Annotated in this window: 89 protein-coding genes, 2 tRNA genes and 1 pseudogene (1 of these 92 running past the window's edge); 38 read left to right on the forward strand and 54 right to left on the reverse strand. The window is 42.8% G+C overall.

Annotated elements, in window-relative coordinates; translation table 11 throughout:
• Positions 1 to 136: 136 nt before the first annotated feature.
• The 3 genes from FO442_RS16500 to FO442_RS16510 all read right to left on the reverse strand — a co-directional run bounded on the left by FO442_RS16500 (position 137) and on the right by FO442_RS16510 (position 1544).
• Positions 137 to 436: a hypothetical protein gene (locus FO442_RS16500; protein ID WP_144334323.1), complete on the reverse strand. Its 300-nt coding sequence runs from the start codon at positions 434 to 436 to the stop codon at positions 137 to 139.
• Positions 437 to 642: 206 nt separating this feature from the next.
• A tRNA-Met gene (locus tag FO442_RS16505) sits at positions 643 to 715 on the reverse strand.
• 166 nt (positions 716 to 881) lie between these two features.
• Positions 882 to 1544: a glycoside hydrolase domain-containing protein gene (locus FO442_RS16510; RefSeq protein WP_144334324.1), complete on the reverse strand. Its 663-nt coding sequence runs from the start codon at positions 1542 to 1544 to the stop codon at positions 882 to 884.
• Between the two features lie 190 nt (positions 1545 to 1734).
• Here FO442_RS16510 and yiaA point away from each other — a divergent pair, with 190 nt between their 5' ends.
• The 3 genes from yiaA (at position 1735) to der (ending at position 4569) form a co-directional block, all read left to right on the forward strand.
• Positions 1735 to 2136, forward strand: coding sequence for an inner membrane protein YiaA (gene yiaA, locus FO442_RS16515; RefSeq protein WP_144334325.1), 402 nt, complete (start codon positions 1735 to 1737; stop codon positions 2134 to 2136).
• Between the two features lie 193 nt (positions 2137 to 2329).
• Entirely contained in the window at positions 2330 to 3205 is an 876-nt protein-coding gene (gene era / locus FO442_RS16520) for a GTPase Era (protein ID WP_144334326.1), read from the forward strand.
• Positions 3206 to 3258: 53 nt separating this feature from the next.
• Positions 3259 to 4569: a ribosome biogenesis GTPase Der gene (gene der / locus FO442_RS16525; RefSeq protein ID WP_144334327.1), complete on the forward strand. Its 1311-nt coding sequence runs from the start codon at positions 3259 to 3261 to the stop codon at positions 4567 to 4569.
• Positions 4570 to 4658: 89 nt separating this feature from the next.
• Here the strand turns inward: der and FO442_RS16530 are convergent, their stop codons facing one another.
• From FO442_RS16530 to FO442_RS16580, 11 genes are all read right to left on the reverse strand, one after another.
• Positions 4659 to 5300: an MBL fold metallo-hydrolase gene (locus FO442_RS16530; protein WP_144334328.1), complete on the reverse strand. Its 642-nt coding sequence runs from the start codon at positions 5298 to 5300 to the stop codon at positions 4659 to 4661.
• Positions 5300 to 8962 (reverse strand): PKD domain-containing protein, encoded by a 3663-nt coding sequence (locus FO442_RS16535; RefSeq protein ID WP_144334329.1) that lies wholly within the window; start codon positions 8960 to 8962, stop codon positions 5300 to 5302. Before FO442_RS16535 ends, FO442_RS16530 begins: the two co-directional genes overlap by 1 nt.
• 12 nt (positions 8963 to 8974) lie before the next feature.
• Positions 8975 to 9385: a hypothetical protein gene (locus FO442_RS16540; RefSeq protein ID WP_144334330.1), complete on the reverse strand. Its 411-nt coding sequence runs from the start codon at positions 9383 to 9385 to the stop codon at positions 8975 to 8977.
• 134 nt (positions 9386 to 9519) lie between these two features.
• Complete coding sequence (locus FO442_RS16545; RefSeq protein WP_144334331.1) at positions 9520 to 10179, reverse strand: phosphatase PAP2 family protein; 660 nt, start codon at positions 10177 to 10179, stop codon at positions 9520 to 9522.
• Complete coding sequence (gene rpoN / locus FO442_RS16550; RefSeq protein WP_144334332.1) at positions 10179 to 11630, reverse strand: RNA polymerase factor sigma-54; 1452 nt, start codon at positions 11628 to 11630, stop codon at positions 10179 to 10181. The genes FO442_RS16545 and rpoN overlap by 1 nt, the downstream gene beginning before the upstream one ends.
• Before the next feature lie 90 nt (positions 11631 to 11720).
• Positions 11721 to 13172 (reverse strand): asparagine--tRNA ligase, encoded by a 1452-nt coding sequence (asnS, locus tag FO442_RS16555; protein WP_144334333.1) that lies wholly within the window; start codon positions 13170 to 13172, stop codon positions 11721 to 11723.
• Positions 13173 to 13296: 124 nt separating this feature from the next.
• Positions 13297 to 13719 carry an AEC family transporter gene (locus FO442_RS16560; RefSeq protein ID WP_144334334.1) on the reverse strand — a complete coding sequence of 141 codons (423 nt, stop codon included), beginning with the start codon at positions 13717 to 13719 and terminating at the stop codon, positions 13297 to 13299.
• 65 nt (positions 13720 to 13784) lie between these two features.
• Complete coding sequence (gene dxs / locus FO442_RS16565) at positions 13785 to 15761, reverse strand: 1-deoxy-D-xylulose-5-phosphate synthase (RefSeq protein ID WP_425460009.1); 1977 nt, start codon at positions 15759 to 15761, stop codon at positions 13785 to 13787.
• A gap of 95 nt (positions 15762 to 15856) precedes the next feature.
• The gene (locus tag FO442_RS16570; protein WP_144334335.1) at positions 15857 to 19189 is read right to left on the reverse strand and encodes a T9SS type A sorting domain-containing protein; all 3333 of its coding nucleotides are present in this window, start codon (positions 19187 to 19189) and stop codon (positions 15857 to 15859) included.
• 41 nt (positions 19190 to 19230) lie between these two features.
• Entirely contained in the window at positions 19231 to 20265 is a 1035-nt protein-coding gene (locus FO442_RS16575; RefSeq protein WP_144334336.1) for a hypothetical protein, read from the reverse strand.
• Between the two features lie 3 nt (positions 20266 to 20268).
• Positions 20269 to 21438, reverse strand: a complete 1170-nt coding sequence (locus FO442_RS16580; RefSeq protein ID WP_144334337.1) for an iron-containing alcohol dehydrogenase — start codon at positions 21436 to 21438, stop codon at positions 20269 to 20271.
• A 305-nt stretch (positions 21439 to 21743) separates the two neighbouring features.
• Between FO442_RS16580 and FO442_RS16585 the strand changes: the two genes are divergently transcribed.
• The 7 genes from FO442_RS16585 to FO442_RS16615 all read left to right on the forward strand — a co-directional run bounded on the left by FO442_RS16585 (position 21744) and on the right by FO442_RS16615 (position 31125).
• Positions 21744 to 22967, forward strand: coding sequence for a hypothetical protein (locus tag FO442_RS16585; RefSeq protein ID WP_144334338.1), 1224 nt, complete (start codon positions 21744 to 21746; stop codon positions 22965 to 22967).
• Between the two features lie 9 nt (positions 22968 to 22976).
• Positions 22977 to 24272 carry an amidohydrolase family protein gene (locus FO442_RS16590; protein ID WP_144334339.1) on the forward strand — a complete coding sequence of 432 codons (1296 nt, stop codon included), beginning with the start codon at positions 22977 to 22979 and terminating at the stop codon, positions 24270 to 24272.
• Between the two features lie 233 nt (positions 24273 to 24505).
• Complete coding sequence (locus FO442_RS16595; protein ID WP_144334340.1) at positions 24506 to 25111, forward strand: TetR/AcrR family transcriptional regulator; 606 nt, start codon at positions 24506 to 24508, stop codon at positions 25109 to 25111.
• Positions 25112 to 25122: 11 nt separating this feature from the next.
• On the forward strand, positions 25123 to 26382 hold the full coding sequence (locus FO442_RS16600; RefSeq protein WP_144334341.1) for a TolC family protein: 1260 nt from the start codon (positions 25123 to 25125) through the stop codon (positions 26380 to 26382).
• Positions 26383 to 26438: 56 nt separating this feature from the next.
• Entirely contained in the window at positions 26439 to 27485 is a 1047-nt protein-coding gene (locus FO442_RS16605) for an HlyD family secretion protein (RefSeq protein WP_186280207.1), read from the forward strand.
• On the forward strand, positions 27485 to 29068 hold the full coding sequence (locus tag FO442_RS16610; protein ID WP_144334343.1) for a DHA2 family efflux MFS transporter permease subunit: 1584 nt from the start codon (positions 27485 to 27487) through the stop codon (positions 29066 to 29068). Before FO442_RS16605 ends, FO442_RS16610 begins: the two co-directional genes overlap by 1 nt.
• Before the next feature lie 299 nt (positions 29069 to 29367).
• Complete coding sequence (locus tag FO442_RS16615; RefSeq protein WP_144334344.1) at positions 29368 to 31125, forward strand: ABC transporter ATP-binding protein; 1758 nt, start codon at positions 29368 to 29370, stop codon at positions 31123 to 31125.
• Between the two features lie 189 nt (positions 31126 to 31314).
• On the opposite strand, the gene FO442_RS16620 is transcribed toward FO442_RS16615, so the two are convergent.
• The 3 genes from FO442_RS16620 to FO442_RS16630 form a co-directional block, all read right to left on the reverse strand.
• Positions 31315 to 32403 carry a fatty acid desaturase family protein gene (locus tag FO442_RS16620; protein WP_186280209.1) on the reverse strand — a complete coding sequence of 363 codons (1089 nt, stop codon included), beginning with the start codon at positions 32401 to 32403 and terminating at the stop codon, positions 31315 to 31317.
• 119 nt (positions 32404 to 32522) lie between these two features.
• Positions 32523 to 34580, reverse strand: coding sequence for a TonB-dependent receptor (locus FO442_RS16625; protein ID WP_144334346.1), 2058 nt, complete (start codon positions 34578 to 34580; stop codon positions 32523 to 32525).
• Positions 34581 to 34589: 9 nt separating this feature from the next.
• Positions 34590 to 35870, reverse strand: coding sequence for a PQQ-dependent sugar dehydrogenase (locus tag FO442_RS16630; protein WP_144334347.1), 1281 nt, complete (start codon positions 35868 to 35870; stop codon positions 34590 to 34592).
• A 193-nt stretch (positions 35871 to 36063) separates the two neighbouring features.
• Here FO442_RS16630 and FO442_RS16635 point away from each other — a divergent pair, with 193 nt between their 5' ends.
• Together FO442_RS16635 and FO442_RS16640 are read left to right on the forward strand one after the other, a co-directional pair.
• Positions 36064 to 36990, forward strand: coding sequence for a DnaJ C-terminal domain-containing protein (locus FO442_RS16635; protein WP_144334348.1), 927 nt, complete (start codon positions 36064 to 36066; stop codon positions 36988 to 36990).
• A 1-nt stretch (position 36991) separates the two neighbouring features.
• Entirely contained in the window at positions 36992 to 37270 is a 279-nt protein-coding gene (locus FO442_RS16640; RefSeq protein ID WP_144334349.1) for a chaperone modulator CbpM, read from the forward strand.
• Between the two features lie 41 nt (positions 37271 to 37311).
• Here the strand turns inward: FO442_RS16640 and FO442_RS16645 are convergent.
• Positions 37312 to 37401, reverse strand: a tRNA-Ser gene (locus FO442_RS16645).
• Positions 37402 to 37585: 184 nt separating this feature from the next.
• Here FO442_RS16645 and FO442_RS16650 point away from each other — a divergent pair.
• Together FO442_RS16650 and FO442_RS16655 are read left to right on the forward strand one after the other, a co-directional pair.
• Positions 37586 to 37948: a hypothetical protein gene (locus FO442_RS16650; protein WP_144334350.1), complete on the forward strand. Its 363-nt coding sequence runs from the start codon at positions 37586 to 37588 to the stop codon at positions 37946 to 37948.
• Positions 37945 to 39270 (forward strand): hypothetical protein, encoded by a 1326-nt coding sequence (locus FO442_RS16655; RefSeq protein ID WP_144334351.1) that lies wholly within the window; start codon positions 37945 to 37947, stop codon positions 39268 to 39270. The genes FO442_RS16650 and FO442_RS16655 overlap by 4 nt, the downstream gene beginning before the upstream one ends.
• A 10-nt stretch (positions 39271 to 39280) precedes the next feature.
• Here FO442_RS16655 and FO442_RS16660 read toward each other — a convergent pair whose 3' ends face one another.
• The 4 genes from FO442_RS16660 to FO442_RS16675 form a co-directional block, all read right to left on the reverse strand.
• The gene (locus FO442_RS16660; protein ID WP_144334352.1) at positions 39281 to 40312 is read right to left on the reverse strand and encodes an asparaginase; all 1032 of its coding nucleotides are present in this window, start codon (positions 40310 to 40312) and stop codon (positions 39281 to 39283) included.
• A 67-nt stretch (positions 40313 to 40379) separates the two neighbouring features.
• Positions 40380 to 41543, reverse strand: coding sequence for a transglutaminase-like domain-containing protein (locus FO442_RS16665; RefSeq protein WP_144334353.1), 1164 nt, complete (start codon positions 41541 to 41543; stop codon positions 40380 to 40382).
• Between the two features lie 66 nt (positions 41544 to 41609).
• The gene (locus tag FO442_RS16670) at positions 41610 to 42377 is read right to left on the reverse strand and encodes a TatD family hydrolase (RefSeq protein ID WP_144334354.1); all 768 of its coding nucleotides are present in this window, start codon (positions 42375 to 42377) and stop codon (positions 41610 to 41612) included.
• An 87-nt stretch (positions 42378 to 42464) separates the two neighbouring features.
• Positions 42465 to 42881 carry a BrxA/BrxB family bacilliredoxin gene (locus tag FO442_RS16675; protein ID WP_144334355.1) on the reverse strand — a complete coding sequence of 139 codons (417 nt, stop codon included), beginning with the start codon at positions 42879 to 42881 and terminating at the stop codon, positions 42465 to 42467.
• 185 nt (positions 42882 to 43066) lie between these two features.
• Here FO442_RS16675 and FO442_RS16680 point away from each other — a divergent pair, with 185 nt between their 5' ends.
• From FO442_RS16680 to FO442_RS16690, 3 genes are all read left to right on the forward strand, one after another.
• Positions 43067 to 43246: a hypothetical protein gene (locus FO442_RS16680; protein WP_144334356.1), complete on the forward strand. Its 180-nt coding sequence runs from the start codon at positions 43067 to 43069 to the stop codon at positions 43244 to 43246.
• A gap of 272 nt (positions 43247 to 43518) precedes the next feature.
• The gene (locus FO442_RS16685) at positions 43519 to 44184 is read left to right on the forward strand and encodes a 2-C-methyl-D-erythritol 4-phosphate cytidylyltransferase (RefSeq protein WP_144334357.1); all 666 of its coding nucleotides are present in this window, start codon (positions 43519 to 43521) and stop codon (positions 44182 to 44184) included.
• Between the two features lie 235 nt (positions 44185 to 44419).
• Positions 44420 to 48142, forward strand: coding sequence for a choice-of-anchor I family protein (locus FO442_RS16690; protein WP_144334358.1), 3723 nt, complete (start codon positions 44420 to 44422; stop codon positions 48140 to 48142).
• A 190-nt stretch (positions 48143 to 48332) separates the two neighbouring features.
• Here the strand turns inward: FO442_RS16690 and FO442_RS16695 are convergent, their stop codons facing one another.
• The 3 genes from FO442_RS16695 to pth all read right to left on the reverse strand — a co-directional run bounded on the left by FO442_RS16695 (position 48333) and on the right by pth (position 51105).
• The gene (locus FO442_RS16695) at positions 48333 to 49235 is read right to left on the reverse strand and encodes a cation diffusion facilitator family transporter (RefSeq protein WP_144334359.1); all 903 of its coding nucleotides are present in this window, start codon (positions 49233 to 49235) and stop codon (positions 48333 to 48335) included.
• 95 nt (positions 49236 to 49330) lie between these two features.
• Entirely contained in the window at positions 49331 to 50413 is a 1083-nt protein-coding gene (locus tag FO442_RS16700; RefSeq protein WP_144334360.1) for a fatty acid desaturase family protein, read from the reverse strand.
• 128 nt (positions 50414 to 50541) lie between these two features.
• Entirely contained in the window at positions 50542 to 51105 is a 564-nt protein-coding gene (gene pth / locus FO442_RS16705; protein ID WP_144334361.1) for an aminoacyl-tRNA hydrolase, read from the reverse strand.
• An 87-nt stretch (positions 51106 to 51192) separates the two neighbouring features.
• Here pth and kdsB point away from each other — a divergent pair, with 87 nt between their 5' ends.
• Entirely contained in the window at positions 51193 to 51927 is a 735-nt protein-coding gene (gene kdsB, locus FO442_RS16710) for a 3-deoxy-manno-octulosonate cytidylyltransferase (RefSeq protein WP_144334362.1), read from the forward strand.
• A gap of 39 nt (positions 51928 to 51966) precedes the next feature.
• Here kdsB and FO442_RS16715 read toward each other — a convergent pair whose 3' ends face one another.
• The 8 genes from FO442_RS16715 to FO442_RS16750 form a co-directional block, all read right to left on the reverse strand.
• Positions 51967 to 52674: a signal peptidase II gene (locus FO442_RS16715; protein WP_144334363.1), complete on the reverse strand. Its 708-nt coding sequence runs from the start codon at positions 52672 to 52674 to the stop codon at positions 51967 to 51969.
• Position 52675: 1 nt separating this feature from the next.
• A complete protein-coding gene (locus FO442_RS16720) occupies positions 52676 to 53056 on the reverse strand; it encodes a TraR/DksA family transcriptional regulator (protein WP_144334364.1) in 381 nt (126 codons plus the stop codon).
• A 255-nt stretch (positions 53057 to 53311) separates the two neighbouring features.
• Positions 53312 to 54097, reverse strand: coding sequence for a 16S rRNA (adenine(1518)-N(6)/adenine(1519)-N(6))-dimethyltransferase RsmA (rsmA, locus tag FO442_RS16725; RefSeq protein ID WP_144334365.1), 786 nt, complete (start codon positions 54095 to 54097; stop codon positions 53312 to 53314).
• Positions 54087 to 54413 carry a DUF4286 family protein gene (locus FO442_RS16730; protein WP_144334366.1) on the reverse strand — a complete coding sequence of 109 codons (327 nt, stop codon included), beginning with the start codon at positions 54411 to 54413 and terminating at the stop codon, positions 54087 to 54089. Before FO442_RS16730 ends, rsmA begins: the two co-directional genes overlap by 11 nt.
• A gap of 84 nt (positions 54414 to 54497) precedes the next feature.
• Positions 54498 to 57458: a MopE-related protein gene (locus FO442_RS16735; protein ID WP_144334367.1), complete on the reverse strand. Its 2961-nt coding sequence runs from the start codon at positions 57456 to 57458 to the stop codon at positions 54498 to 54500.
• 161 nt (positions 57459 to 57619) lie between these two features.
• The gene (locus FO442_RS16740; protein ID WP_144334368.1) at positions 57620 to 58207 is read right to left on the reverse strand and encodes a riboflavin synthase; all 588 of its coding nucleotides are present in this window, start codon (positions 58205 to 58207) and stop codon (positions 57620 to 57622) included.
• 6 nt (positions 58208 to 58213) lie between these two features.
• The gene (locus FO442_RS16745; protein WP_144334369.1) at positions 58214 to 59656 is read right to left on the reverse strand and encodes an O-antigen ligase family protein; all 1443 of its coding nucleotides are present in this window, start codon (positions 59654 to 59656) and stop codon (positions 58214 to 58216) included.
• A gap of 2 nt (positions 59657 to 59658) precedes the next feature.
• On the reverse strand, positions 59659 to 60678 hold the full coding sequence (locus FO442_RS16750) for a Wzz/FepE/Etk N-terminal domain-containing protein (RefSeq protein ID WP_186280211.1): 1020 nt from the start codon (positions 60676 to 60678) through the stop codon (positions 59659 to 59661).
• 88 nt (positions 60679 to 60766) lie between these two features.
• Here FO442_RS16750 and FO442_RS16755 point away from each other — a divergent pair, with 88 nt between their 5' ends.
• The 3 genes from FO442_RS16755 to lepA all read left to right on the forward strand — a co-directional run bounded on the left by FO442_RS16755 (position 60767) and on the right by lepA (position 65041).
• A complete protein-coding gene (locus FO442_RS16755) occupies positions 60767 to 61639 on the forward strand; it encodes a bestrophin family protein (protein WP_144334371.1) in 873 nt (290 codons plus the stop codon).
• Between the two features lie 205 nt (positions 61640 to 61844).
• Complete coding sequence (locus FO442_RS16760; RefSeq protein ID WP_186280213.1) at positions 61845 to 63158, forward strand: T9SS type B sorting domain-containing protein; 1314 nt, start codon at positions 61845 to 61847, stop codon at positions 63156 to 63158.
• A gap of 86 nt (positions 63159 to 63244) precedes the next feature.
• The gene (lepA, locus tag FO442_RS16765; protein WP_144334373.1) at positions 63245 to 65041 is read left to right on the forward strand and encodes a translation elongation factor 4; all 1797 of its coding nucleotides are present in this window, start codon (positions 63245 to 63247) and stop codon (positions 65039 to 65041) included.
• A 324-nt stretch (positions 65042 to 65365) separates the two neighbouring features.
• On the opposite strand, the gene FO442_RS16775 is transcribed toward lepA, so the two are convergent.
• The 4 genes from FO442_RS16775 to FO442_RS16790 all read right to left on the reverse strand — a co-directional run bounded on the left by FO442_RS16775 (position 65366) and on the right by FO442_RS16790 (position 69544).
• Positions 65366 to 65722 carry a hypothetical protein gene (locus FO442_RS16775; RefSeq protein WP_144334375.1) on the reverse strand — a complete coding sequence of 119 codons (357 nt, stop codon included), beginning with the start codon at positions 65720 to 65722 and terminating at the stop codon, positions 65366 to 65368.
• Between the two features lie 4 nt (positions 65723 to 65726).
• Positions 65727 to 66014, reverse strand: coding sequence for a hypothetical protein (locus FO442_RS16780; RefSeq protein WP_144334376.1), 288 nt, complete (start codon positions 66012 to 66014; stop codon positions 65727 to 65729).
• A 455-nt stretch (positions 66015 to 66469) separates the two neighbouring features.
• Positions 66470 to 67219 carry a LytR/AlgR family response regulator transcription factor gene (locus FO442_RS16785; protein ID WP_144334377.1) on the reverse strand — a complete coding sequence of 250 codons (750 nt, stop codon included), beginning with the start codon at positions 67217 to 67219 and terminating at the stop codon, positions 66470 to 66472.
• A 126-nt stretch (positions 67220 to 67345) separates the two neighbouring features.
• Positions 67346 to 69544 carry a tetratricopeptide repeat protein gene (locus tag FO442_RS16790; protein ID WP_144334378.1) on the reverse strand — a complete coding sequence of 733 codons (2199 nt, stop codon included), beginning with the start codon at positions 69542 to 69544 and terminating at the stop codon, positions 67346 to 67348.
• A gap of 597 nt (positions 69545 to 70141) precedes the next feature.
• Here FO442_RS16790 and FO442_RS16795 point away from each other — a divergent pair.
• The 3 genes and pseudogenes from FO442_RS16795 (at position 70142) to FO442_RS16805 (ending at position 75376) form a co-directional block, all read left to right on the forward strand.
• Complete coding sequence (locus tag FO442_RS16795; protein WP_144334379.1) at positions 70142 to 73093, forward strand: leucine--tRNA ligase; 2952 nt, start codon at positions 70142 to 70144, stop codon at positions 73091 to 73093.
• Positions 73094 to 73309: 216 nt separating this feature from the next.
• Positions 73310 to 73640 (forward strand): annotated as a pseudogene (locus tag FO442_RS16800) (GxxExxY protein).
• 260 nt (positions 73641 to 73900) lie between these two features.
• Entirely contained in the window at positions 73901 to 75376 is a 1476-nt protein-coding gene (locus FO442_RS16805; protein ID WP_144334380.1) for a tail fiber domain-containing protein, read from the forward strand.
• 62 nt (positions 75377 to 75438) lie between these two features.
• Here FO442_RS16805 and FO442_RS16810 read toward each other — a convergent pair whose 3' ends face one another.
• Both FO442_RS16810 and FO442_RS16815 read right to left on the reverse strand, forming a co-directional pair.
• Complete coding sequence (locus FO442_RS16810; RefSeq protein WP_144334381.1) at positions 75439 to 78414, reverse strand: energy transducer TonB; 2976 nt, start codon at positions 78412 to 78414, stop codon at positions 75439 to 75441.
• Positions 78415 to 78417: 3 nt separating this feature from the next.
• On the reverse strand, positions 78418 to 78960 hold the full coding sequence (locus FO442_RS16815) for an RNA polymerase sigma factor (RefSeq protein WP_144334382.1): 543 nt from the start codon (positions 78958 to 78960) through the stop codon (positions 78418 to 78420).
• A 283-nt stretch (positions 78961 to 79243) separates the two neighbouring features.
• Here FO442_RS16815 and FO442_RS16820 point away from each other — a divergent pair, with 283 nt between their 5' ends.
• Positions 79244 to 80491, forward strand: coding sequence for a hypothetical protein (locus tag FO442_RS16820; RefSeq protein WP_144334383.1), 1248 nt, complete (start codon positions 79244 to 79246; stop codon positions 80489 to 80491).
• Here the strand turns inward: FO442_RS16820 and FO442_RS16825 are convergent, their stop codons facing one another.
• Complete coding sequence (locus tag FO442_RS16825) at positions 80492 to 81130, reverse strand: DUF1345 domain-containing protein (RefSeq protein ID WP_144334384.1); 639 nt, start codon at positions 81128 to 81130, stop codon at positions 80492 to 80494. It lies immediately after the preceding gene.
• A gap of 146 nt (positions 81131 to 81276) precedes the next feature.
• On the opposite strand from FO442_RS16825, the gene FO442_RS16830 reads away from it, so the two are divergent.
• Together FO442_RS16830 and FO442_RS16835 are read left to right on the forward strand one after the other, a co-directional pair.
• Positions 81277 to 84429, forward strand: coding sequence for a S8 family serine peptidase (locus tag FO442_RS16830; protein WP_144334385.1), 3153 nt, complete (start codon positions 81277 to 81279; stop codon positions 84427 to 84429).
• Between the two features lie 331 nt (positions 84430 to 84760).
• Positions 84761 to 85432 carry an OmpA family protein gene (locus tag FO442_RS16835; RefSeq protein ID WP_144334386.1) on the forward strand — a complete coding sequence of 224 codons (672 nt, stop codon included), beginning with the start codon at positions 84761 to 84763 and terminating at the stop codon, positions 85430 to 85432.
• 15 nt (positions 85433 to 85447) lie between these two features.
• Here the strand turns inward: FO442_RS16835 and FO442_RS16840 are convergent, their stop codons facing one another.
• Positions 85448 to 86821 carry a di-heme oxidoreductase family protein gene (locus FO442_RS16840; protein WP_144334387.1) on the reverse strand — a complete coding sequence of 458 codons (1374 nt, stop codon included), beginning with the start codon at positions 86819 to 86821 and terminating at the stop codon, positions 85448 to 85450.
• A 2-nt stretch (positions 86822 to 86823) separates the two neighbouring features.
• Complete coding sequence (locus FO442_RS16845) at positions 86824 to 88005, reverse strand: imelysin family protein (protein ID WP_186280215.1); 1182 nt, start codon at positions 88003 to 88005, stop codon at positions 86824 to 86826.
• A 188-nt stretch (positions 88006 to 88193) separates the two neighbouring features.
• On the opposite strand from FO442_RS16845, the gene FO442_RS16850 reads away from it, so the two are divergent.
• From FO442_RS16850 to FO442_RS16870, 5 genes are all read left to right on the forward strand, one after another.
• A complete protein-coding gene (locus tag FO442_RS16850) occupies positions 88194 to 88982 on the forward strand; it encodes a DUF3108 domain-containing protein (protein WP_144334389.1) in 789 nt (262 codons plus the stop codon).
• Positions 88983 to 89115: 133 nt separating this feature from the next.
• Complete coding sequence (locus FO442_RS16855) at positions 89116 to 90066, forward strand: tryptophan 2,3-dioxygenase family protein (RefSeq protein WP_144334390.1); 951 nt, start codon at positions 89116 to 89118, stop codon at positions 90064 to 90066.
• Between the two features lie 94 nt (positions 90067 to 90160).
• Positions 90161 to 91003 (forward strand): hypothetical protein, encoded by an 843-nt coding sequence (locus tag FO442_RS16860; protein WP_144334391.1) that lies wholly within the window; start codon positions 90161 to 90163, stop codon positions 91001 to 91003.
• Positions 91000 to 91656, forward strand: coding sequence for a hexitol phosphatase HxpB (hxpB, locus tag FO442_RS16865; protein WP_144334392.1), 657 nt, complete (start codon positions 91000 to 91002; stop codon positions 91654 to 91656). Before FO442_RS16860 ends, hxpB begins: the two co-directional genes overlap by 4 nt.
• A gap of 11 nt (positions 91657 to 91667) precedes the next feature.
• Positions 91668 to 92246, forward strand: a complete 579-nt coding sequence (locus FO442_RS16870; RefSeq protein ID WP_144334438.1) for a DUF3109 family protein — start codon at positions 91668 to 91670, stop codon at positions 92244 to 92246.
• A gap of 123 nt (positions 92247 to 92369) precedes the next feature.
• Here the strand turns inward: FO442_RS16870 and FO442_RS16875 are convergent, their stop codons facing one another.
• The 3 genes from FO442_RS16875 to FO442_RS16885 all read right to left on the reverse strand — a co-directional run bounded on the left by FO442_RS16875 (position 92370) and on the right by FO442_RS16885 (position 98203).
• Positions 92370 to 93074, reverse strand: coding sequence for a hypothetical protein (locus FO442_RS16875; protein ID WP_144334393.1), 705 nt, complete (start codon positions 93072 to 93074; stop codon positions 92370 to 92372).
• 227 nt (positions 93075 to 93301) lie between these two features.
• Positions 93302 to 96157 carry a PD-(D/E)XK nuclease family protein gene (locus tag FO442_RS16880; protein WP_186280217.1) on the reverse strand — a complete coding sequence of 952 codons (2856 nt, stop codon included), beginning with the start codon at positions 96155 to 96157 and terminating at the stop codon, positions 93302 to 93304.
• 24 nt (positions 96158 to 96181) lie between these two features.
• Positions 96182 to 98203, reverse strand: coding sequence for an ArnT family glycosyltransferase (locus tag FO442_RS16885; protein WP_144334395.1), 2022 nt, complete (start codon positions 98201 to 98203; stop codon positions 96182 to 96184).
• 223 nt (positions 98204 to 98426) lie between these two features.
• Here FO442_RS16885 and FO442_RS16890 point away from each other — a divergent pair, with 223 nt between their 5' ends.
• From FO442_RS16890 to FO442_RS16900, 3 genes are all read left to right on the forward strand, one after another.
• Positions 98427 to 100022 (forward strand): hypothetical protein, encoded by a 1596-nt coding sequence (locus tag FO442_RS16890; protein ID WP_144334396.1) that lies wholly within the window; start codon positions 98427 to 98429, stop codon positions 100020 to 100022.
• A gap of 25 nt (positions 100023 to 100047) precedes the next feature.
• Positions 100048 to 103440 (forward strand): DEAD/DEAH box helicase, encoded by a 3393-nt coding sequence (locus FO442_RS16895; protein WP_144334397.1) that lies wholly within the window; start codon positions 100048 to 100050, stop codon positions 103438 to 103440.
• A gap of 219 nt (positions 103441 to 103659) precedes the next feature.
• Entirely contained in the window at positions 103660 to 103893 is a 234-nt protein-coding gene (locus FO442_RS16900) for a hypothetical protein (protein ID WP_144334398.1), read from the forward strand.
• On the opposite strand, the gene nadD is transcribed toward FO442_RS16900, so the two are convergent.
• The 7 genes from nadD to FO442_RS16935 form a co-directional block, all read right to left on the reverse strand.
• Complete coding sequence (nadD, locus tag FO442_RS16905) at positions 103890 to 104504, reverse strand: nicotinate (nicotinamide) nucleotide adenylyltransferase (RefSeq protein WP_144334399.1); 615 nt, start codon at positions 104502 to 104504, stop codon at positions 103890 to 103892. The genes FO442_RS16900 and nadD overlap by 4 nt on opposite strands.
• A gap of 3 nt (positions 104505 to 104507) precedes the next feature.
• The gene (gene gmk / locus FO442_RS16910) at positions 104508 to 105086 is read right to left on the reverse strand and encodes a guanylate kinase (protein ID WP_144334400.1); all 579 of its coding nucleotides are present in this window, start codon (positions 105084 to 105086) and stop codon (positions 104508 to 104510) included.
• A gap of 1 nt (position 105087) precedes the next feature.
• A complete protein-coding gene (locus tag FO442_RS16915) occupies positions 105088 to 105954 on the reverse strand; it encodes a YicC/YloC family endoribonuclease (RefSeq protein ID WP_144334401.1) in 867 nt (288 codons plus the stop codon).
• Positions 105955 to 106227: 273 nt separating this feature from the next.
• Positions 106228 to 107259, reverse strand: coding sequence for a recombinase RecA (recA, locus tag FO442_RS16920; RefSeq protein ID WP_144334402.1), 1032 nt, complete (start codon positions 107257 to 107259; stop codon positions 106228 to 106230).
• A gap of 80 nt (positions 107260 to 107339) precedes the next feature.
• Entirely contained in the window at positions 107340 to 107798 is a 459-nt protein-coding gene (bcp, locus tag FO442_RS16925; protein WP_144334403.1) for a thioredoxin-dependent thiol peroxidase, read from the reverse strand.
• A 149-nt stretch (positions 107799 to 107947) separates the two neighbouring features.
• Positions 107948 to 109522, reverse strand: coding sequence for a hypothetical protein (locus FO442_RS16930; RefSeq protein WP_144334404.1), 1575 nt, complete (start codon positions 109520 to 109522; stop codon positions 107948 to 107950).
• Positions 109523 to 109782: 260 nt separating this feature from the next.
• Positions 109783 to 110667: a TIGR01777 family oxidoreductase gene (locus tag FO442_RS16935; RefSeq protein ID WP_144334405.1), complete on the reverse strand. Its 885-nt coding sequence runs from the start codon at positions 110665 to 110667 to the stop codon at positions 109783 to 109785.
• Positions 110668 to 110771: 104 nt separating this feature from the next.
• Here FO442_RS16935 and FO442_RS16940 point away from each other — a divergent pair, with 104 nt between their 5' ends.
• The gene (locus FO442_RS16940; protein ID WP_144334406.1) at positions 110772 to 111563 is read left to right on the forward strand and encodes a hypothetical protein; all 792 of its coding nucleotides are present in this window, start codon (positions 110772 to 110774) and stop codon (positions 111561 to 111563) included.
• Between the two features lie 79 nt (positions 111564 to 111642).
• On the opposite strand, the gene FO442_RS16945 is transcribed toward FO442_RS16940, so the two are convergent.
• Entirely contained in the window at positions 111643 to 112629 is a 987-nt protein-coding gene (locus FO442_RS16945; protein WP_186280219.1) for a bifunctional phosphoglucose/phosphomannose isomerase, read from the reverse strand.
• A gap of 124 nt (positions 112630 to 112753) precedes the next feature.
• On the opposite strand from FO442_RS16945, the gene FO442_RS16950 reads away from it, so the two are divergent.
• Positions 112754 to 113266 carry an acyl-CoA thioesterase gene (locus FO442_RS16950; RefSeq protein WP_144334408.1) on the forward strand — a complete coding sequence of 171 codons (513 nt, stop codon included), beginning with the start codon at positions 112754 to 112756 and terminating at the stop codon, positions 113264 to 113266.
• A gap of 189 nt (positions 113267 to 113455) precedes the next feature.
• Here the strand turns inward: FO442_RS16950 and FO442_RS16955 are convergent, their stop codons facing one another.
• Entirely contained in the window at positions 113456 to 114433 is a 978-nt protein-coding gene (locus FO442_RS16955; protein ID WP_144334409.1) for a glycosyltransferase family 9 protein, read from the reverse strand.
• Between the two features lie 158 nt (positions 114434 to 114591).
• Here FO442_RS16955 and FO442_RS16960 point away from each other — a divergent pair, with 158 nt between their 5' ends.
• Positions 114592 to 115343 carry the 5' portion of a hypothetical protein gene (locus tag FO442_RS16960; RefSeq protein ID WP_144334410.1) on the forward strand. The gene runs 292 nt beyond the window's last position, so the window shows 752 of its 1044 coding nt (coding positions 1-752); it begins with the start codon at positions 114592 to 114594; its stop codon lies beyond the right edge, outside the window.

Raw genomic sequence — 115343 nt, forward strand, 5'->3', positions numbered from 1 at the left:
CTTTAAAATACTTACAATCTGAGCCTCTGTAAATCTCGATTTTTTCATAATTCTGACAATTTAAATCTATATTTTTAAACTGTCTGATTTTTAGGGAAGTTTACATTTTTAGGGAAGTTTACATTTTTAGGGAAGTTTACAAAACGGGGAAGGTTACATTATCCTTGTACTGACTTAACAAATCAAACAATTTATATTGTGTGTTTATTATATAAACTTCACCATTAATCTTCTCGCAAACGATTTGATTTAAATTACCTGGAAAATCTATGAGCTTATGATGGCGAATGAAACTTTCTAACGAATAACGGGCGTCCTTCAGACAAAATAGCTTTTTCAATAATAAGACACCTGATGGAGTTGACCCACTAATAACAGCTTCACTGAATTCTAATTCAATTCCTAATTTTTCTTTTACTTTTTCTTTAAAAATCAATATGTTAAAGTTTAAATTATTAATATTTTAAAGTTCGGTATTTAGATTCTATTTAGAAAATATATTAGGTTTTTGATAATGTGAATCACTTCACTCACTCTCTATTCTCACACTGAGAAAAAAAGCGTTTGAGGAATGGGTGTGAGAGTGAGACCAGAGGGAAAGAAAAAAGCGTAACCACTTTCGTAATTACGCTTTTTTCTTTGTAGCGGGGACACGACTCGAACGTGCGACCTTCGGGTTATGAGCCCGACGAGCTACCAACTGCTCCACCCCGCAATATATCTTTTAGAATATTTCTTGCTATTTCACTAATTCAACAGACGTTCCTGTTAAATGTGGTGCAAAGATACACACTTTTTAGCGTTCTGCAAGTATTTTACGAAAGAAAACTGCTAAAATTCCCAAAAAAGCCTCGAAAAGCTCCTTTTTCAGTCAGTAACTTTCAAATCTTCAGCCACAGAACTGTTCCTCCCAATTGATCCGTCATGGTGGTGTCTTTGTCAATGGAAACACCGCATACCGGATCTTTCGCAAATGACTGGGCCATTTGATAACCCCGGCTTGGAATTGGCGGAACCTGGCTGAGCGACTTCCAGTAATGTTGGTATTTCAGGGAGCTGTACAATTGATCTCCATTGAGGATACAGGCAGCGCCTACGTAGATTCCGGGAATATAGCCCGCCGCAAAGACTGCGTCATACCACGCATTGGAATAAGCAATAACCGTTTGGGCAGAAGTTCCCGATGCAATTCCTTCCAGATCCATCCACAAGTTCATCCCGGTCGGTAATCCGATAGATGCCGCATTATAAGCCGCGTTCGTTCCGTATTCTGTTCCTAATAAGGCAGAGGGTGTCCAACCTTGCATGGAAACATGCTGTACGGCACCCAGCGCTAATCCCGATTCAAGAATCGTTTTGGCTTCCGTGTAACTCAGATCACCGGGTTGTTGCCCGTGTCCGCGCGACAGGTATCTGAAACAGAATGCATAGCCATTGGTTACAAAACAGGAAGCAGATGTGGCATTGAGTACGGTATTTGTATCAAATCCACTCAAACCCGGGGCGGCACTTTGCACGGAGCCCGGAAGAGTTGGTGTAGTCATGAATACTGGTTATTAAGTTACAATTAGCAGAAACAATCCATTTTCCTGCTACGGTAAATATACACTTTCCTTCCTAATACAAACACAGCAGTACGGAAAATCGCAACACACTCTGTTGAAGTATTGCTAAACCGTTTTACTAAATTGTTAGCGAAGTACATCTTTGTCTAAACTTTTAAAACTTAAAACGATGACTCAGAAACCTTCATTTGCATTTATTGCTGCCAGCTGGGTAGCCTTCGGAACGGGATTGATCGGATACTTCAGCGGCGTATTCGGGAACAAGGAACTTCAATTAACAGACAAAGGATATTACTTTACGGTGATTATGTTTGCCCTATTTGCGGTAATCAGTGTGCAAAAAAGTGTACGCGACCGCCTGGAAGGAATTCCGGTAACAGACATCTACTACGGGATCAGCTGGTTTTGTACCGTTCTTTCCATCGCTTTACTAATCATCGGTTTGTGGAACGCACAGATGTGGGGAAGCGAGAAAGGATTCTTTGCCTTTTCGTTTGTACTCGCCCTTTTCGGAGCAATTGCCATCCAGAAAAATACCCGCGATGCCATTTCCAAAGAGAAACCATTCTAAATCAATCATAAAATGAAATGAAACCTGTTTGTTGGGGCCGGCTGAATGAAGTCGGAGCCTGATAGACAGGTTTTTATGTTTTGAATAAACTCCTGATCGTCAATCGGAAATTTCAAATTATTAACGCAGGAATTCGCGCGTTTCGGCCATTTTTTAGAATAAGAAGCGTACCTTTGCACCAAATTTCTAAGATATGTCTCACAAATCAGCTTTCGTAAATATTGTCGGCAGCCCCAATGTTGGTAAATCGACGCTTATGAACGGATTGGTTGGTGAAAAGCTTTCCATCGTTACTTCCAAAGCACAAACTACGCGTCATCGTATTCACGGATTGGTGAACGGCGATGATTACCAGATCGTGTTTTCAGATACTCCCGGAGTAGTCAATGCTTCGTATAAGCTACATGAAGCGATGATGAGTTATGTGGAAAGTTCATTCAAAGATGCGGATATTTTGCTCTTCATTACGGACATGAGCGAAAATGAAATGAATCACAAAGAGACCCTGGAGCGCATTGTAAAATTGCGTATACCGGTTTTACTGATCCTGAATAAAATTGATTTGGGAGATCAAGCAAAACTGGAAGAGCGCGTGCAATACTGGAAAGAAAAAGTACCGAACGCGGAAATTATTCCAACTTCTGCCTTGCACAAATTCAATATTGACGTGATTTGGAACCGCATCCTGGAATTGGCGCCGGAAGGACCGGCTTACTTTGAAAAGGATGAATTATCCGATCGCCCGGTACGCTTTTTCGTTTCGGAGATGATCCGTGAAAAGATCTTTTTGCATTGCGACAAAGAAGTCCCGTACGCATGCCAGGTGGAAATTGAATCATATAAAGAAGCAGAGAACATCACGCATATTCGTGCCCTGATTATCGTAGAGCGTGATTCACAAAAAGGAATTATTATCGGGAAAAAAGGCGATATGCTGAAACGCATCGGCCGTGATGCCCGCCTGGATATGGAAGCTTTCTTAGGTCAAAAGGTATTCCTGGAGACTTTCGTAAAAGTGGATAAAGACTGGAGAGCCAGTGAACAAAAATTGAAAAAGTACGGGTATTAAGTCCCGGGATTATCTATAACGCAGTGCTGTGAAGTACGTCTAAAAAACAAAAAATGGGAAATATAATTGCCATCGTAGGACGCCCGAATGTAGGAAAGTCCACCCTGTTTAACCGCTTAACCGAAAGTTCTCACGCCATCGTCAAAGAAGTCAGTGGTGTGACCCGCGATCGGATTTATGGTCGTGGTGAATGGAACGGGATTCCCTTTTCGGTAATCGATACCGGAGGTTATGTCAAGGGTTCCGAAGATATTTTTGAAGGAGAAATCCGCAAACAGGTTGAAATTGCGATTGAAGAAGCAAATGTGATTCTGTTTGTCGTGGATGCTACAACCGGAATCGTGGATCTGGACGAAACGGTTGCAGGTATTTTGCGCAAATCCAAAAAGAAGGTACTGGTCATTGCCAATAAAGTAGACAACAATGACCGTGTCGGTATGTCAGCTGAGTTTTGGTCTTTCGGACTCGGTGAAGTGTTCGATCTATCAGCTGCAAACGGTTCCGGAACAGGAGAAATCCTGGATGAGGTCGTTCAGTATTTTGACAAGGAGGACCCGCGCGGAGAAGAAGAAGCCAATTTACCACGAATTGCAGTTGTGGGAAAACCCAATGTGGGAAAATCTTCCATGATCAATGCACTGACCGGCGAAGAACGGAATATTGTAACGAATATTTCCGGAACGACCCGGGATTCCATCGATACACGTTATAAAGCATTCGGTTTTGATTTCATGCTGATCGATACCGCGGGGATTCGCAAAAAGGCCAAAGTAACGGAAGATATCGAGTATTATTCTGTTTTGCGTTCCGTGCGCACCATTGAAGATTCGGATGTATGTATTTTCATGATCGATGCAACGGAAGGGATCCAAAAGCAGGATCTGACGATTTATTACATGATCGAAAAAAACCACAAGGGAGTGGTTGTGTTGGTCAATAAGTGGGATTTGGTAGAAAAAGATACCATGACTGCCGTAGAATACGAAAAGAAATTGAGAAATGATCTGGCACCTTATAACGATGTTCCGATCATTTTTACTTCTGCATTAACGAAACAACGTATTCATAAAGCGTTGGAAAAGGCTATGGATGTGTTTGAAAACCGCACCAGAAAGATCTCCACTTCCGAATTGAATGATGTTTTATTGCCGATCATCGACAGTAATCCACCTCCCTCTTTGAAAGGAAAATATGTGAAGATTAAATATGTGCAGCAGCTTCCAACGCATGCTCCTGCATTTGCATTCTTCTGTAATTTACCACAATATATTCCGGATTCGTATAAGCGTTTCCTGGAAAACCGTTTGCGTGAGATGTACAATTTTGAAGGAGTTCCGGTTCGGATTTACTTCCGTAAAAAATAATTACCATGGTAAGTGGTGGATAATCTTGCACTTATCCCAAAAAGAAAAAATCCCTCGCTTTGACGAGGGATTTCTGTTTTAATTTCCGTTTAAAACTGATGAATATAATTCGTCCGTTTCTCTTCTCCTATTGTTGTTGTTGGTCCATGCCCCGGGTACACTACCGTATTATCAGGCAACGTAAAGATCCGTTCAAAAATAGTTTTCTTCAAAACCTCCATAGACCCGCCGGGCAAATCCACTCTTCCGAAACTTCCTTTGAACAAAATATCTCCACCGATCAGCAAATGATCTGCTTCGCTGTAAAAAGCAACGTGTCCCACAGCATGTCCGGGACCAAAAATTACCTTTAATTCCAACTCGCCAAATTTTAAAACCTGCTTGTCTGTCAGATAATCCGTCGGTTCCGGAGAAGGTACATACGCCGTTAATCCGTACATCTGAGCCGATCGTTCTGCAAAACTCAGTGTAAACAACTCTTCTTTGTGCGCCATTAAAGGAATGTTAAAATGGTTTACAAAAAAGGCATTCCCGGTAACATGATCAATGTGGCAATGTGTATTCAATACTGCATGTACCTTCAGATTGTGTTCCCGGATGAAATCGATCCATTCCTGTTGTTCATAACGGTCATAGCAACTTGGGTCGATAATGACTGCATCACCCTGCTCATTATAAACGATCGACCCGTTCTGTTGAATGGGATTGCCTGTAAAAACTGCTACTTTCATTAACGCATCACATTGATATATCCGTTAAAGGTATACTTTTTATCGCTGATTAATTCCTTGGTTTCCAAAATCCAGTTGTACTGTCCGTTCGGAACAATTTTCCCCTGGTAGGTTCCATCCCACGCTCCTTTCGGATCATTGCTTTCCCAAACTATTTCTCCCCAGCGATTGAATACCTGTAAATTAAATTGTTGGATGTCAATTCCGTCAATATGAAGGAACCATGTCTGGTTGAACTCATCACCGTCCGGAGTAAAGGTATTTGGTGCATATAAAATCACATCACTGATTACCTGAGCAATTTTGGTTACGGAATCAATACATCCGTGCTCGTTTGTAACTGCCAGTGTTACTTCATAATTTCCAACAACTCCTTCAGGCAAATCAATACCCGGATTCTCAAAAGAAGACTGATTCGGTTCTGCTCCGGGAATGGACCAGCTGTATGACACTACATCTGTTGAGCTGGTGTTATTCAGTAAAATATGTGTTTCAAAAATTGTAGTCGGATTCGGTGAAATATTGAAATCCGCAACCGGTTTGTCGTACACTGTAATCATATCCGTGAACGTATTCGAATAGGTGCATCCTGTATCGGAAACAGAAACAATACTCACCGTATACACTCCCGGATACTCATAGGTATGCGAACAGGTGTCCAATGCGTTTGTAGTGATTACCGGTGATCCGTCACCAAAATCAATGGTATTCAAAAGTGGCGCTCCCGGGCCGGGAGTATCATTGGAGAAGATGACATGATGCGGATAACAACCGTCTGAATCATCCGGGGTAAGTACTAAATCCAATGGCTGAGGGACAATAATAGTCATACACGCACTATCGGGTGCAGACCCGCAAGCTTCTGTTAACACCACACAATATTGCATTGTTGCAACGGTATTCACGTTGATATTCGGGCCTGTTCCCAGGATTCCGGTATTTGTAACCCAGGTAAATGTATACGCCGTTGAACCTCCGGTTCCTGAAGCACTCAATGCTGAAGCATCACCCGAACACGTTACCAGGTCGGGTGTAATGGAAGTAATTGACAGGGCAGCCGGTTCGGTGATTACAAAATCAACCGTATCGGTGCAGCCACCAATATTGTAAACGATCACCTGGTAATTTCCGGCTGCGAGACCATTTACTACGAATGGAGTTGGGATCGGAGTATTCGGACCCCCATTTAATGAATATTCCGTAGCATTTGTAGCTGTTAATGCCGCCGATCCATTTGCTATTCCGTGGCAATTTGCCGCCGTAGGAATTGCGGCAACTGTCGGATTAATTTCTGTAACTGTAATGGTAGCCGAGGAAATGCAGCCATTTGAATCTACCTCATATTTATAAATTCCCGGATTCATTGTAATCGGATCATAAGGCATGGTAACTGTTGCTCCTGCCTGGTTTTTCCAGGTTCCATTCGGAGAAGCTCCAGGTCCAAGAAGCGGGAATAAATCCATTGGAGCTCCCTGAGCACAGATTGTCAATGTGTTGTTTGTTCCGGGAAACGCCGAAGCAGAAATATTGACATCTACCTGGTCTGTCGTCGCACACAATGGATGTCCTGTCGGATAAACTGTCAGGGTCAACGTAGTATTCGCGTTTACGGTAGCTATCGGATCTAAGATCGCCGGATTGGAAACAGCACCTGCCGGAGTCCATGCATAAGTTAGATTCCCCAGGCAGTTTCCGGTTAAATTATGTACCGTTGTAGAAGCATTTCCATTTGCACCGTCAGATAGAACAACCGTGCCGGAAGCATCCAATACTTCGTATGAACATTCATTGATAAACGAGCCGGCTCCATCAAATTGAACTGTAAATGCAGCTCCGTTAGGAATCGATAGGGTATATGAAGCGGTCAGTCCACCGGGAATTGTAAAGTTGGAAGTAACCCCATTTACCGTTACCAGCAGGTTGTTTCCGTTCCAGCCATCTCCCCAGGAATCCTCGAGATTAAATGTATAATCACAACTATTATTTCCACCAACGATATTTCCGTCCAACTGGATCGGTGTTCCGTTACAAATGGTGGCATCAGGACCTGCATCAGCCTGTGGATTATCATTAACCGTTACTGTTACTGTTGAATCATTCTGACAGCCATAATTGTCTAAAACCATGTAGGTATAAGTGTATGTTCCTGCTGCTGTCGGGTTAACAGTCAGCACATCGCCATTGGGAGAAACCGAAGCAAACGTTGCCGGCATTACCCAATAAGAGGAATCACTTCCCAACCCGATTTGAGGCTCAAAAACAGTTACCGGTGGATACAGGGAAGGATCCAGGTTGATATCGAAGGAGAACAAGGTCCCGTCATCAGCAGCCCAGTTATCAATGACGGTCAAGGTCCAGATTCCGTTTAGCGGACAGCCGATCAAATTCGTAAATGACTGAATCGGTGCATAATTCCCAGCCGGGATTGTACCCCCAAAACCATTGTTATTCGCCCAATCAACCCAGGTTTCCGTCGCCGTAGGAGTAAAACAATACGTATAAGGAATTCCTTGCGTTGACGGATCACTGCAATCTACATTGTCTAATGGATTCGGTTCACCGATTTGAGTACCGCCTCCACCTTGCTGGTGCAAAATCTGATTCTGACCATTCGGACACTCAACGATGATTACCAAATCTCCCATGAATGAATGCTCGAGACCCAAACATAAACTTTGAATATCACTCAATTGGGTAATCGTGGACCCTGCAGCAAATCCAGTCTGCATGATTTGTACATCCTGGGAAACACCCAATAATGTATCCGGTAAACATCCGTCATCAATTGTTTGAGAGCCCGGGAAACCATTCCAAAGAACTTCGTAAAAATCAGGATTTGCCGTAAATGTAACGTTCTCTCCCAAACACAAGGTTGTATCTCCCGGGAATCCGATAAACGATGGAATGGTTGCTACAAAAACCTGTAAATCGATTAAGTTGGTATTTCCGCAACCATTGTTATCGGTTACAAATAACTGCACCAAATATTGTCCGGGAGTGTCAAAAGCATGAGAAACCGTTGAACCTGTCGCTGTACTTCCGTCCATAAAGTCCCACTCATAATTTGCAAGGGTAAAACCCGGAGCAGCGGACGATGCGATACCAGAGAAATCAACAACATCTCCAACGCAAACACGTGTACTATCCAACGTTTCGCCATTCACAATAACTCCTGCAGCAGTTGGGGTTGCACAAGGTGTAGTACACGTAGCACTCGCTGTGAACATTCCTGTTCCAACCGTATTTGACCGGAATCGAAGGGTGATGCATCCTGTCGGATTTAGAGCAGTCGCCATGATCACCACTCCTTGCAATTGGTTCCCCGAGTAAGTCCCAAGAGTCGGTGCTGCAGTAGAGTTTCCATCATATACGTCCATGTAATCCACATTCGTAATGTTCGGAGCAGGGTTGTCATCTGTATTACTCAACTGAAATAAATTGAAAACAATCGAAATAATATCTCCCGGAGTATCGGGACATATCGTAATAACGATAGTTTCGTTATTTCCATACCCGGGACCTCCTTGTCCTCCGGAATCAATAATAAACCCGTTACAGGTGCTGAATGTCTGGTTATTGCTAGCCGGAGACATTGGAATATTCATCTGGGAAAATGCATTGCCAGCCAATGCCAGCATTAGCAGAATCAAAAAATTCTTCATAATTAATCAGGTCTATTTAGTATTTAGGGAACTTGTGGTAAAAGCCTTTGTAATTTCAGGAATGGCATAAAAAACCAGGACACGTTCTTTATCTATTTGCACGTATTGTCTTTCCGATTTGGATAACTTAATCCCTAAATCATAAAAGTTAAAGTTGGATGTGCCGAGATTCAGGATATCCGCATCTGTTAAATAAACGTCTTTTTTGATCAAATTACGCTGCTCCTTCGAAAGTGATTTTTTGGGAACAATTTCATAGGAATGGTCCAATTCAAATAAGAGGTAATTGTATGAATTCTTATTGTATTCATACATTTTTTCGGCTTCTTTGCCTTTGTTTTTGAGGATTCTTGAATCAATTGTCTGGGAGAAAGACACTGATACGGAAATAAGGAATCCTGCCAGGATAATTAGTTTCTTCAACGCGGTTTGTTTTTAGTTCTGTACCTGACAGACAACAAAAAGCTGGAAAGGTTGTCACCAGGTAAAACAAATTTAACAAAAAAGACCGTTTTCTGTCGGCTTACTTCACAACAAACAGCCTGATTCTTTAAATCCTAATAATACAGGAAGAAGAATTTGATTCCCAGCACGAGACCTGCAAAACCAATCGCAAATCCTGCCACCAGTTGAGTTAAGGAGTGTAATTTCAGGTACATCCTCGCTGACATAACCACTCCACTTGCAATGAAAGCAAGGATCAGAATCCACATTGGGAAAATGAGCATTTCACTATAATACATGTAGAGAAATCCTGTCAGAATACCCATACCTGCCGCATGAAGTGAGACTTTCCAACGGAAAGTAAGGACGGTACAAACAATCACTGCGATCAGCGAACCGAATGACAGTCCAAAAATAAAACGGGCCCCAGGAAGGCCTTCCGGAACTTTGAACAACAAGATTGCCAGTAGAGAAATTCCGAACAAAATTGTCATGATTGCCGGAATGATGCGTTCGGTTCTTTTTTCCATCATCACAGAAGTTACCGAACCGCGTGTTTGGAGAAACAAAACTGTTAACGCCGGTGCGAGAAATGAAAAGGAAGTAAACAGGTACAAGAAAAATTCCTTCGCACGCGGATCCAATGAAAACAAGCTCTCTTCCTGGTAAAAACCGGCTTCCCAATTTTCCACATACATGGCGATCACTACCGCATATACGGGCGCCAAAAGCGGCAGGAAAATCCACGAAAGAATCTTGGAGATGCTTTTCATTACAGTTCTTTTCTTAAACGCGCTACCGGAACATTCAATTGTTCCCTGTATTTTGCAATGGTTCGTCTGGCAATGTTGTATCCTTTATCATTAAGCAATTTTGCCAAGTGTTCGTCCGTTAGCGGTTTCTTTTTGTTTTCTGCTTCAATGGCATCGGTCAGGATTTTCTTTACTTCCCTGGTTGAAACCTCTTCACCCGAATCCGTTGAAAGTGATTCGGAGAAAAAATATTTCAGGGAATAAACCCCGTATGCCGTTTGGACGTATTTCGAATTTGCTACACGCGAAACCGTTGAAATATCGAGTCCTACGATTTCTGCAATATCCTTTAGGATCATCGGTTTCATATTTGTTTCATCACCGGTCAAAAAGAAGTCGTACTGATACATCATAATGGCATGCATCGTAGTATAAAGTGTTTGCTGGCGCTGACGAATCGCATCGATAAACCATTTTGCACCTTCCAGTTTCGTTTTGACAAACAACAAGGCGTCCTTGTCGGCTTTGGATGTTTTCGCCCCTTCACTATAACTTCTCAGCAACTGTTCGTATTCCTTCGAAACCTTTAAATCAGGTGTATTTCTGCCATTGATTGACAATTCAAGTTTTCCGTCAAATTCCGCGATCATAAAATCCGGGATCACCTGCTGAATACTTTTTGAATTATCTTTCAACGAACCTCCCGGCTTGGGATTCAGCCGGATAATCGCATCAATTGCCTCTTTCAGGTCTTCATCCTCAATTTCGAGTTTCTTCTGGATCTTATCGTAGTGTTTTTTGGTAAATTCTTCGAAATGATCCTCCAGGATTTTTTTGGCGGTAAACAAGGTAATGTTTCCTTCCTGGATGCGTTCGATCTGGAGCAACAGGCATTCTCTCAAATCACGTGCACCAATTCCTGCCGGATCCAATTCCTGAACAATTTTCAGGACGTGCTCTACTTCCTCCTCGGAAACCAGGATATTGGAAGAAAAGGCCAAATCATCCACAATTGCATCCAGTTCACGGTTCAAATAACCCGACTCATCCAGGTTTCCAATGATGGTATCTGCAATCTGAAATTGGGTATCATCCAGGTCTAACAGGTGTAATTGCTCTGTCAACTTATCCTGGAAAGAAGAATCAACGGAAAGCGGCACGCCACGTTCTTCATCGTCCTTGCTTTTATTGTTTACCTGCGTTTTGTAATCGGGTGTATCGTCATCGAAGTAATCACTGATGTCGAAATCGGTATCGAATTCGTTCTCGTCATCCTTGTAATCGTCCTCGGGATCGTTATCGTATTCGTCCACTTCTTCAGCTCCTTCGTCCAAAGCAGGATTTTCCTCTAATTCCTGTTTGATACGCTGGTCCAATTCCATCGTAGGGACCTGCAGCAATTTCATCAATTGAATCTGCTGTGGGGAAAGCCGTTGTTCCAGTTTTTGGGTGAGCTGTTGCCTAAGTGCCATGAATTATTTCTTCTCCTAAATATACGTCGTAATTCCCAATTACGAATTGTGGATTACGAATTTTGAACTGTTTTAACCTTTGAACTTATTTTAAAACTCCGCATTCTGCGGTGTTCTCGGGAACGGAATCACGTCACGGATATTTGTCATACCGGTTACGAACATCACCATTCTTTCGAAACCTAATCCGAAACCGGCATGCGGAACCGAACCAAAACGACGCGTATCCAGGTACCACCACAATTCTTCTTCGTGAATTCCGAAATCGGCACATTTTTTCTTCAATACTTCCAAACGCTCTTCACGCTGAGAACCACCGACCATTTCACCGATTCCAGGGAATAAAATATCCATCGCCGCAACGGTTTCTTTTCCCGGTTCGCAGCCGTCGTTGGCGCGCATGTAGAATGCTTTGAATGACGCAGGATAATCAGTAATGATCACCGGACGCTTGAATTCTTTTTCCACCAAATACCGTTCGTGCTCCGATTGTAAATCGGTTCCCCAGTTTACATCGTACTTGAATTTTTTCTTCTTGTAGTGGTTTGAATTCATCAATACATCGATCGCCTCTGTATAGGTAATGCGCTTGAAATCATTCGTTGTAACAAACTGCAGACGCTCGATCAGCCCGAGCTCATTGCGCTCGTTCTGCGGTTTCGACTGTTGTTCCTGTGCTTCCCGCTCATTGAGGAATTTCAGGTCATCCGCACAATTCTTCATCACGTATTCACAAATGTATTTCAGCATGTTTTCAGCCAAATCCATGTTGTCGTGAATATCGTTGAATGCCACTTCCGGTTCGATCATCCAGAATTCAGCCAGGTGGCGTGAAGTATTGGAATTTTCGGCACGGAAAGTCGGACCGAACGTATAGATCTGGCCCAAAGCCAAAGCCGCCAATTCCCCTTCCAACTGACCGGAAACGGTTAGGTTTACAGCTTTCCCAAAGAAATCCTCCGAGAAGTTTACAGAACCGTCTTCATTCAACGGCGGGTTTTTCGCATCCAGGTTGGTTACCCGGAACATCTCTCCTGCTCCTTCTGCATCCGAACCGGTAATAATCGGCGTGTGAATATAATAGAACCCACGATCATTAAAGAACTGGTGAATCGCATAACTCACGGCATGGCGCACTCTGAAAACCGCTCCGAACAGGTTGGTTCTGAAACGCAAATGTGCCTGTTCACGCAAGTATTCCAAACTGTGTTTTTTCGGCTGCATCACCGTTTTTTGAACTTCATCAGGATTCGCTTCACCGATGATCTCAATTTCTGAAACCTGCAATTCAACAGCTTGTCCGCTTCCTTGTGATTCAGTCAAAACACCGATTAACCCAACCGACGCCGCTGTGGTTATTTTTTTCAAAATTGCCTCGTCAAAATTAGCCGCTTCAACTACTGCTTGTAAATTATTAATGGTTGAACCGTCATTCAATTGAATAAAACGGTCGTTGCGAAATGATCGCACCCAACCCTTCACAAGGTACCTTTCCCCGACTTTCGGTTGACTTAATAAATCAGCAATTTTTATTCGTTTCATGTTGTTTTTCTATGAATTGCAAAAATAGGAAGAAAATTGAAAGCGAGTCGTGTGGAAGCGAGGTAGTTTACACAACTCCCTGCATTTTAATCTAATTTAGATAACGGATGAAAACCTACATTTTTTACAGTACAATCGAAGCAAATACCGCCAACGTAAAAAACGACATTTGATCCGTCACAGCAGCTATTGAAAGGTATTTTTCGCCATAATAAGCTGAAATTAACGGAAATCCAATGAAAGAAGTATTTCCCAAACCGGTAACGATCCAAAAAGCAGCTTTGGTTTTTCTATCGAAATGAAACCGTTTTGAAACCAATTCTGCAAGTAGCCAAGCCCCGATCCAACAAATCAACGGCGTAATTAACGGAATGATCAAATCAGTTGACCAAACAATAGTTGGAAGGTATTTGAGAGTTGCTGCTGGAAGTGCAACATAGATAATCCAACCGTTAATTCCGTGATGACTTCCTTTCGGGAGAACTCCAAATTTTCGAAGTACGAGGCCGGCAAGAAAACAAACTGCTATCAGAATAAAGTTGGACATTGCCCAATATTAGGGCTTATCGGCCAATCAGAATGAAAATAAATTGGTAAAATGGTATCGTTTTATTAACCTACTTCACTTTGGGACTGCTGCTCTTCAGAAGTCGAAATATTCAACAACTCCTTGACTTTTTCTGCGATGGATGTAGCATCAAAACCGCAATCAATATGCAACTCCTCCGGTGTTCCGTGATGGACATATTTATCCGGAATTCCCAATCGAACCACTTTTGAATGGTAGTCATTATCTGCCATGAATTCAACAATCGCAGAACCAAATCCGCCCATGATGCAACCGTCTTCGATCGTGATAACCTTGTCGAACTTGGTAAATATTTCATGTAATAAAGTCTCATCCAGTGGTTTCACGAAGCGCATGTCATAATGTGCCACAGACGCACCGGTTTCTTTCAGGGACAGAATGGCTTCCTGTGCAAAATTTCCCACGTGACCGATCGTAACCAATGCAATATCCTCTCCATTGCTTACTTTTCGTCCTTTACCGATCGGGATAGCTTTCATCGGTGTTTTCCATTCGGTCATGACACCGTTTCCACGTGGATAACGAATAGAAAATGGTCCGTGGTTTTCTGTCTGGGCGGTAAACATCAGGTTTCTGAGCTCCGCTTCATTCATTGGTGCTGAAACGATCATATTCGGAATGCTTCGCATGTATGCAATATCGTATGCCCCGTGATGCGTGGCTCCATCTGCACCTACCAATCCGCCACGGTCCAAACAGAACACAACAGGCAAATTTTGCAGCGCCACGTCATGCAATACCTGGTCGTAGGCTCGCTGCATGAACGAAGAGTAAATATTACAAAACGGTATCAATCCCTGAGTTGCCAATCCGGCAGAAAATGTGACTGCATGCTGTTCTGCGATTCCCACATCAAATGCGCGGTCCGGCATGGCATCCATCATGAATGTGAGTGAACATCCGGTAGGCATTGCCGGAGTAATTCCCATTATTTTTTCATTCTGTTCTGCCAACTCCACAATCGTATGTCCGAATACATCCTGGTATTTCGGAGGCTGTGGTGATTTGGGAACAATTTTGACAATTTCACCTGTTTCCTTATTGAAAACGCCCGGTGCATGCCACTTGGTCGGATTTCCTTCTTCAGAAAATTTATATCCGGCTCCTTTCCGGGTAATACAGTGCAGGATTTTCGGTCCGGGGATATCTTTCAAATCTTCCAATACTTTGGCCAAACCAATAGCGTCGTGCCCGTCTACCGGTCCGAAGTAACGGAAGTTCAATGATTCAAACATATTACTTTGCTTCAGGATAGATCCTTTCAAAGCACTGGATATTTTCGAAACAACAGATTGAGCATCCGGTCCGAACTTACTTACTTTTCCAAGCAATTTCCACACCTCATCCTTTACTTTATTATACGTATGAGACGTGGTGATGTCCGTCAAATATTCTTTCAAAGCACCCACATTGGGGTCAATAGACATGCAATTATCGTTCAAGACCACTAACAAATTAGCATCTTTTTCGAAACCCGCATGGTTCATTCCTTCGAACGCCATTCCTGCCGTCATCGCACCGTCACCAATCACGGCAATGTGCTGGCGGTCCTTTTCTCCCTTGTAACGGCTTGCAACAGCCATTCCTAAAGCAGCGGAAATGGAAGTGGATGAGTGTCCTACTCCAAAGGTATCGTACTCGCTTTCGGAGCGTTTCGGGAATCCGGAGATCCCGCCTTTTGTTCTGTTCGTATGAAAAACTTCCCGGCGACCTGTTAAGATCTTATGTCCGTAAGCCTGATGGCCAACGTCCCAAACCAACTGATCGTAAGGAGTATTGAATACATAATGCAGTGCAACAGTCAATTCCACCACTCCCAAACTGGCCCCGAAATGCGAGTTTCCAATTTCGGAAATCACATCAATGATGTATTGGCGCACTTCATCAGCAACTTGTGGCAATTGTTCCACAGTCATCTTATCCCTTAAGTCCTGAGGGATAATGATTTGTTCCAATAAGGGTCCTGCTTTATAAGGATGCATAAAATCAGTATTCGACATACAAATTTAAGTCTTCACATGTTGGTTAACAAACAAACGAAGGGTTTATTTCGTACTGATTTGAATTTAACGATTTTTTGGGAATTGGCGGACTATCAATTCTTAACAATTTTAAATACCTGGCTCTCATTCTCAGAATCCAAACGAATCAGATAGACTCCTTGAGGCCATGCAGATACATCCAGGTTATAAGTGGAATTTCCATTCAGATTTTGTGTTAAAATTAGTGTTCCAGATAAGGAATAAATAGAAGATTTATAGCTATCCGAAGGGTTCTCCGTTTTGATAGCAATTATCGAACTTGTTGGGTTCGGATAAAGGGTGATTTGTCCTTTTTGAACTTCTTCTAAACCAAGGTTTACTATATCAATGGTTTGTGACGAACTCGTGCAACCATCTGGGGTAGAAATTACCACGTAATAAGAACCACCTTCTGTTGGAGTAAAATATTGTTGATCTGCGCCAGGAATCGCTTCATTGGTTGATCCGTTTACCCATTGATAGTCAACTCCGCTAACTGATGCCGTCATTGTAACAAAATCCCAAAGAATGGAAACTTGCGGAGTAGAACACAACTGGTATTTGGCTATGAATCCATCGATATCATTATAACTTCTCACTGAATGTATATTCCCGGACGGATCCAGATCCATACTAATTGGGGCCACCTCACCTGTTACTCCAATTAAATCGTCTTTATAAGTTATACAAGTCAAATTCTCAGGTGACAATGTTCCAAATGAAAACACATTATTTATCTGTCCAGTCTCATTAAGATATACTAAAAAAATATCCCTAGATTCCTCAACAGATGTTCTATGAATATCCGGGTTCGCAGAAAATTGAATATCTCCCAGATACTGGCCACCAACCAAAATGTTATTCACACTGTCAATAATAAACGACTTGATTTCATTTACAGAGTATGTTTCGAAGGATTTTGCCCAAGTCAACTGTCCACTGCTGGTATATTTAGCTATAAAAGAATTATAACTATTTGATGTTAAATTATAAGTAGCAGAAGATGGGTCACAGTCTAATACTCCTTTGAAACTGCCTGCCAAAATAAGATTTCCTGTATTATCTTTTTTGAATTCATTGATATTAGGAGTATAAGTTGTGTTGAGAATTTTTACGTATCCAATATTTCCGGTATTAGAATATCGCGCAAAAAATGTGGCTTGAGGATTAATTGATGTATAGTTATTGACCCCTCCATTCAAATTCATATTAACAGTCCCGGAAAAAGAACCCGACAGATAAAAATTATTGGTTCCATCAGGTAGAATTTGAAATGAACGCTCAACACTTACTGATCCGAGTGAACGAATCCAAATCAATTCCCCATTTGCATCAACCCGAGCTACAAAGATATCTTCTGATGAGCCATTTGATACAAGCATCGATTCAACGCCCTGGAGATTAAAGAATATCGTGTCGGAGAATACCCCTGTCATGAAAATTTCATTATTTGTATTTAACTCAACATCCGTTACGCTTACAGAACCTGTTACTTCAGTGAAGATCTTTTTCGCCCAAATCAATCCTCCATTGTTGTCAAACTTAAAAAGTCCATGCTTGATACCTTGATCAGCAAGTGTGTCAGTATAATTATTCAGAGGAGTAGTGAATACCAAATTACCAATGTAAGAGATGGTCACAAGTACATTTTCATCTGAATCCAATACCGGTTCCAATGGGATGGCTGCAGTCACATTATTTCCTGAAAAACTGTGGGACCACATTAATTCATTCCATTGGTCATAATAAGATAAGTAAGCAGATCCTGTAGCAGATCCCGAATCTGAATATAATACATTGGTTGTCAGGTCCAAATCTACTTGTTGTCTATAATGACCTGTTACGAAACTACCACCCTGTCCATCAAAGACTATTCCGGTAGTTCTTTCACCTGAAGAAGTTATATCACCATTTGTTCCTATAAAAGAGCACCAATTAATTTCTCCAGTATTCAAAAAAGATGTTAAGAAATAGGTGTTTGTTTTTGGTGAATACAGTGTACTGCTGGTCTGATCCATATCAACCAAATTCCCGGCTTCACCAAGCACCACCAGATTTCCATCAGAACCGAAAGAAACTGCATAACCATATGATGAATTCTGGTTGGCGGGGTTCAGTCCTATTTCAAAGAAATATTCATGTTCCACGTTCCCAATTGAATCAAACTCCAAACGGCTCAGATCAGATTTGTTATCAAATGCTGGGCTGAAATGATTCAATGTATCATTTGCTGTATATATCGTGTGACTTTTTCTACTTAACATGTAACAATGTCCATTATCAGAAAGCACCACATCCCAAAAAGGCACATTATATGCCGAAGAAGTCATTTTGTTTACATAGACTAAATTACACATGTTGTCATACTTGACAACAAACACATTGTCTGTGGAGGATGCCGTAATCGTGTTTTGCCCTGATGTTACGGAAAAATCTCGAGTCCCTCCAAATTTACCCATTATGAGCATTTCTCCAGATTGATTCACCCTAAACTGCTGCAAATCTACCCAATCCAATCCAGTGCTCATCTTTGCCCAAGTAATTGACCCGTTCGCAGTATATTTACAGAAATAAATCCCAACATAATAAGAAGAAATCCCATAACTGGTATTTAACGGATATGACCCGGAATCAAAATCTGCATCTAAAACACCTGTAAAAACTCCGGATATACAAATATTCCCATTTGCATCACTCCCAATTCCACATACATTTAAGTCTGTGGGATAGTTGTAAGCAGTTGATTTCGCCCAAAGCACATTTCCATTGGTGGCAAATCTTGTCAAAAAGATATTATACGCGGAACCGTTAAGCAGGTACGGATTTCCAGGAGCTCCCAAGTCAATATTACCCTGAAAAGTTCCGGTAGCAATGACTTCATTGTTATTACTTAAGTTAAAGTGAAAATATTGTGCCCGAAAAGATTTGTGCCAAATTAGCGACCCGTTACTTGTATACTTGGCAAGGAATTTTGAATGCTGTCCACCCGAATGAATGATTTGATTTCCATTAAAGTCCAGATCAATAGAATCTGAGTATTCTCCACTTAAATACACATTTCCGCTTTGATCCGAATGAATATCCAATATGTCTGAATCTGTATCTAAAAATGTTGTTTTCTGCCATAATAACTGACCAGTCAATGAATATTTAGCAAGGAACACCTTCTCTTCTCCATCCAATGCCTGGATCAAATTTTCAGTTGACGAAGGATCCAAATCGATAATTCCATGAAATCCACCAGCTATATAATGATTCCCTAAAGAATCGGTTGTCATTTTCATATAGTGCATGGACCCATAATGATCCTTATTATGAAATGCTTCTGCAAAATCAAAACTTAATGAGTTCTGAGAAAAACTTACTGAGAATAAACCAGTAAAAAGAAGGAAGGTTATAATTTTCATAAATATATAGGTTGATATGATTTAAAAATAATCAATTATTTTTAAATCATATCCCAACCAGCCACAAAGATCGGTTTGGATCGCAATTCATCCATTTTTAGCGGGTTTTTGCGCAAAACAACCACATCCACAATCGGTTGCGGGGTCATTTTATGGAATAATCCCCAATCGACATAAGGGCGTGTCTCCCGCCAAAGAGCTTCTCTGCGGTCTACGAACCAAAGCATCATGTTTACTTTTTCTGCAGCCAGAATTCCTTCCAGCAATGCAGAAAGCACGCCCGGATCATTGTCTTTGACCCAAAGCGATTCCGGAACGAGAAAACTGTGATTCTTCGGCTTAACGATGCGGCGGATCCCCGGAGTGATCGTAATCAGTTTCGTAAAAATACCTCCCAGCATTCCGGGCAAACGTTCGATAACCCAATTGGCTTTCGTCACTTTAACGAATCCGGTTATTTCACCTGTATGATCAAAGTAACCGTAAAACGGGCCTTTTTTTGCGTGATGTTCAATAAAATATGCGTGCAAACCCGAAACTTTCTCCAGGCAGTTGTTGATCAGCTCCTGCGATTCTATCTCCCGCACATGGGCCACTGAACGCGGCTTGGTGCGGCTGAAGGACTGCGTAATTAACTGCGCTTCCGTGCGGAAGCCAAATTGTTCGGACATCCACTTACTTCGGTCATTTGCCGGATCAATATAGGCGTAAAATGCATCCGGGGCATCTCCCAGTTTCCCGTCAAAAATTTCATCAAAGAAACTCGCCATCTCCTTTTTTAAGCGCGAATTGCTTTTAGGTATGCGGTTCACATTTTTGGATGCTTGTTTTTGATTAGCGAAAGCAAAATAGCGCACATACCATTGCTTTCCACGGTCGCAAAGTGTCAGGTTTCCCTGGACTTTTCCATCTCTTTCCAACGAAATGAACAGCGGATTATCTGCTTCTAAAATGCGTGTCGGTGTATCTAAATGTTTGTAGCGTGCACCATTTGTTCCCAAAGTTGTTTGGGTTAATAAATCGATTAAAGCGGGTGATGCCTCTCTTCGGATTGTATATCTGTTTGAAAGTCCCATTATTTAAATAGCCTGGTTAACGATATACTCTGCTTCTTTCGGAGTTAAATCCTTATTTTCTCCTAATCCCAGCCAACCGCGTTGCACAAACCGGTCGTGAATGATTTTTGCCGTTTCGTGGTAATCGGAGGTGTATTCTGAAATACGCGTTTTTACACTCAGTTTATGGAAAAATTCTTCCGTTTTGGCAATTGCTTTACGTGCAACCTGGTCATCCGATCCTTCCAGGTTCCAAACGCGTTTTCCGTATTGTGCCAGTTTTGCTTTTTTACTTTCGAATTTTACTTCATACAATCTCGGGGCAATAATTGCCAGGGATTGTGCGTGATCAATTCCATGCAAAGCAGTTAATTCATGACCGATCATATGCGTAGCCCAGTCGGTAGTCACTCCGCAGCGCAACACTCCATTCAATGCCTGATTGGCACACCACATCAGGTTTGCAGCCAGATCGTAATCTGCAGGATTCTCCAACACCTTTTCACCGATCGCGATCAAGGTGGAAAGGATTCCTTCCGCATAGCGTTCCTGCAATAAATTTTCTCCTTTGAAAGTCAAATATTGCTCCATCGTATGGGTATATGCATCAATGACTCCATTCGCAATCTGGCGCTTCGGCAATGTTGCCACGAAAGTCGGGTCCAGCAGCGCAAATTTCGGAAAGAATAACGGTCCGCCCATTGTTCTTTTTTCCTTCAATTCCGAACGGCTGATTACAGCTCCCGAATTGGATTCTGATCCGGTTGCGGGAATCGTTAAAATACAACCGAATGGAACGGCAGAAGTAAATACTTTTCCGGGAACCTGGTCCAGTACTTCCCACGGATCACCGTCATAATTCACCGCTCCTGAAATAAACTTCGCTCCGTCGATTACAGAACCGCCTCCAACTGCAAGCATAAATCCAATCTTATTCTCACGAATGTACTCCACGGCCTTCATTAAAGTCGTATACTCCGGATTGGCTTCAATGCCTTTAAAAAAGTGCAATTCCAAATCACTTAATTCCGCTTTCAATCGGTCCAGGAAACCCGATCTTTCAATGGATCCGCCACCGTAAAGAATAATCACCTTTCCATCAACAGCTTGTGATTGAAGTAATTGAGCTATCCGAGGCAACTGATCCTTACCGAAAACCAGGGTTGTTGGAGTTGTTATTTCAAAGTTGTTCATGAACTACGATGATTTCTAATTTTGACTGTAAAGATAAAAAAATAGGAGGTGATTTTCATGAAACCGGTGTTTTTCATTGCAGGGATTTAAGAAGAATTTACAATTGTTCCAACTCCCTGTTTTACTGCAATCATAAAGAATAAATGCCTTTGATTACCAGTACGATACAGCTGGAAATTTTAATCGAAAAATAATCCGGAAATTTTGTTCCGATTACAGATTGTTTTTTATTTTTGATCTCACCGTTTATCGGAACGCATTTTCAAACCCACAAATTAGGTCCCGGCCTGCGATTATTCACTGCTATGAACTTTGCCGACAACAACATCCTGCTTATTCTCATTTCGCTCGTCTTTATTTACGCCGTTTTGAGCATTCTCGTATCTATCCTTACCGAATGGCTGAACTATTATTTCAAAGAACGGGGCATTTTCCTGAAAGATTCGATCTATAAACTACTGAAAGATCCCATAAATAAAGATTACGGTTACTTATTCTACAACCACGTGACCATTGCCGGATTAAAAAGCGCACCGGATAAACTACCTCAGTATGTTTCTTCCCGCATGTTTGCCGAAGTGCTGATCGATATTATTGCCCAGCAAGCAGTCCATAACCGAAAAATTCAGGTTTCCACCAGCAATGAAGGCGCCAAAAAATATAAACTCGAGCGAACGGAGATCCCGGAAAGCGTCATTGAACGCTTCCAGGTAGGAATCAATGAGATGAATACGAGCCAGTTTACCGATCTGATGCAGTCTTTTCTCGATAAATCTGAAAACAACTACGACAAACTAAAGGCACATATCGAACAATGGTTCAACGATTACATGGACCGTGTTTCAGGATGGTACAAAACCAAGCAACGCAAAAAATTCCTGGCTGTTGGATTCCTGGTTGCCATTTCACTAAATGTGGATAGCCTGCACTTATTGAAAGTCCTGAGCCTGGATGACAACCTGAAGAACCGATTGGTTGAAAGTGCCGAACATACGGTGGATAACCTGGAAAAGGACTCGACCATGCGCAGCAATATCAGCTTCCTGATTAAATCCACTTATGTTGCAAAGTCCAATGAAGGGGCAGGCAATTCACAACCAGATTCAAATACGATTGCACGTATCCACCACATCGTAAAGCAATTGGACAGTAACTCGCGGGTAAAGGATTCGATAGCAAGGATGGAGTTGAACCAACTGGATAGTGCCATGAGCCTGGTTTCCGAACTCAATATTCCAATTGGCTGGTCTAAAAATGCTGCTCCTTTATCCTGGTTCCAATGCAGAAAGCTCAGGGAAAGCAACCTGGAAGCGATGCATCCTTCCAAAACACCCGGACTCGTTTCATACTTGTTTACCCGCAATAACGACTGTAGTTTTGGAAACATTCTCAAATACCTTTTGGGGATCATTATTTCAGGAGTTTCGCTGAGCTTCGGAGCTCCATTCTGGTTCGAACTGTTGGCGAAATTTGTCAATATCCGGAGATCCGGGAAGATTCCTGAGGGAGACAAATCATCCAAATCTTAAACCCGGCTTATGAAACAGTACCCTTTTTCAAACATACATACACATGTCTTTAACAGCGAATGTGTTCCCGATAACTTTTTGCGTATCCTGCCCTCCAAATTTGTGCGGCGTGTGCCGCGGCTCATTAAACACATCCTGGATACGAAATGGGCCAGGAGAACAATAGCTTTCTTTGCCCGATTGGGCGCAAAAAAGGACAATAATAAACGGAAAGCTTTTGATAAGTACATTGGTTTTCTGGAAGTTGCCACCCAACGTAAACAACTCGATGTGTTTGAACTGGAATTTGAAGTTGGAAAACAATACGATTCAAGCGTTCGGATTGTCGGATTGACTATGAACATGGATTTTATGGACAATCGTCCGTCCAGGCATCAGATTACATTTGAAACCCAACTGGAGGCGGTCAAAGACATCAAACGTTACTATCCGACGAATTTCTTCCCGTTTTTGGGAATTGATCCGCGGCATAAATCCGGAACGGACCTGGTGAATTGGGCTAAATCCTATTTCGAAACGGGACTGGAGAAAAACGGGATCATTTTCCCCTACTTTTCCGGTATTAAACTCTATCCTGCACTGGGATTCTTTGCCTTCGATCCGCGCCTGGATGAGCTCTATGCTTACGCCGAAGCGAATCAACTACCAATCATTACACACGTCACGCGTGTCGGATCACAATACATCGGCAGTAAGATCACAGAACTGATCCCGCTGACCCCCAAATCGCTTTCCAACGGGAATGCGGAATCTGTTGCTGCAATGACGGAAATAACTAACCGGATCAGTGTTTATTATAACAAAAAATGGATCCTCGATAATAAACTGGGCGACAACGACAAAGCCTGCGACTTATTCAGTCATCCGCAGAATTACATCCCGATCCTGGAGAAATATCCCAATCTGAAGATCTGCCTGGCACATATGGGTGGGTCCAATGAGATCATTGACAGCAACAAAAAAGATTCCGACCTGAAACAAATTCGCCGGGTCGACAGCCAGTTGTGGTGCGACCGGATCCGCGACATGATGTTCCGCTATCCCAACCTGTATACCGATATCTCCTACACCCTAAGTGATTTGGATAATCAGCAGGTGAAAGCGGCGATCATTCAGTTTATGAATACTCCGGATGCCCAGGGACAGCTTTTGGCAAAAAGAGTCTTATTCGGGACCGATTTTTTCATGACCGAACAGGAAAAACGCGAAAGCGAATTGTTTAAATTGTCCCAGGTAGAACTTTCAGACTTTCACGACATCATCACGCGGGATAATCCGCAGGAATTTTTGAGACAACCGCTTTAGTAATTGCGAATTGCGAATGCCGAATTATTAGGTGTCATGTCGTTTCGACAACTATCGGAATACTTGAACTGACCAGGCTGAAGTATCGGGACAGTACGAATCAATTCACCTGCATTTAGATACAAATCACCGAATAAATAACTTTTTTTTACACTTCAATAGTTCTGAATTGAAATGAAGGTTGTAGTTTTGCAAAAAAGTTTAACCATTTAGTTAAACTTAATAATTAAACTATGGGATTAAAAGATGCAACAACGGAAGAAAAGATCTTAGAAGCAGCTAAGGATGTTTTTATGAAGTATGGTCTTTATGGTGCACGTATGCAGGATATTGCAGATACCGCAGGAATAAACAAAGCATTACTTCACTACTATTTCCGAAGCAAAGAGAAACTATTTGACGCTGTTTTTGACGGAGCACTGGAAAAATACTTTTCTCAAATGAGAGTGATCGGGGATACATCACTTCCAATCAAGGAACGTTTGATGCAATACGTAGACAACATGTTCGAGTTTTTCAGTGAATACCCCCAGATGTCGATGTTCATCATCAAAGAAATTTCCATTAACCCGGAGATGTTCCACGAAAAAGTGAAGCATATGAAAAACCAGCGGTCTTTGCTCATTCCAACTTTGGAAGCAGCTTTTGCCAATGGAGAAATCAAACCTTTTGACCCGGTCCTGTTCATGGTCAATCTGCATTCCATGTGCGCTTACCCGTTCCTGGCATCTCCGCTTTACAAAGTCATGCTGAAAAAACACGGTTACGACTGGGATGGCGATGCCAAAGACAAAATCAAACAATCCGTCAAAGATTTCATTTCCTTCAAATTTCAATAACACAAACAATTATGCGTAAATTACTTACAGTACTAAGTATTGCTGCTGCAGGGACCGGGTTTTCGCAAAACTCCATTTCCCTGGATTCATGCATTGCCTGGTCAAAGAAAAACTATCCATTGATCAAACAAAACGAAGTCACCCTGCAACAAACAGAACAAAATGAAAAAGCAATCCGTGAAAACTGGTTACCGAAACTGTCATTTATGGGACAGGCAACCTACAACACGGAAGTCGTTCAGTTCAACTTTCCCGGGATGGATATGAAATTCCCTCACGATGCTTATCTGACATCCTTAAGCCTGGAGCAGACAATCATCGATGGTGGATTAACGAAAACACAGCATAACGTTGAAAAGCTGAGCTCCGAATTGACAATCCAGCAAAACGAGGTAGAACTTTACAAATTGGTCGAACGGGTAAACCAACTTTACATCAATGTGCTCTTGGGCCGGGAAAACCTGAGAATTCTGGAATTGTACAAGGAAGACCTGACCAACCGCGCTAAAAACATGAAGGCCGGTGTAGATAACGGATTGGTCCTATCCAGTTCATTGGACGAATTGGAAGCTGAAATCCTGAAAACGGATCAAAACATCATTGAATCCACGTTTCAATTGGAAGGTTTATACAAAACACTGACACTTTATATCGGCAAACCGGTGGATAAAAACACAGTCCTTGCAGAAACTCCGATCGGAGGTACGGCCGCACGGATTGAAATTCAACGTCCCGAAATGAAAATCTTCGACCTTCAGGCGAAATTGTTGGATGCGCGGTTCAAACAGATCAACGTGAACGCGATTCCACGGGTAACAGTCGGAGCGGCAGGTAACTACGGTCGACCGGGTCCGAACTTCATTAATCAGGACCTGCGCTTCTTCGGGAGCGCGAACCTAACGGTCCGCTGGAACATCAGTTCGCTTTACGGACTGAAAAGAGAGAAAACTAAAGTGGAATTGAACAAAAGCCTGATCGATATTCAACGGGAAGCATTCCTGTTCAACATCGAATCTTCTTTGAATACACAAACGGCACAATTAAACGCGCTTGCTCAAATGATCGAAAAAGACGATGTGATCATTGAAAAAAGACACAACGTTACATCAACTGCAACATCACAAATGGAAAATGGCAAGATTACCGTTGTAAACTATTTGTCACAATTAAACGCTGAACTTCAGGCAAAACTCAATAAGAAAGTTCACGAAATCAAACAAATGAATGCCATTTCAACTATCAACGCAACTTCAGGTTCAATCAAATTTTAATTAAAACACTCATGGAAAAGGAAAACAAAACAGAAAAAAAGAAAAAGGGTTCTAAAATGAGATTCATCATTATTGGTATCGTAGCGGCAGTAGCTGCCGGGGTCATTATCTTCCTGATGGGTGGAAATACCGAATCTACAGACAACGCGCAATTGGATGCCAATATCATTCCAATCCGTTCTTCCATCACCGGTTATGTCAAAGAAGTCTTATTCGAAGACAACCAGGAAGTGAAAAAGGGACAATTGCTTGTCACCATTGATGACGTTGAATACAAAGCAAAAGTCGCTCAGGCCGAAGCCGCATTGGAAAATGCAAAAGCAAACCTGAATGCGGTAAAAAGCAACGCAGTTGCTTCCAACCAGAGTGCAAGTGCAGCCATGTTCTCCACGGAAACTACACAGGAAAGCATTAACTCTGCCAAAGCAAGGCTGAACAAAGCAAAAGAAGACAACAAACGCACAAAAAATATGTTCGCTGCAAAAGCTGCAACACAGGCAGAATTGGACAACAGCAATGCAGAACTGGAAGTGGCACAGGCAACGTATGATTCAGCGCTAAAACAATTGAAAGTCGCTCAATCCCAATCTGCCGGAGTAAAATCACAGGCTTTGGGACAGGTATCCATGATTTCTTTGGCTGAAGCACTCATCCGTCAGCGCGAGGCGGAATTGAAACTGGCATTGACCCAATTGGATTATGCTACGATCGAAGCTCCTTGTGATGGAATTGTTTCCAAACGAAGTGTGGAAGTCGGACAATATGTTTCCACGGGCCAGGCAGTATGTTCGGCAATCGATAATTCAAGCCTTTGGGTAACAGCAAACTTCAAAGAAACCCAATTGGAAAACATGAAAATCGGTCAGCCGGTTGAAATTAAAGTCGACGCCTATCCGCACATCAAATTATCCGGGAAATTGAATTCATTTGTCGGTGCTACGGGAGCAAAATTTTCCCTCCTGCCTCCGGACAATTCAACAGGAAACTTCGTGAAAATCGTACAACGTGTTCCTGTAAAAATTACCATTGATCATTTGACGAAAGAGGAAATGAAGATGCTTTTCCCGGGGTTAAGTGCATATGTATCTGTAAAAGTTAAATAATGTCGGGAGCTCCATCTTTAAAAATACCCATCGTTTACCCGACGGGAGCTGAAAAGTGGATCCTGGTTATCACAGCCATCAGTTGTGCCATTCTCGAGTTACTCGATACAACCATTGTAAACGTTTCGTTGCGTGAAATCAGTGGAAATGTAGGTGCAACCACAACAGAAATTGCCTGGGTTGTTACAGCTTATGCTATTTCAAACGTGATTATCATTCCGCTGACAAGTATGCTCAGCGATCTCTTTGGTCGCCGGAATTACTTTACCGGTTCCGTTATCGTGTTTACGGTCGCGTCCCTGATGTGTGGTCTTTCCACCAATTTGTGGACCCTCGTTTTCTGGCGTTTTGTGCAAGGTTTAGGTGGTGGTGGTTTGCTTTCAACGGCCCAATCCATTATCATCGGCGCCTTCCCGCCTGAAAAAATCTCTACTGCGAATGCAATCTTCGGGATGGGTTTGATCCTCGGACCAACGTTCGGGCCAACTCTTGGAGGTTACATTACGGATAATTTCTCCTGGCATTGGATTTTCTTCGTGAACATTCCAATCGGTATCGTTGCAACAATCTTAAGTTACCGCTATGTAACCAATCGACCCGGGGCCGTCAGGCCCAAGAAAATCGACTGGTGGGGAATCTTGTTCCTGGTGATTTCCGTCGGTTCGATCCAATATGTACTCGAAGAAGGAACGGCAGAAGACTGGTTTGAAAGTCATGAGATCACGGCAATGACCATTATTGGTATCGCTAGTTTGGCTGCATTCATCATCCGGGAATTGCGCATCGATTATCCGGCTGTCAATATCCGCTTGTACAAAAACTACAACATGATCATGGGTTCCATTATGAACTTTCTGCTCGGGTTAATGCTTTTCGGAACGGTATTTATCTTCCCGCTTTTCGTACAAATTTCCCTGGGTTGGACAGCCACTCAAACCGGTATGTTCATGATTCCGGGCGCCTTGTGTACGGCCGTCGCCATGCCTTTGGTAGGTCGCTTGCTGGGAGGTGGTATGAACCCGAAAACGGTCATTCTGTTCGGAATTGCCATGACCTTCAGCTTCGTGATGCTTTTGTCATTCTCATCACCGGACTCTTCGGAGGGCAATTTCTATCTTCCGTTCGTCTTGCGTGGTTTCGGAATGGCATTTATGATGTCACCGATCCTTTCTTTGGCCGTCCAGGGATTGAATCCGAAGGATATGCCGCAAGCGATCGGGTTGGCAAACATGATCCGTCAGTTGGGTGGATCTGTAGGAATTGCTTTGATCAATGTGTATCTTACGAATACCAATGCACTGGTGCGCGGCAACATGGTCGGTTACATCAATCAGTACAGTGATGCGGTGAACGAACGGCTTCAGTTACTGGGTCAGAATTTCCTGTCAAAAGGTTACGATGCGGTGCAAGCTGCGGAAATGGCCAATCGGCAAATGGAAGGTTTAATGACTCGGCAACAAATGCTGGTGAGTTACAACCACGGATTCTTCATGGTTGCTTGTTTGATCCTCATCTGTGTTCCGGTGGTATTCCTGATTCGCTACAAAAAAGGTGCAAAAGCTGTTGTAGCCGATGGACATTAAGATAATACACCCCTGATAATAAAAAAAGAAACCTTTCTTCGGGTTAAACCGGAGGGAGGTTTTTGTACTCTCTTTTAGGTCACTTCTCGATACATCCCGTTTGCGTCAGTTCGAGTGTTCCGACATTTCAGTCGGAACGTATCGAGAACAAGCGATGGGATACTCGAAGTGACAATAACATATTTTTAATTCGAATCCTTTTATTACTTTTACACCTCCTGTTGAAACAACCATTCAAACTCATTGATTTATATCAAACACATTCATTCACCAGGTAAAAAATTCATATTTTATTACACATGAAAATACTCGTATCCTATTTAAAACGTTACAAAGGACTTGTGTTCCTTTCTATGATACTCGCCAGTATCAACCAGGTTTTCTCACTATTGGATCCTTACATCTTCGGAAGAATCCTGGACAAATTTGCAAATCATAAAGACGATTTCGCCCAGACAGATTTTTTGATTGGAGTGGGTTCATTTATCGGACTCGCAATCGGCGCTGCCATGGTGAGCCGTATCGCAAAAGCATTCCAGGATTATACCGTGAACCTGGCCATCCAAAAAGTCGGTGCAGACATTTACACGGATGGATTGAAACACACCCTGCAAATCCCGTTTAATGAATTTGAAGACAAACGAAGCGGTGAAACCCTGAACATTCTTCAAAAAGTCAGAACCGACAACGAACGGTTCATCATGAACTTCGTAAACATCCTTTTTACTTCCCTTGTCGGATTGGTTTTCGTGATCGTTTATGCATTAAGTGTTCATCCCGGACTGATCCTCATCTACCTGGGGTCTGCCTTGCTGTTGAGTTTTATCACGAACAAATTGTCCAAACGGATCAAGAAAGTACAAACCACGATTGTCCGGGAAACCAACCAATTGGCAGGAAGTACCACTGAGAGTTTGCGCAATATCGAGCTGGTAAAAAGCTTGGGATTGGCAACGCAGGAAACGGAGCGCTTGAATGACACGACCCGCAAGATCTTGCAGCTTGAGTTGAAAAAGGTGCGCCAGATCCGGAGTATTTCCTTCATCCAGGGGACTTTTGTGAACTTCATGCGCCAGTCCATCATGTTCTTTTTGATGTATTTATTATTCAGGGATGTATTGACCTTAGGACAAATCATGACCTTGCAATTCTATTCATTCTTCATTTTCGGTCCTCTGCAGGAAGTCGGGAATGTAATTATCTCTTATCGCGAGGCGGAGGCATCGTTGAACAACTTCGAGCAGATTATCAATACGCCGGTAGAAGTCAAACCTTCGAAACCAACCCGATTGAATGCGATTGAAAAACTGGCCTTCAGCAACGTCGGATTCCGTCACAAAAGTGCTGCCTACGATGCCTTGAACAACATTTCCTTCGAGGTCAATAAAGGCGAAACGATTGCTTTCGTGGGCCCAAGCGGTTCGGGGAAAAGTACACTTGTGAAATTGCTCGTAGGACTTTACAGTGCTCCTACGGGGGATATTACATATAACGGAGTCAGCAGCACGGAGATCGACAAAGAAGAATTGCAGCAGCAGTTGGGCTTCGTAACGCAAGACACCCAATTATTTTCCGGTACTATCAAAGAAAACCTCTTGTTCGTAAAACCGGATGCAACGGATGATGAGATCCATGAAGCCTTGCGCAAAGCATCGTGCCTGAACCTTATCGCGCGCAGTGAAAACGGAATTGACACCGTGATCGGTGAAGGCGGAATGAAACTCAGCGGTGGTGAAAAACAGCGTTTGTCGATTGCACGTGCATTACTGCGTCATCCGAGACTGATGGTATTTGACGAGGCAACATCGGCATTGGATTCCATTACGGAAGAAGCGATCTCGAATACGATTCGCGAGATCACGGATCAAAAAGAGCACATTACCGTTCTGATTGCTCACCGTTTATCGACCATCATGCATGCAGACCGCATTTTCGTACTCGAAAAAGGTGTCATCATCGAAACCGGGAAACACCACGAATTGCTCGACGAAAAAGGATTGTACTATGCCATGTGGAGACAACAGATCGGAGAACGCCGGGAGGTGGTTTCGGAGTAACATAATACGATAGAATAAACCCAGAAGGTGCGCGATTAATCGCACACCTTCTGGGTTTTGCAAGATTTAGTTTTAGTCATTATCATTTGGCATATTTTAGTGTTTCCTGCAAGCAACGGTTACAACAGTTATAACGACAATGATGAAGGCCCGATCGGTAGATTGGCACCACCACCTAATCCGACCAAATTATTTCCTTCCCAACTTCTTTAGCATTTTAACATGTCCCCGAAGGGCTTTCCAAAATGTAGGTTCTACATGGTATATGACACCAAATTCACCGGCAGTTTTCTTGACTATTGGAGCGAGATTAGGATAATGAACGTGGCAAATCCCTGTAAATAAATGATGTTCGATCTGATAATTCAGACCGCCGATAAACCATGTCAGAAAACCTTTTCCAGGAGCAAAATCAGTGGTGTTCTCTACTTCGTGAATAGCCCATGAATCTTCCATTTCTCTACTTCCGATCTCTGACTCGACCGGTAATTCAAAAGTTGAAGTTTCTACTATGTGAGATGGCTGAAAAATACAGGAGAGTACTAAACCTGCTACCATATGCATTAACAGGAATCCGCAAACAACAGCATACCACGGCATTCCTGAGAACAGGATAGGCAACACCATGATGTACCCATAATAAAATATCTTATAAAGCGTCACCCGGAATATGGCTTGTCCCATCGAAACTTTGTGGTTCACCAGCAGATTGTATTCCTTATACCGAACTATTTGAAGATAGTCCTTTGCGGTCATCCAAAACAGGGTCATCATTGAATAAAAGAACCAGGCATACAGGTATTGATATTTATGGAACCAATAATAAGGTTGACGCGGTGAGAATCGCAGGTATTTAATGCTGTCCAGGTCGTCATCCAAACCGGCAATATTCGTGTAAGTATGGTGCAGTTGGTTGTGCTGTATTTTCCATGTTACCGAGTAACCACCGATCACTTCAAGGATTGCTCCGATAAACCGGTTCACTTTCCGATTGGGGGAATAGGTTCCATGATTGGCATCATGCATAACGGAAGTCCCGATACCTATCATTCCCAACGCCATCAAAAACCAGAACCCGAAAAACAACCATCCGTTATTGGCACCAAAACCTGTTACCATAAATAGATACGGAACAAAATAAAGGGAAAGCATCACTGTTGTTTTAATCCACATTTTGGTGTTTGCATAAGGAGAAATGTGATTTACCTTGAAATATGCATTGGTGCGCTCAATAAGTGTGTCCTGAAAACTATTTCTCCCGCCAGGTGCAAATCGCACAGTCTGTAAATTTTCCGCCTCCATATCTTACTTTTTGGAATTCTCAAGTTAAGGATAAAATGGCCTTTCTAGTTTGAATAAAAGTTAAATATCACATATGAGTAAACACAGGTAAACCGTCAGATTTTCAGTTGAATTCCAAAATAATAAGTGCGCCCAGGTGATGGGTTATAATACCTTCCCCCAACTGCGTTCAAATCATTCCCTAAACTGTAAGATACATTCAGTATGTTTTCCGCCCCGACAAATAATTGAAAATTAACTTTGTTTTTGAGTGTGAATTCCCAGTTCAGTTTAGACCCAAATAACTGATAGGAAGAAGCAAAGGCGGAATTCCCGTCATTCAGTGGTATCCTGTCGGTGTAATTATAGGAAAGGAATAAATTAAACCGGTACGGAAAAAAGAATTTCAGGCTGCAGGTAGTTAAAAACTTCGGAACACCGGTTAATCTGTTTCCCGAGTAAGAAACCATCTCATTGGAATAATTCTTAAAGGTGAAATCAAAATAGGTAAAACTGTTCTGAACATCCAGCCCCCTTGTAAACCCTCGCAAACGGTGTTTAACAAGTACTCCGGAAAATTGAAATTCCAGGCCCATCTGGTTTGTGCCACCTGCATTTACAAAATATTCCGTTCCATCATCATTGACTCTTCTAACAATGGCCTGGTGCAGATCAAATTTAAATACCGCAATATCCGCATTCCATCGATGATCCAAACTGTTAAACCGAAAGCCGGTTTCATAATTCCAGCCATGTTCCGATTGCAGCCCGCTATAGATCGTGTTGTCCGACGGTCGGATTTCTGCCAGGGTAGGAGGAGAATATCCTTTACTGACCGACGTCCGCCAAACCAGGTCGCGGATGATGCGGTATGAAATTCCAATTCGAGGCATTAACTGCGGATTCAATTCTTTTCTCGTTAGTCCATCCTGGAAATCCGGAAATGTATTCTTGAAATGGTAGTGATACATATTCAGGCTGAGTGCAGCTTCAAGTTCCAGGCGACTGAACAGCAACATGGAAAACTGACTGAACACCACGTTTTGTGAAACCTTCAAGTCGTCTGAAGTTTGCAGTTCTCCCTTATTCCCCTGTTCGTTATCGTAATTGGCAACCCGGCTTTTTGTTTGTTGCCATTCAACTCCGATATCCCATTTCCAATTCAGGACAGTCAACTTCTTTCCCAATTCAAAATAGGTCCTGATCCCTGAAGATTTCTCTTTTCTCGTCTCGTAATTCGTAATGAATGGGTTCTTGAAATCGGTGTAACTTCCAAACAGGGTGAAAACATGCTTGAATAGGGGCGAAAAACGATATTCATTTGAAATTCCGGTATAACCGGTGACATTGTAAATACCAGCCTTTTGTTCCATAGCCCCCGGCAACGTTGCAGTTGCCAATCGTGCTTGACGAGGGTCTGATTCCGCTTGTAACAAAGTCAGCCCGCCTGGTGTTTCATAATGAAGTTGTGATCCCAGCAGTAATAACTTCACACTTCCCTTCTTGTAACTCCATTTTTGTATTGTCCGGAGGCAGTTTCGCCGCAATGCACTGTTTTCCCGATAACCCTCAGACTGTTGGTAGGATTGGTTGATGCTCAGGGAATAACGCTTCCATTTTTTATTGAAACTTACCTGCTCGTCGAACAATCCGTATGAACCGGTTCTTACTGATGCTACTACTAAGGTGGAATCAGATCTGTTTTCCGTATCAAGGAGGATCACACCGCCGGTATTTGCTCCGAACATGCTGCCATCAGGTCCTTTAATGATTTGAATAGAATGGATACTGCCTGCATTGATCAGGTTCAGATAGGTATTTCCCCCTGCATCTGTCAAAGGGAATTCATCCAGGTAAACTTTTATATTCCGGATACCAAACGGCGATCGCAATAAACTTCCTCTGATGGATAGGCGATAACTGCCCGGAGAACGTTCTTCCATCCGAACTCCAGGTACAGAATTCATTACCGGTACCAGCGATTGATTGGTATAATCACTCATCTGCTCCTGCCCGATAATTGACACACTGGATGCAACATGCAAAAGCAATGGCTTTGAAGGATATGCGTTGACAGTTACCTCCTGTAAGGTTGTTTGGATCGAATCTTCTTGTGCAAATTCCGTGCAAAGACAACTCATTGCAATAATGAATAAGATGCCTGCTTTTTTCATTCGTTCTGATTACTTAGCGCGAACTCTCCAGATCGTGTTTGTTACATCATCCGCTACCAGAAGTGAACCATCGGGCAACAGGGTTAATCCGACCGGTCTTCCATGTACCTCATTCTTGTCCAAATCAGCAATGAATCCGGTTAAAAAATCCTCCGGTTTTCCGGATGGTTTCCCTTTCGAAAACGGAATGAAAACAACCTTATATCCAGCTAACACCGAACGATTCCACGAACCATGCTGTGAAACAAATACACCACCGTGGTATTTTTTAGGGAATACCTGTGACGTATAAAAGGCCAGACCCAATGAAGCAGTATGAGAACCCAATGGAACATCCGGTACAATCGTCTTTTTCACCAATTCGGGTTGTGTCTCCTCCACCCTTGGATCAATATGTTGACCATAATAAGAATACGGCCATCCATAAAATCCACCTTTCTGAACACCGGTGAGATAATCGGGAACCAATTCGTCACCCAATTCATCCCGCTCATTGACAACGGTCCAAAGTGTCTTGGTGCCAGGTGCCCAACCCATTCCTACCGGATTTCTCAGCCCGGAGGCATATACTTTTAAGCCCGATCCGTCCGGGTTGATTTCCAAAATGTCTGCACGTAACAATTCATTCGCAATCCCATTCTCCGCAACATTACTTCCGGACCCGACAGCGATGTAAATTTTGGAATTGTCCGCATTCGCAATGATATTCCGTGTCCAGTGACGATTGTGGTCTCCGGCTGGAAGATCTATGATCTTTTCGGGCTGATCGGAAATTTTCGTTTGCCCGGCTTTATACGGATAACGGACCAATGCATCCGTGTTTCCAACATATAACCAATTTCCAATGACCAACATTCCAAAAGGCTGATTCAACTCTGTAAGCAAAGTATCTCTCTGGTCCGGAATACCATCCTTATTCGTATCACGCAACAATGAAATCCGGTCTGCACTATGCTTTAGATTGTTTGATTTATTTGCCCCTATGAGTGTTCCCCCAACCTGTTCAATAAACGAATGGTTGGCATTTGATTCCGCGACAAGCACATCACCATTCGGAGTTACATACATCCAACGTGGATTCTCAAATCCGTCCGCAAATTTTTCAACTACAAAACCGGTTGGTGCTGCAGGAGTTTGATTTTCCCATCCGATCACCTTGCAAAGGTTCCGCGTGGACTTAGTTGCATATGGAGCCGGTAAACTGTCTGCCTGCACTTGTTTTTTCGCTTGTGTGTATCCTGCTATCGGGAACAGGAGCAGCGCTAAAAAGAAAATCGTTTGTCGTCTCATCACCAAGTTATTTAAATACCAAAGATGAGTACCTTATTTGCTATAATTGTTATACAATTTTTGAATTCGCTTATGAAAATCACAGATTTTTTGAATCCCGGAATTAAAGAATCGGGATTTCCTTTTTTTTGAAAAAACATCTCTTGCATAATACCCATTTAAACCTTAATTTAACCTTACAAGGCTCAGTAACATGGATTACATTGATTATTACAAAATTTTAGGCGTCAACAAGAATGCATCTGCCGATGAGATCAAAAAAGCGTACCGGAAATTAGCCCGCAAACATCACCCGGACCTCAATCCCAACAACCCCGAAGCGGGAAAATTGTTTCAGCAAATCAATGAGGCAAACGAGGTATTAGGAGATCCTGAGAACCGGAAAAAATACGATCAATACGGAAAAGACTGGAAACATGCGGAGCAATTCGAACAAGCACGCAAGCAGCAAAAAGCATCCGGCACACGAGGCCAGGGAAATCCTTTCGGAAATTCCGATAATCCGTTTGGCGGAGGTGAATACTACACCTATGGGGATGAAAATGACTATTCGGATTTTTTCTCGTCCATGTTTGGGAACCGGGGCGGCCGACAGGCAAAATTTAAAGGCGGGGATTTTCGTGCCGTTGTTCAGCTTTCCTTAACGGAAGCCTACAAAACCCATCAGCAAACCTTTATGGTGAACGGGAAAAACATTCGTATCACCGTACCGGCAGGAATTGAGAACGGACAGGAAATCAAGTTGACCGGACACGGAGCTCCCGGGGCAAACGGCGGACCAAACGGCGACTTGTACATCACCTTTGAGATCAAAAACAACACTGCGTTTACCCGCAAGGGGAATGACCTGTATGCAACCGTTCCGCTGGATCTTTACAAAGCATTGTTGGGTGGTGAAGAATTCATCGATACCCTGGATGGGAAAGTAAAAATGAAGGTGGCTCCAGAAACCCAGAACGGCACCAAAGTGCGGCTAAAGGGGAAAGGATTCCCGGTCTACAAAAAGGAAGGGCAATTCGGGGATTTATATGTGACATACCAGATCCAATTGCCGACGAATCTTACTGCAAAAGAAAAAGAACTGATCGAACAACTTGCCCGCGAGCGTAAAATGAATTAACATGGAACAGACAAATCATATATCCATCGAACAATGCTGTGTCTATTACAACATTGAAGTTTCATTCGTACAACAACTGAATGAGCATGGTTTAATTGAGCTAAATTCTTCCGGTGAGACCTTTTTCATTGCTTTCGAACAGCTTACCGAGCTGGAAAAATACATGCATCTTCATTACGAACTCGAAATTAATATGGAAGGCCTGGAGACGATCAAACATTTATTGGACCGGGTTGATTCCCTTCAAAAAGAAGTAAACCGGCTGAAAAATCAGCAGTAGGAACAAAAAAATCCCAGGCGTTGTAAAGCCTGGGATCGTTCTGGCAGAGAGGAAGAGATTCGAACTCTCGATACAGTTACCCGTATACTACCTTTCCAGGGTAGCTCCTTCAACCACTCGGACACCTCTCTATTTTAGTGGAGTGCAAAAATACACTTTTTCTTTAATTAACCCAGTACTTTCATAAAAAACGTTTTTTGCATGTTGTTTAAATCAATTCATTTTCCCTTCTTCCCAAAAAAAAAATTCTGACCCCTGAATCAATAGGGAATCGGAATTTATCGTATTTTGGTACGCATTTTAACCGCTATTCTTATGGCTGACCAAGAAACTATCGTATATCCTTACGAATGTAATTTCACTTTAGCTGACAACGCTGCTGCTACTTTTGAAGTAGCGATTATTTCCTCTGCTACTACCGCAACTACCGATATTGCGACCCCAACCAACAACGACATCCCTACGCTCATAAACAACGCTTCACAGGGTTTAGGCAACGGAGCTTCCTTGCGTGGAACGACCTATGTCAGTTCCACACTCACATGTCCCGCAGGTGAAGTGGAACAAATCGAAGTTCATTTTAAAGTGAACGGAACGGTGATCGTAAATCATACGAATCCGACTTCCGTGCAGGACAGGGCCCAGGTAACAATCAAAATCAAATTTCCTGCGCCATGAGAATCCTGATTTTTTTACTTATTACCGGTTTAGCAAGCGGCACATTCGCCCAGGATGATACACAGGAAAAGCTGCAACGATTGACTGCTCCCACTTCACCTGCTTCCGCAATTACCGGGATGCAGCCAACAACCGTTTTGGCTCCAAAAACCTTGAACGCACTGGAAACCGCACTCTACAATAATTTTACGGATGCCGGAAGCATCGTCATTCCCAAGGATCTGGCAATTGAGTTCACTCCCTACTGGTCGAGAAATCCGCACATCAGTCTCAGCGAATACTTGTATCCGACGGCCTGGCAATCTTTTTTGCGCAATGCATCCTTTTCCGTTTCGTCTTCGCAAAGTTTTTTACTGGGCGACAGCACCAAATCCAATGCACTGGGTTTTGGTGCCAGGACTTCGATTTATTTCGGGGGAAAAAATGACCGGGACACGATTGAAAACTACCGGAAACAATTAAGATCTGCAGATATTCTTGAAAATAAATTTGCCCTTATCCGAATGCAGACCCTCGACAATCCGGCTGTGCAATCGATTACGGATTTTATGCAATCGATCAATCAACCGTTAAAAAAGCTCATCGGGAATCTCTCCTTTTTTGACTCGGCTGCAGAAATCAATCAATTCATGGAAGCTTTTTGTGCGGACACCCTGGAACTGCCGAAATTGACCGCAAGCAATCACGATGAATTCAGCAATGCCATTGCAGGCTTGTTTCGCAAGCACATTTTATCCGATCAGGTCTACGCCCATTTCAAGAAATACCTGGTCAACCGGCAAGGGTTTTCACTCGACTTGGCACTCGCCAGTTTGCTCAACTTCCCAACAAACAATTTCGAGTTTTCCTATGCTCCGAAAAATGCCCTTTGGATTACCCCGACTTACCGCTTTTTCGCCACTGAAAATCACGTACTGAAACTTCTGGCAGTGTACCGCTACGAATGGTATAATATTGATTATTACAAGCTCTATTTCCCGGGTTCCACCGTTTATCAGAACAACCACGATTACGGAATTTCACTGGCTGCAGAATTTAAAAAATGCTCAGTTCAAGCTGAATTGGTGGGTCGAAGCAGCAGTACGGAAACTCCTTTGGGAACGGATGCAGAAGGCAATAAGATTTATACCAAAAAGCGAAGCAACGATGTGCAATATTTGATGGTAGTCAATTACAGGCTGACAGATCAGGCCATTTTGACCTTCAATTTCGGGAATCAGTTCAATCCGGTAATAAACCCGAAGCGCACACTGGTTTCCACCCTTTCGGTCAATTTTGGTTTCGGTTCTCCGAAGAAATCGTCGGTGAATTTGGCGAAGTAAAATAACTGGCTTAAATCGTCACTTCCCCGCAAACGGATTGCTTCAAAATGGCTTTGGCAGCTTCCGTATTTCCCATGCTTTTACCCAAAGCATACATGGTTTTGGTGACTGCCGCTTCCGTTGTGAGATCGAAACCCGAAAGCACACCGTTCTTTTCGAAGAAGGAACTGGTTTCGTATTTCCCCTGCTCCACTCTTCCTGTAGAACATTGGGTAATGTTCAGTACAATTCCACCTGTCTGAAGGTAATTCAACAGCAATTCGTGGAATTTTGAATCGGAGGGAGCATTCCCGGAACCATAGGTTTCCAGGATAATCGCTTTGGTTTTCTGAAGGTCGAACAAGGACTCGTAAATATTCCAATTGATTCCCGGGAAGAATTTGATCAAGGCCACGGACGGATCAAAAGCAGTGAACAACTCCAATTCGTTCGAAGACGCAATCGTTTCACCGGTATAATCGATATGAACTCCCGCAACGGCTAAAGGTCTCAGGTTGGGTGAACGGAATGCTTCAAAGGAAGAAGCCGAAACTTTTGATGTGCGGTTTCCGCGATACAGGGAATATTCGAAATAGATCGCTACTTCCTGGATGCGTGGGGTTCCCGTTTCGTTTGTAGCTGCCGCAATTTCAATGGCTGTAATGAGGTTTTCTTTCCCATCTGTCCGGATCGTTCCGATAGGCAGTTGAGACCCCGTGAAAATGACCGGCTTTTTTAAACCCTGAAGCATGAAACTCAACGCAGAAGCCGAAAATGCCATCGTATCCGAACCATGCAGGATTACAAACCCGTCGAAATCGTTGTATTTATTGTAAACCAATTCGGCCATTTCCTTCCACCAGGACGGATTCATCTCGGAAGAATCGATCGGATGCGGAAAAGCATGAGTGGTTAATTGTACATTCAAACGCGCCAGTTCGGGAATGTGTTTGTAAACATCTCCAAAGTCAAAAGCGGTCAGTGAACCTGTTAAAGGATCATTCACCATTCCAATCGTTCCCCCGGTATAGATAACCAGTACTTGCGGCGCTGTTTTTTTCATGCTTTTATCACTTGAGTGGGACAAAGTTCACTGAAAATACCGAAAAAGCAAGTTTCCCGGAAGAAGTTTATTCCGGCGCCTTTGTATGATCACTCTTTGGCGCTTTCCAAAACAATTCGGGGTTATTGGTCACATATCTCGTAACAGTAAAATCCGTATCGTTGTTCGTATGGTCAGATTTTTGCGGAGTTTGATTGAGCCCGTCGAGCGGTAACAATTCAATATAAACTGTGTTCTTTCCAGGGGATTTCGTTTCGTAATCGTATTCGCTTGAAACCGGACATTCAAGCCGATACAGGTTCTTTGCCATGTAACTATGTAAGTAACCTTCAAGCCAAACGAACTGCTCGTTATTCCAGTTCGCATCCGGGTTCACAATGAGGGTACGACCGTCGATCAATCGTTGTCTCACTTCTTCGATACTTAAGAGCGTTCCCTTTTCATCCATTACATATGCGTTATTGGTCGGGTCCATATACACCCATTTTTGCAACCATTCCGAATACACCATATTAATCACATGGCAATCGTCAAACTCCAGTTCTTTCGGCATACAGGTAACGTAGCGCGATTTGAAGCCCATTGCCAGGTAACATTCATTGAGGGAAATAGCCAGTCCGCGACAATTCAATCCACGCGAACCGTCACTGCAGGCTTTGATCAGTTCATCCGCATTTTTGTTTTCCGGGTTTCCGTGCTGACCATCGTGTCTCACCAGGTTGTGGATCCAGTGCATCAGGTTGATTATCTGGTTAAACTCTCCGGCATCACCTGCAATGGAATCCAGGTTGTATTTTTCTCTCAATGCTTTCAGATGAGTATTACTTGAATCCTGGTAAGTAAATTCAGGAACGGTTCTCACATCAGCGGTATTGTATTTAGCCGCTTTCTTCAATTTACCGATATAATCCGGAACTTCGTAATACCTCACACGTGTCCAGCACGTATCTTTATGTTGATAGATTACGAGGAAATCGCAAACCGGGTGTTTTTTATCGACCTTAATAAAGGTGGAATCTACATCTGTGATAAATTGAATTTTTGTGTCTGATACAATAACACTATCCGGTTTTAAATCCGGAACAATGGTCCATGTCCGTTTGGTGATGGCGGGATCACTCGGGTATTTCATTCGAAAAGACTTCACGTTCGTATGAAGTACTTTTAGCTTTTTTTGTCCAAGTACGTACACCGTTAAAAGCAGGATCAGGATCGTTAAAATAAGGCGCATAAAAATGGAGTTAGGATTCGAAGATAGAATCTTTTTCCATAAAAACAATTGTAGAATTGGGGCACCTTAGGGATGAAACAGACCCATTGCGTTTTTGGTTGTTATCTCTTTCAATTTGTTCAAGGACAAACCTAACATTTCAGCTACCTTTTCAGCCGTATGTACCACATACGCACTTTCATTGCGTTTCCCGCGGAACGGAGTCGGTGCCAGGTAAGGCGCATCCGTTTCCAGCAATAATTTATCCAGCGGAATATGTTTCAGAGTTTCCGGCAGATCAGACTTTTTGTAAGTTACCACTCCCCCAATTCCAAACGAAAATCCCTGGTAATCGAGAATTTTTTGGACGTCTTGTTCGTTCCCGGTAAAACAATGAAAAATCCCTTTTAAGCGTTCGTCGTTTTCCTGGTCCAGTACTTCGTAAATCTCCGGAAAAGAGTCACGTGCATGGATTACAATCGGGATTTGGAGTTCTTTCGCCCAGTTGATTTGTGTCCGGAACACCTCTTTTTGCTCCTCTAGGAATGTCTTATCCCAATACAGGTCAATCCCGATCTCCCCGACCGCTACGTACGGTCTTTTTTCCAGGAACAATTTCATTTTTGCCAGGACCAATTCCCAATTTGCATCTACCGAACACGGGTGCAGCCCCATCATAGCGAAACAGTTTTCCGGGAACTGCTTTTCCAGTGCATGCATTCCTTCTATCGAATTCAGATCAATATTGGGCATATACATACGTTCCACTCCAGCCGCAATAGCGCGCTGAATCATAGCCGTACGGTCTTCGTCGAATTGTTCGGAGTAAAGATGTGTGTGCGTATCTATAAACATTGAGAGATCGCTTCGCTTTTAAACTAAAAACAAAAGACCAGAGACAAACCTGTCTTTGGTCTTCAGTCTGATGTCTTTAAGTCTTAATTAACAAAATTCTTCGTAAGCTGCTTCCAGGTTCTCAGCGATCATTGCTGCGGTAACCCCTTCGATATTGTGTCTTTCCAGGAAATGAACCAATTTTCCGTCCTTAAATAACGCCACGGATGGAGAAGACGGAGGAAATGGCAAAAAGTACTTGCGTGCCTGTTGGGTTGCTTCGGTGTCCACACCTGCAAAAACGGTCAACAGGTGATCCGGTTTCTTTCCGGCCTGTTCCAAAGACATTTTCACGCCCGGTCTTAAATTTCCTGCAGCACATCCGCATACGGAGTTTACAACTACCAGGGCAACGCCTTTACTGGTTGGAATGCTTGCATCTACTTCGGATGCTGATACGAGTTGTTGAAAGCCCACACGTGTAAGGTCTTCCTTCATTGGTTGTACGAGTTCTGGTGGGTACATAATCTTTAAATTTTTATGTTGCAAAGTTACGGATTCTTCTTGCTCGGGAAAACAAAATGCCGGTCCAATTTTAGCTAAATAAGTTTAAAACGATTCTAAATGACGAATTATTGAATTTTTTTCAATGGAAACGGAACTTATCAACAAATTATTTATTTACTTTGTCCTAATAAAAAAGAGAAAAGATGAATAGTTTTTGGTGGACACTCGGAAAAATTCTAAATGGTGCATGGTTTTATGACAACATTGGTGACATTGCAAACTGGACATTTATCATTTTGGGAGCTTTTGGAATGCTTTACTGGTTGAACTGGCAACGCAAATTCAACCAACAGGCGGAAAATGATCCGAATCAGATTAAGTAATTTCGTGATTTAATATAGTAAAAGGTCTTCCATGGAAGACCTTTTTTAGTTTCTGGGTGTCCGGCAGGTTTCCGATTCAATCTGTCCGTTTAAAATTCCGCCACATCCCATAAACAAAGAGCTGCTCACAATATCGCGAATTTGCAGCCCTTGCGAATTTCGGATACCTGTAATTTAGGACAAAACCTTATTTTTATACCTTGAGTAAGATTCATTTTCCAAAATGCCATCGGTTAAACTTCTTCACTCTTTCACCTTTTGAACTTGCTTTTATGCTGACATTCATTATTACTGCGGGAGGAATTGGACAACGAATGGGAGGTTCGGTCCCGAAACAATTTTTGTTACTGAATGGTAAACCCATCCTGATGCACACCATTGAGCATATATATGCTTTTGACCCATCCGCGGAACTAATTGTCACGCTTCCGGAAGATTACCTGAGCGATTGGGATGAAATGTGCCGAAAACACAACTTTACGATCAAACACGAAGTAGTTCCGGGTGGACGCGAACGTTTTGATTCGATCAAAAATGCACTGGGGAAAGCTACCGGGGATTGGATCGCTATTCACGATGGTGTTCGACCATTTGTGAATCAATCGGTTCTAAACCAACTGCTTGCAGAAGTTAAAAGTCACCGGGCCGTCATTCCGGTGATCCCTGTAAAAGAAACTCTTCGCATTGCAGATGGGGAAACCAATGCAACTGTGCCGCGGGACCAATACCGGATCGTGCAAACACCGCAGGTCTTTGAAGCCAAATTGATTAAGAAGGCGTATGAACAAAAGTATCTGACCAGTTTTACCGACGATGCAAGCGTGGTGGAAGCAATCGGAGCACGGATACACCTCATCCCGGGAAATGAGGAGAATATCAAGATTACGAATCCGTTCGATTTGAGCCTAGCAGCCCTCATATTAAAAAATTGGAACTAATCCGGATATCAATAGGTGTCTGATTCATTACAACCTACTGATAAACCAGCCGACTAAATCGATTATTTTAAGAAATCATCAACAACCTTTAAAAAAAAGGTTCAGATTCGGGGATCTGATTTATTTTAAATTCACAAATTTCATTTTTCCCCAACAAAATCTTACCACAAAAGTCATTCAATCCCGTCTTTCTGATTACATGCCAAGGTGAACTTTGCCGAAAGTTTATACAGCAATGAAAAAAACAGTACTCTTTATCGGGACGGTTTTGATGAGCATTTCCAGCTTTGCTCAAAATCCCGGACTCGTTATCTCAGAAATTTTACCAAATCCTAGTGGAACTGATTCTCCATTTGAATGGATCGAATTAGTCGCTACAAGCAATATCAACTTTGCAACAACTCCCTACACGGTTGTCTGTAATAACTCCGCCGCGACCCTAAACGGTTGGATCGAAGGAGGGACAATTACTTACGCTTTTCAACTAAACTCCGGGATTGTAAACCGCGGAGATGTGGTGTATGTAGGTGGAAGTTCCATGGCCCCGACCGGAACAAAAATCCGCGTGATCAATACAGCGACCACCGCAGGAGACGGATTCGGAACAGCAGCTTCAGGCGGTGTTGTCGGGAACGGAGGATCAAACGGAGATGGAATTGCCGTTTTCAATTTACCGGTTACCTCACTTACCAATTCAACGGTTCCTGTTGATGCTTTGTTTTACGGAACAGCGCTCGGAACAGCCGTATTAAACGGTGGTGCGGACGGGTATCAATTACCTGTTAACGATAGCTATTCGGGTGGAAAATTGCAGGCATCTTCTTTCTTGGCAGGAGATCCGGGAGGTGATCAAACCATTCGCGCTACAGGATCTTACAATACACAAACGGATGTATGGACTACCGCTCGAACCTGGTCGGTCGTAACACCAACTTTAGACAATCTCTCTAACCTGAGTTTACTTCCGGCTCCCGGAACATTCACCTTCTCAGCAGTTACTCAAAACTTTGCAGAAAATGCCGGAACTGTAAACATTGGGGTTAATTCCGCCTCTTCCAATATTTATCCGGCCAAAGTCATTTTGAGCTATTCGGTTTATACCGACGCAACGGAAGGAGTTGATTTTACTTTGGCGGAAGATACCATCGTGATCCCGGGAGGTTTCAACGGAATTCAAAACGTCGGTTTGACACTTGTAGACGATGCATTTGCTGAGCGAACAGAAAAAGTAATCCTTAAAATGAGTTCGTTGGAAAATGCAACTATCGGAACCAATTCGTTCCAGGTTGTTTACATCAAAGACAACGATTATCAAGCCCCGACTCCAAACAACGAATTGAAATTAAATTTACTTTCAAGCTTCTCCAACGGAGCGGAAGGAACGAACTCTGCTGAAATTGTTGCATTTGATCCTACAACAGATAAGTTATATATCGCCAATTCCGTTGGTGCAAAAATGGATATCGTAGACCTTTCGAATCCGTCCACTCCTGCTTTGCTCAATTCTATTTCAATCTCACCTTATGGAAATATCAATTCATTAACTGTTCATGACGGAGTGGTTGCCTGTGCGGTAGAAAATACCAATCCGCAGGCAAATGGAAATATTGTGTTCTTCGATGAGAACGGAACATTTATTTCCCAGGTGCCTGTTGGTGCCATGCCGGATATGGTCACTTTCAACAACGATTACACGAAAGTTTTGGTCGCTTGTGAAGGAGAGCCCAAATCAGATTATTCCGTTGATCCGGAAGGTTCCGTAGGAATTATAGATATAACGGGAGGTTATCCTTCATTAACTGCAGCCAATGTGACGATGGTGAATTTTCAATCGTTTAACGGACAAGAAGCTGCTTTGCGTTCACAGGGAATCCGCATCTTCGGACCGGGGAGTTCTGCAGCACAGGATTTCGAACCGGAATACATCACCCTTTCGGAAGATAACTCCACTGCTTATGTTTCCTTACAGGAAAACAACGCTATGGCCGTAATCAATATCACAGCCGGAACAGTAACTGAAATCCGCCCATTGGGGACAATGAATTATGCAAACGGGAACAACGGATTGGATGCTTCCGATCAAACTGCCGGAATTTTCATTGGCTCTGCTCCGATCAAGGGCTTGTTTATGCCGGATGCTTTAGCGCATGCTTCTATCGCAGGAACGGAATACATTTTCTCGGCAAACGAAGGAGACGCTCGTGAGTATAGCACTTTCTCAGAAATCGCGCGTTTATCCGCAACTCCGTTGGACGTTTCAATTCCGGACCAAAACATTTTGAAACACAACCAATTCCTGGGTCGCATCAATGTAACCAACGTAAGTGGTGATACGGACAACGACGGAGATATCGACGAAATTCACGTGTTCGGTACCCGCTCATTCTCTATCTGGGACGCACAATCTGGCGCACTGGTTTTCGATTCAAAAGATCTGATTGAACAAATTATTTCCAATCACCCGACTTTGAGCGGGTTATTCAATGCAAGTAACAGTTCAGGAGCTGCCGTTTCAAAAAATCGTTCGGATGATAAAGGTCCGGAGCCGGAAGGTGTTGCAACAGCATTCATTAACGGGAATCACTATTTGTTTGTTTCGTTGGAACGTGTGGGTGGAGTTATGTTGTTCAACGTAGATGTTCCAAATGCCCCGGTATATGTCGGATACTACAACAACCGATCCGTGGCAACTAACGGTCCTGACCGTGGAGCAGAGGGAATCATCGTGATTAAAAAAGAAGATTCCCCGACAGGAAATGACATCGTTATCTTAGCAAATGAGGTCAGTTCCACCCTTTCTATTTTTGACATCAATACCTGTGTGGACCTTGCCGGAGCTGCAATCACAGTACCAACAGATTCCATTTGTTCGGGAGATCAGGTTACTTTAACGATCCCGGGGAATGCTCAAAGCAGTATTCAGTGGCTGAAAGATGACCTGGTTATTCCAGGTGAAACCGGAAACTCATTAAACGTAACGGAAGCAGGTGATTACCGGGTATTCGTTTCAAACACCTCATTGGCTTGTGCCGATACAACCCTGTCAGAAACAATCCGGGTGTTGACATTACCAACCATCACTGCCGGACAAGACCTTGCAATTTGTATCGGGGATACGGTAAACTTACATGCAGTTTCTTCCGAAACCATTGCATGGAACAACAGTGTGCAGGATGGAATTGATTTCTTCCCGACCACCACCATGAGCTACATTGCAACTGCAACCGACACATACGGATGCGCAAATTCGGATACGCTGACAGTTATTGTAAATCTCCTTCCTACTATAGACGCAGGAACGGACCAATCTGTTTGCACGGGAACATCCGTTACCTTCAATGCAACAGGTGCTCCCAGCCTGCTTTGGAACAATGGTGTGACGAACGGAACTCCGTTCAACGCAACCATTGCCGGTCCATACATTGTAACCGGGACAGATGCAAACGGATGCGTGGATAGCGATACGCTGGTTTTGGCGTTGTTTGCCTTACCGAATATCAACCTGGGTGCCGATATGACTGTTTGTTCGAACCATTTCCCGGTTAACCTGAATGGTCCTGGTGGTTACCAGGCATACAACTGGAGCAATGGAGCAAGTACTCAGAACACTATAGGTGCGCAAGCAGGATCTTATATTCTGACCGTTACCAACAATAATGGCTGCCAGGATAAAGACACCATTATGATCTTTTCGGATCCATGTTTGGGATTGGATGAGAACCAGGTACCGGAATACACCATCTATCCGAACCCGGCTTCCAATACGGTATTCGTAGAGACTACCGCAACAAACTCAGAAGCGGTAATTTATGCGAGTAACGGGCAAGTGTTATTCACACAGCAAAATACAGGTGCTACTTTCACCCTGGATGTCTCCGGTTTAGCCGAAGGAATGTATTGGCTGAAAGTTTCATCAAGTGAAGGAAGTGTAACGAAACAACTGCTGATCAAGAAATAAAACCCCTACCAATACACTACACGTGAAAACCCTGATGCTCTTTGAACGGTGTCAGGGTTTTTTGGTTTAAGTATTATTTTAAGCCGCTCGTGAAAAACAGCTTTTCCTGTGTTTCAAGTCAAATGAGCAGATCAAAATCCTAAATCCCTTCGGGATGTTTAACAAAACGGAACAATCTGAAGAATCGTCGCTAACACGAACCATTCTCACAATCTTCCCGCTCTGTTTCAAGCGTCACGTGGTGAATATTTTGGTGCTCCAACAGGTGACGCAATTCGCGTTTGATCTGTGCTTCTTCTTCTCCTTTCACCGTTTCTTCCATTACCAAATGAGCCGTCATGGCATTTTCGGTGGAACTTAAGGGCCAAATGTGCACATGATGTACTTCCTTCACTCCTTTCGTCTGCCGAATTAAAGCCACAATCTCTTCCAAGCGGATCGCACTCGGTACTCCGTCTAAAGACAAGCGCAGGCTTTCCTTCATCAGCTTCCAGGTGCCGAACAGGATAATTGCAGCGATAATCAAGCTGAAAACCTGGTCCAGCCAATACAAATGGGTATAATATATGACAATCCCTCCGAGTACCAATCCGGCGGAGACCAATGCATCTGCCAGCAAATGCAGGTAGGCACTTTTTATGTTGATGTCCTTTTCCCTGTTCCGAAGGAACAGTAACGCCGTGGAAAAATTAATTGCTATTCCAATTCCCGCAATGATTGAAACCGCTAAACCCGGAATGATTTGCGGATGAAAAAAACGATCCACCGAGCCATAAACAATGGCACCGATGGTAAGCAATAACAGCATCGAATTGAACAGAGCAACCAAAATGGATGTTTTGCGATAACCGTAAGTGTATTGGTTGGTCGATTTGACTTTCATTAATTTAAAAGCCAGCAGGGAAAGCGCCAGTGTCCCGACATCCGCCAGGTTGTGTCCGGCATCCGACAAAACAGAAAGGGAATTGATGAGGATTCCGACAACCGCTTCGATAACCACAAATCCCAGATTGAGCATGATCCCGACAACAAAAGCCGTATTGACTTTCTTCCCTGTTATATCGTGGTGATGATGTGCATGATCGTGTCCCATTCTTAACCGTTCTTTCTTAAAGATAAGAAATCCATGGTATAAAAAAGCAGGGGTGCGTAAATCGCACCCCTGCTTTTATTTTCATCCGGAAGCCTTTAAGCTCTTCCCAGTTGTTTCAATAATCTCAAATGATTGAAGATCGCTGCGCCAAACGTTCGGTGATAATTGTACTGAATCCCGTATTCTTTGGCTGTTTTCTTTACAATTTTAGAAATTTTCGGGTAGTGAATGTGTGAAATATCCGGGAACAAATGGTGTTCAATCTGGTAATTCAATCCACCGACATACCAGGTCAGTAAGGGATTCCAATTCTCAAAATTAGCCGTTGTCATCATTTGATGCTTTGCCCAGGAAATCTCGTCGTTCTTGTGCGTATAGCAATCCTTCGTCATGAATTCCGTTTCCGGCATTACGTGCGCTACCTGGAAAACGAATGCCAGAATAATCCCACAAATGAAATGCATCACAACGAATCCGATAAGCACCTGCCACCAGGTGACGTCCATCACCAATAATGGAATTGCGATGATGTACACGTAATAAAGCAGTTTCGAGAAAATCAACTGGATCAGTGCTTTTCTGAATGTTGTATTTTGAGCTTGTAACAATCCTTCTTTACTGTAACGGCTCAATTGCATGAAATCTTTATTGGTCATCCACGACAAAGTCATTAACCCGTAAAAGAACCATGCATAATACACCTGGAAACGATGCACTTTTTTGTGCGGCATGTTGGGAGAGAAGCGAAGCAATCCGATTGAATCAATATCTTCATCCATGTCGTGTACATTCGTAAAGCTGTGGTGTAATACATTGTGCTGAATACGCCAGTTCAAATTAAATCCGCCGAGGATCTCCATGGAGAAACTCATGATCTTATTCAACCATTTGTATTTCGAGAACGCTCCATGATTTGCATCATGCATAATGGAAAGCCCGATTCCGGCCATTCCAACACCCATGATGATGGTCATGAAAAATTGTAACCAATGATTTTCTATCACTCCGAAAACCATTAAAAAGTATGGAAGTAAAAACAAGGAAAACATCAACGGAACTTTTAACAGGATCCGCCAATTACCATAACGCTTTAGATTATTTCTTTTCAGATATTCATCTACTTGTTGGGAAAGTTTCTTAGTAAAGTCGTCACTTCGTGTGAGTCTTATGTATTGCATAGTTTTTTGCGCAAATGGTATTTATTTGCACACACAAAGGTATAGATTGTTTCAATTCAAAATAGCCAAAAAAGGCGAATTGATAAGATTTTCCAGCCAAAAGAAGTTAACACACTGATAATGAGTGGCTATTTACCATTCCAATTTGTCATGGTTAATTGTATTCCTATAGAAGCAAAACTTTTCAAAAATTCCGTCGCTACACCGATCCGTTCGTTCAGTGTTTCACGCTCTTCCGCACTCCACTCACCCAACACATAATCAACCTGTTGTCCTTTGTGAAAATCAGCTCCGACACCAAACCGCAACCGGCAATATTCCGTGGTATTGAGTGTTGCCTGGATGTCTTTTAACCCATTGTGTCCCCCGTCGGACCCTTTTCCTTTCATGCGCAATTTTCCGAACGGAAGAGCCAGATCATCCGTCACAACGACCAAATTCTCTTTCGGAATTTTCTCCTGTTGCAAGTAATAATTCACTGCTTTCCCGGAAAGGTTCATATAGGTGGTCGGCTTTACCAAAACAAGGGTTCTTCCTTTGAATTTAACTTCTGCCACTTCCGCCGTTTTTTGCAGGGAAAATGTGCCTCCCAATTCCTTTGCCAAAGCTTCTACGACCTTAAATCCAATGTTGTGGCGCGTTTCCTCGTATTTCGAACCCGGGTTTCCTAAACCGACAAATAGATATTTCATGCTGACAAAATTAATCTAAAATAGAAAAGATCGAAGCGCAAAGAAGCAAAGAGCGTGAAGAGAATAACTATATTTGAAAGAAAAACTATGCGCATTTTAGGCATCATTCCTGCTCGTTACGCCTCTTCCCGCTTTCCGGGCAAACCACTCATTGACCTGAAAGGGAAAACCATGATCCAGCGGGTGGTGGAAGGGGCCGCAAAATCTGCTCTTTTGACTGATCTGATCGTTGCAACAGACGATGAACGGATCGAACAGACAGTTAACCGTTTTGGAGGAAAGGTGATGCTGACGGATTCCAAACATCCGACCGGGACAGATCGCTGCGCAGAAATTGTGAGAACACTTTCGGAACGATATGATGTGGTGATCAATATCCAGGGAGATGAACCATTGGTAGATGCCCGGCAATTGGATCAATTACTGCAGGCCTTTACAGATCCGGAGGTACAAATTGCTACGCTTGCTTCCAGGAAGATTGCCATGGAAGATATTCTGAATCCCAACCGGATCAAAGTTGTTGTGAATAAACACCACCGTGCTCTTTATTTTTCCCGCAGTGCCATCCCGAATTTTGCCAATGCAAAGGGTGAACCTTTGGAAATTTATCCGTTTCTGCGACACATCGGGTTGTATGCGTATCGCTCCGAGGTTTTGCTTCAATTGAGTGATTTGGCAGAAACTAAACTGGAGCAAATCGAATCTTTAGAACAATTACGTTGGTTATACAACGGATATTCGATCAAGGTCGTAGAAACAGAAATCGAAACACCGAATATCGATACTCCGGAAGATGTGGAGAAAGTGATCAATTTATTATGATCAGAAACACGTAGGCGAAAAATCTTTCACCTACCAATATTAATTTTCTGTATTTTCTTCGGTTGAAACCGAACTTGCAGTTGAGACTGCCTTTTTCTTATTTTCCTTCGGAAAGTATTTCCGTTGTCTGATAATGATCATGATAACCCCGATGCTGATTGAAGCATCCGCCACGTTCCAGATGGCAGGAAAAATTTGGTTGTCGCCATTTTCATCATACCACGGAACCCAGGATGGCCATTCCATATTGAATTGGAACATATCGACCACATTCCCAAGTAGAAACCCGGTATGCCGTGTTTCGTACTTTCCTACGATCCCACAATCCGTCCAAATGCCCGATCCTTCCAAATGGTTGAACCCGATGCACGGATCGTAATCAAAAATAAAATCGTAGAACATGGAATCGATCAGGTTGCCTGTTGCCCCGGCAAAAACCAGCCCGATTGCGATCAGGAATTCCGTTTTAGCACCTTTGCGCCATTGTTTAATGAAATAATACGTGATTCCCACGCTGGCAAAAATGCGGAAGATACTCAGTCCTAATTTGGCCCAAATGCTTGCTCCAAACGTGGTCCCGAATGCCATTCCCTGGTTCTCGATATATAACAAACGGAACCATGAACCGATCGCGTTGACCGGTGGATCGTAATAATTAAACGTGGTTTTAACCCAAATTTTGGTTACCTGATCAATGAGCAATATGCAGAATACCGCTATTAAAACGATATAGAGTTGTTTCTTCAACTTATTTGTTTTGCATGTTTTTAGCTTCGATGCTCAACGTAGCATGCGGTACCAGTTTCAACCGCTCTTTTTGGATCAGTTTACCCGTTACGCGGCAAATTCCATACGTTTTATTCTCAATACGCATCAAGGCATTTTTCAGGTTTTCGATGAACTTCTCCTGACGGGCTGCCAACTGAGCCACTTCTTCACGGGATAAAGTCTCTGATCCGTCTTCCATCATATTGAAGGTTCTGCCCGTATCATCTGTTCCATGGTTGTCATTCGACAAAGATGCTTTCAGCATATCGTAATCGACATTCGCCTCTTTCAACTTCTCGTTGATCAATTGACGGAATTCTTCCAATTCACTATCTGAGTATCTTGTTTTCTCTTGTGACATTGCAACGTAATTTTTGAAATTCGCACAAAAATAATCGAATTTTCAGAGGAGTAAAGCGAAAAGGATGAATGGTAACAATTACTTATTCACAGAATTCAGCTGTCAGGAGACCATTTTTGTTGGTAAACCCTTGAAAACACTGAAAAACGGGAGGATTCTCAGAAAATGTTAAAGTGAGCTAATATTCCGGCATCCGGCGATCCTTATTCCCCATTTTAGTAAAGAACACTTAAAAATCTTTTTGCAACGTGAATTTTATACGTTGGTCCGGTGTTTTTCCACCCAGTTCGTCAACTCAATAAACTCCTCTACACCCAGCCTTTCCGGGCGCAATTGGAGCATCGGGTTTTCTTCGTAGTTTTCGGGGAGCAATGCCTTAATGGAGTTCCGGATTGTTTTGCGCCGCTGATTAAAAGACATTTTAACCACTTGCTTGAACAATTTTTCATCGCAGGGCAATTTCTCCCTGCCGTTTCGTGTGCAACGGATCACTCCCGATTTTACTTTCGGTGGCGGATCAAAGACCTGTTCGTCTACGGTGAAACAATACTCGATGTCATAATATGCCTGCAATAACACGCTTAAAATTCCGTAGGTTTTTGTTCCCGGTTTTTCTGCAACACGCTGTGCTACCTCTTTCTGGAACATTCCCATGATTTCGGGAATCGAATCCTTGAGGTCAATGCACTTAAACAAAATCTGGGAAGAGATGTTGTAAGGGAAATTCCCCACAACGGCAAAGGGTTTGTCGCCAACAATGGTAAGCGGGTCAATCTTCAGGAAATCCCCGAAGGTGATCTTTCCTTCCAATTGGGGAAAATGCACTTTCAGGTATTCGATGGATTCTTCATCCAAGTCCATCACATACAACTCTGTTTCTTTGTCCTGCAGCAAATACTCTGTCAGGGCACCCATTCCGGGACCGATCTCAATCGCAGTTTTCACACCCTGATGGTGCTTAAACTGCTCCGCAATCCGTTTACAGATATTCTTGTCTTTCAGGAAATGCTGTCCTAAATGTTTTTTGGCTCTAACGCTCATGCCGGAAATGTTGAATAACGTTTAAGGTGCTTCTGAAAGCCGCAAAACGCCCTTCATATCTTGTCTTATGATCAATCTGTAAGGCCGCAGCGTGGTTGTTCTGATAGTCGTCCAAATGATCCTGGCTATATGCTATATAAGTCATGGCATACGTACATCCGCCTTCTTCCAGCTCATTCATTTTAGACATCCGGCTTTCCAAAAAACAGCCTGTTGCCATTACTGCCGGAATGTGGACTGTTCGCATCCAATTCACCCAATCCTGCTCAACAGCCGGATCCAGGCTTACCGTAACATTGTAAATAATGTGTTCCATTGATGCAAAGATACGAAATGGAGCATTTAAATAAGTAGGGGTGCGATTAATCGCACCCCTACTTATTATTTTTTGATTTCCTGATTAGTTTTTCACCCAGCGAACCAAAGCAGTTCCTGAAGCGGAAGTCAATCGAATGATGTACACTCCCGGAACCAATGAGTCCGTATTGAACTCTAATTCGTTTGCTGATTTCTGAACGGATGTCAACACTAATTCTTTTCCGTCAAGACTTGCAAAAGTTACCTGGAACCCGTTCCATCCGTTGTTCATGTTCAAAACTACCGAACTTGTTCCCGGGTTCGGGTATACATTTAAGTTAGCCAAAATCGATTCTTCGATTCCCAATACTCCGTCTACTCCGTCACAGTTCTCGTCAATCCCGTTTCCGGTATTGTCTGTTGCTCCCGGATTGATTGCTGCATTCGTATCATCACAATCGTCGGCGTTTGTAACATACCCTGCCGGCTGCGTACAATCTGTTATTGTAGATCCTGCGTCACCATAAGTATCGTTGTCTGCATCTTCGTAATACGTAATTTGTGTAAATCCTTCATCAATGTTTCCATCACAGTTGTTGTCAAAACCGTCACATACTTCTGTTGCTCCCGGATTCACCTGATCATCTGTATCGTCACAATCATCTGCGTTGGTTACAGACCCGGCAACCGGAGTACAGGAAGCAGTTCCCGCATCAGCTGCATCACCAAATCCATCTCCGTCTGCATCTACATAATACATTTCTTCTGCACCGATCTGATCGTCGTTGTCATTACAATCTGTATTATCAGCAACATGGTTTGCCGGTTGAAGGCAAGCTGTCTGGGAAGAACCTGCGTCACCCAATCCGTCACCATCCGCATCAGCATACCAAACCGCACCCGGGAATTCTTCTGCATTTGCGTCATTACAATCTGTGTTGTCAAGAACATATCCCACCGGAGCTGAACAATCGGTAACAGAAACCGAAGGATCTCCAAAACTATCACCATCTGCATCGGCATAGTAGGTTTGAGTTGGTAAGGCATTGATAGTACCAATCACAGTTACATTATCGTGACGGTAAGTAGACCCTGTTTGTCCGATTTCTGTAATATACCATCTGAATTCAATGGCAGAGGTAATATTGTCAAAAGCAGCACCTAAATTGATCGTATCTGTTTTATAACTGCTGTTCGGCAATTGTTTTGTTGCGATATCCGTTGCAAAATTATCCAGGCTTGAACGCAAGTGAGCAATTGGAGTTAATCCTGATCCACTTGTTTTGTGCGTAAAGATAATACGGTTCAAATCCATTTCATAACAATTTGAAGGAGTCACCGTGAAATTGAAATATTGCGTTAAATCAACAGTACCGGTTGTATTAAATCCGGAATAATTAAACACATTTGCTGCTGCTGCACAAACCAAAGTACTTCCGGTTGCACCGTAATTACCGAAACTTGCATTCGCCGGTTGAGTTGTTACACCAACTACCGGAGCCGCACAGTCATTTCCCTCGAATTGGTACATTCCCAATACCGTTCCCAATGTGTTCAAGTCAGAACCGTCACAATCTTCGTCAATTCCATTATTCGGAATTTCAGTTGCTCCCGGATAAACAGTGTTACTGTTATCGTTGCAATCTGTATTGTCCAATACGTAGTTTGCAGGAGGTGTACATGTTGTTTGAGAAACAGCAGGATTTCCATACATATCTCCGTCTAAGTCTTCGTAATACGTTTGTGCTGCTCCGATTGCGTTGTCTGAATCATCGCAGTCGTTGCCATTAGAAACATAATTTATTGGTGCAGAACAGGCAATTTGCGTAACTGCCGGGTTACCCAATCCATCTCCATCAAAATCTTCATAAAAAGTTGATCCGACAGTAATCGCACTGTTTGTATCGTCACAGTCATCAGCATTTGTAACATATCCCGGTATAGGTGCGCAACCTGGTTGGGAAACAGCGGGGTTTCCGAATCCGTCCGTATCAAAATCTTCGTAATAAGTAATGGATCCTGTGATCGTTAAGTTAATCGTAATGATGCTGTCACAGTTTGCTGCGTTGGGAATGGTATCCATATACGTTCCGGAAGTCATATACGTTTCATCATTTGACGGAACGGTATAAGATCCGCAAGCCACCGGAGAAATCGTTGCTGTTGTATTATTCTTGATAGTCAAGTTGATCGTAATGATACTGTCACAGTTTGCTGCGTTGGGAATGGTATCATGATACACTCCCGAAGTGTTATATGTTTCATCATTTGACGGAACCGTATACGATTCACAAGCAGAAACGCTGATAGTATTCGTGGTGTTACATGAAACCGCTCCGGTAGGAGTTACGTCAGCCCATGTTGACCCTGCGCGAATTTCATCGATTTCCAGGTTACCTGTATTGCCCCCCTCACGAAGATAAATTGTCGCAAAATTGGTAAATGATGTGGATGTTCCGCTATTGTTCGTTGCACTTGGTGTTGGTTCCGCTCCTCCGATTACCGGATTCACAAACAGGCTTGCCATATTCGGAGCAGTTGTATTATCATATTTCACAACCACCAAAACCGTTGTCCCAACAGGATATTCCGCTGTAACATAGGATTGTGTAGGAGTTCCTGAAGTAGTATTCTGGATTCCCAATTGAAACGTATTTGGGGCAACACCTGTTTTAATATAAGTTCTTGCCACTAACGGACTTGCTCCCGGACCTCCGAATCCAATAAAATAGTCCCCTCCGGTCGAAAGGTCATTCATATTTTGAACTTTCAACAGAAATGATAGATATCCAACACCGGTTATTCCGGAAATTGAATGGTTAATATCCTCCGTGTTCGCTTCATTTAAAGCTATTCTATTCCCACTTGAAGCAGCAAAACCAGAGTAACTCAAACTAGCCCCGTCATCAGAAGGTGTCGTTAAGGTTGTTATTTGACCGACAATTCCGCTATGGTTAGACCAGCCATTCGTAACCAATGTTCCGTTATATGTGAACTGATCCACAATCTGAGCATTTCCGAAGCATGCCAGAAATAAAATAGGTATTAGTAAAAGTCTTTTCATTTTTTGAAATTTTTTTGCCAAAGGTATGAAAAGAGGAAGGTATGATCCTAAAAATTTTCTAGTTGAAACTGATGCAGCTAAATTTTAGTAAAAAATTAAATACCTGATTGATAGCGATTTATAAAAACTAAATCGATTTAAGTTTAGGTATTATTAAATCATTAAGCTTTTTGTTGTTCCATTAAGCGGGCAACATATTTTCCAATAATATCAAATTCCAAATTGACTTTTGTACCCACTTCAAACCTATGGAAGTTGGTATGTTCCTGTGTATACGGAATAATGCAAACCGAAAACAATCCTTTTTCGGAATCTACGACTGTTAAACTCACTCCATTTACGGTAATGGATCCTTTTGCCACTGTCGGCTGGTCAAAATCATACCGGAAAGTGTACTTCCAGCTTCCGTTCAGATCTTCAATCGAAACACAAGTTGCTGTGGTATCCACATGTCCCTGTACAATGTGCCCGTCTAATCGTGCGCCAAGCAACATGCACCGTTCCAGGTTTACTTTCGATCCGACTTCCCAATCGCCCAGGTTGGTTTTATCCAAGGTTTCCTGAATTGCAGTCACCACATATGTGTCTCCTTCAATTTTGACAACTGTCAGGCAGCAACCATTATGTGCCACACTCTGATCTATTTTTAATTCGTGGGTAATGGCAGCTTCTACCGTAAAATGAACATTGCTCTGATCTTTTTCAATCGCAACAATGGTTCCAAGTGTTTCGATAATACCTGTAAACATGCGGAATTACTTTGATGATTGGCTTTGCATCGTATGCAAACGCGCTCTTAAGGCTATAAAGATAGCACACATTGCCCAAATAGGAACAGCTGCTTTATCTGTATCCAAAAAATTATTCAGGAACCCGTGAATAAAATAAGTCGACAAGGAAATGATGAAGCCCATTAGCAGGGTTTTGATCTCCCGGTCTTCAGCGGGCCATTGATTGTATAAGGTAATTCCTTCGTAAAAAATAGCTGCAACAATCGCGAGCATGCTCAGCATCCCGATCCACCCCATCTCTGCCAGTGGTCCCAGGTATTCACTGTGTGCATTTCCCATATTCCCGAAATTGGTTGAAATAATTGTCAGGTTCTCCGGTCGTTGAAAACGGGCGTATTCAAAAGAGTACATTCCCGGACCAAATCCAACCCAAGGACGTTCTTTGAACATGTCGATGGCACAATTCCAGCGATTGATCCGTTCCAGGTTGGAGGCATCCGTAGTCACATTGGTTGCACTTTGCAGGCGTTCACCGAATTCTTCGGTTGTATGTTCGTACTTGTTTCGGGCCAGGTCCTGCTGGATCGAATCCCAGGAAGCCCAGATATAAATCCCGACAACCAGCGTAATTCCTGCAATCCATGAAAACTTTACTTTGAAACGGATCAACAGCCAAATAACTACTCCCAAAAAAACGCTCAACCAGGCTGCGCGGGTGTAACTGAAATACAATCCCAATAAGGAAATCACCATGAAACCGATCAAAATAAATTGTAGCAAAGCACTGTGTTTGCGCGAAAAGTAAAAGGAGAAGATCAACGGTACAACCAACGCCACCAAGGCTCCATAAATGGTATGGTCCTTAAAGAAAGGCCACATCACCCAGTGACTTTCCTTTTCCCCGAAACGATATGACGCATGGACCAAAATCGTATAAGTAATTGCAACCACCATGGCGGAAAGAAACAACCACAGAAACCAGCGGATTTTCTTTGGTTCATAAAATACTGCACTGCCGTAAAACAACACCGGTACAATAAACCAGAGCCTGGCCAGGAGGAATTTCAGTGAAGTGACGGTATTTTCACTGGTGATCGATGTAAACAGGATCCAGACCAGGTAAAAAACAACGGTCCACACGATCGCGGAATTCCTTAAATAATTCGGAAAGACCGGGTACCGGAGGTGTTGGATCAACAGCAGGAGCATCGTCCCGAAAAGCAAGGGCTCCGTAGGAATGAACAACCCGAAACTGTCAGTATATTCTTCGATATTAATAGACAAGGGGGTGGCTGCGATAATAAAAAAGAACGTATACTCTGTGTAAAACAGTGCAACAAACAGAACAATCAGTGCATACGGAATGAGGGGAATGTATTCGTTATCGAACCAAAATCCGTAACCCAACAAACCGACAAATGCCAGTCCCAGGATCAACAACAAACTATTTTCCCGTAAAAAGGCCATGTTTACGCCAACTTGCGGATTTCCCTGATCTTATCCTGAATCAACAAGGCAAAAACCATGAATACAAAGGTTCCGAAAGTAGCCAGGATCATAATAATCAACCTTTTTGGTTTGTCCTTTTTATCCGCCATCACTGCACGTTCCACAATGAACTTGTGATTGAATTGGGTGTTTGCATCCGATTCTGCCTGTTCGTAAGATAGAGCAAAATCTGCCAATTTCATGATCTTTTCATTCCGCACATATTCCAATCCGTCAAATACTGCCCCGAATTCCAGGTTGATATCGATACGTCTTTTAAAATCTGCCTTATCTTCCGGATTTTTCGCTTCCACATAAGCTTGAAACAAATTTGCACGTCCTTCCAGCGGAACAACACCTAATGCCGCCAATGAATCCAGTTGATTCAAAACGGCTTCTTTGTCTCTTTCCAATTGTTCTTTCTTCCGCTTATTGATCTCAAAAGCGGGAACGGTGCGCTCCATCACCATTTCGTTCTTCACGGTATCGATCAGGTCAACGATTTTATTCGCCATGTCGGCAGCCAATTGCGGATCTCTGTCCAAGACATCGATCTGGATAGAACCATAACGGGTGCGGACAAATAAAATGTGGCTGTTGTATTCCTTTACCAATTTATAGTGCTTGTTCGCATCATCCGCTTCGATCTCGTAATGCTTCATCAAATCGAATTGCTGTACCACCTTGTCACGCACTTTGGAAGATTGCAGGATCTGGATCAACTGTTCTGCCTGTTCTTCTTCCCCGAAGTCCATGGAAGACGCTTTGGCATTCCGCTGTTCCGAAAACGATACGGTACTTGTTGCTGCGGGGAATACGATGGCGGTAGACCGATACAAAGGGGTCATCAGAAAAGCGATAACGGTAGAAACTACCAATCCGGCAGAAGTAACAATGATCAATATTTTACGTTTAGCCCATAATGTGACGAATAAATTCATTCGTTGTTCCTGCATTACCTTGCTGCCTTCTTCCATATTCGATTCAATTAAGAGTTGCAAATTTATAGTTTGTGCCAGATTAACGTGTTTTTTATCGGAAAATTATCGCTGAACCAAAATTCACTACTTTTGTTTCACAATACAACTCATGATTTCATACAACCCTAAAAGCTGGCTGGCGCTCATCTTCCACTTAACCAAAAGCGATACGATCTCCATTCTCTGGAGGGAATTGGTATTCATTTTTATTTTCACCATGGGTCTTGCCCTGGCTGAAGATTTTTTCTTCCCGAAAGCGGTAGTGCTTGAAAAGTTGTTTTCCATTTATTCGATCCTTGGATTCGTTATTTCCCTGTTGCTGGCTTTCCGCACGAATACTGCTTACGACCGCTGGTGGGAAGGACGCAAAAAGTGGGGCGAGCTTGTAAACGATTCCCGCAACTTGGCTGTCAAATTAACATCCCTGGACTTGAGCCTGGAAGACAATCATTTCTTTGGAAGGCACATCGGGAACTTTACCTTATGTATCAAAGAACATTTGCGGGAAGGAACCAATTATGCACTTTTGGACATCACTTCCGAAGAACGCGCTTTTTTGGAAAGTCTGGACCACATTCCATCCGGAATCGTGGAATTGATGTACCGTCGTTTGAATGAACTCAAAAAAGCGGGTGTGATTTCGGAAGAAGACCTATTGCGTTTGGACCGGAACCTGAACGGTTTCCTGGATTGTGTCGGAGCATGTGAACGCATCAAGAACACACCTATTCCTTACTCCTATTCCATGTTCTTCAAGAAGTTTATTTTCAGCTACGTCATTACGCTTCCGTTTGCGTTTGTGGTAAATTTCGGTTATTGGTCAGCCATCATCGCGACTTTCATTTTCTACGTATTCGTCAGCATTGAGATCCTGGCCGAAGAAATCGAAGATCCGTTCGGAAATGATGACAACGACCTTCCTACGGATGAAATGGCACAGCGTATCCAGGGAATTGTGCATACGATTTTGGATAAGCGCTAATCAATTGTGGTTGAATTACTTTGAAGGAATGACCAAATAATGGATAGTTAGACCTTCTGTTCAAAAATAAAGGTGCTAAAAACAGAATATCTTTCAAAACACCCTAGTTTTGTACTTAATGATAACGTTTACCACCATGGGTTTTAAATTAATCAGCTTTTGTTTCATCAGTTTTTTCGGTGCATTTGTTTGTTTTTCTCAAACTGTGAACGATTCTCTGATTCTTTTCGCCAATCACCAACTCTATAAAGTCAATAAAAATAATAGCGGGGTCAGTCCTTATCTGAATATTACCAATTTTCCACCGGACGATCCGTTTAGCCTTGATTGGAGTGAGCCACATCAGTGCTATTACGGAATCCAGATCTCTTTGGGAAATTCCATCTTCAAGATCTCTGAAACGGGTCTTTATACGACATTAGGTCCTGTGAATGTTCCGGGGTATACCATTTCCACCATAGAAGGAATTGCCTTTAATCCGCAGGACAATCAACTGTATGCCTCAGTGAGTCTCAACGGCGGACCATCACAAGGTGATTATTGCTCAGAAACATTGATTCGGATAAACCTGGTAACCATGCAGGGACAGATTATCGGAGTTTTTAGTCATCCAACTACGAACGCCATTGAGTCGGAAGCAGATGCTATCGAATTCGACGAACAGGGAATACTGTACTATTTTGATTGTTCCGTAAACTCAGACAGCCGTATTTTCAAACAGGATCTGACTTTTGCAAATCCGCCGGTTTTATTGTGCCAGGCTCCCTATTATTCCATGTCGGATTTGACGGTCAAAGACGGTACCATTTTTATTTCCCGGGGAGTCGGGGCTTACATTATCAATAAATGTCCTGTCACCGGAGGACCTTTGCAGCAAATGAATGTTTCGCCTACCGTTCTTTTTAACGGAACTCTTTTTCGCGGAATAACCTGGAAACCAGAAGAATGCGATCAGACGCCGATCGCAAGCTTTACTGCGACCGATAACACTACCGGCTATCCCGGATTGACAGTGCATTTTTCCAATTCCAGCCAAGGTGCAACCTTCTTTCATTTTCAGTTTGCACCGAATTTGTCTACCAATACTGCTGATGTCACCGAAATGGTTTCATGCACTTTCAATCAACCGGGAATCTATCCAGTGGTGCTTACAGCAAGCAATGGCTCCTGTTCGGATACTGATACCATCTATGTGACGATTCTTGAACCGAATCCCGGCACTGGACCTGAGCCCGATCCGGATACCGTAAAACCAATTTTAGCCAACTCCTTTACTCCAAACGGCGATGGGATCAATGATGAATTTTTCTTGACATTTCCTGATGCCGTAAAGATACACATTGGTATTTTCAACCGCTGGGGAAATCAGATGACCGAATTAAATACGCTGACTGAAAAATGGGATGGAAAAGTAAATGGCATTGAAGTATCGGAGGGTGTATATTTCTACAACTATGAGGTAACTCTTGCAGATAACACCACGGTGACCGGTCAGGGTTTTTTAACCCTGGTTCGATAGTCTGATCTTTTCTTTTTAATTCCGAAGTGTTTCCCGCACGGAATTATCCCGAATATATCTGAAGAAAAAAGCATTATCTTTGCGCCATGAAGCATATCCGCAATTTTTGTATTATCGCGCACATCGACCACGGTAAGAGTACTTTGGCCGATCGTTTGCTGCAAACAACAGGGACCATTTCTGACCGGGAAATGCAAGCGCAGGCGCTTGACGATATGGACCTGGAACGTGAACGCGGAATTACAATTAAATCGCACGCCATTCAAATGAATTACACCTTTGAAGGGCAGGAATATGTGCTGAACCTGATCGATACTCCCGGACACGTGGATTTCTCTTACGAAGTTTCCCGTTCCATCGCCGCATGTGAAGGCGCATTGCTGATTGTAGATGCCTCACAGGGAATCGAAGCACAAACCATTTCCAACCTGTACCTGGCTTTGGAACACGACCTGGAAATCATCCCGATCCTGAACAAAATGGACCTTCCCGGTGCTATGCCGGAAGAAGTGACTGATCAAATTGTGGAATTGATCGGTTGCGACCCGAGTGACGTGATCCCGGCTTCAGGGAAAACTGGTTTGGGTGTCAACGACATCCTAAAAGCCATCATCGAACGCATTCCGGCACCGACGGGAGATGAAAATGCACCGCTTCAGGCCATGATTTTCGACTCGGTATTCAATTCATTCCGTGGGATTATTGCTTATTACCGTGTAAAAAACGGGGTAATTAAAAAAGGAGATAAGGTTCGTTTCTTAAATACCGGAAAAGATTACAACGCAGACGAAGTAGGAATCCTGAAAATGGATTTGAGCCCGAAAAAGGAAGTTCGAGCCGGAGACGTGGGGTATATTATTTCGGGAATCAAAACGGCAAAAGAAGTCAAAGTAGGAGATACGATCACTTTGGCAAACAATCCGACTACGGAGGCAATCAAAGGATTCGAAGACGTGAAACCAATGGTATTTGCCGGAATTTACCCGGTAGAAACAGACGAATACGAAGAATTGCGTTATTCCATGGAAAAACTGCAATTGAATGATTCCTCTTTGGTTTTCGAACCGGAATCATCTGCTGCACTTGGTTTCGGGTTCCGTTGTGGATTCCTTGGAATGCTGCACATGGAAATTATCCAGGAACGTTTGGAACGCGAATTCAATATGACGGTAATTACAACAGTACCGAACGTATCGTATTACTGTTACACGACCAAAAATCCGGATGACCGCTTTACGGTAAATAATCCATCCGAATTGCCGGATCCGTCTACGATCGACCGCATTGAAGAACCGTATATCAAAGCGCAGGTGATCACGAAAAGTGAATATATCGGCCAGATCATGACTTTGTGTATTGAAAAGCGCGGTGAATTGAGAAATCAGGTTTACCTGACGCAGGACCGTGTCGAGCTGACTTTCGAAATGCCATTAGCGGAGATTGTATTTGATTTCTATGACCGGTTGAAATCCGTTTCCCGTGGGTATGCTTCGTTCGATTATCACCCGATTGGCTACAAGGAATCCGATTTGATCCGTATGGACATGCTATTGAACGGAGAACAACTGGATGCGCTTTCGGCATTGGTTCACCGCAGCAACGCTTACGATCTTGGAAAGAAGATTTGTGTGAAGCTGAAAGAGCTGATCCCGAGACAACAGTTCGAAATTCCGATCCAGGCTGCGATCGGGGCAAAAATTATTGCCCGTGAAACCATCAAAGCTTTGCGTAAAGACGTTACTGCGAAATGTTATGGCGGGGATATTTCCCGTAAACGCAAATTGCTGGAAAAACAAAAAGAAGGGAAGAAACGTATGCGCCAGGTGGGGAAAGTAGAAGTTCCACAGGAGGCGTTTATGGCCGTTTTGAAATTGAATGATTAAATCTATTTGATAAAATAGGGTGTAAACCCATAAAAAACAGTAGGGCGCGATTAATCGCGCCCTACTGTTTTTTTTTAATATCTCTACGCCGAGCAGCCTTTCCAGGCAAACAATGCAACGGCTATCCATACAAGACCTTTGATCAGAAAGAACAAAAAACCGGCAATTCCGACCCGCTTAAGCCATTTTTTCCGCTTAAGCGCTTTCTCCTCACCTGTCCGCTGCTCCCGGTTCGATTCTGCTGTGTGTTGTTCTTCAATCATTGCATTAAAAACCCCGATCCCGTCAATACGGGTCGGGGTAGCTGTTTTTATTTAAAAGTCCTTAATCTTCGTCTTCGTCATCTCCTTCGTCCGGAGCATCGTCATACGAATCGTCGTCGTCATCATCAGCAACATCTTCTTCCTCGTCTCCTTTTGCATCTGCTGAATCGAAATCATCTTCGAAATCTTCGTCATCGTCATCATCAACAGACGGAGATTTCAGCGTTACTTTAGGAAGTTTTACCAGGTAAATGATCTCATCGGTTTCCCATAACAAGGAATCGAATACTTCACCTGTAATCGGGTTTGTCATTTTTGTTGTACTTCCGGAAAACCCTTCCGGAAATGCGATTAATAATTGTTTCTTCTGATCGATATTCAGCTTATCATAGCTAATGATTGACTTTTTTTTCGACATGCTATTATATTTCTAGTTTGATGATACGATGTGTTGGAATAAGAACATGTTGTTTTAATACGATTGCTACATCTGTTACTGCCCAGATAGTTGTATGCACAACCTTCTCCCCACTATCGTCTGCAAAGTAAATCTTTACTTTATAATGTTCCAAATTCCCAAGCGAAATAGCACGATTGACATCCGCTTTGCGAATGGCGATCAAATCCGTATCTTCCAAAACTTCCTCTTTCGGAAAATGCAGACCGGCTACTTCTTCTTTTTCAATTTGAACAAAATTAGTTGTGTCCATTTCCATTTTTGAGCAAAATTAAATGAATTGATGAATTGAAAACTGAGTTTTCGACTAAACTTATAAAAAAACATTTAAACGATGAAATGTTTAATACTTTTCAAAGAAAAAGACCCATGAATACATGAGTCTCTAATTAGTTTAGTAGTGTTTTAGTTTGTATGTCGCGTGCGAACAATCATTAAATGATGAAAATCAGGTTGTTTCTAAGTTTTTAAATCGGTCAAGTCTTTGACGGAGATAGAACTGTATACTCTTCAATAAAACTAGAAAATGAAAAAACTGCCTCTCCATTGCAGTATTTTTCCGTTTTAACTTCAACCTAACATAGAAAACAACCTGATTCCATTCTCCTTATTTCCTCTTCTAAGATAGCTATGTAATAGAAACAGCAGGTGGAAAATGAATAAATACCGGATTTGAATGAACATTTAGTAGAACTAATTTAACAGGCCCTATAAACTTTCCAGGATTTGAAAGAAAATATCGCGTTTTGCAGGCGATAAAGGGACCTCGGAGCCATCTTTCATAACAACTGCTCCACCGTTTCCCTTATCATACCTGTCTACGAAATTCAGGTTGATCAGGTGTGACTGCTGTACCCGCAAAAAATTGTGTCCTGATAACAGGGTTTCATAATCTTTCAGAGTTCTGGAAACCAAAATTTTCTTGCCTTCCGTGAGGAAGAATGAGGTGTAATTCCGGTCTGCTTCACAACGAATGATGTGGTCCAAATCTACAACGTGGACACTTTCCTGAGTTTTCAGTACCAATCTGCGCTTTTGGTTGGGCTGAATGTTGTTCTGCAGTGCTTCAAATTGCGGTTCCTGCTTGGTATCCGCTTCTTTCATGGATTCCAGTGCCCGTTCCAAAGCTCCTCTCAATTCTTCCGGGTCCACCGGTTTCAGAATGTAGTCCAACGCGGAGAATTTAATGGCTTTAATGGCAAATTCCTCATGAGCCGTGATGAAAATCACTTCGAAATTTTTCTCCGGAACCGATTTCAGTAAATCGAACCCCGTACCATCCGGCATTTGAATATCCAAAAACACTAAATCCGGTTGGATTTCTTTGATGGCTGCCAACCCCGATTGCACATTTTCACCAACCGGAAATGTTTGAATATCGAGGTCAAATGATTCGATCATTTTAGCAATCAATTCGCGTGTTCGTTGCTCATCATCAATGATTAATACTTTTTTCATCGTTTGTTGAAGGATTTATGCCGAAAGATAAACATTTAATGGAATTAAACGTTTTGTTGGGATGTTTATTGTTATACACAGGAGGTCAACTGCCCGAATCCCTGAGCTTCAGAGCTTCCCGGATAACTACCCTATTGATCCTTCCGTCCGGTAAGGAAGATAAATATTCACCAGTGTTCCGGTTTCTTTCTCTTTGTCGTAATCTTCCATTTCCATCCGGCCCAGGATTTTGTATTTGTAACTCAGGTTGTTGATCCGGTCCTGCGTAATCTTCATGGCCATACTTTTGTGTTCGGCGCTCTTCTTGCTGTTTTTCGAACCTTTTCTCCCGATTCCGTTGTCTTCGATCATCACGTGGAGCATTTCTTCATCCTTGGTGAAGCGCACGTGAATAAATCCGCCGTCGATCGTATGCAGCTGACCGTGTTCGATCGCATTTTCAATGAAAGGTTGGGTGATCATCGGTGGAATGACTGCTTCTTCGTCTAATAATTGCTGGTTTACACTGACTTCATACTCGAAGCGATCCCCGAAACGCAGTTTTTGTGTTTCCAGGTATTTATTCAAAATATCGATCTCTGTGGTTAGCGGAATAAACTCCTTGGAAGAATTTTCCAGGATCAGCCGCATCAGTTTAGAGAAATTGATCAGGAATTTCGTGGAGTTCTTCGTGTCATTCTCATAAATGTAACTCTGGATCACAGACATCGCGTTGAAGACAAAATGCGGGTTCATTTGCGAACGCAACAAGGTTTGATTCATTTCTGCTTCCCGCTGCAATTGCCGGATATTCCGCTGTTTCCAGCGGTTGTAAATGATGAATGCTCCAAGCGCCAGTAAGACGATAAAACCGATGATGATATACGTTTGGAAAATATTCCGCAATTCGGTGTTTTCCTTCTCTTTCCGCTGTAATTCGATGGAATCTGCCTGGATCGCGATCAGGCGTTCACGTTGTTCTGAACGGTACAACTCCGATAATTCGGCAATTTTTGCGCTCACTTCCACAATCCGGGCACTATCCGAATAATCCGAGTACATATCCAGGTACCGGTATGCCAGTTTCATATTGCCCGTCTTTTTATATACATCTGCAATTTCTTTGTACGAAGGATAAATTCCACCGATGTAACCGTATTGCGAACGGATATCAATAGACCGGTTCAGGTAATTCAGTGCATTTTTATATTTTCCCTGCTCGGCAAAAACAGTTCCCACCAAATGGTAAACACTGGCTATTTCAGACCGGTTCGAAGCCGATTCAAAATAAACCAGTGCCATGTTGTAATAACGCAAGGCCTCATTGTACTTTTTTTGTTCGTTGAAGGCATTTCCCAAATACTTGTGCGCCAATCCCAACCCATCCTGGTCGTTGTATGATTGGAGTGTGCGAACTACCCGTTTTAAGTCAGCAATGGCTTCATCATACTCCTTTTTTGCCAGTTTCACCAGGGCAATATCGGTCTCGGCCAGCCCAACCAACCGGAAATCCTGGATCTTCAATGCCGTTTCACGTGATTGTGTGAAGAAGTTATTGGCATTATCGTAGTTAAAAATCTGGTACTGTGATTCCCCTATCTCTCTTTGGTATTGGGCAATCTGGGGATAGTCACCCGCTTGTTTTGCCAGTTGAAGGGCAATGAAGTTCTTGGAAACCGACAACTCCACCTGTCCGAAGAAATTGTAGATCGCCGATTGCATGTTCACACATTTTGCGGTCAGTGATTTATCGGTTGAACGACGTGCATATTGAATGGAGGTTTCGGCAAATTCCAGTGAAGCGTCTCGCTTGTTTTGCTCCATGTTCAGCTTTGCCAGCAAGCGGTTTGTCTCTGCGATCAGTGCATAACTCCTTAGCTGTTTCGAAAAGCGCAGGGCCTCCTTCAAATAAATATCCGCTTGTTCGAACTCACGAAAAGCGATGTGGTATTCAGCCAGTAAATGAAAAATGTGGACCTGGTTCAGTTTGGAGTCCGTGCGCGACAAATACGGCTGCAACTGAAGGATTTTAGCATAATAAGCCGTTTTGTTTCCAAGCAATGCTTCGACCCGCAGATCAAAAATCAATGCCTGCAACTTGGCAGAATCCGATTCTGTGCGACTTGCATCAATAATCGCATAGCGGATCGAATCTGCCTTTTGTACGTTGTTTAACTGGTAGTATTTACCGAGTGCTACCTGCCGCCAAAATTTCTTGGTATTGTCTTTCTCGTTCAGGTAAGCTTTCCGGTAACTTGCCTCATCCCCATTACCTGCAAATGTCTTCTTTGGAGAACCAAAAAGACAAACGAACAGGATCGAAAAGGAGAGAATGAACCGAAACATGGACTAAAAATAGCTTTTTTCGCAAAGAAAGACTTATCATCCCAGCATTCGAAGGAAAAATAATTTTATCAGCACAGCGACCTATACACCCCTTGTGCCGAAAGCGTCAAAAAACAAACAACTGAATTCTACCAATTGTTATTACGTCTCACTGCTCATGGCCGGCTCTTAGCTTCATTCTTTTTGACAATAAAAAAGTAAGCTCTTATAAAAAAACCGGATCAATATGCGTCGCAATGGCGCTTTCTCGGTTTATGTTTTTTCGGTTTTCTTGGTCTGAAATCCTTTTTCTTGCCAAAAGAAGAAGCTTTCATTTCCAAAGCGGACGTGCTTTGATTAGTAACTTGCTCAGCAGCGTTTACTGAACCTGCAACTCCAAAAAGGAAACCCGCTGCTAAAAGAACGGAGGAAATACGGAAAGTCATAAGCTTTGATTTTAAGCAATATAACAACAAAAAATAAAATGGTTACACCTCAATCTTTTTTCATGCGGATAAAAATGTGTGATTGGCGGTAAGTGGCTCTATTTTGGTATCTTTGCGCCTTCGCCGGAGCTTCCGCGCAAGCGTTGCCCCGCTTTTTTAGTCAGTTAAAAGCATGGAATACAATTTTAATGAGATCGAGCGCAAATGGCGCAAATACTGGGCAGACCACAAAACGTTTGCTGCTGAAGACAATTCTGCCAAACCGAAATACTACGTATTGGATATGTTCCCTTATCCATCCGGGGCAGGTTTGCATGTGGGTCATCCGCTCGGTTACATTGCTTCCGATATCTATGCGCGTTACAAACGCCTGAGAGGTTACAACGTATTGCATCCGATGGGTTATGATTCATTCGGACTTCCGGCTGAGCAGTATGCCATCCAAACCGGACAGCATCCTGCTATTACGACAGAACAAAACATTGCACGTTACCGCGATCAATTGGATAAAATCGGTTTCTCCTTCGATTGGGACCGGGAAGTGCGTACCTCATCACCGGAATATTATAAATGGACCCAGTGGATCTTCAAACAGATCTTTAATTCGTGGTACAATACCCAAACAGATCAGGCTGAACCAATCGATTCGTTGATTGCGCTATTCGAACAGGAAGGTAATGCAAACGTTCAGGCTGTTAGCGAGTTTACTAACTTGTTTACAGCAAACGACTGGAAAAATTATTCTGAGAAAGAGCAATCGGACATCCTGATGGAATACCGCCTGGCTTACCTGGCTGATTCCTGGGTAAACTGGTGTCCGGCTTTGGGAACGGTTTTGGCAAATGACGAGGTCATCAACGGGCTTTCCGAGCGGGGCGGACATCCGGTGGAACAAAAACTGATGCGCCAGTGGTCCATGCGGATCAAAGCATACGCAGAGCGTTTATTGACAGGCCTGGAAACAGTTGACTGGACAGACGCGATCAAAGATATGCAGCGCAACTGGATCGGTAAATCGGTTGGAGCTTCGGTAAAGTTTAAATTGGACAAAAACCATCCCCCTTTGTCCCCCTTCAAAGGGGGAGAGGAATTGGATCCTTCGATAGAAGTTTTCACCACCCGCCCGGATACCATTTTCGGTGTTTCGTTCATGGTTCTTGCTCCGGAGCATCCGTTGGTAGATGAAATCACTACTGCGGAATACAAAGACGCTATTGAAGCTTACAAAACAGCTGCTTCTTTAAAATCAGAGCGCGACAGACAAGCAGATGTGAAAAATATCACCGGGCAGTTTACCGGAGCTTACGCCATTCATCCGTTCTCGGGAGAGAAAATCCCGGTTTGGATCGGTGATTATGTATTGGCTTCCTACGGAACAGGTGCTGTTATGGCCGTTCCTTGCGGAGATCAACGCGACTGGGATTTTGCGAAACATTTCGACATTCCGATCAAGAACATTTTTGAGAATGTGGATATTTCCCAAGGAGCTTACTCCGAGAAAGAAGGAACTATTGCGAACTCTGATTTCTTAAGCGGATTGCCGATCAAAAAAGCGATGGCAGTTGCGATTGCGAAAATTGAAGAATTAGGTCTTGGTTTAGGAAAAACGAACTACCGTTTGCGCGACGCGATTTTTTCCCGTCAACGTTATTGGGGTGAACCTTTCCCGGTTTACTATAAAAACGATATCCCGTATTTGGTCGACGATGCTCATCTGCCGATCGAATTGCCGGAAGTAGACAAGTATTTGCCGACAGAAGACGGTGAACCGCCATTGGCACGTGCTGAGAAAAGTGCGTGGAAATACTCCGAGGGCGACCGCATGGAATACAATACCATGCCGGGTTGGGCCGGAAGTTCTTTCTACTTCCTGCGCTACATGGATCCGCACAACGAGAACCAGATTGTTTCGAAAGAAAAAGCGGATTACTGGAACCAGGTGGATCTGTACATCGGAGGTTCGGAACACGCAACCGGTCACCTGTTGTATTCCCGTTTCTGGTGCAAGTTCCTGTACGACCGCGGTTACATTTCCTTTGATGAGCCGTTCAAGAAGATGATCAACCAGGGGATGATTTTGGGGAGAAGTAGTTTTGAACATAGGGTCCATCATGGTATTTTAACTTCGATCAAAACGGGCGAGCAATTAAAAAATAATGCTCCTTCTATTTATGTATCATATGATCTCATTGAAAAATTTACTGAGAAAGACTATTTAGAGTTATTGTCAAACATTAATCCTGATTTTACTTCAATTCCATTCCCGACTTTCAAAAAAGGGGAAATTAAATTTGTTCCTCATCACGTGGACATCAGATTTGTCGATAATGATTTCTTAGATCTTGAAACATTTCAAAAGGAATGGAACTTTGGGAATACTAATCCACATTGGGTAAAAAATTCAGAAAATAAGTTCTTGTGTAGCTCTGAGATCGAAAAAATGTCCAAGTCCAAGTTCAACGTCCAGACTCCGGATGAGCTGGTAGAGAAATTCGGGGCAGACACCCTGCGCATGTACGAAATGTTCCTAGGCCCATTGGAGCAAACGAAGCCGTGGGATACGAAGGGAATTTCGGGAGTGCACAACTTCCTGCGCAAACTGTGGCGCTTGTTCTACGAGAACGGCAATGTGATCGTAACGAATGAGCCTGCAAGCAAGGAGTCTTTGAAAACGCTTCACAAAACGATCAAGAAAGTAGAAGACGATTTGGAGCGTTTCTCGTTCAACACGAATGTTTCAAACCTGATGATTTGTGTGAATGAACTGACAGACCAAAAATGCCATTCGAAAGAAGTGCTGGAGCAATTGGTGATCCTATTGGCTCCTTACGCTCCGCATGCTGCAGAAGAATTGTGGTCGGAAGCATTGGGCAACCCTGCTGGAACCATTTCAACAGCTGCTTTCCCAAAATTTGATCCGGAAATGCTGGTAGAAGCAAATGTTTCTTATCCGGTTTCTTTCAACGGGAAAATGCGTATGAAAGTGGATCTGCCGACAGCATTTTCTGCAAAAGAAGTAGAAGAAGCGGTATTGGCGATGCCGGAAGCACAAAAATGGCTGGAAGGAAAAGCTCCGAAAAAAGTCATTGTAGTTCCGGGGAAGATCGTGAATATGGTAGTGTAAATTATTGTTTAGAATACATAAATGAAACGTGGGACGATTCATCGTCCCACGTTTTTTCTTTCCCGCAAATGCGCAAATTTCGAAGGCGCCTACCGGTCGCCTACATTCTAATAAACGTACTAATTTAAGTTGTTTTCAATGATCTTTTTGATTAACTTAAATAGAATGGAACACTACTTATTGAAAGAAGAATGCTACGAAATTATAGGATTTTGTATGGAAGTTCATTCTGAACTTGGAGCCGGATTTTCTGAAATTGTTTACAAAGATGCTTTGGAGTATGAATTCAAAAAGAATGGGATTCCTTTTGCAAGAGAAGTTCAGTATCGAGTAAAATACAAAGATACCGTTCTTCCCCATGAATTTTTTGCTGATTTCGTTGTTTTTGACACCATCATTGGAGGTAAAAGCAGTATCCGATTTCTGCAAAGAGCATTTTGAACAAACTATTAATTATTTGGCAGTTTCTGGTATGGAGGTTGGAGTACTGGTGAATTTCAGAAAATCTAAGCTTGAGTATAAAAGAGTTATTTTATCAGAACGATAATCTTTAAACCTCCAACAGCGAGACCCGTAGGCTCGCTTTCTATTTGCGCATTTGCGGGAAAAAGTCTTTAAGGATGTGACACATCCCCAAGATTAATACTCATAAACTAAAAAATCTTGCGTTTTCTGCCTTTATACATAAAGAAATAAAACACATAACAACCTGTTTTTCAATTAATAACATTTATTTTTTAACATAAAAAACTTGCAGGAGTCAATGCTTTCCTCGTAACTTTTCACCTCATATAAACACTATTCATTATGAGAACTCAATTTTATCAACTGGGGGCTGCGGCACTCATGGCTACCGGCCTGATCCTGGGTAGCAACTCACAAGCACAATTAGTCAATTTTCCAACCGGCAGTCTCTGCACATCTGGTAACGACTGGATTATTGACGGGACCAACGGCTCCGATAACCGATTGGGGCATCTTCAAAGCGGAACGTATGGAAATGCCAATGATCAATGGGCAAATATCGGTACGTGTGATATTGCCAGTTTCCCGCCTGCAAACTGTAATTATTATGGTTTCACTTCCAATTGGTCAACCGACAGAGCATTCTTCGGGTTGCGTTTCGATAATCCAAACGAAGCCAATGCGATTATCGCTTTTGGTGATAACGTAGACATGCAACCGGATATCAATCGCCTCATCTTCCAATTTGATTCCTGGATTCCGTCACAAAACCTGGAAATCGGGACGATGTGGGCAAACGGTAATTTCGGATTGCATACGGCTACGCCGACCGCTACTTTGCATGTAGATGCTGCTTTTAAACCACTCGATCCGGGAACCAACTCCAATGTGCGTTTTGAAAACCTGCAAACCGGCAAGGGAAACCTGTTGGTAATCAATCCTTCGAACGGGTATGTTTTCGACAGTAAAATCGGGATGGGTTCCGTGGCTATCAACACTTGCTTTTCCACCAACTTTGTTCCAAAATTCAATAGCGGAAGTTATACCTGTTCTCAAATCTATGACGATGGGGCCTCAGTTGGTATCGGAATGACGGGACCATTTCCGTTTACAGTCACTTTGACGAATAACGTTCAGCCCGGACCATGGACTTCGGTTACTTCCGGGACATTAAAATTGAAAATCAACGGGATCACGATGAGTGACGGTTACCTCATCACTTCCGATGCGCGTTACAAAAAAGACATTACTGCTTTGGAAGGTTCATTGGGGAAACTCTTAAAAATGCGTGGTGTAGCATATAATTGGGATAAAGCACGCAATCCGGATATGGGATTCGGCGACGAAAAACAGCTTGGATTCATTGCACAGGAGGTGGAAAAAGTGCTGCCAGAAATGGTTTACACCATGGAAAACGGGTACAAAGCAGTTAATTATACCGCTTTGATCCCTGTAATGGTAGAGGCGATTAAAGAACAGCAATCCACTATTGCGAAATTGCAGGATGAGTTGACACGCATCAGCGAGATCCAATCCGGAAACCTGGATCCGCTCAGTGCTTCCAGCGCCATGACCATTCGTCCGAATCCAAGCAATGATGTCGTTACGATCGGGTTTACAGGAATTGATCCGACAGTCCAATCATCCGTACTCATTTTTGACATGAACGGTAAATTGATCAAAACCATTGAGTTGACAACGCGCAATATGGACAAACTGGAATTGGCAAAAGGAACGTTGGATCCGGGAATGTACATCGTTTCGTTGATTTCCAACAACAAAGAATTGCACACACAGCGATTGATTATTCAGCAGTAATCTGGTCTTCTGTTTGATGTGAATCGAAATAAATTAGGCGAGCAATTAGGTGCTCGCCTAATTTATTTCGATTGAAAACTGATCGGGAGCGTGTAATTGGACGAAACTTTCTTTCCATTCATCGTTCCCGGTATAAAAGGGGGAAGCTGTTTTACAAGCCGAACTGCTTCTTCATCACATTCCGGGCAATTGGGAATTCCATTTTTCACTGTCACATTGGATACATTTCCTTTTTCATCTACAATGAAACGGATATAGACCTTTCCATCAATATTTTTATCATTCATCCCTTTCGGGAATATGATATTGTCATTGAAGAATTTACGCAATGCTACTGTACCTCCGGGAAAGGAAGGAGACACTTCAGGAGCAGCTAATATGTTTTGATTAAACACTTCTTTTTTATCTATCGGAACTGATTCTCGGCCGGATTGGTTATTCTCTACTGGTTTTTCCTTACTTAAACACGAATAAATCGTCGGCCGGACCGTATTCCGGAATTGCACGTTTTCTCTTCTTTTCTTTTGCACCGTGTAGTTTGCTTTCTCCTTGAAAAGCCAGCCGATTTCCGCTGTGGCCTGCTCCGAATAGACCCCCCGGTTTTTGTTTAATTCTTTCAAGCGCGCTTCAAACTGCTGTGCACTGACCGGTTTAAGTTGGATCGATCCCAGATCTCTTGCTCCCAGTTCCGGTATTTCAAAGAGGTAGAATCCTTTTTCATTCATCCCGAACGCAAGACCTGAATAACCAATAGCGGCGTTTAACGGGTAATTGAGTTTACCATTGACAAAATTCAATCGTTCGTAGCTGTTCAGTTGTTCCGGAAGCAGGTAAAAATACAACTGATCAAAGCTTTCAGGTGTCGCCACACTTGCTACAAAATCCGCATAGCGAATGCTTGCTTTTTTGCCTTTGTCCAAAGTAAAAACGTCCACAGATTTCCGTGATGAAAACAACTCTTTCGTTAAACGGTCAATATTTACAGCAATCGGAAGTTCTTGTTTCGCGGGTACTCCTGACCAGTTTCCGCGCACAGCCCGGTCTCTCGAAACTACCGTTTCGCTGGTAACAGCAAAACCAACTGTTTGTCCCAATTGATTCGAAACATGTGCCAGGTTGAAGTTGGCTTCGGCATCTGCATTTAATTTTGCCCTGACGCCCTGACGAAGCACTTCATTTTCCCGTTCTTCTATCACTTCATCATCCCATTGCTGTTCCTTCTTTAAAGCTGCTTCTACGTTTTTTCTACCGGTTTCACGGAGTGTTTCAATGGCTTTTTCATAAAAAGCATGGAGGTTTTTCTGATGCACATCATCCAATTTCAGAGTTCCCACCCGCTGGTCTGCAAAGCGCTGGAACTGCGGGTAACCAAGTTTTTCAACACGTTGATCCAATTCCCACAAAGGTGTATTCAGGTTCTTGGCATAGATGTCAAACACTTTTTCATTGCAGGTTTCGTGGATTTCCTTCATGCGGTCTTCGAAATCCTGCGTGGCGAGATTGGTGCCGTTGAATTTTTTGTTCCAAATGGCTAAAACTTTAGATGGTGGGATGTGAGTTGACTCTTTCAAATCTATGACTGCGCCATCTAACAGAACTGTAAAGGTTCCCTCAAACGGTGGAAGACAATAGGAATCGATTTTGCAAGTCTGGTACTTATAAGACCCATTCAGAGTAAACGGCTTTTTATTAATCAACCTGATCTTCTGTTTGAATTGAATAGTTCCAACATGATAAGCCAGATCTTCATCTGCTTGCTTGTCATAAACCATTATTGGTTTTGGTTCCGAAGGTTTCCCAAGCAATTCGAAATTCGAACTCGCTTTCAATTTTAAGTTGGTAGGAATTCCGAACGACCCTTTTGGCAAATTAAGCGCATTGATTTCCCATCCACGTTTGATTGTGGCTGTTGCAATCACCTCCGCCTCATTATTTCCCAACTGCTGCACATTAAAGTTCCATTTTACTTTATCTTCCGGGGTTTCAACCTGCATTTGTTTTCCTGCCTGAGTGCTTGGAGGTATCATCATCAAAACAGAAGCTACGTCTCCCTTATCTGGACTTTCTGAAATTCGTTTTGGAGATTCCATTTGGGGCTGACTGTACATTTGTATTTCATCGATTTCGTATGTTGTACTATCCGCTACCAAAATTTCTTCCTCAAAACTCAAATACAAACTATCGCGCTTGGCCTTTTCTTTAAACCACTTCAACTCGTTCAATTTCGCTTCGTAACGCGGCGGGAATAAGTCCATTTTTGCCATGTCTTTCGGTTTGGGTAGACGTTCCAGTTCCACCGGATTTTGCCAATCGATGTTTCCGTTCTTTTGTGGAACTCCGGTAAAGAGTTTCATGTCTTTTTTCAATTCGTCGACCGGGACCTGCACGTAAACTCCTTTGTCGGTCAATTGCAGTTTCTTTCCTTCAGGCGTAAATGCGTTGAGGCTGAACATTCCCTGGGTTTCCAGGAGTTCGTCTCCGGATTTGGTGCTCAATCCGGATTTTACGATATCTGCAGCTGTTTGCGCTTCTTGCCATTGCACGATTGCTTCGCCTTTGTAGGCTTTCCCGTCCAATAAAAAAGATTCATCGGTCAAACTCAGCAACACGCCGCTTTCCGACAAAAACACATCCGATTCTCCGGTGAATTGGAAATATTCCGGATCGATGTTCTCAAATGACAGATCCTTTTCCAATTTCTCCAGTAGGGATTGCTCGATTTGTTGTGGTTTGTCGTTGTTTGTCGCTTCATTTTTCCACGTTACGGCAAAATAAACAGCCGTCGCAATCGCTCCGGCAATCACCAACCCAAGTCCAGTGTTCACCAGCACTTTTTTCAGGTGAAACCATTTCCCGGATTTCTGCACCAGTGTGCGCAATGAATTTCGTTGGATGAGTTCCTGTGTCAGTTGATGCAGTTCAAATTCTTTTTGCAGCTCTGCATTTTGTTTCAATTCTGCCTCAAAAGCCATTTTTCCTTCTGCTGAAAGCTCGTTATTCAAATAACGCTCCATCAATTGGTTCCAATTTGTCTCCATGGTTTAAAATTGATTGGGTTCAACAGTTAACCGGGCCTCCTGAACCAGGTCTTTGGCCTTCTGCATGCAACGGTATTTCTGAGCTTTCGCAACTTTGTCATTGCGAAAATCGAGCTTTTTGGCAATATCCACCATGTTCCAGCCCAAGCCGTAGAACAGGTGCAGCAATTCCCTACATTGTTTCCCGATTTTCGTCAGAGCAGATTCCAATTGCTTGTACTGCAATTCCCTTTCCATCCACGGATCGGAAATGTCTTCCAGGTCGGTTTCCAGGCTTCGAGCACCCTGCTTTTGTTCTTTGCGGGACGCATTGAACCACAATAATTTACAGGTTTGCTTGATGAAATGGATCGGAGCCAGTTGAAACTCAAAATCGGGATCGTTTTTCTTACGCAGGTAGATAATCAATGCCTCCTGGAACAAGTCTTCTGCAGTTAGTGCGTCACAACCGAAGGTTCGCAGCAGGCGTTTGACCTCCGGAAAATGCTTATAGAGAACTGCAAGCTCTTTTTTGATTTCCAAAGGATCATATAGGGGTTTTTCCATCGCTGAATTTATCGGTTGTGTTCAGAAGTTGGAAAGGTAAACAAATCAATAATAAAATTCATTTCATCCGCAGGAAAATCCGTTCGAATTAGCACGGCGTGTGCTTATTCCGTTTTTACTGACTCATATGGGAACATCCTTTCAATCCATCTTCAAAATCACTCATCCAAAACCTCTTTTCGTTTAGTTATATCCACTGACTGAAATCATTTTCAATGGATTGCGGGCAATTGTGTTCGTTTTTCGCAACAGATTTTTACTTTTGCATCAAATTAGACCATCGATGGAACACGCTGACTCTCCAGTCCTACAACAAACTGAAACCATTAAAAAACCCAGAAGTAAATTCAGAAAATGGCTGCGCCGCGGTTATTTTGGCGTGATTCATTTACTGGCATTGTTCGCTATGGCATTGATCGGCGTTGCCTTAGCCGCCAAGTTCAAATGGACAAACGACAGTGGAAATGTGGATTTGAACAGCAGGTATTTCTCCGAGATGGCCGGCAAGTACAACCAGGGGTTCCAGACGGATAGTTTGACTTTTGCAAAACAGGAACGCCAGATGTACCAAAATGTCGGGCTTTTGGCAAAATATTATCCGCACAATGCGAAGATTATTCTGGATGCGTTCCAACGCTCGGGAGATGTCACCATTGCCTTGCGTATGCTGGATGCGGCAAATCTCCGCATGAAAAAACACAAGGGTTACCAGCAGGAATTAAAGCGCATTCAGTCCGAATCCAGCGAAGCTTCCCTTTCTGTTTATCCGTGGGCAAATTACCGTGAATGGAAGGAGTTTTGCCGGGTAGTGAGAGCGGATAGTGCTGCGATCGATTCCGTTTCGCGCATTACCGGTGTGGAGTCGCGCCTGATCGTCATGTGTTTGGTAGGAGAGCAAATCCGCATGTTCAACTCTTCGAGGGAACAATTCAAGAAGTATGTTGTTCCTTATAACCGCTTGATCCTTACAACGAATCGTGGCTACGGCGTAACGGGGATTCTTCAGAATACCGCATTGAAGATCGAGCGAAATTTATATGAAAAATGGAGCCCGTTCTACCCGGGAGATTATTACCAGAAATGTTTGAATGTCAAAGATTCTTTCCCGGAATTGGTGAATGACACGATTGAAGCACACAAACATTTGACCATTCAACGGTTGATGAAAGGCGGAGATCACTTCTATTCCTATTTATATACCGCATTTTTCCTGCGTCAATTCCAGTCTCATTGGGAAAAAGAAGGATACACTTTGGCTTACAGACCCGAAATTCTCGGGACTTTGTACAACCTGGGCTTCCAAAAAAGCAAGCCTAAGAAAAATCCGTCAGTGGGAGGTTCCACTTTCAAAGTCGGTGATAAAGAATACACCTTTGGAGGTTTGTGCTATGAGTTCTATTACAGCGGAGAATTAATGGATTTGTTTCCTTTAACGAGTCAGCCGTTTGTTCCTACCAATGTACTGGAGCGCACGATCGTTTTCCCCGAGCCTGAAGAAGAGGAAATTCCACTGCCACCGGTTGGCGGATAATCAAATGTTGATAATCTCATTGATCGTGATGGCGATCAGGATGGTATTGAAAAAAAACGCAAGCAGGGAATGGGCTAACGACAACCTGCGCAATCCTTTGGATTTGATCACCACATCCGACACCTGGAACGTCATCCCGATAGTGAAGGAATAATAAGCGAAATCAAAATAATCCGGGTGATCTTCTCCGGGAAAATCCAGTCCGCGTGCATGTTTGACGTATTTCTCATCTCCATAATACAAATGTGCATAACGGAATGTAAAGGAAAGATGCAGTACCATCCAGGCCAGTGTGACCGTAGCAATAAAGAAAATTTCGTGAATCGTGCTGTGTTTACTGAAATGAATCGTGTTGTCACTGTTCCAGAAAATAATGGCAATCAGCGCGGTGGAACAGGTCATAACCAATACAATGAATTGCATCCAAACTCCCAGGTCTTCTTCTTTTGCGCGCAACATAATGGATGCCGAAGGAATACGGACCATGGAAATGACACTCTCCAAAATGTATAATCCACCGAAGGTCAGCCACGAGAAAATGATACTTTCCTGAACCGACCATTTTAAGCCGTAAAAAACCGCTCCCACTAAAAAGGAGATTAAAAAAACCACAAGAATTTTAAAGCGGACGATTTTCATATATGAACTATTGACGATTCTAAATTAGTGTTTTTGACGGATTTTCTGCATTCGAAAAAACAGTTGGTTCTTCATTTCCAATCCCCTGAAATTTAATTTGCTATCCGTTTTTTTAATCGTAAATTGCATTCGCTAAACTATTACTTATGAAAAAGCTACTTGCACTATTGGCACTGATCCCGTTAGGTTTATTTGCCCAAACTGCGCATTTAAATTACCAGGACGGAAAAATCTGGTTCAAATTGGACAATACCGTACGGATCTCCCAACCACTCAAGGAAAACCCCGCTAAAATTCCGCTTCAATCCATTCCCGGACTGGAGCAAATTGCTTCCAAATATGGGTTTATTAATCTTTCCAAACCTTTTGCGGCAGCGAAAAATTCGGACATTTTGCAACGTACTTATTTGCTGGAATTTTCATCTATCCAGGATGTTGAAAGATGCATCAAAGAATTGGAAAACCTGAAAGGAATAGAATATGCCGAAAAGGTACCGCTCGATCGGATGTGCTTGACTCCGAACGATCCTTCTTACAGTTCCCAGTGGGGATTATCCAATATCAATGCTCCCGCAGCCTGGAATTATTTTTCCACGGGAAGTAACGTGGTTGTAGCAATTGTTGATGATGCCATTGAACGCACACACGCAGATCTTTCACCCAATTTATGGGTAAATCCCGGTGAAATTGCCGGAAACAATATCGATGACGACAATAACGGGTACATCGACGATATCAACGGGTACGATGTGGCCAGTAATGACAATAATCCCAATCCGCCGAGTGCATCTTTTGATCACGGAACACATGTTTCTGGAATTGTTTCCGCACGATCCAACAACGGTGTCGGCGTGGCTTCCATCGGTTTCAGCTGTAAACTCATGTGTGTAAAATCCACCACAACTGTGGGCCAGGTTACCAACGGATACGACGGAATTGTTTATGCTGCTGTAAGTGGTGCGGATGTGATCAATATGAGTTGGGGAGGACCAAGCTCATCAACCACCGCTCAAAATATCGTAAACTATGCGGCCGGTGAAGGCTGTATCCTGATCGCCGCTGCCGGGAACGACAATGTAAATACGCAATTTTACCCTGCAGCTTACAACAATGTGGTTTCTGTGGCTGCAACAACCAGTACGAATACGAAAGCAAGCTTTTCAAATTACGGAAACTGGATCGACGTGTCCGCTCCCGGAAATAACATTTACAGTACAACCGTCGGGAATACGTACGGAAATAAATCCGGTACTTCGATGGCTTCTCCCATGGTTGCAGGTTTGGCAGGTTTGATGAAATCACTCAATCCAACCATGCCGAACGCAGATTTAATCAATTGTTTGATTTCAACTGCTGCAAATATTGATGCTCAGAACCCTTCCTACATCGGTCAGCTTGGAAGCGGACGGATTGATGCCGCTGCTGCTATGGCTTGTGTGGCTGCTACTCTTAACAATCCGCCGGTTGCGGACTTCAGTGCCAATTTCACGGCAATCAGTGCAGGCGGATCTGTTCTTTTCACCAATTTAAGCACCTACAATCCAACTTCCTGGAGCTGGACTTTCACTGGCGGGACCCCGGCAACTTTCAACGGCCAGAATCCTCCGTCCATTACCTACAATACACCCGGAACTTATAACGTTTCATTGACAGTAACCAATGCGAACGGCACGGACACCGAAACCAAAACAGGATACATTGTAGTAAGTGCCGCCGCCGTTTGTGAGAAAATCAATTTGCCTACACCGGGCGCATGGACTCCTTCCAATTATTACACCGGTGCAACGGTTGGTGCGGACGGCTGGATCAACGGAATGAATGTCTATTTAGACAAACAAAAGGCCATGTACTTTGACGCCTCTGCTTCAGCAAATACGATCCTGAACAACGTTTGGGTCGCTTTCGGATTGGCGTATTCCGCAACACCAAGCAAAATTGTACCGATAAACGTTTATGACGGGACAAGTGGTACTCCGGGAGCGCTGTTGGGAAGTACCAACCTGACAATGGGCCAGATTATGAGCGATGTAAACGGTGGATTCTATACCGAAGCCAGTTTTGTCAATAATCCCATTACTTTACCCGCTTCCAAGAAATTTTTCGTTTCCGTAGGATTAACGAATTTACAATGGACCGCGGGCGTGAAAGATACCTTAAGCATTGTGAGTAATTCTGCCGGACAAACAACACCTTCTGCAATCTGGGAACAGCAATCGGATAATAACTGGTATCAATATACTACTGCGGGATCGTGGAATCTGAGCGCTTCATTATACGTTCACCCGTTCCTGACAAACACTCCGTCTCAGGCAGTCATTACTCCGAGTGCATTGACCATTTGTTCCGGAAACTCCATCAGTTTTGATGCTGCCGGAAGTACTTACCAGGATACTCTGTTGTGGTATTTCCCAGGGGGAACACCAACTGTACTTCCCTCTGCTCCGACGGCTTCCGTAACCTATGCAACACCGGGAACTTACGATGCCATTTTATATACCATCGGAGGCGGATGTTCCTTGTTTGACTCCGCATTCGTTTCGATTACGGTTAATCCGACACCAACCATTAGCGTAAGTGGAAACAATACCATTTGTAACGGAGCAAGTACTGCTTTAACCGCTTCGGGCGCAAGCTCGCTTACCTGGTCTCCGGCTACCGGATTGTCTGCTACAACGGGTAACAACGTAACGGCAAATCCAACTGCAACAACTACTTATGCAATTACCGGTACAAACGGAACGTGCAGCAATTCAACGACCATCACTATCAATGTGGATGATCCAAGTGTCGCTTCCATTGAATTCATTGATAGTACAATCGCCTGTCCGACCTCTGTCACATTTGACGGAAGTAATTCCTCACATGCGGACAGTTTCAGTTGGGCATTCCCGGGCGGAACACCGGCTACGTCGAACAGTTCCTCACCCACTGTTACTTTTGATACGGATGGAATGGCAAGCGTTCAATTAATTACGTCGAATTCCTGCGGAGCAGATACGGTAACATTCCCTATCCAGATCATGACAACTTGTGGCCTTGGCTTGGAAGATTTAAGTATTAATTACCTGGTTACCTACAATCCGGATCAAGGAATGATCCATATCCTGAGCGACCAGGGATTGACGCGGGGAACAGCAATCCAGTTGTACAATGGAGCCGGGCAGTTATTGGTGTCAAACACTTTGATTGATCAAATGAGTTCATACCAAATCCCCGTGTCTACATACGCCTCAGGAATGTACTTCATACGCATTGCCAACGAGGTTCAAGAAACGACTTCCAAAGTGATTAAGAACTAGAATAAATCTCTTTATGAAAAGCCCCGACGACAGATGTCGGGGCTTTTCATTTTATGTTTTTTGCCTCTATCACAAGAGATTATAATTCGGTCTTCAAAAGCTGCGCTTCTCCCAAATCATTTCCGCACTGACGTTTGTCATGATTCGGTCTTCAAAAGCTGCGCTTCTCCCAAATCATTTCCGCACTGACGTTTGTCATGATTCGGTCTTCAAAAGCTGCGCTTCTCCCAAATCATTTCCGCACTGACGTTTGTCATGATTTGGTCTTCAAAAGCTGCGCTTTTTCTTGTTACTTTTTCCAAAACCCGACATTGAGAATAAAAACAATGTTATGAAACTGATATACTCATGCTGTTTTGTATTTCTTTCTTTCGGAATACAGGCACAAGTCGTAAAAGCTCCTGTTAAAGTAAGTGTCAAAGGATTCAACGGGCTACCTTACCCGAACGATAAGGTTCTCTTTGTAGGTCAAAAATCCAAACAAACCCTTTCGGGAGTAACCAACCAGGCCGGGCAGTTCCTTATTCAACTTCCGAGTAATGAGATTTACGATATCCGTATCCAAAGTATCGGAGATGAAATCGAATACAACACGATGGAAATTCCGGCTGTAAAGCCCGGTGAATTTTTCGAAGAAGCGGAATTGGTGATTGAGTATGATCCGGGGACCACTTTTTCGTTTACCAATCTCCAGTTCGAACCGGCAAAAGCAGATTTGAAAGCTGTGAGCTATACCCATTTGAAAAACCTGGTAGAGATCATGAAGCGCAAAAAAGACCTCAAAATCCGCATTGACGGCCATACCGACAGCGATGGAGAAGAAAATGCCAATCAAATCCTGTCTCAAAAAAGAGCAGAATCCGTGAAGAATTACCTCATCAGCCAGGGAATTGATGCAAATCGAATGGTTGCCAAAGGTTTCGGGGAAAGTAATCCGGTAGCAGACAATTCCACACCACAAGGCAAAGCGCAGAACAGACGAACTGAAATACGAGTCTTGTAATTACGATTTTCGCGCTTACAAAGAGCGCAGGTAGGCAAGCAGATATCCGCGCTGAGTAGCCGGAAGTTTCTTGTATTTTTCCCTGCTCTTTTCAGCTTCTCCACCGTGCCATAAAATAGCTTCTTCTATGGATCTTGCTCTTCCGTCGTGGAGCAGATATGTATGTCCATTCACTAACGAGATCATACCTAACCCCCAAAGCGGCTGTGTTCTCCACTCGGAACCCGAAGCCAAATGATCCGGAACGTTATCTGCCAAACCTGGCCCCATATCGTGAAGCAGCAAGTCTGTATAAGGAGTTATTTTTTGGTTTTTCAATGGTGCAATATCACCTCCAAAACCGGTCGTATAATTCATTTTATGACAAGAGATACAGCCAAGCGACTTAAAGTATTGCGCTCCATACTTTACTTCTCCCCTGGTCACATCCCTTCTTTTGGGAACTGCCAAACTTCTTGCATACAAAATGACCGCATTTAAGTCATTGTCCTCTATTTCCGGGGTACCTCCACTCGGTAAACCGGCACAAGCGGGTTGGTTCGCCGTGTAATTTTCATTCGGGAAGTAAGAGCTTGTAATTCCGATATCTCCGTTGAAAGCACCGGCCACCTGGTGCGCAATGCTTCCCACATTTGCTTTCCACCCGAACCGACCGATTACCAGATTTCCGGAAACGGCGTCTGTTACATAATTCGCTACACCGGAAATCCCGTCTCCGTCTGCATCGTTTGGATCGGCATATGCCAAAATATCCGACTCGGAGATCAATTCCAGGAGACCCAATCCGATCATCTGCTGACCTACTCGCGGGGAAATACCGGTCGTCCCCTGCATCGCACCGTAACTTTGTCCGACAACGGTATAAACAGGCCGTCTCAAGGAATAGCTTGTTCCATCGGCATAATACCCGATTTCTTCCACATAGGTAATTCCCATACTTCCTTCCGGAGTTACGGAGTTGTGAGAAAAATCCTGCAATTGTCCACCGTAAATTGCATCCGGAGTATTATCGGAACCCGCTCCCAATCTGAATAAGAACCCGGAATTGGCCTGAGGCATTCCCCGGCCGTCCCTGAAATGGCAAGCCGAACAAGACCGCGCATTGAATAACGGACCAAGTCCATCCCTTGCCGTGGTAGAAGAAGGGGCCTGGACCCAACTTTGATTAAAAAAAGAATTCCCTACATAAAACATCAGTGACTGAGCTGAGGTCAATCCATTGATCTGGTAGGAAAAAGCATAGGAAGTTTGATCTCCCGTGCTGCACGTCCCGGCCAAATCCACCAATGTTGAATCGTCGCTATAAGCAGAAACAATAGCGGTCTCTTCCTTTTTACAGGAAAAAACCACTATCAGTAAAACGATTCCGATCAGGAATAACTGTTTCATTATTAAAAGGTTATTGCGAATACTGCAGCTGCAGCATCTAAATCTGCTTGTTCTTGTTGCAATGAAGTTACCACATCCAATACTTTAGGACGTTCAGCAGGTAAAACGATTGCCTGGTCAAACGGGTGGTACATTGCAGCGATGTATCCCATTGTAGCCGCAAAACGAGCAGTTACTGTTGTGTTTTTTGCAGCATCAATCGTACCAACCAAATCCTCCAAAGAGTATCCGTTTATGTTATTTCCAAAAGGAGAAGCGTAATTTCCCTTGTACAGATTTTCAACAGCCATGGCGTTCAAATAAATATCTCTGTGCGTGTTATCCGAGAAACAAGAATGTTCGTCCTCTTGGTTTTGATTTTCATATGCAACATAAATACGCTCTCCGGCCAATTCATCTCCCGCAAGTACACGCATGGAGTTGAACATTTTTCGCAATGCTGTTTGGTTATCCAATTCCTGGAAGGTGAAGTAATAACTTCCAGCTATTGCCGGATCCCAATCATTTTTTACCTGTGCCAAAGCCGAAACCAATAAATCAACTACTGTTTTCAAATAAGTTGCTCGACGTGCCTGGTTTGCGGCAGTTCCTCCGCCTCCGACCACGTAATCGGTATATGGTCTTTGTCCTGCAGAAGCAGCGCTTAAATCTTGACCCCATAACAGGAATTCAATCGCATGATACCCGGAAGAGATTTTTGTTTCGCCACCGAATTCATTCGCCTGAACGATCGTAGAAGCGTCGATAGCCGGATAATTTGCCACATCATTAATGATTCCCGCATTCGGTTCGCCAACTACATAATCCACATAGTTTTCATCCATTGGCCAAGCATTGATCAGACCTTCAGGTCCGTCATTTGTATTGTCAATCGGCCCGTCAACGAACCGAAAAACTTCCGTTAAGCCATAAATTTCACGTGCATCCAGCCAAGCTTGTTTCGCAGCATCCAGGTTTACTTGGGATGGATTGTCAGCAAAAGTATGACATGCTGTTTGCAAAGTTACTGCTGAGGTATAGGAATCCTTGTACACTGCAAAAGCCATATCGGCGTACGTTTTTTTAATATCCGTCTTTTGCTGCGCATATTGATCCGTCGAGGTTTCATCTTCCTTTTTATCTTTCTTACATGCCGTAAATGTGATTGAAGCAAGTACACATATCCCGAGTGCGGTCTTTTTCATAGGAATTAATTTGGTCACAAAAGTAAGTGCGACATTCATCTACCTCAATACCAGATTTCAGGTATTTTGATTCTTTCTAAAAAAATGTATCTTTTCACTGTAAATGAATTATTTACTAATAAAGGCCGAACCTGTAATCTTTGGCATTTAGTTTGTAGCTGGGTTTCCAACAATAGAATATTTAAGTTATGAAAACACGTTTGATCATTTCATCAGCAGTCCTTTTAGTAGTTGGATTGACGTGCAGCATGCAGGAAGTTGCATTGCCAACTGTTTCAAACAATTCATTCCAGACTGGAGAAAAATTGCGCTACCGCATCACATACGGATTTATCGATGCCGGAGAAGCTGTTCTTGAGGTCAAAGAAACCAGCAAAAAAGGAAACGGAACAAGGGAATTATATCACATCAAAGGAACCGGCCGGACATTGGGAGGATTCAATGCGGTTTATAAGGTAAATGATGTATACGAAAGTTACATTGACAAAAAAGGGATTTTTCCCTGGCAATTTGTTCGGCGCGTTGAAGAAGGCGGATATAAACTTTCCCAGGATTATGCATTCAAGCAAGACAAGCAAAAAGTACATAACGGTGAAAAGGACTTTTCCACCCCATCCGGAATACAGGATATGATTTCCTCCTTTTATTACGCCAGAACCCTGAACTTCAAATCTGCAAAAGTGGGTGATACTTTCGAATTCAAGTGCTTCATGGACGATGAGATCTGGCCTTTGAAAGTGAAATACCTTGGTGATGAAAAAGTTTCCATCCGCAAGGGGAAATTCAACTGTATGAAATTTGCTCCGGTGGTTCAAACAGGACGGGTATTCAAAAAGCAGGATGATTTAAATTTCTGGGTTACAAAAGATGAAAACCGCATTCCGATCCTGGTTAAAGCAAAAATTCCGGTAGGATCCGTTAAATTACACCTGGTTGAATGGTCCGGATTGAAGCATGATTTGGTAAAAGCAAAATAGTAAATCGATTGGCAGGCTAAATATTTAGTCAACAAAATGATGGGAAGGGTAAAATGTTCAAATATTAACGTTTTTGTTCATGATTAATACATTGCTTTCGCATATCTTTGCTACCTAAAATCTGGAAAAAGCTATGGAATTAACTCCTGAAATCTTAGAAAGAATTACTCTTCTTAAAGCGAAGTATGATGCACAAGGTCAGGATTTAGCGGCATACCTCGATAGTTTGCTGTATTCAAGAATGCCAAACTATTGGGATTATGTTCAAGTGGACACCTTGTTGTCCCTTCAAAAAACATATACCGATTTTCCGGATGAAGTTGTTTTTTTGATGTACCATCAGGTAACAGAATTGTATTTCAAACTATGCCTTCACGAATTCCAGCAGATTTCAGATCGCAAGAATCTGGACGCCTCTTTCTTCATAGAACATGTTCAACGAATCAATCGTTATTTTGAAGCTCTGACGAAAAGTTTTGAGATCATGGTTGACGGGATGCAACGCGAACAATTCCTAAAATTCAGATTGGCATTGGCTCCTGCATCCGGTTTCCAGTCGGCACAATACCGAAAAATTGAGATTCATTCTACGGATTTCCTCCAATTAGTCCACAAAGACCACCGTGCAAAATATACCGGGAAAGAACCGATTGCCGAGCTTTTTGAGAATATTTACTGGAAGGAGGGAGCGACCGATATTGAAACAGGTAAGAAAACGCTGACATTGACCCAATTTGAAGATCGCTACAGGGATGAATTTATCCAGATGGGTGAAAAGCTGCGGAATGACAATTTGTGGCAGTGTTATTTGCGTTTGCCTGCAGAGGACCAGGAACTCCCTGAAGTTATTCATGTGTTGAAACAGAATGACGTGAATGTTAACATTAACTGGCCCTTGGTTCATTACAAATCTGCTGTACGCTATTTACAGAAAGACAAAGGTGATATCGCTGCAACAGGTGGAACCAACTGGCAAAAATACCTTCCTCCGCGTTTCCAGAAACGCATTTTCTATCCACAATTGTGGTCTGAAGCTGAAACTGCGGAATGGGGTAAATCCTGGGTAGAAGCTGTTCTGAATTAAAATTCCGAGCTCGGAATATAGGTATATACCGATCTTCCTATTTTGCTACTTCAGTAAACTCCCTTCATTCTAACATTCTTCTTACTTTTGCACCATGCGAAAAGCTGTGCTCATACTGGCAACATTGGTTCTTGTTTCGGCAACGATACAAAAAACGAATCGTCTCCCGAAAGATTTGAAAGAAATATCAGGTTGGGTTTTTGTCAATGACAGCACCCTGATTGCACACAACGACGGTGGAAACGACCCCAAAATTTTCGTGTTGAACCTGGATGGAAGCATTCGTCACAAAATTACGGTTACAAACTCAGAAAATACCGATTGGGAAGACATCACAACCGATCAGAAAGGTCATTTATACCTCGGCGATTTTGGAAATAATAACAACACCCGAACCAATTTAAAAATCCTGAAAGTGAGTTTGAAAAAAGTGCTCGACAACCAGGACGTCGAGGCGAAATTCATCGAGTTCTCTTACCCGGAACAAAAAGATTTCCCTCCGAAATTGTCCGGAAAATACTTTGATTGTGAGGCCATGAGTTTTTACAATGATTCATTGTACCTGTTTACCAAATGCCGGGCAGAACCTTTTGACGGAAAATGTTTTGTGTATGCACTTCCTGCCAAACCGGGAACGTATAAAGCCAAAAAGAAGTATTACATGATCCTGGGAAAACGCGATTGGTTCAGAGATGCAGCTACTTCGGCCGACATCCAAAACAACAAACTATACCTGCTGACTTACAATCGTGTGATCATCCACAGTTTTGAAAACGGAAGAGCAAAATACGAATCCCACCAAACCCTGCTTCCGATTACCCAAAAAGAAGCTATTGCTGTCCATCCGAACGGGAAGATATACGTTGCGGATGAACGCCAGAAAATAGTGGGTGGAGGCAACATGTACATCATTAAACCGACGGAGAAGAAAAAATGAACCTAAGCAATTTTGACGGTGTGATCTATGACATGGACGGCGTTTTGACGGATTCCGAACCATTGTGGAAAATTGCCATGGAAGATGTATTCCGCAGCGTTGGTTGTCCGCTCACCCGGGAAGATTTTCAACGAACTGTCGGATTACGGATCGATGAAGTGACCGCATACTGGTACCATGTTTCTCCCTGGCCTGAGGTAAGCGTAAAAGAGGTAGAGAATGCCATTGTGCAGCGCATGATCGAATTATTGACCGAACGTGCAACTCCATTGCCGGGTGTTGTTGAATCCCTGGAATTTTTTGCCTCAAAAGGCCTGAAAATCGGATTGGCAACTTCTTCTTACGAAGTATTGATTAACTGTATTTTGGACACGCTTCACATCCGCCATTTCTTTCAAACCGTTCATTCTGCCGAATACGAATTATTCGGAAAACCTCATCCGGCAGTCTACCTGACAGCTGCAAAACAGCTAGATCTGGATCCACGACGCTGTTTGGTTATTGAAGATTCTTTAAACGGGATTATTTCCGGTAAAGCTGCACGAATGACTGTTTTTTGCGTTCCCGAAAAAACACACCACCCCGACCCTAGATTGATCCTTGCGGATGCTCAATTCACGAATTTAATTGAACTTGTCAATTCCTTTAAGTAACTTGTCTTATGATCGTAGCGATAGCTGATAAATTGATTTCCACGGAAGTATTCGACCGTAAATTTGTGTGCGACCTGAACGCCTGTAAGGGCGCCTGTTGTGTAGAAGGAGATGGCGGAGCTCCACTTACTTTTGAAGAGGTAGATATCCTGGAAGATATCCTGGATGATGTCGTCCCGTTCATGCGTCCTGAAGGAATTGAAGCCATACAAAAATCCGGGGTTTTTTATGTTGATGCCTGGAATGAACCGGCAACGACTTTAGTGGAGGGAAAGGAATGCGCGTTTGTTTATTTCGATGCTCAGGGTATTACCAAATGTGCCATCGAACAAGCGTATCTATCGGGGAAAACGACCTGGAAAAAACCGATCTCCTGTCATCTTTACCCGATCCGTGTGAAGAAGCTAAGCGAAGGTATTGCATTAAATTACGAAGAATGGGACATCTGCAAACCGGCATGTGCATGTGGAGAAAAACTGGACGTTCCGGTATATAAATTTTTGCGTGAACCGCTGATTCGGGCTTTCGGGGATGAATTTTATGCGGATTTGGAGGGGATCGATGAGGCGCTGAAGAACGAAGCGCGCTAATTTCCTGAACACAAATTAGCTTTGTAAGCAAGTTTACTAACAAGCTTACAGAAGCATGTAACGGATTCATTTACAATTTTTTAGTCTTGAAATTGAAGGTGGTTTAGCAAATTGCTTATCGAATTATTCACTCCAGGCCTCACCCAAAATCCATTTTCGAACCATTTCTTTATTCAAAATGCGGCCAACAACCCGGTAAGCTGATTTGGCGAATGGATTCTCACCGGTCAATTCCTCCGTTTGAACACCAATTTTCGGATCGTAGTAGCTGGCATGAGTAAAGGTCACCTCATCCCCATACTTGTAAACAAAACCCACATGACTATCCAGACCAACCACGAAAAGTCCATCCGTTTGTTTAAGGAAGTACGTTTTCATGCTTTCAGGCGTTTGATTGCTGAAGCGTTTTACTTCGGAAGTCATCCGGGTAATATAATACTCCGAAGCCTGTTGGGCCCATTTGGTTCTCGGAATTTTAAACCCGGCATCGGAAAGCACTGTGGTAATGAAGTAACCACAGGCAATTTTTCCTTTTCGCGGAGTACGTGTTGTTCCATTGAAATCCCATTCGGTTCCGTACCATTGGTCAAAAAAATCGCCGGTAATTTTCTCCAGAAGATAGGACCCCGCTTTTTCCTCTATTTCGCTTCGATCCGATTCATCCGATTCATTGTACGCTTTCTGAAAAACCAGGCGTTGCTTTTCCACAGATGCAATCAGTTCCTCATAAGCAGGTAAATTCAATTTGCCTTTAACTTGAGCTTTATTATCCAAACAGCCTGTTAACAGGAACGAAAGAATACAAAGCGTGGTGAATTTTAGTTGCATGATCCCCAGTTTTAGGATTAAAGTGCAATTTTTGCAAATGTTACAAAAAAGAAGGGTTTTTGTATTGAAATTCGATAATTCGATAGGTTTGTTAGCAAGTTTACTAACATGCTAACCAAATTTGTTTAATCGACTCATTCTCTGTAACATACCTTTTACTTGTAAGTAAGTTTACTAACTTGCTCGAAAAACGCCATTCCGGAATAGTTACGTATTATACTTTTCAATCAATTACAATACGCACAAAACTTCGAATCCTTATTGTGCTCAAACGGAACACTTCGATCCAGCATATCTGTAATGGTTTGCTTTAAAATCCGCTCCAGGAATTCAGGAATGTCCTCTTTACGAATGTCCTCCGGAAGTTTCAGGAAATGCGGGCTTTCTTTGATTGACCGGAATGAAAAAATACCGGCCTGGTCTGTCAAAATCCCCGTTTCTTTATAGTACAGATAACAGTAGATCAACAATTGAAGTACGTGTTTCTGCTGAGAATTCCCTTTTCGCCGGTTCGTTAAAATTGCTTCTTCGTAGCTTTCCTGGTTAGCCGTTTTTTTCAATTCCACTTTATCCTGGCTCACACTTCCCGATTTGTAATCAATAATGCGGTGAATGCCGTCAAACTGGTCTATTCTGTCACAAATACCGGAAAGCCGAACCTCAATCTGTTTGTTCGGATCAAATACATATCCAATCGGGACCACTGTTTCCAATCTTCGCTCCAAACCGAGTATGAACAATGCTTTTTGCGGATTTTCTTTCAAAATGGTCCGGTCTCTTCGAAGGACATTCTGAACCATTTCCTTGGCCACTTCAAAATTGATATGGTTGGTACCCGTTTGCCATGAATTCCGATCTTCCGAAAAATGCAATTCGAAACTTCTGCTCACCAGCAGTGGAACTTCCTTTTCCATTTGAAGCAAATCTTCTTCTGTCACCACTTTCCCGGAGATCTTTCTTCCATTCTCATCAAACCGATCAATAAATGGCGCAAACAGGTTCTCCAATACATAATGAATAATCGTTCCAAGTGTACTGCTCTCAATATCTTCCTCCACCTTATTTTCTTCTCCGAAACGCAACACGTAGCGGTAATAGAAATCCAACGGACAACCCATAAATTTATCCAACATAGAGAAACTGATCCCGCTGCCAAGCACCTCGTATATCCGGTCGATGATCTCTTCTGTTTTTTCAATCGAAGTGGTGCCGACTTTTTCCTTGCTTCCGGCCGTATAGAACGATTTTTGAATCTGTATATTCGAATTGATCTGGGCCAATTCCAGTTCGATCTGTTGAATGTACCTGCTCGGTTCACTCGATCCAACCGATTCCGAAGCACTCGAATAGGTAATCAGCATTTCTTCAGCCTGGTGCAGCAAACGGTAAAAATGGTGTGCAAAAAGTCCCTGTTTCTCACGCGGAGTCGGTAATCCGAAGTACTTTCTTAAATCCATTGGAATAATGGTGTTGATGGCGTTCTGGGGAGGCATTGATCCTTCGTTCAATCCGAAAACAAAGATACGTTTGAAATCCAACCCACGCGTTTCCAATAATCCCATGATCTGCAAGCCTTCTAACGGATTTCCAAAATAAGCAATGGTTTCATTGCTCCAGTTTCCATTGAACAGGTTCCGGAACGAGGAAATACTCATCTGCGGAGATTGAGTACTCATGATATTCTGCAAAACTATGGTCGAATGAGCAAACCGGCGAACGATCGCGCGCTCCAGTTCATTCTTTTCTTCCAGCCACAAATCCAGTTTCTCATTCAGCTGTTGGATCACCTGAATTCCTCTCAGCCAGTCGTTTTTCCAGGGTTCAAAGATCAACCTGTTTAGCTCCGATAACCGCTCACTCAGATCCAGTTTCTTCCGGTCCAAAAAGTGCCAGTTGTGATTGATGATCCGCGATTCGATGTCCTGGATTTCTTTCTTTTCTGCTGCAGAAAGAACCCCTAAAATAAAAGGATGATGGGCAAATTGAATAAAATCCCTGTAATAAATACTTGTATTTCCTCTTCTCAAAAATGATTCCTGCAACCTGAAAATCAGATCTACCCAAGACCGCAAAGATGTTTGCCGCAAAGGCAAACCTACCGTAATATTCGCCTGTCCGATTTCTGCCGGAAGGTGTTTCAAAATGGAACTCAGTAAACTTTCATCGGCTAACAAAACCAGGGTTTCATTCAATTGCCGGGAATTCAATTTTTTCAGTTCACTCCCAACCACCTGAGCCTGTGAGGTAAATTGCGGACATTCCACCACCCGGATGTGCATCTCTTTCGTTCCGAGGTGATTTTCAATAAACGGCAGTGCTTTCAATTCCAGTCTCTTACACAAATCGCGCTGGAACTGGCCTGCTTCATGAATTGCATCATTGAAATAAAATTCATCTGAGTCCATAAGAATAGACGCCCTTCCCATAATGGAAAGCTGTTTCATGATCGAGATCTCAGACTCCGAAAGCGCATTAAATCCCGCAAATACAAACTGTATGTCTTTGTCGTTTGCAAAAGCCAGGTCGATGTTATTTGCCAGGTAGCGATACGCCTTTCCTTTGGTGGTCACCGATTTTGATTTCAATCGTTCCTCCAATGCAAAATAGTAGGGTTTTAACTTATCCCAAAAAGCCATGAACTGAATTTGCCCTTTTGAAAGCTCTTCCGAGTTAAAAGACCAGTTCTCAATTTCACGGATATCCCTTAAGTTTTTGAATAACTGATCAGCCGGAACCAGATACCGGTCTATTTCGTCGAAATCACTCAGCAATGTTTGTCCCCATGCCATAAAGGAATCAAAGGAATTCACCTCAATTTCCACCGGGTCTTTCCGGAACAGTTCGTACAATTCAAAAAGCAAACTGGTTTTATCAAGCACCGGAATCGGGTTGAGATCCTGGATCCACCGATCGATTGTGACAATTTTGGGTGACAGGATCGGTTGCTGGTAAAATTCAAAAAAAGCACGCTGTAAATAGGCAATCATCCGTTCCGAAGGAACAACAATACAGGCGGTCTGAAAACTCAGCGCGCGCTCGTGCATATGACTCACAATCCTGTTTACAAATGTTTCCATATTCATTCCTCCAATGAGGCGGTCCAAGGTCTAGTTCCTGTAAAATGTAAATTCGAAATCATCCAGCAAGACCACGTTCTTACTGGCATTGTGGATGTAGAAACTTAGTTTCTCATTCACTGATGATCTTTTCGGAAGGAACAGAATGAATTCTTTTTCCGTCCATTCATTTGCCTGCGATACAGACGTCAAGTCAATCGTTTGATAGAAAGCCAGTGTGTTTCCAGTAGAATACGCAACAATAATTCCTATTGGACGTTCATTTTTACGCAAGAATTTCCCGTTGATCTTAAGCACTCTTCCCTTTGTATCCGGACCCACTTCTTTTGTAAAGTCCTGTGCAAAACCATAGACTTCGTTCTCAACAACTACTCCAATCTGATTTTTGCTGTCTCGGGAATCTTTCTCAAACGCGAGGCCCGGTGATTTCTTTGAAGACTCAAAATTGAACCGGATCTTTTTATAAGGTGCTTTTACACCCATGAATTCCATGAGTGACTGTGGAATGGTATCCGTCTTCCGCTTGCATAAAATAAGGTTCTCATTCGTTGCAATGGGCTCCACTTTTTCAAGAATTTGCGGATAAATTGCATACACGTCCTCCATGAAGTAAGGTTTCTGAAAAACAACGTAATCCCATTTCCAGTTCAATCCTCTTTCAATATCATCCGGATTATGTCCTACTACAGCAAGGCCAATGCGGTTCATTTGTACAAAAGGAATATTCGGACCGTAGGCATGAATCACCAAAATCGTGTCTTCTCTCGCCACACCGGATTTACTCAGAAACTCATCGGACCCTTCAAAGTTCATCACCGTTCCCGTAAAATGGTCACCCGCCATGAAGAATCTTCTTTGCTGTTGAAAATCGCTCGTTTCCCGGAATGTCAGCATCCCGAAATAGATGACAAATAATGCCATGACAGTTTCCCCGAAATACCACTGAGGTTTTGGAAGGACTGATAAACACAAGGCAACGAAGAATACGATTGGCAGATAGAAGGTGTCCAGGAAATAATAATCGTGGGCGTAGAATTGTTTGGTCATTGCACCCCAGAACAAACATACCCCGATAATCCAAAACAAAAAGATGATCCACCAGGAGGAAAACACCTGGTATGAATTTCTTTCTTTGATAAGTAATGCAATGAATACCAGTACAATCAATAGGAAAAGCAGGAAATAGTGTTTCATAGACAGGTATCCCAACACCATCACTTCCCACATGTGTTCGAGAATACTTTTCATTTCTGCCCAGTTATCGGCAGGCAGTAACTGACTCAGGAAGTCGGAACCGTATGTGTCACGTAAGGTGCTGTTGTAATATTGAGCCGCAAAAATGACCAGGAAAGAAACTCCTACTGCCAACACATTTGGCCAGAACCTGGCCTTCTTTTGAAAGATCCGTATCAATTCGAAGCCCAAAACTGACAGGAAAGGAATGACAAAAGTAAATCGTGCAAGGGCAGCAAACGTAAAAAAGAACAAGGCCCATCTGAACCACTTCGTCTTGCCTCCCTCAAAATAAAGCGCATAGCAGTAAAGTGCTATGATCGTATTCGCAATGCTTGGAATAGTCGGCAAAAACCCGCCCTGGTAAAACGTATAAATCGGAGATGTAATGGCGAAAACAACGACCAAAGCCGCTTTCACTTCGGAACCGCATATTTTCTTTGACAGCAGGTAAAGAAAGAAAAATCCAACGATACTGTAGATCAAAATATAGGTGTGAAAGACCCATGGTTCATTGGTCCCGAAAGCTTTCATAAAGACTGCCGGAACATAATCGTGGATCGGGAATTCAACCGCTGTAATGGTTGAATAGCTCGGATCGGACCAATTTTTAGGAAACTGGTGATTGAGAATGTAATTCTGAGGTTTGAAAAAATTCAGCTCATTCCGAACGAACCCGTTCGCAAGTGCCAAACGATCATTTTGTGCCCAGGTATGAGTATACGCAGGAATCTCATTCAGATGCTTGAACTGGAGGATCACAGTGACCAATGTGATCAATAAAAATGCAATACCGTTTGTTATTTTCCGATTTTTCAAGATCACCAAATTAAATAGAATAATCAATTGATACAAATATCAAACTATTCCTGAGATAAACACCTATCTGCATTTACGGGAAACGGGTTTTCAATCTCAGAAATTGCATCCATCCAATCTCTAAATTATTTGCTGAAAACGAATTTTTATTAACTGAAAGGAAATGTGTAATTTTCCACTCTATACCATCCTTAAACAATTTAAAGTAAAAAATACTAACCGCATGAACAAAATTTTTAACCGGTTATCCAAGTATGAAAAATTTCTGTTTCTGGCAGTTTGTATAGCAAACCTGTTTCCCATTGTCTCGCATCGTTTTTTCCCAAGCTTGGATGGACCTGCACATCTTTACAATGCCAACCTGATCAATCACATGCTTCTGCATTCTGATTTAAATTCCTTTTTTCAATTCAATTCCGAAATCGTACCGAATTTAACCGGGCATGTATTCTTGTGCTTTTTCAAAACATTCCTTCCCGCGTACCTGGCAGAAAAGTTGTTGTTAATCACGTATTTCTTCGGGTTAGCTTATGCTTTCAGAAGACTGGTTAAATCCATCAATCCGGAATATCTGGGTCTTAGTTACCTGGTTTTCCCGATAAGCTACAATTTCCTTTTCTCCCTCGGATTTTACAATTTTTCGCTTGGATTGATCGGGTTGCTTTTAATCCTTTCCTTTTGGATCAGGCACCAACAAACACTTGCAGGTTCATGGAAAAAGATCACCCAGCTGAGCATTCTTTTCATGCTTACCTATTTTTCCCATATTTTGATGTTTAGCGTAGCAGGGCTGGCATGTGCTTGTTTCCTGTTCTCAAATTTCCTGAGCGAATTACTGAAAAAAAGAACATTCCGGGAAGTTTTTATCCGGGAGTTCAAAAAAGGACTTGCACTATTCGTCAGTTCACTGATTCCGCTTGTTTTGATGTTCTTTTATTTTTCCAACAGACCCGATACCGGCGTGAAAATTTATCTTCCATCGGAAGAGTTGACGAAATGGCTGAATTATTTCAACCCGATTATTTGTTACCATGAAGGAATTGAAAGCACACTTACAAGAAAACTGATCTATATCCTCTATGCTTTACTTATCGGTGGAATCAGCCTGCGAATAATCGACCACTTTTCGGGTGAAAAGAAAGCTTTCTTTCGCCTCAACGATACGTGGTTGCTTCTGACCGGGATCATGTTGTTGCTTTTATATAAATTGCCCGATAACAATGGAAGCGCAAGTATCATTTCTATGCGATTCGGCTTGTTGTTCTTTCTCTTTCTGCTCATCTGGATTTCCAGCATGAAACAGGCCAAATGGTTTATGTTCATCTGCTTCACACTGCTTCTCGCTACCCACTTCAAACGGGTCCGATACTTTGATTCCGTCGTTGATCAGTATAATACAACTGCTATCAATTGTGCCAAAGCATCTGATTATGTAAAGCCCGGAAGCGTAGTTGCTACTCTAAATTTCACTTACTGGTCCCAGGCACATTTTTCCAATTACCTTGGAATTGACAAATCGTTGGTTATCCTGGATAATTATGAAGCAACGATGAATTACTTTCCTTTGCTATGGAATATCCAAAACCTGCCGGATTTTCAATTCGGAGGAAAACCAATTACTGAAAACCCCTTATTTCTCACGACTCCTTCCAACAAACACAATCAGAAGAGAGAAATCGATTATCTTTTTGTACTGGGAAATTGGGACAGTACCAATGCCGATCATCTCAAAACATTGCAAACGATTTCAGCGAATTTTATTCGATCTTACAAAAATGAGCAGTGTACCGTATATCGCCGAAAAGGATTAGCTGAATAAAGGACAATTTTGCTACCTTCACTGCATGTTAAGTTCAGCTGAAATGGATGACCCGCATGACGGTGAAGAATTGTTCATACTTCGGGATTCCGGTTTTCATGAACTGAACTACGGCACCCTTCTGAAATATGCGGAAGCTTCTGCAATAAACGTGTTGAGCTTTAGCGGGAATTCCGTTCGCGCGATTGAACTTTCCATTAACAAAGGTGTTTTTTTGTGTCATTACGGATTTCGTGCCGAACACGAGGTTATCCTGACACAGGAAAATCAAATGGTTATTCTTGCCTGCAGCTGTGGCGGGAATGGAAAAAAACTCTGTGATCATCAGGCAATTGTGCTTTACCGGGTAATGGAACTGGCAGACTTCCGGGTTTTTTTCGACGAAACAGACCGTAAAAAACGTATTTCGGAGGTCGCGCTTTCTTATGGAATTTCAGACGAGGCAAAATGGGACGGACTTTTTCAGGTTAGCTATGAAAACAGGCAGGTTAAAGTTGCCTCGAAAAATCCGGAACTGATTCGTCTGACTCCGGATAAATTGGATGAATTGAACCGCAAACTGGCTCCTGTTTCTTTTTCCCCGGAAAAATTACACGCTTCATTACCGAACCGCTATATTTTGTTTCGTGCTTTTTCAGATGAAAATCACTTCGAATTTGAGATCAACGAAAGTGCCCTGACCCAACAGGGTAAGATAAAATCACCGATCAAGGCGCTGAATGCTTTGGAATTGGCGCTTCAGGAAACAAATCCTGAAATGATCCAGGCGTATACTGCTTTGGGAATATTGGGAACGAAGCATCATTTATACCGGAACCTGGCAACTGATGAAGAAACATTTTTGAAAGTCGTCCGGGCGATCGGGATTGCGAAGCCGCTTTTTGAAGCGTTAGACGTAATCGAAGCCTGGAATACCAAACCGCCGAAAGACACCGATTTCATACTCCGCATCCATGACAAACCGATGCTTTTACATTTGGATGTCAACCAAAACCAGGAGTTTTATGAAATAACCGGTTTTATTGAATGCGATAATCACAAAATTGCCTTCGATCAAGTGAAAATGAAAAGTGAATTGTTTATCCGGCGCGGACAGGATTTGTACCTCATTAAAAACTGGAATTACCTCAGGACGTTGAGTTATTTCAGGAAAAACCACAACAAACTGATCATTCATCAATCGCAATTCGATGCCTTCCAGTCACGTTTCCTGGTCCCGCTTGAGAACGTGGTAAGCATCAATTATTCCTATGTCAAAAAGGCCACCCGCGCCCTTATCAAACAAACTCAACTGGCAACTGTTCAGGCGAAACGCATTTATCTGACAGATAGCGAACACTACATTCACATCACCCCGATTATCGAATATGGAAAGGTGGAAATTCCTATTCTCTCCAAACGCAAATTACTGACGATCGATCAAACCGGTAATTCCTTTGAAATTCCGCGCGATGAAAACCTGGAAGTGAACTTTTTGGGTCAGATTATTCGCCTCCACAAAGATTTCGAATACCAGCTTGGCGGGGACTTTTTCTATTTGCATAAAAGCCAGTTTTTGGAAAACGATTGGTTTTTGAATGCATTCGAATCCTGGAATGAAGCCGAACTCGAAATTCACGGTTTCCAGGAATTGACCAAACTGAAACTCGTTCCTAAGAGCATGAACGTTTCCGTGCAGATCATTAGCGGAATTGATTGGTTTGAAACAAAAACACATATTAAAGTGGGCGATAACCGGGTGCGACTAAAAGAAATTCAGCGCAGCATTATTCAGAAATCGCGGTATGTAAAATTGGGTGACGGGCAAATGGCCTTGCTTCCGCAACATTGGCTGGATCGATTCTCCGCATTTTTCAGGGAAGGAGAATTGGTGGACGACGTGATTCGCATTCCTAAAACATCCTACCAATTCATCGATGAATGGTTCAATGCGGAAGAAATTGACAGCACGGTTCGAACGCAGATAGAAGATCTGAAGGAGAAGATCACCCATTTTGAACGTATTCCCGAAATCGAACTTCCCAAAACGTTCCAAACGGAATTGAGACATTATCAGCGGGAAGGATATCACTGGCTGCACTTTTTGAATGATTTTGGTTTTGGTGGTATTCTTGCGGATGACATGGGACTTGGGAAAACCATTCAGTTATTGGCCTATCTTTCCAAAAAGCAGGAGGTCAAAAAAGGTGTGCATCTCATTGTAGTTCCAACTTCGCTCATATTCAACTGGAAAGATGAAGTCGCAAAATTTACTCCACATTTACGGGTTTTGGATCTTCACGGAGCAAAGCGCGCTCAATCGGCACATCGTTTTGAAGCATTTGATCTATTGCTGAGTTCGTATGGAACCTTGTTGTCAGACATTCGCCATTTAAAAGATGTTGTATTTGATACAGTTATTCTCGACGAAGGTCAGGCGATTAAGAATCCGGATTCCAAACGCTATAAAACCGTTCGTTTGCTTCAGTCCAAACAGCGTTTTGTACTCACAGGAACACCGATTGAAAATAATACACTTGACATCTATTCCATTTTGTCCTTTTGCAATCCGGGAATGTTCGGTTCATTGAAACAATTCAAAGACCATTTTGCCCTTCCCATTGACAAATTTCAGGACGGTCAGCGCGCAAAAGAATTGCAAAAACGCATTCATCCTTTCTTGTTGAGACGGACCAAAAAGCAGGTTGCGACGGAACTTCCCGAAAAAACCGAAATGGTCGTCTATTGCGAAATGGATCACGAGCAACGGCGTGTTTACGATGTGTACAAAACGGAATTGAAAGAATACCTGATGAGTGAGCCCGATTTCCAGGACGGGCAAAGCAGTATGCACGTGCTCGCCGGCCTGACCAAATTACGGCAGATCTGCAATTCTCCTGCACTGATTAATGACAATGGTGTTTCCTACGGAGATCAATCAGCCAAAATCCAGGAATTACTGGAGCAAATTGAAGACAAAAAGAAGCATCATAAAATCCTGGTATTCTCTCAGTTTGTCGGGATGCTCAACCTGATAGAGAAAGCATTGGAGGAACGAAAGATTCCCTATTCCCTATTGACAGGTCAGACCCGGAAACGCAAAGAAGTAGTAACTGCTTTCCAGGAAAACGAGGAAATCCGGGTCTTTTTAATCAGCCTCAAAGCCGGTGGAATGGGATTGAATTTAACGCAAGCCGACTATGTTTTCCTCATGGATCCCTGGTGGAATCCGGCGGTTGAAAACCAGGCAATTGATCGGGCCTATCGCATTGGTCAGGATAAAAAGGTGGTTGCCGTGCGTTTTATTACTCCGAATACGATCGAAGAAAAAATACTGGAATTGCAAAAACGCAAACAAGAGTTGGTCGGTGATTTGGTCCACACGGATGTGAGTACCCTGAAGCAGTTGAGTCGCAAGGACTTGTTGGATTTGTTGTGATCAGCGATCAAACTGTTAGCAAGTTTACTAACATAGTAACGATACGAGTATCAATATATATATACTGACGTTCAATTAATTAAACTCAACCTGTAAGTAAGTTTACTAACTTGCTAAAAAAACGAATCAATTAAGTAACGTGGCATTTCCTAACTTCAATAATGTTAAATCCCCCAACAAAAGCATCCACCTATCCGTTTCTTTTGTACTTTTACTCTCATGAAAAAACGCTTGTTTTTATTGGTAATCACACTGATTGTTGTGGATTTTGCTTTTGGACAAGGTTGTTCTCAATGCAAATTGTTGGCGCAGCAGGGAAGTGAGTTGGACGAAAATTCCTTCGGTTCTTCAATCAATTCCGGAATTTTATTCCTCATTGCAATCCCTTACCTGATTCTGATGTTTTTCTTCCGGAAACAGATTGCTCGTTTCTTTAAGAGCAAAAAGGCTTAACGGTAAAAATTCATCTCATCAATGTACTTGCGAACCGGATCGGTAAGCAGGTAACGCACGTCTTTTCCCTCTTTAATAGCATGCCGGACGAAACTTGATGACACTTTCATGACCGGTGCATCTTCGCACATGATAATGTTCGGGTGATTTTTAAATCCGTTTTCCGGGTGATGGCCAATTTCCTGGACTTCTTCTTCCTCCTGGATCGTTAGCACACGCGGATAAACATAAAATTTATAATTCGTCAATAAATGCTCATGGTTGTACCACTTGTGGAACGTTCTCAGGTTATCTTCTCCCATGATCAGTGAGAATTCATGCTTCGGGTATTTCTCCTTCAGGTAAGCCAGGGTAGTTGCTGTATAATTCGGTTGAGGTAATTTGAATTCAATATCCGATGCTTTCAAATTGATGTTATCCTGAATTGCTTCGTTGACAATTGCCAGGCGATGATAATCCGGCAACAAAGAGGATTTGAGTTTTAAGGGATTTTGAGGAGTAACAACCAACCAAACCTGGTCAATATCCGTATACTCGGCCATATAATTCGCAATGACTAAATGGCCGACATGAATGGGATTAAACGTTCCGAAATACAAACCTACTCTCATAATTCAGGAAATAAATGTGCGAACAACTGCTTCTGCTTCTTTACAGGCTCTCTGCAAATCATCATTCAGGAGAATATAATCAAATTCGGGAGCACGAGCCAATTCAATCTGTGCTTTGGCTAAACGCATCGTGATTTTTTCCTCCGTTTCCGTACTTCTGAACCTCAAGCGATCTTCCAGGGCTTCAAAAGAAGGTGGTTGCACAAAAATCGCCAAGGCGTTGTCTCCCATAATCTTTTTCAAATTCAACCCTCCGACAACGTCCACATCAAAAATGACGGTTTTTCCTGCTCCCCAGATTCGTTCCAATTCGGAAGCAAGTGTTCCGTAAAAGTTATTTGTGTAAACCTCTTCCCACTCTATAAACTCTCCCAAATCAATTTTTTGTTTGAATCCTTCGATTCCCAAAAAATAATAATGTTTTCCATGCTCTTCTTCTCCGCGCGGGTCGCGGCTGCATGCAGAAATGGAAAAAGCCAACTCGGGTAATTTCCCCAACAAGTACTGAACAATGGTGGTTTTTCCGGCACCCGAAGGAGCTGAAAAGATCACACACTTACCACCACTCGAATCAAATGCCATGTTACAGGGTATTTAAGACTTGTTCTTTGATCTTTTCCAGGTGATCTTTCATCTCAACGACCAATTTCTGCATTTCCACATGATAGGATTTACTTCCAAGGGTGTTGATCTCACGACCGATTTCCTGCGTGATGAATCCCAGTTTTTTTCCGCATAAAGGAATGTTCATGGTTTCCAAAAAGTAGTTCAGGTGATTTGAAAGACGCATTTTCTCTTCTGAAACGTCCATCTTCTCAATGTAGAAAATGATTTCCTGCTCCAAACGGTTCAGGTCAATGGATATATTGGTGATTTTTTCCAGGCCGGCTTTCATCCGTTCGCGAACAGCTTCGATACGTGCTGTTTCGTATTTCGGAACTTCAGCCAACAATTCATCTATGCGTTGGATATTTCCTTCAAAGTCTTTTCGCAACTGGTCTCCCTCCTGCTTCCGGAACTCGTTGAGATGCATGCAGGCTTCCCTTACCAAGCTTTGTACAAAAGTCGATTCCTCATCCGAAAGTGCTTCCTTTTCATTGGAATAGATCTCCGGCATTCTCAACACCATAGATAAAATATCATCCGCAGGTTCACCCAATAATTCAGCTGTTTCCTTGATGTCTTTGTAATAAGCCTGGGCGAGGTCACGATTGATCACGTAATTCTTCGTATCCCCGGAATTCTCCAAAGAAATAGATAGTTCTACTTTCCCCCTGTCCAATAATTCGGCAACTATCGAACGGTTTTCCAATTCAATCTCGCGATACAACGGAATTGCACGCATATTCAGATCTAAGCTTTTACTGTTTAAGGAACGGATCTCCACAACGATTTTCTTCCCCTGGAAGGAACCACTTGCTTTTCCGTAGCCGGTCATTGATAATACCATTTGCTTCAGTTTGGGCAAAAGTAAGGAAATATTGTCGAGAAGGTACTAAGTTTAAGTACATAGGTCTCACAGAAACTTAGAAAGGAGAATCCGACCAGGTTATTTCTCAATTAGGTCGGGATTGAAAATAGTGGTTTTTACTCTTATTGAGTTAACTCATGAATAACAAGCATGTGAACAGCTATGTATCTGTGTTTCTATATCCTTCAATGAGTGAGATTTCCAATACAAGTCCCGCAATTGCTCACGGGACTCATTGGAAACGATATGCAGTTAGTCCTGGTCTACCACCACCGGAGTGCCGGTAGCACCAAGAGCTTCTTTGATCTTTGCTTCTAATTCATCCATTAATTCCGGATTATCAGCAATCATATTTTTTACGGAGTCTCTTCCCTGTCCCAAACGCGTTTCCCCATAAGAGAACCAGGAACCGCTTTTCTTTAAGATGTTCAATTCCACTCCCAAATCGATGACCTCACCTACTTTGGAAATTCCTTCTCCATACATGATGTCGAATTCAGCTTTACGGAAAGGCGGAGCTACTTTATTCTTTACCACTTTTACTTTCACGCGGTTACCGATTACATCTTCTCCTTCCTTGATTTGGCTTGCTCTGCGGATATCAATACGCATAGAAGCGTAGAATTTCAAAGCATTTCCTCCCGTTGTTGTTTCCGGGTTACCGAACATCACACCGATTTTATCGCGCAATTGGTTGATGAAAATACAGCAGCATTTTGCCTTGTTGATCGATCCGGTCAATTTACGCAATGCCTTGGACATCAAACGAGCCTGCAATCCCATTTGGGAATCACCCATCTCGCCTTCGATCTCTGCCTTCGGAGTCAATGCTGCTACGGAGTCAATAACCAATAAGTCTACCGCTCCCGAACGGATCAGACTATCTGCAATCTCCAGTGCCTGTTCACCGTTATCGGGCTGAGAGATTAATAGGTTCTCTACATCCACGCCTAATTTTTGCGCGTAAAACTGATCAAATGCATGTTCCGCATCAATGATCGCAGCAATACCTCCTTGCTTTTGCACTTCTGCAATGGCATGAATTGCCAGGGTCGTTTTACCGGAAGACTCCGGCCCATAAATTTCAACGATCCTCCCTTTCGGATAACCGTTTACTCCAAGAGCCAAATCCAAGGTAATTGAACCGGAAGGAATCACCTCCACTTCTTCAATTGCATTGTCTCCCAATTTCATTACAGATCCTTTTCCGAAAGTCTTATCCAACTTTTCCATAGTTAGCTGAAGTGCTTTCAATTTTTCCGGGTTAACTTCTTTAACTGCCATATCGCTTAATTTTAAATCGTTTTGTTATCGTTTCTGCAAATGTATGACCAGTAGGTCGTAAACTACTTACGATGTACGGATCAATCTAAATTTAATAGCTCCTCACCGTGAATTTTCGTTTTTGGTTTCTCTATTATATGTGTAATTATTCCTTTTTCATTTATTACAAACGTCGTCCGGTGGATTCCATCGTACTCACGTCCCATAAACTTCTTCAGTCCCCAAACTTTAAACGCATCGATCATTTTCCGTTCGGTATCTGCTATCAATGAAAAAGGTAAACTAAACTTTTCAATAAACCGGGTATGCATCTTTTCCGTGTCCATACTTACTCCCAAAATAGCATACCCCTTTTGCTGCAATGCCTGGTACGAATCTCTTAAACTGCATGCCTGATTCGTGCAAGCCGGCGTATTGTCTTTCGGATAGAAATAGATCACCAATTTTTTATTGGCAAAATCACGGTTCGATATTTCTTTTCCATTTTGATCTTTTCCCTGAAAATCAGGCATCCGATCACCTACTTTTAATCCGGTCATTTAATTGTTGAGTATTTAAACATTTATTTGACGAATATGTAATCAAAAGTACAACTTATTTTTTAACCGACAAGTTTGGGTTGTATTTTTTGCTTAATTTTTCGTCATTTGATTCTTTTTCTACGATTTTAATCCGCTGATCTCCTTTTCTAATCCGGGAAATAGACACTTTGACCTGTCTCCTGCTCCAACAAGAATTTGTCGCGGATAACTTCCTGAACGGTCCGTTTTTCGATCTTGCACTCCAGCCACGAAATGATGTCCAGGTATAGGAAGGGGCGTTTTTCATAAGGCAATTTGGACAACTTTACCAGCTTTCCATGCAAAATGCGGAATGCCCGCATCAGGGAGCGGTCATCTGCAAAAGGAAGCTGTCGGAGAAAATTCAGGATCTCCTGCTGTACCCCGTGCAAATCACCCATATTCCGGAGGAAACGGTAAACGGACTTGATCTGGTAATCCAACAAACGATCATCCGTGTCCAATTCAAAATGCGCAATCAGGTTCAGGATCCGTGCAAAAGCCTGGATATCTTCCCGCAAGGAAACATCTTTCAGTTGAATGATCTGGTTCAGGTACTTGATCGCCATTTTATTGTCCCCGTTTCCGAAATACAAACAAGCCACTTTGTAGTATAAGATCATGATCCGGTGATTATCCAAACGGTCTTCGTGGTCGGAGATAAACTGTTCGACTTTCGGCACAATTTCCAACCCCTCCGAAAACGTCCCGCACAGGTAATAATAATTGATCTTCGCCGTGAGCCAGTACATGCGATGCAGCAAGGCAATGTTCTCGTTTTCCCGGTCTCCCAGGTCCGCACTTTCCAGCTTTTCGATGGATTCGAGCAAACGTTTGTGATTTCTCAGGTTAAATAAAGCATTCTGTAAATTATACAGTCCTTTCAGGTACATTTCGCGGTAATGGTCTTTCACATGCGAATGATCTTCAAACAATTTTACCCACAAACTGGCATATTTGAAGCACATCAGGAATTCCTGCGTAATGTAGTGGTACCAGACGTACGCATTATACAAATGCATCTTTTCTTCGAAGCTCAGCTCTGAAATATGGTATTCAGGTAAGCGCTTGGCAAAAAATTCCTTGACGAAACGGTAATCCTTCTCGTCCCGCACAAAACCGACCTTTACATTCAGGGCGTAAAGCTGCAAGGACAGGTTCGAGAATTGGATGCTTCCCTGCACATGTTTGCTCAAAACCCGGCTTTCAGCTGTCAATTCGTCTGCGCGCGAGGAAACACTTCGTGTAATGTGCTGCGACTCAATGAATTTCTCAAAATCCAGGATTTCCAGGTGCAAAATGGTCGATTGGATTTTGATCGCGTGCTGTTTGGCTTTTTCCAGTAATTTCAATGCCTGGTTGTAAAATCCTTTCTCATACAGGATCAGGGCATGGTCCATCGATTCACGGATTTCAATAGTGGGCAAATGAGCTGCATGCTGAAGCCTCAGACTTGTCAGCAGTTGCTTATACAGATGGGCTTTAATATTTGAAAGCTGGCTCTTTTTTAACCCAGCAACCTTGGAAATCGCCAATTCGTCGGAATAGTTCTCTGTCTTGTCAATAAAATCAAACAACTGCAGGTACTTGATCTCTTCCGGAGAAGAAGAATTCCGATTCGCATAAAGCTTAAAACTTCGTTTCTCTGCCTTTGACAGGGAAGAAATTAAACGAACTAAACTATCTGTTGATCCTGTGGACATTGTAATTTTTTACTTAAATTAATGTTTTCAATCTTTTGATTTACAGTCAATTAAGCATCTTCGATTCGAGCTTGGGTATCGTAAATATTAAAAATATTGATTTCGAATAATCAAGCTCTTGTTTCATCTTTGTTTCGTTCGAATGATTTTCATAGTCATTCCTTTTAAAAAGTACTCATTTGAGTAACAGGAGTAGGGGTGCTCTTGTTTTTTCGATTAATAGCAAAAAAATCCTTTGTCGATGACAAAGGGTTTTTTGTTTATCCAAAAATACGTTGAATTGTTGAATTAAGATTTCCATGCAGGAAAGAAAATCCTTCGGAATGAATTTTCTCGTTGGAGACTTGATTTCCATGCAGCAGCATCAGGGCCATCTTTCCAAACAAAAGCCGGACTGCAAAAGCCGGAACAGCAGGTAACAATCTTTTTTTCAGGGTTCTGGCGATCAGTTTTGTGAGTTCCTTATTGGTCGTATTCCCGGCAGAAGCATGATAAACTCCTTCCAGTTTATGGGCAATTACCCATTCAAATACCCGGTAAAGATCTTCGCTGTAGATCCATGGAATGGCCTGCTCCCCGGAGGACAAAACGGCTCCGAATCCTTTTTTGACAGGATTGGCCAATTTTTGCAGAGCACCGCCGGATTCACTCAGCACAACCGCAATCCTGATTTTTGAAACGGTACAGACAGAAGCAAACTGATCGGCTGCTTTTTCCCATTTCCGTGTAATGTCTGAAATGATATCTTTCCCGAAGGAATCCGATTCTTTATAGATTTTTTCCGGGTGTTCAAATCCGTAAGCAACCGCCCCGGACGCAGATACATACTGCTTCAAATCGGCCGAGTCTTTAAACGATTCAAATAGGAAATTGGTTGTTTCCACCCGGGAAGAATACAATTCTCTGATCCGGGATTTCGTCCACCTTTTGGCCGCTAATTCTGCTCCGCACAGATTGATCAGGACCGTGGTTTTCGTTATCGCGTCGGGATCAATCGACCCGGTTTTCGGATCCCAGTTCAGGAAACCGTCCAGCCCGGAAGGTTTGCGTGAAAGGACCCAAACCTCGTGCCCCGCCTTTCGTAAATGATTTGCCAATCCTGTTCCGATTAGTCCTGAACCTCCTGCAATGACGATCTTTTCCATACTCCGAATTGTTTTCCGGGTCTAATTTAAGCGAAAAAAAGAGTGTCATTTGTTATAAACCTGTTACTTTTACATGTCACGTCATTTTGAATGAAACAAACGCTATGAAAAAGTATATTTTCCCTTTATTGCTTATCGGATTAGTATCCTGTGGTTCGGATAATTCCGGTGAGAAAAAAACCGAAGAGAAAAAAACCATCGTCAAACAGTTCAAAAATGAAGCTGAAATGGACCGGCAGGTGCTGGAACTGAAAAAAATAACGGAATCTTCGGGAATCACTGCCAATTCGTTGCATTACGAAAAAAGCGACGGAGAAATGATTGAAGTGATCGGGCATTTGGATACGACGAATGTGCTTCAGATCATCGAAGAACAATTTTCGGAAGGAAGTGGTAAAACGAACGGTACACGTTACTATTTCCTGAACAACGGGAAACCGTTTGTAATCCAGGAATTGATTGACCAGGTGAACGGAGGGAACGAAGCGGTTTTTATCGACCGGATTTCCTATTACAACGAAAAAGGAAAAATCATCAAAACCAAAGAGCGCAGTGCTTCCTTCCAGGATGATATCAACTCCATGAAATACAAGCCAGCCCCGCTGCATCCGCTCAGTTCGAAAAGAGCCATGGACGCCCTGAATTCCCAAAAAGAATTCGCAACTACTTTCCAGGGCTTTGTGAACCAGGATATGTTTAGCTACATCATTCTCGGACCGGATGATCCGAATGGATTTACGACCGCTTTGAGATTAGATTTCAAAGATCAACTGATCAATATCCTGGCGAGTGACCCTGAAAAATACATCGGTGTAAACGTGAAAGTAAACTTTGAGGTCCATAACGACCGCGGTTTTGAGTTCCAGGTTTACGCCGGAGGAAAATTCGTAGATTAATTGAAAATTGACAAATGGATAATTGAAACATTCGAAAAAGAAGGCTGAAGAACCCCCTCTTTCAATTATTCATTCTTCATTATTTGATTTTACTGAGCTCTGCTTTCAGGTAATCAATAATCTCAATTTCGATCGGATCACCATGCTTCAAGTCGGATAAATAAAGAGAGATCCAATCGATCAAATGGATCAGATAAATGCTCTTTTCAACCGGGGTTGCCCCTTTTGCTGAAATGACCTCTACTTTATCTGTTTTTGATTTGGTGCGTTCAACAGAGATATCAAACCGTTTTTGATTGCGCATGGACAAATCGTTGGTTTGGATAAACAAACATGCATAACGTTTGTCTCCTCCGCCCCATCCGACCAATTCATTGTGGTTCATTTCCGGGATGACATGCTGCCAGCACAATTCTTTGGAATTCTCATTGAATTGCTGTTTGGCGCGAATGGTGATCCCTTCGTATTCAGACCCCGCATATACGGCAACCGTTCTTTTTTGAAGTTCGTGTGCCACACGCATGGCTTCAGACTTAATCGCTGCCTGGTTGGAATCGATCAGGTTCTTCCCGTTCGAAATTTCATCCAGGATCGTGGATTGGGCATATCCCAATTGCAGGAAGATATTGCTCAATTGCACCAGAGAAAAAGCCAGGGCCGTTCTAGGCGGATTCCCACCCGGAACAACCACGTATTGGTAACCATGTGTTTTACAAAACTCGGCCAGCGACCCACCGGAACAAATCCCGATAATGGTGGCTCCTTTCGATTTTGCATCTTCCAGCGCAAACAGAGTTTCTTCCGTGTTTCCGGAATAAGACGACCCGATTACCAGGCTGTGTTTGTTTACAAAAGCCGGTAAAGAATAATCCTGGACGGACAATACCGGAACCGAACAGGTATTTTGAACCCATTGAGCCACAATTCTTCCACCGATCCCGGATCCTCCCATACCGCAAATGACGATATTCCGGATCTCCTGAGTTGGTTTGGTAAATGTTGCCCCAGCAGCGATTTTCAATGCTTCACTGATGTTGGACGAAAATTCCTGAATGAGTTTTTCCATAATGCTCTTTGAAGTTTGTAAATATAGTAAGGCTTTTTCTAACAGCGGAAATTTTTTGGATTCTAAGCGCATTCTTAATCTCCCCTCATGTTAAATTAATGTACTTTTACCGAAAAAAAGGAAAATGAAGCCTAGACTTGCATCAGAAACCCTGGCCATTACTACTAAAGTGGTGTTACCGAATGATACCAATACCCTGGGAAATTTATTCGGAGGTCAATTACTGGCCTGGATGGATGAAATAGCGAGTGTATCAGCTCACCGGCATTGTCACCGGGTGGTTGTTACCGCAAACGTCAACAATGTCAGTTTCAATTCCCCGATCAATCACGCATCCATTGTGACTTTGGAAGCAAAGGTTTCCCGTGCATTCAATTCTTCCATGGAAATTTTCGTAGATGTTTTCGTGGAAGACAACATTACCGGCAGACGGAGCAAATCAAATGAGGCGATTTATACCTTTGTAGCTGTTGACCAACATGGCGGACCGATCCAGGTCCCGGAACTGATTCCCGAAACGGAAGAGGAAGTCGACCGGTATGAAGGTGCTTTGAGAAGAAAACAACTCGCCCTGATCCTGGCGAAGAAGATGAGTCCGAAGGACGCAACGGAATTGCGGAAGCTGTTTATGGAATAGCGAATTAAATACTTGCTGTTTTCAAAATGTAATTCCGCGCTCTGAGACGGCGGATACATTCAAACCTTATAAGCCTGGGATTCTAAACATGTCTGTCCCGATACTTCCGCCTTGTCAGTTCGAGTATCCCGACATTTTCAGTCGGGACGTATCAAGAACACTTGGCGGACACTCGACATGACATGAAAACTATTTCATCAAATCTAATTTTATCTTCTCGGAATCCTGCAAATGCATACACTTAAAGTGCTTCTTCGGGCATTCCTTGTAACCGATCTTGGAACACGGCCTGCAGCTAAGTCCTTCCACTTCATGAATGGTGTACAATGACTTATTCTGGGGAGCATAGGTGTACATCCCAAAATCAGGCACCGTATTTCCCCATACGCTTACGATCGGTGTTTCGAAACAACTGGCAATGTGCATCAAACCGGTATCCCCGGTAAGCAATTTTGCACATTGCTTGGTCATAAATGCAGATTGACGCAAGGTTAATTTTCCGCACAGGTCCAACACGCGTTGGTTGGGAAGCTGTTCGATCAATTCTGCCGCCCGTTCCGAATCCATCGGCCCGCCCAACAAAACCACTGGCACATGAACTCCTTCCAGGATCTTTGCCATTAAGGAAACCGGCATTTGTTTCGTTGCATATTGCGCCCCCATTGCCACCCCGATGAATTTTTTCGGTGCAAGTGCGATGGCTTCCAGGTCTACGATATCCGCATCCGACAGGAAAAAGTCGCAGGGTTTGTGATCGTTTACAACTCCCAACCCTTTCACCGCTTCAAAATAGCGGTCCACCACATGCAGGTCCGGCATGCGATTGATCTTGAAAGTCGTGAGGAGTAACTTGGAAAAATTCTTCTTCGGAAAAGCGAAAGACCGCACTTTCAAGGCACGCTTCAGTCGCAAAGTACGAATGTTGTTGTGCAGGTCGATCACATAATCGTACTGCTCGTTTTTCAACAATTCCACCACCTCATCCACTGATTTTTCGATGGTAATGATGCGATCGATGTACGGATTCTGGTCCAATACGGACTGAAAGGCTTTTTTGGTAATGAAATGAATCCTGGCGTCTTTCACCTGTTGTTTCAAGCAGCGTACTACGGGTGTTGTTAACACCACATCGCCAATGGAACTAAAGCGGACAACCAAAATTTTCATGAGGATAAAGGTATAAAAAAGATGGGGTTTGGTTCATAGGTAGTTTCGGAGATGATATGAACCGTTTCTACATTTGTTAAAATTAATTTGCTCATTTGTGTAATCAAAAAGATTTTTTACATTTATCCCATTAAACTGAAACTTTAAACTATTCAAAGATGAAACCTACTGTTCAACAGGCATTTTTCGCCGCCATTTCAAGCATTTTTATTGCAACCACTTCATTTTCTCAAACCAATACGCTTCCCACTTCCGGGAATGTAGGAATCGGCACAACCTCTCCAAGCGCTAAATTACAGGTAAATGGGACCGCCAAAATTGATTCCATGCTCATTGTCAAAGATTCCCTGATCGTCAACAAAACGGCACGCATCCAAAGTGATCTGAAAGTAGTTGGTAATACTATCATCAAAAATGATTTGAAAGTTTCCGGGACTACTACATTGATTGGAAATACGATTATCAAGGAAGGAGACTTCAAGATTAAAGCATTGGGAGATTCTACCTTACCGGATGATGGTGTTTTAATGATTGATGCCAACGGAAAAGTAAAGAATGGTGGAGACTTGAAAAGTTTGGTGTATACTCAGGTGCCGGCAGCAATGCCCTGTGCCACAGATATGAATGGCGGATACATCCAAACAGCGCCTTTTTGGCAAGCATCTTCCAATCCGCAACGGATGTTTTTGATTAACACTCCTTGTTCTCCGGATCCGCGCTTGGGAGTTGGTGTGAAGCCGGATGCAAAAATGCATGTGCGTTTAATCAAGGATTCTGAATTGCATCCCTTGGTGATTGATAAGTTGGTGAGTAATAACCCAAGTGTTGCACCTTATAAATTGATGCAGTTGGATCATACGGGCTTACTTTATGCACGGGAGGTCAAAGTAAATTTAGATGATTGGGCAGA

This window comes from Fluviicola chungangensis (assembly GCF_007558725.1).
Taxonomy (GTDB): domain Bacteria; phylum Bacteroidota; class Bacteroidia; order Flavobacteriales_D; family Crocinitomicaceae; genus Fluviicola; species Fluviicola chungangensis.

Excerpts from the sequence above, each read along its gene's own strand:
- FO442_RS16510 (WP_144334324.1), bottom strand. The coding sequence starts at position 1,544 with ATGACTACACCAACTCTTCCGGGCTCCGTGCAAAGTGCCGCCCCGGGT.
- yiaA (WP_144334325.1), top strand. The coding sequence starts at position 1,735 with ATGACTCAGAAACCTTCATTTGCATTTATTGCTGCCAGCTGGGTAGCC.
- era (WP_144334326.1), top strand. The coding sequence starts at position 2,330 with ATGTCTCACAAATCAGCTTTCGTAAATATTGTCGGCAGCCCCAATGTT.
- der (WP_144334327.1), top strand. The coding sequence starts at position 3,259 with ATGGGAAATATAATTGCCATCGTAGGACGCCCGAATGTAGGAAAGTCC.
- FO442_RS16530 (WP_144334328.1), bottom strand. The coding sequence starts at position 5,300 with ATGAAAGTAGCAGTTTTTACAGGCAATCCCATTCAACAGAACGGGTCG.
- FO442_RS16535 (WP_144334329.1), bottom strand. The coding sequence starts at position 8,962 with ATGAAGAATTTTTTGATTCTGCTAATGCTGGCATTGGCTGGCAATGCA.
- FO442_RS16545 (WP_144334331.1), bottom strand. The coding sequence starts at position 10,179 with ATGAAAAGCATCTCCAAGATTCTTTCGTGGATTTTCCTGCCGCTTTTG.
- rpoN (WP_144334332.1), bottom strand. The coding sequence starts at position 11,630 with ATGGCACTTAGGCAACAGCTCACCCAAAAACTGGAACAACGGCTTTCC.
- asnS (WP_144334333.1), bottom strand. The coding sequence starts at position 13,172 with ATGAAACGAATAAAAATTGCTGATTTATTAAGTCAACCGAAAGTCGGG.
- FO442_RS16560 (WP_144334334.1), bottom strand. The coding sequence starts at position 13,719 with ATGTCCAACTTTATTCTGATAGCAGTTTGTTTTCTTGCCGGCCTCGTA.
- dxs (WP_425460009.1), bottom strand. The coding sequence starts at position 15,761 with ATGTCGAATACTGATTTTATGCATCCTTATAAAGCAGGACCCTTATTG.
- FO442_RS16570 (WP_144334335.1), bottom strand. The coding sequence starts at position 19,189 with ATGAAAATTATAACCTTCCTTCTTTTTACTGGTTTATTCTCAGTAAGT.
- FO442_RS16575 (WP_144334336.1), bottom strand. The coding sequence starts at position 20,265 with ATGGGACTTTCAAACAGATATACAATCCGAAGAGAGGCATCACCCGCT.
- FO442_RS16580 (WP_144334337.1), bottom strand. The coding sequence starts at position 21,438 with ATGAACAACTTTGAAATAACAACTCCAACAACCCTGGTTTTCGGTAAG.
- FO442_RS16585 (WP_144334338.1), top strand. The coding sequence starts at position 21,744 with ATGAACTTTGCCGACAACAACATCCTGCTTATTCTCATTTCGCTCGTC.
- FO442_RS16590 (WP_144334339.1), top strand. The coding sequence starts at position 22,977 with ATGAAACAGTACCCTTTTTCAAACATACATACACATGTCTTTAACAGC.
- FO442_RS16595 (WP_144334340.1), top strand. The coding sequence starts at position 24,506 with ATGGGATTAAAAGATGCAACAACGGAAGAAAAGATCTTAGAAGCAGCT.
- FO442_RS16600 (WP_144334341.1), top strand. The coding sequence starts at position 25,123 with ATGCGTAAATTACTTACAGTACTAAGTATTGCTGCTGCAGGGACCGGG.
- FO442_RS16605 (WP_186280207.1), top strand. The coding sequence starts at position 26,439 with ATGAGATTCATCATTATTGGTATCGTAGCGGCAGTAGCTGCCGGGGTC.
- FO442_RS16610 (WP_144334343.1), top strand. The coding sequence starts at position 27,485 with ATGTCGGGAGCTCCATCTTTAAAAATACCCATCGTTTACCCGACGGGA.
- FO442_RS16615 (WP_144334344.1), top strand. The coding sequence starts at position 29,368 with ATGAAAATACTCGTATCCTATTTAAAACGTTACAAAGGACTTGTGTTC.
- FO442_RS16625 (WP_144334346.1), bottom strand. The coding sequence starts at position 34,580 with ATGAAAAAAGCAGGCATCTTATTCATTATTGCAATGAGTTGTCTTTGC.
- FO442_RS16630 (WP_144334347.1), bottom strand. The coding sequence starts at position 35,870 with ATGAGACGACAAACGATTTTCTTTTTAGCGCTGCTCCTGTTCCCGATA.
- FO442_RS16635 (WP_144334348.1), top strand. The coding sequence starts at position 36,064 with ATGGATTACATTGATTATTACAAAATTTTAGGCGTCAACAAGAATGCA.
- FO442_RS16640 (WP_144334349.1), top strand. The coding sequence starts at position 36,992 with ATGGAACAGACAAATCATATATCCATCGAACAATGCTGTGTCTATTAC.
- FO442_RS16650 (WP_144334350.1), top strand. The coding sequence starts at position 37,586 with ATGGCTGACCAAGAAACTATCGTATATCCTTACGAATGTAATTTCACT.
- FO442_RS16655 (WP_144334351.1), top strand. The coding sequence starts at position 37,945 with ATGAGAATCCTGATTTTTTTACTTATTACCGGTTTAGCAAGCGGCACA.
- FO442_RS16660 (WP_144334352.1), bottom strand. The coding sequence starts at position 40,312 with ATGAAAAAAACAGCGCCGCAAGTACTGGTTATCTATACCGGGGGAACG.
- FO442_RS16665 (WP_144334353.1), bottom strand. The coding sequence starts at position 41,543 with ATGCGCCTTATTTTAACGATCCTGATCCTGCTTTTAACGGTGTACGTA.
- FO442_RS16670 (WP_144334354.1), bottom strand. The coding sequence starts at position 42,377 with ATGTTTATAGATACGCACACACATCTTTACTCCGAACAATTCGACGAA.
- FO442_RS16675 (WP_144334355.1), bottom strand. The coding sequence starts at position 42,881 with ATGTACCCACCAGAACTCGTACAACCAATGAAGGAAGACCTTACACGT.
- FO442_RS16680 (WP_144334356.1), top strand. The coding sequence starts at position 43,067 with ATGAATAGTTTTTGGTGGACACTCGGAAAAATTCTAAATGGTGCATGG.
- FO442_RS16685 (WP_144334357.1), top strand. The coding sequence starts at position 43,519 with ATGCTGACATTCATTATTACTGCGGGAGGAATTGGACAACGAATGGGA.
- FO442_RS16690 (WP_144334358.1), top strand. The coding sequence starts at position 44,420 with ATGAAAAAAACAGTACTCTTTATCGGGACGGTTTTGATGAGCATTTCC.
- FO442_RS16695 (WP_144334359.1), bottom strand. The coding sequence starts at position 49,235 with ATGGGACACGATCATGCACATCATCACCACGATATAACAGGGAAGAAA.
- FO442_RS16700 (WP_144334360.1), bottom strand. The coding sequence starts at position 50,413 with ATGCAATACATAAGACTCACACGAAGTGACGACTTTACTAAGAAACTT.
- pth (WP_144334361.1), bottom strand. The coding sequence starts at position 51,105 with ATGAAATATCTATTTGTCGGTTTAGGAAACCCGGGTTCGAAATACGAG.
- kdsB (WP_144334362.1), top strand. The coding sequence starts at position 51,193 with ATGCGCATTTTAGGCATCATTCCTGCTCGTTACGCCTCTTCCCGCTTT.
- FO442_RS16720 (WP_144334364.1), bottom strand. The coding sequence starts at position 53,056 with ATGTCACAAGAGAAAACAAGATACTCAGATAGTGAATTGGAAGAATTC.
- rsmA (WP_144334365.1), bottom strand. The coding sequence starts at position 54,097 with ATGAGCGTTAGAGCCAAAAAACATTTAGGACAGCATTTCCTGAAAGAC.
- FO442_RS16730 (WP_144334366.1), bottom strand. The coding sequence starts at position 54,413 with ATGGAACACATTATTTACAATGTTACGGTAAGCCTGGATCCGGCTGTT.
- FO442_RS16735 (WP_144334367.1), bottom strand. The coding sequence starts at position 57,458 with ATGAAAAGACTTTTACTAATACCTATTTTATTTCTGGCATGCTTCGGA.
- FO442_RS16740 (WP_144334368.1), bottom strand. The coding sequence starts at position 58,207 with ATGTTTACAGGTATTATCGAAACACTTGGAACCATTGTTGCGATTGAA.
- FO442_RS16745 (WP_144334369.1), bottom strand. The coding sequence starts at position 59,656 with ATGGCCTTTTTACGGGAAAATAGTTTGTTGTTGATCCTGGGACTGGCA.
- FO442_RS16755 (WP_144334371.1), top strand. The coding sequence starts at position 60,767 with ATGATTTCATACAACCCTAAAAGCTGGCTGGCGCTCATCTTCCACTTA.
- lepA (WP_144334373.1), top strand. The coding sequence starts at position 63,245 with ATGAAGCATATCCGCAATTTTTGTATTATCGCGCACATCGACCACGGT.
- FO442_RS16775 (WP_144334375.1), bottom strand. The coding sequence starts at position 65,722 with ATGTCGAAAAAAAAGTCAATCATTAGCTATGATAAGCTGAATATCGAT.
- FO442_RS16780 (WP_144334376.1), bottom strand. The coding sequence starts at position 66,014 with ATGGACACAACTAATTTTGTTCAAATTGAAAAAGAAGAAGTAGCCGGT.
- FO442_RS16785 (WP_144334377.1), bottom strand. The coding sequence starts at position 67,219 with ATGAAAAAAGTATTAATCATTGATGATGAGCAACGAACACGCGAATTG.
- FO442_RS16790 (WP_144334378.1), bottom strand. The coding sequence starts at position 69,544 with ATGTTTCGGTTCATTCTCTCCTTTTCGATCCTGTTCGTTTGTCTTTTT.
- FO442_RS16795 (WP_144334379.1), top strand. The coding sequence starts at position 70,142 with ATGGAATACAATTTTAATGAGATCGAGCGCAAATGGCGCAAATACTGG.
- FO442_RS16805 (WP_144334380.1), top strand. The coding sequence starts at position 73,901 with ATGAGAACTCAATTTTATCAACTGGGGGCTGCGGCACTCATGGCTACC.
- FO442_RS16810 (WP_144334381.1), bottom strand. The coding sequence starts at position 78,414 with ATGGAGACAAATTGGAACCAATTGATGGAGCGTTATTTGAATAACGAG.
- FO442_RS16815 (WP_144334382.1), bottom strand. The coding sequence starts at position 78,960 with ATGGAAAAACCCCTATATGATCCTTTGGAAATCAAAAAAGAGCTTGCA.
- FO442_RS16820 (WP_144334383.1), top strand. The coding sequence starts at position 79,244 with ATGGAACACGCTGACTCTCCAGTCCTACAACAAACTGAAACCATTAAA.
- FO442_RS16825 (WP_144334384.1), bottom strand. The coding sequence starts at position 81,130 with ATGAAAATCGTCCGCTTTAAAATTCTTGTGGTTTTTTTAATCTCCTTT.
- FO442_RS16830 (WP_144334385.1), top strand. The coding sequence starts at position 81,277 with ATGAAAAAGCTACTTGCACTATTGGCACTGATCCCGTTAGGTTTATTT.
- FO442_RS16835 (WP_144334386.1), top strand. The coding sequence starts at position 84,761 with ATGAAACTGATATACTCATGCTGTTTTGTATTTCTTTCTTTCGGAATA.
- FO442_RS16840 (WP_144334387.1), bottom strand. The coding sequence starts at position 86,821 with ATGAAACAGTTATTCCTGATCGGAATCGTTTTACTGATAGTGGTTTTT.
- FO442_RS16845 (WP_186280215.1), bottom strand. The coding sequence starts at position 88,005 with ATGAAAAAGACCGCACTCGGGATATGTGTACTTGCTTCAATCACATTT.
- FO442_RS16850 (WP_144334389.1), top strand. The coding sequence starts at position 88,194 with ATGAAAACACGTTTGATCATTTCATCAGCAGTCCTTTTAGTAGTTGGA.
- FO442_RS16855 (WP_144334390.1), top strand. The coding sequence starts at position 89,116 with ATGGAATTAACTCCTGAAATCTTAGAAAGAATTACTCTTCTTAAAGCG.
- FO442_RS16860 (WP_144334391.1), top strand. The coding sequence starts at position 90,161 with ATGCGAAAAGCTGTGCTCATACTGGCAACATTGGTTCTTGTTTCGGCA.
- hxpB (WP_144334392.1), top strand. The coding sequence starts at position 91,000 with ATGAACCTAAGCAATTTTGACGGTGTGATCTATGACATGGACGGCGTT.
- FO442_RS16875 (WP_144334393.1), bottom strand. The coding sequence starts at position 93,074 with ATGCAACTAAAATTCACCACGCTTTGTATTCTTTCGTTCCTGTTAACA.
- FO442_RS16880 (WP_186280217.1), bottom strand. The coding sequence starts at position 96,157 with ATGAATATGGAAACATTTGTAAACAGGATTGTGAGTCATATGCACGAG.
- FO442_RS16890 (WP_144334396.1), top strand. The coding sequence starts at position 98,427 with ATGAACAAAATTTTTAACCGGTTATCCAAGTATGAAAAATTTCTGTTT.
- FO442_RS16895 (WP_144334397.1), top strand. The coding sequence starts at position 100,048 with ATGTTAAGTTCAGCTGAAATGGATGACCCGCATGACGGTGAAGAATTG.
- FO442_RS16900 (WP_144334398.1), top strand. The coding sequence starts at position 103,660 with ATGAAAAAACGCTTGTTTTTATTGGTAATCACACTGATTGTTGTGGAT.
- nadD (WP_144334399.1), bottom strand. The coding sequence starts at position 104,504 with ATGAGAGTAGGTTTGTATTTCGGAACGTTTAATCCCATTCATGTCGGC.
- gmk (WP_144334400.1), bottom strand. The coding sequence starts at position 105,086 with ATGGCATTTGATTCGAGTGGTGGTAAGTGTGTGATCTTTTCAGCTCCT.
- FO442_RS16915 (WP_144334401.1), bottom strand. The coding sequence starts at position 105,954 with ATGGTATTATCAATGACCGGCTACGGAAAAGCAAGTGGTTCCTTCCAG.
- recA (WP_144334402.1), bottom strand. The coding sequence starts at position 107,259 with ATGGCAGTTAAAGAAGTTAACCCGGAAAAATTGAAAGCACTTCAGCTA.
- bcp (WP_144334403.1), bottom strand. The coding sequence starts at position 107,798 with ATGACCGGATTAAAAGTAGGTGATCGGATGCCTGATTTTCAGGGAAAA.
- FO442_RS16930 (WP_144334404.1), bottom strand. The coding sequence starts at position 109,522 with ATGTCCACAGGATCAACAGATAGTTTAGTTCGTTTAATTTCTTCCCTG.
- FO442_RS16935 (WP_144334405.1), bottom strand. The coding sequence starts at position 110,667 with ATGGAAAAGATCGTCATTGCAGGAGGTTCAGGACTAATCGGAACAGGA.
- FO442_RS16940 (WP_144334406.1), top strand. The coding sequence starts at position 110,772 with ATGAAAAAGTATATTTTCCCTTTATTGCTTATCGGATTAGTATCCTGT.
- FO442_RS16945 (WP_186280219.1), bottom strand. The coding sequence starts at position 112,629 with ATGGAAAAACTCATTCAGGAATTTTCGTCCAACATCAGTGAAGCATTG.
- FO442_RS16950 (WP_144334408.1), top strand. The coding sequence starts at position 112,754 with ATGAAGCCTAGACTTGCATCAGAAACCCTGGCCATTACTACTAAAGTG.
- FO442_RS16955 (WP_144334409.1), bottom strand. The coding sequence starts at position 114,433 with ATGAAAATTTTGGTTGTCCGCTTTAGTTCCATTGGCGATGTGGTGTTA.